Origin of the sequence: Mycobacterium sp. OAS707, from assembly GCF_014873705.1 — a bacterium.
GTDB lineage: Bacteria > Actinomycetota > Actinomycetes > Mycobacteriales > Mycobacteriaceae > Mycobacterium.
Map to the genome: position 1 here is coordinate 113,626 of NZ_JADBDS010000003.1, position 112,736 is coordinate 226,361.

112 protein-coding genes and 1 riboswitch (2 of these 113 only partly in view) are annotated in these 112,736 nt (G+C 66.1%); of the genes, 48 read left to right on the forward strand and 64 right to left on the reverse strand.

What is annotated here, in order from left to right:
- On the forward strand, positions 1-497 hold the 3' end of the coding sequence (locus tag GGC64_RS18620; protein WP_370582185.1) for a phytoene desaturase family protein. Its footprint begins 1,021 nt before the window's first position; 497 of the gene's 1,518 nt are visible here — the last part of the coding sequence; its start codon lies beyond the left edge, outside the window; it ends in the stop codon at positions 495-497.
- Here the strand turns inward: GGC64_RS18620 and GGC64_RS18625 are convergent.
- The 7 genes from GGC64_RS18625 to pdxH all read right to left on the reverse strand — a co-directional run bounded on the left by GGC64_RS18625 (position 494) and on the right by pdxH (position 9,745).
- Entirely contained in the window at positions 494-3,631 is a 3,138-nt protein-coding gene (locus tag GGC64_RS18625) for an adenylate/guanylate cyclase domain-containing protein (protein ID WP_192724044.1), read from the reverse strand. The two genes, GGC64_RS18620 and GGC64_RS18625, sit on opposite strands and share 4 nt — an antisense overlap.
- Before the next feature lie 48 nt (positions 3,632-3,679).
- Positions 3,680-4,099, reverse strand: a complete 420-nt coding sequence (locus GGC64_RS18630) for a MarR family winged helix-turn-helix transcriptional regulator (RefSeq protein ID WP_192724045.1) — start codon at positions 4,097-4,099, stop codon at positions 3,680-3,682.
- Positions 4,089-5,549, reverse strand: coding sequence for an MFS transporter (locus GGC64_RS18635; protein ID WP_192724046.1), 1,461 nt, complete (start codon positions 5,547-5,549; stop codon positions 4,089-4,091). The genes GGC64_RS18630 and GGC64_RS18635 overlap by 11 nt, the downstream gene beginning before the upstream one ends.
- A 139-nt stretch (positions 5,550-5,688) precedes the next feature.
- Positions 5,689-6,996 (reverse strand): citrate synthase, encoded by a 1,308-nt coding sequence (locus GGC64_RS18640; protein WP_192724047.1) that lies wholly within the window; start codon positions 6,994-6,996, stop codon positions 5,689-5,691.
- Positions 6,997-7,091: 95 nt separating this feature from the next.
- Positions 7,092-7,751 (reverse strand): TetR family transcriptional regulator, encoded by a 660-nt coding sequence (locus GGC64_RS18645; RefSeq protein WP_192724048.1) that lies wholly within the window; start codon positions 7,749-7,751, stop codon positions 7,092-7,094.
- 60 nt (positions 7,752-7,811) lie between these two features.
- Positions 7,812-9,089 (reverse strand): MFS transporter, encoded by a 1,278-nt coding sequence (locus tag GGC64_RS18650; RefSeq protein WP_192724049.1) that lies wholly within the window; start codon positions 9,087-9,089, stop codon positions 7,812-7,814.
- Positions 9,089-9,745: a pyridoxamine 5'-phosphate oxidase gene (gene pdxH / locus GGC64_RS18655; protein WP_192725170.1), complete on the reverse strand. Its 657-nt coding sequence runs from the start codon at positions 9,743-9,745 to the stop codon at positions 9,089-9,091. Before pdxH ends, GGC64_RS18650 begins: the two co-directional genes overlap by 1 nt.
- Before the next feature lie 116 nt (positions 9,746-9,861).
- Between pdxH and GGC64_RS18660 the strand changes: the two genes are divergently transcribed.
- The 3 genes from GGC64_RS18660 to GGC64_RS18670 are packed head-to-tail and all read left to right on the forward strand — an operon-like array spanning position 9,862 to position 12,090.
- Positions 9,862-10,989 (forward strand): citrate synthase 2, encoded by a 1,128-nt coding sequence (locus GGC64_RS18660; protein ID WP_192724050.1) that lies wholly within the window; start codon positions 9,862-9,864, stop codon positions 10,987-10,989.
- Positions 10,986-11,600: a maleylpyruvate isomerase N-terminal domain-containing protein gene (locus GGC64_RS18665; RefSeq protein WP_192724051.1), complete on the forward strand. Its 615-nt coding sequence runs from the start codon at positions 10,986-10,988 to the stop codon at positions 11,598-11,600. The genes GGC64_RS18660 and GGC64_RS18665 overlap by 4 nt, the downstream gene beginning before the upstream one ends.
- 40 nt (positions 11,601-11,640) lie before the next feature.
- Positions 11,641-12,090, forward strand: coding sequence for a VOC family protein (locus GGC64_RS18670; protein WP_192724052.1), 450 nt, complete (start codon positions 11,641-11,643; stop codon positions 12,088-12,090).
- A gap of 114 nt (positions 12,091-12,204) precedes the next feature.
- On the opposite strand, the gene GGC64_RS18675 is transcribed toward GGC64_RS18670, so the two are convergent.
- Positions 12,205-14,781: a family 1 glycosylhydrolase gene (locus tag GGC64_RS18675; protein WP_192724053.1), complete on the reverse strand. Its 2,577-nt coding sequence runs from the start codon at positions 14,779-14,781 to the stop codon at positions 12,205-12,207.
- Positions 14,782-14,906: 125 nt separating this feature from the next.
- On the opposite strand from GGC64_RS18675, the gene GGC64_RS34750 reads away from it, so the two are divergent.
- Together GGC64_RS34750 and GGC64_RS18685 are read left to right on the forward strand one after the other, a co-directional pair.
- Complete coding sequence (locus tag GGC64_RS34750; protein WP_369434774.1) at positions 14,907-15,209, forward strand: TM2 domain-containing protein; 303 nt, start codon at positions 14,907-14,909, stop codon at positions 15,207-15,209.
- Between the two features lie 119 nt (positions 15,210-15,328).
- Positions 15,329-18,349 carry an AfsR/SARP family transcriptional regulator gene (locus GGC64_RS18685; protein WP_192724055.1) on the forward strand — a complete coding sequence of 1,007 codons (3,021 nt, stop codon included), beginning with the start codon at positions 15,329-15,331 and terminating at the stop codon, positions 18,347-18,349.
- A gap of 6 nt (positions 18,350-18,355) precedes the next feature.
- Here GGC64_RS18685 and GGC64_RS18690 read toward each other — a convergent pair whose 3' ends face one another.
- From GGC64_RS18690 to GGC64_RS18710, 5 genes are all read right to left on the reverse strand, one after another.
- A complete protein-coding gene (locus GGC64_RS18690) occupies positions 18,356-18,757 on the reverse strand; it encodes a hypothetical protein (protein WP_192724056.1) in 402 nt (133 codons plus the stop codon).
- Positions 18,758-18,772: 15 nt separating this feature from the next.
- On the reverse strand, positions 18,773-19,513 hold the full coding sequence (locus GGC64_RS18695; RefSeq protein WP_192724057.1) for an LpqN/LpqT family lipoprotein: 741 nt from the start codon (positions 19,511-19,513) through the stop codon (positions 18,773-18,775).
- Between the two features lie 109 nt (positions 19,514-19,622).
- Positions 19,623-21,278 carry an FAD-dependent oxidoreductase gene (locus GGC64_RS18700; RefSeq protein WP_192724058.1) on the reverse strand — a complete coding sequence of 552 codons (1,656 nt, stop codon included), beginning with the start codon at positions 21,276-21,278 and terminating at the stop codon, positions 19,623-19,625.
- Between the two features lie 16 nt (positions 21,279-21,294).
- Entirely contained in the window at positions 21,295-22,311 is a 1,017-nt protein-coding gene (locus GGC64_RS18705; RefSeq protein ID WP_192724059.1) for a diiron oxygenase, read from the reverse strand.
- Positions 22,312-22,479: 168 nt separating this feature from the next.
- On the reverse strand, positions 22,480-23,001 hold the full coding sequence (locus tag GGC64_RS18710; RefSeq protein ID WP_225952090.1) for a CAP domain-containing protein: 522 nt from the start codon (positions 22,999-23,001) through the stop codon (positions 22,480-22,482).
- Positions 23,002-23,147: 146 nt separating this feature from the next.
- On the opposite strand from GGC64_RS18710, the gene serC reads away from it, so the two are divergent.
- The 3 genes from serC (at position 23,148) to GGC64_RS18725 (ending at position 25,984) form a co-directional block, all read left to right on the forward strand.
- Complete coding sequence (serC, locus tag GGC64_RS18715; protein WP_192724060.1) at positions 23,148-24,260, forward strand: phosphoserine transaminase; 1,113 nt, start codon at positions 23,148-23,150, stop codon at positions 24,258-24,260.
- 89 nt (positions 24,261-24,349) lie between these two features.
- Positions 24,350-25,135, forward strand: coding sequence for a septation protein SepH (gene sepH, locus GGC64_RS18720; protein ID WP_192724061.1), 786 nt, complete (start codon positions 24,350-24,352; stop codon positions 25,133-25,135).
- A gap of 45 nt (positions 25,136-25,180) precedes the next feature.
- On the forward strand, positions 25,181-25,984 hold the full coding sequence (locus tag GGC64_RS18725; protein WP_192724062.1) for a TIGR03620 family F420-dependent LLM class oxidoreductase: 804 nt from the start codon (positions 25,181-25,183) through the stop codon (positions 25,982-25,984).
- On the opposite strand, the gene GGC64_RS18730 is transcribed toward GGC64_RS18725, so the two are convergent.
- The 3 genes from GGC64_RS18730 to GGC64_RS18740 are packed head-to-tail and all read right to left on the reverse strand — an operon-like array spanning position 25,974 to position 27,550.
- The gene (locus GGC64_RS18730; RefSeq protein WP_192725172.1) at positions 25,974-26,228 is read right to left on the reverse strand and encodes a DUF2537 domain-containing protein; all 255 of its coding nucleotides are present in this window, start codon (positions 26,226-26,228) and stop codon (positions 25,974-25,976) included. The genes GGC64_RS18725 and GGC64_RS18730 overlap by 11 nt on opposite strands.
- Before the next feature lie 37 nt (positions 26,229-26,265).
- On the reverse strand, positions 26,266-27,081 hold the full coding sequence (locus GGC64_RS18735; RefSeq protein WP_192724063.1) for an RNA methyltransferase: 816 nt from the start codon (positions 27,079-27,081) through the stop codon (positions 26,266-26,268).
- Positions 27,082-27,118: 37 nt separating this feature from the next.
- The gene (locus GGC64_RS18740; protein WP_192724064.1) at positions 27,119-27,550 is read right to left on the reverse strand and encodes a MarR family transcriptional regulator; all 432 of its coding nucleotides are present in this window, start codon (positions 27,548-27,550) and stop codon (positions 27,119-27,121) included.
- 86 nt (positions 27,551-27,636) lie between these two features.
- Here GGC64_RS18740 and GGC64_RS18745 point away from each other — a divergent pair, with 86 nt between their 5' ends.
- Positions 27,637-27,876 carry a DUF2530 domain-containing protein gene (locus GGC64_RS18745; protein ID WP_192724065.1) on the forward strand — a complete coding sequence of 80 codons (240 nt, stop codon included), beginning with the start codon at positions 27,637-27,639 and terminating at the stop codon, positions 27,874-27,876.
- 19 nt (positions 27,877-27,895) lie between these two features.
- The gene (locus GGC64_RS18750) at positions 27,896-28,348 is read left to right on the forward strand and encodes an SRPBCC family protein (protein WP_192724066.1); all 453 of its coding nucleotides are present in this window, start codon (positions 27,896-27,898) and stop codon (positions 28,346-28,348) included.
- Here the strand turns inward: GGC64_RS18750 and GGC64_RS18755 are convergent.
- On the reverse strand, positions 28,345-29,109 hold the full coding sequence (locus GGC64_RS18755; RefSeq protein WP_370582187.1) for a DUF3027 domain-containing protein: 765 nt from the start codon (positions 29,107-29,109) through the stop codon (positions 28,345-28,347). The two genes, GGC64_RS18750 and GGC64_RS18755, sit on opposite strands and share 4 nt — an antisense overlap.
- Before the next feature lie 183 nt (positions 29,110-29,292).
- Here GGC64_RS18755 and GGC64_RS18760 point away from each other — a divergent pair, with 183 nt between their 5' ends.
- Genes GGC64_RS18760 through GGC64_RS18770 form a run of 3 tightly spaced genes read left to right on the forward strand, consistent with a single transcriptional unit; the run spans position 29,293 to position 31,943 of the window.
- Positions 29,293-30,891, forward strand: a complete 1,599-nt coding sequence (locus GGC64_RS18760) for an MFS transporter (RefSeq protein ID WP_192725173.1) — start codon at positions 29,293-29,295, stop codon at positions 30,889-30,891.
- Positions 30,888-31,373, forward strand: coding sequence for a DUF2771 domain-containing protein (locus GGC64_RS18765; RefSeq protein WP_192724068.1), 486 nt, complete (start codon positions 30,888-30,890; stop codon positions 31,371-31,373). Before GGC64_RS18760 ends, GGC64_RS18765 begins: the two co-directional genes overlap by 4 nt.
- A gap of 27 nt (positions 31,374-31,400) precedes the next feature.
- A complete protein-coding gene (locus tag GGC64_RS18770) occupies positions 31,401-31,943 on the forward strand; it encodes a hypothetical protein (protein WP_192724069.1) in 543 nt (180 codons plus the stop codon).
- Between the two features lie 2 nt (positions 31,944-31,945).
- Here GGC64_RS18770 and GGC64_RS18775 read toward each other — a convergent pair whose 3' ends face one another.
- Both GGC64_RS18775 and GGC64_RS18780 read right to left on the reverse strand, forming a co-directional pair.
- Positions 31,946-32,950, reverse strand: coding sequence for a glutathione S-transferase family protein (locus GGC64_RS18775; protein ID WP_192724070.1), 1,005 nt, complete (start codon positions 32,948-32,950; stop codon positions 31,946-31,948).
- Between the two features lie 86 nt (positions 32,951-33,036).
- Positions 33,037-33,447: a cold-shock protein gene (locus GGC64_RS18780; RefSeq protein ID WP_192724071.1), complete on the reverse strand. Its 411-nt coding sequence runs from the start codon at positions 33,445-33,447 to the stop codon at positions 33,037-33,039.
- 156 nt (positions 33,448-33,603) lie between these two features.
- Between GGC64_RS18780 and GGC64_RS18785 the strand changes: the two genes are divergently transcribed.
- From GGC64_RS18785 to GGC64_RS18800, 4 genes are all read left to right on the forward strand, one after another.
- Positions 33,604-34,008: a YccF domain-containing protein gene (locus GGC64_RS18785; protein WP_192724072.1), complete on the forward strand. Its 405-nt coding sequence runs from the start codon at positions 33,604-33,606 to the stop codon at positions 34,006-34,008.
- On the forward strand, positions 34,005-35,057 hold the full coding sequence (gene moaA / locus GGC64_RS18790; protein WP_192724073.1) for a GTP 3',8-cyclase MoaA: 1,053 nt from the start codon (positions 34,005-34,007) through the stop codon (positions 35,055-35,057). Before GGC64_RS18785 ends, moaA begins: the two co-directional genes overlap by 4 nt.
- 1 nt (position 35,058) lies before the next feature.
- Positions 35,059-35,313, forward strand: a complete 255-nt coding sequence (locus GGC64_RS18795) for a MoaD/ThiS family protein (RefSeq protein ID WP_192724074.1) — start codon at positions 35,059-35,061, stop codon at positions 35,311-35,313.
- A gap of 248 nt (positions 35,314-35,561) precedes the next feature.
- A riboswitch (cyclic di-AMP (ydaO/yuaA leader) is annotated at positions 35,562-35,739 on the forward strand.
- 9 nt (positions 35,740-35,748) lie between these two features.
- On the forward strand, positions 35,749-36,978 hold the full coding sequence (locus GGC64_RS18800; protein ID WP_192724075.1) for a transglycosylase family protein: 1,230 nt from the start codon (positions 35,749-35,751) through the stop codon (positions 36,976-36,978).
- Between the two features lie 4 nt (positions 36,979-36,982).
- Here the strand turns inward: GGC64_RS18800 and GGC64_RS18805 are convergent, their stop codons facing one another.
- Genes GGC64_RS18805 through GGC64_RS18820 form a run of 4 tightly spaced genes read right to left on the reverse strand, consistent with a single transcriptional unit; the run spans position 36,983 to position 38,560 of the window.
- The gene (locus GGC64_RS18805; protein ID WP_192724076.1) at positions 36,983-37,411 is read right to left on the reverse strand and encodes a molybdenum cofactor biosynthesis protein MoaE; all 429 of its coding nucleotides are present in this window, start codon (positions 37,409-37,411) and stop codon (positions 36,983-36,985) included.
- The gene (locus GGC64_RS18810) at positions 37,408-37,887 is read right to left on the reverse strand and encodes a molybdenum cofactor biosynthesis protein B (RefSeq protein ID WP_192724077.1); all 480 of its coding nucleotides are present in this window, start codon (positions 37,885-37,887) and stop codon (positions 37,408-37,410) included. Before GGC64_RS18810 ends, GGC64_RS18805 begins: the two co-directional genes overlap by 4 nt.
- The gene (gene moaC, locus GGC64_RS18815) at positions 37,887-38,366 is read right to left on the reverse strand and encodes a cyclic pyranopterin monophosphate synthase MoaC (protein WP_370582188.1); all 480 of its coding nucleotides are present in this window, start codon (positions 38,364-38,366) and stop codon (positions 37,887-37,889) included. Before moaC ends, GGC64_RS18810 begins: the two co-directional genes overlap by 1 nt.
- Before the next feature lie 2 nt (positions 38,367-38,368).
- On the reverse strand, positions 38,369-38,560 hold the full coding sequence (locus tag GGC64_RS18820; RefSeq protein ID WP_192724078.1) for a hypothetical protein: 192 nt from the start codon (positions 38,558-38,560) through the stop codon (positions 38,369-38,371).
- A 65-nt stretch (positions 38,561-38,625) separates the two neighbouring features.
- Here GGC64_RS18820 and GGC64_RS18825 point away from each other — a divergent pair, with 65 nt between their 5' ends.
- From GGC64_RS18825 to GGC64_RS18845, 5 genes are all read left to right on the forward strand, one after another.
- Complete coding sequence (locus tag GGC64_RS18825) at positions 38,626-40,878, forward strand: helicase-associated domain-containing protein (protein WP_192724079.1); 2,253 nt, start codon at positions 38,626-38,628, stop codon at positions 40,876-40,878.
- A gap of 53 nt (positions 40,879-40,931) precedes the next feature.
- On the forward strand, positions 40,932-42,365 hold the full coding sequence (locus GGC64_RS18830; RefSeq protein ID WP_192724080.1) for an alpha/beta hydrolase-fold protein: 1,434 nt from the start codon (positions 40,932-40,934) through the stop codon (positions 42,363-42,365).
- Positions 42,366-42,437: 72 nt separating this feature from the next.
- Complete coding sequence (locus GGC64_RS18835) at positions 42,438-44,087, forward strand: DNA repair helicase XPB (RefSeq protein WP_192724081.1); 1,650 nt, start codon at positions 42,438-42,440, stop codon at positions 44,085-44,087.
- Positions 44,084-44,449, forward strand: coding sequence for a VOC family protein (locus GGC64_RS18840; RefSeq protein ID WP_192724082.1), 366 nt, complete (start codon positions 44,084-44,086; stop codon positions 44,447-44,449). Before GGC64_RS18835 ends, GGC64_RS18840 begins: the two co-directional genes overlap by 4 nt.
- Before the next feature lies 1 nt (position 44,450).
- Positions 44,451-44,918: a hypothetical protein gene (locus tag GGC64_RS18845; RefSeq protein WP_192724083.1), complete on the forward strand. Its 468-nt coding sequence runs from the start codon at positions 44,451-44,453 to the stop codon at positions 44,916-44,918.
- On the opposite strand, the gene GGC64_RS18850 is transcribed toward GGC64_RS18845, so the two are convergent.
- Positions 44,915-45,259 (reverse strand): cupin domain-containing protein, encoded by a 345-nt coding sequence (locus tag GGC64_RS18850; RefSeq protein WP_192724084.1) that lies wholly within the window; start codon positions 45,257-45,259, stop codon positions 44,915-44,917. The genes GGC64_RS18845 and GGC64_RS18850 overlap by 4 nt on opposite strands.
- A gap of 85 nt (positions 45,260-45,344) precedes the next feature.
- Here GGC64_RS18850 and GGC64_RS18855 point away from each other — a divergent pair, with 85 nt between their 5' ends.
- Complete coding sequence (locus GGC64_RS18855; protein ID WP_192724085.1) at positions 45,345-46,172, forward strand: NAD(P)H-binding protein; 828 nt, start codon at positions 45,345-45,347, stop codon at positions 46,170-46,172.
- Positions 46,173-46,201: 29 nt separating this feature from the next.
- On the opposite strand, the gene GGC64_RS18860 is transcribed toward GGC64_RS18855, so the two are convergent.
- Positions 46,202-46,534, reverse strand: coding sequence for a hypothetical protein (locus tag GGC64_RS18860; protein WP_192724086.1), 333 nt, complete (start codon positions 46,532-46,534; stop codon positions 46,202-46,204).
- Between the two features lie 183 nt (positions 46,535-46,717).
- Between GGC64_RS18860 and GGC64_RS18865 the strand changes: the two genes are divergently transcribed.
- Positions 46,718-47,896, forward strand: a complete 1,179-nt coding sequence (locus tag GGC64_RS18865) for a YbfB/YjiJ family MFS transporter (protein WP_192724087.1) — start codon at positions 46,718-46,720, stop codon at positions 47,894-47,896.
- Here GGC64_RS18865 and GGC64_RS18870 read toward each other — a convergent pair.
- Positions 47,793-48,734: a LysR family transcriptional regulator gene (locus tag GGC64_RS18870; RefSeq protein ID WP_192724088.1), complete on the reverse strand. Its 942-nt coding sequence runs from the start codon at positions 48,732-48,734 to the stop codon at positions 47,793-47,795. The genes GGC64_RS18865 and GGC64_RS18870 overlap by 104 nt on opposite strands.
- A 118-nt stretch (positions 48,735-48,852) precedes the next feature.
- Here GGC64_RS18870 and GGC64_RS18875 point away from each other — a divergent pair, with 118 nt between their 5' ends.
- Together GGC64_RS18875 and GGC64_RS18880 are read left to right on the forward strand one after the other, a co-directional pair.
- Entirely contained in the window at positions 48,853-49,566 is a 714-nt protein-coding gene (locus tag GGC64_RS18875) for an SDR family NAD(P)-dependent oxidoreductase (protein ID WP_192724089.1), read from the forward strand.
- Entirely contained in the window at positions 49,553-49,909 is a 357-nt protein-coding gene (locus tag GGC64_RS18880) for an SgcJ/EcaC family oxidoreductase (protein ID WP_369434776.1), read from the forward strand. The genes GGC64_RS18875 and GGC64_RS18880 overlap by 14 nt, the downstream gene beginning before the upstream one ends.
- On the opposite strand, the gene GGC64_RS18885 is transcribed toward GGC64_RS18880, so the two are convergent.
- The 4 genes from GGC64_RS18885 to GGC64_RS18900 all read right to left on the reverse strand — a co-directional run bounded on the left by GGC64_RS18885 (position 49,898) and on the right by GGC64_RS18900 (position 52,491).
- Positions 49,898-50,338: a YbaB/EbfC family DNA-binding protein gene (locus GGC64_RS18885; protein ID WP_192724091.1), complete on the reverse strand. Its 441-nt coding sequence runs from the start codon at positions 50,336-50,338 to the stop codon at positions 49,898-49,900. The genes GGC64_RS18880 and GGC64_RS18885 overlap by 12 nt on opposite strands.
- Before the next feature lie 9 nt (positions 50,339-50,347).
- Positions 50,348-50,671 (reverse strand): ESX-1 secretion-associated protein, encoded by a 324-nt coding sequence (locus GGC64_RS18890; protein WP_192724092.1) that lies wholly within the window; start codon positions 50,669-50,671, stop codon positions 50,348-50,350.
- Positions 50,672-50,691: 20 nt separating this feature from the next.
- A complete protein-coding gene (locus GGC64_RS18895; protein ID WP_192724093.1) occupies positions 50,692-51,432 on the reverse strand; it encodes an EspA/EspE family type VII secretion system effector in 741 nt (246 codons plus the stop codon).
- Positions 51,433-51,501: 69 nt separating this feature from the next.
- Positions 51,502-52,491, reverse strand: a complete 990-nt coding sequence (locus GGC64_RS18900) for an LLM class F420-dependent oxidoreductase (protein ID WP_192724094.1) — start codon at positions 52,489-52,491, stop codon at positions 51,502-51,504.
- A gap of 254 nt (positions 52,492-52,745) precedes the next feature.
- Here GGC64_RS18900 and GGC64_RS18905 point away from each other — a divergent pair, with 254 nt between their 5' ends.
- Positions 52,746-54,110, forward strand: a complete 1,365-nt coding sequence (locus GGC64_RS18905; protein ID WP_192724095.1) for a phenylacetate--CoA ligase family protein — start codon at positions 52,746-52,748, stop codon at positions 54,108-54,110.
- 171 nt (positions 54,111-54,281) lie between these two features.
- Here GGC64_RS18905 and GGC64_RS18910 read toward each other — a convergent pair whose 3' ends face one another.
- Positions 54,282-54,491, reverse strand: coding sequence for a hypothetical protein (locus GGC64_RS18910; RefSeq protein ID WP_192724096.1), 210 nt, complete (start codon positions 54,489-54,491; stop codon positions 54,282-54,284).
- Between GGC64_RS18910 and GGC64_RS18915 the strand changes: the two genes are divergently transcribed.
- Together GGC64_RS18915 and GGC64_RS18920 are read left to right on the forward strand one after the other, a co-directional pair.
- Complete coding sequence (locus GGC64_RS18915; RefSeq protein ID WP_192724097.1) at positions 54,490-54,915, forward strand: pyridoxamine 5'-phosphate oxidase family protein; 426 nt, start codon at positions 54,490-54,492, stop codon at positions 54,913-54,915. The two genes, GGC64_RS18910 and GGC64_RS18915, sit on opposite strands and share 2 nt — an antisense overlap.
- 3 nt (positions 54,916-54,918) lie before the next feature.
- Positions 54,919-55,512: a bifunctional 2-polyprenyl-6-hydroxyphenol methylase/3-demethylubiquinol 3-O-methyltransferase UbiG gene (locus GGC64_RS18920; protein WP_192724098.1), complete on the forward strand. Its 594-nt coding sequence runs from the start codon at positions 54,919-54,921 to the stop codon at positions 55,510-55,512.
- On the opposite strand, the gene GGC64_RS18925 is transcribed toward GGC64_RS18920, so the two are convergent.
- A complete protein-coding gene (locus GGC64_RS18925) occupies positions 55,488-56,978 on the reverse strand; it encodes a class I adenylate-forming enzyme family protein (RefSeq protein ID WP_370582190.1) in 1,491 nt (496 codons plus the stop codon). The genes GGC64_RS18920 and GGC64_RS18925 overlap by 25 nt on opposite strands.
- Positions 56,979-57,002: 24 nt before the next feature.
- Here GGC64_RS18925 and GGC64_RS18930 point away from each other — a divergent pair, with 24 nt between their 5' ends.
- Complete coding sequence (locus GGC64_RS18930; protein WP_225952091.1) at positions 57,003-58,451, forward strand: glycoside hydrolase family 27 protein; 1,449 nt, start codon at positions 57,003-57,005, stop codon at positions 58,449-58,451.
- A gap of 85 nt (positions 58,452-58,536) precedes the next feature.
- Positions 58,537-60,069, forward strand: a complete 1,533-nt coding sequence (locus GGC64_RS18935) for an alpha/beta fold hydrolase (protein WP_370582192.1) — start codon at positions 58,537-58,539, stop codon at positions 60,067-60,069.
- A gap of 7 nt (positions 60,070-60,076) precedes the next feature.
- Here GGC64_RS18935 and GGC64_RS18940 read toward each other — a convergent pair whose 3' ends face one another.
- Positions 60,077-60,622: a TetR/AcrR family transcriptional regulator gene (locus GGC64_RS18940; RefSeq protein WP_192724099.1), complete on the reverse strand. Its 546-nt coding sequence runs from the start codon at positions 60,620-60,622 to the stop codon at positions 60,077-60,079.
- A gap of 78 nt (positions 60,623-60,700) precedes the next feature.
- Between GGC64_RS18940 and GGC64_RS18945 the strand changes: the two genes are divergently transcribed.
- Positions 60,701-61,909, forward strand: coding sequence for an FAD-dependent monooxygenase (locus GGC64_RS18945; protein WP_192724100.1), 1,209 nt, complete (start codon positions 60,701-60,703; stop codon positions 61,907-61,909).
- Positions 61,910-61,962: 53 nt separating this feature from the next.
- Here GGC64_RS18945 and GGC64_RS18950 read toward each other — a convergent pair whose 3' ends face one another.
- Together GGC64_RS18950 and GGC64_RS18955 are read right to left on the reverse strand one after the other, a co-directional pair.
- Positions 61,963-64,110, reverse strand: a complete 2,148-nt coding sequence (locus GGC64_RS18950; protein ID WP_192724101.1) for a 3-hydroxyacyl-CoA dehydrogenase NAD-binding domain-containing protein — start codon at positions 64,108-64,110, stop codon at positions 61,963-61,965.
- Positions 64,111-64,125: 15 nt separating this feature from the next.
- A complete protein-coding gene (locus tag GGC64_RS18955; RefSeq protein ID WP_192724102.1) occupies positions 64,126-65,337 on the reverse strand; it encodes an acetyl-CoA C-acetyltransferase in 1,212 nt (403 codons plus the stop codon).
- Positions 65,338-65,536: 199 nt separating this feature from the next.
- Here GGC64_RS18955 and GGC64_RS18960 point away from each other — a divergent pair, with 199 nt between their 5' ends.
- The gene (locus GGC64_RS18960; RefSeq protein ID WP_192724103.1) at positions 65,537-66,712 is read left to right on the forward strand and encodes a pyridoxal phosphate-dependent aminotransferase; all 1,176 of its coding nucleotides are present in this window, start codon (positions 65,537-65,539) and stop codon (positions 66,710-66,712) included.
- Here the strand turns inward: GGC64_RS18960 and GGC64_RS18965 are convergent.
- The 4 genes from GGC64_RS18965 to GGC64_RS18980 are packed head-to-tail and all read right to left on the reverse strand — an operon-like array spanning position 66,695 to position 69,696.
- Positions 66,695-67,606, reverse strand: coding sequence for an LLM class F420-dependent oxidoreductase (locus GGC64_RS18965; protein ID WP_192724104.1), 912 nt, complete (start codon positions 67,604-67,606; stop codon positions 66,695-66,697). The genes GGC64_RS18960 and GGC64_RS18965 overlap by 18 nt on opposite strands.
- 39 nt (positions 67,607-67,645) lie before the next feature.
- A complete protein-coding gene (locus GGC64_RS18970) occupies positions 67,646-68,104 on the reverse strand; it encodes an SRPBCC family protein (RefSeq protein ID WP_192724105.1) in 459 nt (152 codons plus the stop codon).
- Positions 68,105-68,113: 9 nt separating this feature from the next.
- The gene (locus GGC64_RS18975; RefSeq protein WP_192724106.1) at positions 68,114-68,557 is read right to left on the reverse strand and encodes an SRPBCC family protein; all 444 of its coding nucleotides are present in this window, start codon (positions 68,555-68,557) and stop codon (positions 68,114-68,116) included.
- Between the two features lie 59 nt (positions 68,558-68,616).
- Complete coding sequence (locus GGC64_RS18980; protein WP_192724107.1) at positions 68,617-69,696, reverse strand: CaiB/BaiF CoA-transferase family protein; 1,080 nt, start codon at positions 69,694-69,696, stop codon at positions 68,617-68,619.
- Positions 69,697-69,852: 156 nt separating this feature from the next.
- Here GGC64_RS18980 and GGC64_RS18985 point away from each other — a divergent pair, with 156 nt between their 5' ends.
- Together GGC64_RS18985 and GGC64_RS18990 are read left to right on the forward strand one after the other, a co-directional pair.
- Positions 69,853-73,017, forward strand: a complete 3,165-nt coding sequence (locus GGC64_RS18985; protein ID WP_192724108.1) for an AAA family ATPase — start codon at positions 69,853-69,855, stop codon at positions 73,015-73,017.
- On the forward strand, positions 73,014-76,202 hold the full coding sequence (locus GGC64_RS18990; RefSeq protein WP_192724109.1) for an adenylate/guanylate cyclase domain-containing protein: 3,189 nt from the start codon (positions 73,014-73,016) through the stop codon (positions 76,200-76,202). The genes GGC64_RS18985 and GGC64_RS18990 overlap by 4 nt, the downstream gene beginning before the upstream one ends.
- Positions 76,203-76,246: 44 nt before the next feature.
- Here the strand turns inward: GGC64_RS18990 and GGC64_RS18995 are convergent, their stop codons facing one another.
- From GGC64_RS18995 to GGC64_RS19025, 7 genes are all read right to left on the reverse strand, one after another.
- Complete coding sequence (locus GGC64_RS18995; protein ID WP_192724110.1) at positions 76,247-77,320, reverse strand: hypothetical protein; 1,074 nt, start codon at positions 77,318-77,320, stop codon at positions 76,247-76,249.
- Between the two features lie 97 nt (positions 77,321-77,417).
- On the reverse strand, positions 77,418-79,976 hold the full coding sequence (locus GGC64_RS19000) for an FtsX-like permease family protein (protein ID WP_192724111.1): 2,559 nt from the start codon (positions 79,974-79,976) through the stop codon (positions 77,418-77,420).
- A complete protein-coding gene (locus GGC64_RS19005; protein WP_192724112.1) occupies positions 79,976-80,665 on the reverse strand; it encodes an ABC transporter ATP-binding protein in 690 nt (229 codons plus the stop codon). The genes GGC64_RS19000 and GGC64_RS19005 overlap by 1 nt, the downstream gene beginning before the upstream one ends.
- Positions 80,662-80,973 carry a hypothetical protein gene (locus tag GGC64_RS19010; RefSeq protein ID WP_192724113.1) on the reverse strand — a complete coding sequence of 104 codons (312 nt, stop codon included), beginning with the start codon at positions 80,971-80,973 and terminating at the stop codon, positions 80,662-80,664. The genes GGC64_RS19005 and GGC64_RS19010 overlap by 4 nt, the downstream gene beginning before the upstream one ends.
- Before the next feature lie 112 nt (positions 80,974-81,085).
- On the reverse strand, positions 81,086-81,295 hold the full coding sequence (locus tag GGC64_RS19015) for a hypothetical protein (protein WP_192724114.1): 210 nt from the start codon (positions 81,293-81,295) through the stop codon (positions 81,086-81,088).
- 61 nt (positions 81,296-81,356) lie between these two features.
- The gene (locus GGC64_RS19020; RefSeq protein ID WP_192724115.1) at positions 81,357-83,972 is read right to left on the reverse strand and encodes a LuxR family transcriptional regulator; all 2,616 of its coding nucleotides are present in this window, start codon (positions 83,970-83,972) and stop codon (positions 81,357-81,359) included.
- 74 nt (positions 83,973-84,046) lie between these two features.
- Positions 84,047-84,490: an SRPBCC family protein gene (locus GGC64_RS19025; RefSeq protein ID WP_192724116.1), complete on the reverse strand. Its 444-nt coding sequence runs from the start codon at positions 84,488-84,490 to the stop codon at positions 84,047-84,049.
- A gap of 32 nt (positions 84,491-84,522) precedes the next feature.
- Here GGC64_RS19025 and GGC64_RS19030 point away from each other — a divergent pair, with 32 nt between their 5' ends.
- The gene (locus tag GGC64_RS19030) at positions 84,523-84,966 is read left to right on the forward strand and encodes a nuclear transport factor 2 family protein (protein ID WP_192724117.1); all 444 of its coding nucleotides are present in this window, start codon (positions 84,523-84,525) and stop codon (positions 84,964-84,966) included.
- Here the strand turns inward: GGC64_RS19030 and GGC64_RS19035 are convergent.
- From GGC64_RS19035 to GGC64_RS19070, 8 genes are read right to left on the reverse strand one after another with little or no spacing between them, the layout of a single operon-like run.
- Positions 84,963-86,375, reverse strand: coding sequence for an MlaD family protein (locus GGC64_RS19035; protein WP_192724118.1), 1,413 nt, complete (start codon positions 86,373-86,375; stop codon positions 84,963-84,965). The genes GGC64_RS19030 and GGC64_RS19035 overlap by 4 nt on opposite strands.
- Positions 86,375-87,496, reverse strand: coding sequence for an MCE family protein (locus GGC64_RS19040; RefSeq protein ID WP_192724119.1), 1,122 nt, complete (start codon positions 87,494-87,496; stop codon positions 86,375-86,377). The genes GGC64_RS19035 and GGC64_RS19040 overlap by 1 nt, the downstream gene beginning before the upstream one ends.
- The gene (locus GGC64_RS19045; protein WP_192724120.1) at positions 87,493-88,818 is read right to left on the reverse strand and encodes an MCE family protein; all 1,326 of its coding nucleotides are present in this window, start codon (positions 88,816-88,818) and stop codon (positions 87,493-87,495) included. Before GGC64_RS19045 ends, GGC64_RS19040 begins: the two co-directional genes overlap by 4 nt.
- Entirely contained in the window at positions 88,815-90,218 is a 1,404-nt protein-coding gene (locus tag GGC64_RS19050) for an MCE family protein (RefSeq protein ID WP_192724121.1), read from the reverse strand. Before GGC64_RS19050 ends, GGC64_RS19045 begins: the two co-directional genes overlap by 4 nt.
- Complete coding sequence (locus GGC64_RS19055) at positions 90,215-91,243, reverse strand: MCE family protein (protein ID WP_192724122.1); 1,029 nt, start codon at positions 91,241-91,243, stop codon at positions 90,215-90,217. The genes GGC64_RS19050 and GGC64_RS19055 overlap by 4 nt, the downstream gene beginning before the upstream one ends.
- Positions 91,240-92,571 carry an MCE family protein gene (locus GGC64_RS19060; RefSeq protein WP_192724123.1) on the reverse strand — a complete coding sequence of 444 codons (1,332 nt, stop codon included), beginning with the start codon at positions 92,569-92,571 and terminating at the stop codon, positions 91,240-91,242. The genes GGC64_RS19055 and GGC64_RS19060 overlap by 4 nt, the downstream gene beginning before the upstream one ends.
- Positions 92,572-92,576: 5 nt before the next feature.
- Positions 92,577-93,386 (reverse strand): ABC transporter permease, encoded by an 810-nt coding sequence (locus GGC64_RS19065; protein ID WP_192724124.1) that lies wholly within the window; start codon positions 93,384-93,386, stop codon positions 92,577-92,579.
- A complete protein-coding gene (locus GGC64_RS19070) occupies positions 93,383-94,174 on the reverse strand; it encodes an MlaE family ABC transporter permease (protein WP_370582194.1) in 792 nt (263 codons plus the stop codon). Before GGC64_RS19070 ends, GGC64_RS19065 begins: the two co-directional genes overlap by 4 nt.
- A 257-nt stretch (positions 94,175-94,431) precedes the next feature.
- Between GGC64_RS19070 and GGC64_RS19075 the strand changes: the two genes are divergently transcribed.
- From GGC64_RS19075 to GGC64_RS19085, 3 genes are read left to right on the forward strand one after another with little or no spacing between them, the layout of a single operon-like run.
- A complete protein-coding gene (locus GGC64_RS19075; protein WP_192724126.1) occupies positions 94,432-94,782 on the forward strand; it encodes a UBP-type zinc finger domain-containing protein in 351 nt (116 codons plus the stop codon).
- A 6-nt stretch (positions 94,783-94,788) separates the two neighbouring features.
- On the forward strand, positions 94,789-95,730 hold the full coding sequence (locus tag GGC64_RS19080; RefSeq protein WP_192724127.1) for a cation transporter: 942 nt from the start codon (positions 94,789-94,791) through the stop codon (positions 95,728-95,730).
- Positions 95,727-95,891 (forward strand): hypothetical protein, encoded by a 165-nt coding sequence (locus GGC64_RS19085; RefSeq protein WP_192724128.1) that lies wholly within the window; start codon positions 95,727-95,729, stop codon positions 95,889-95,891. Before GGC64_RS19080 ends, GGC64_RS19085 begins: the two co-directional genes overlap by 4 nt.
- On the opposite strand, the gene GGC64_RS19090 is transcribed toward GGC64_RS19085, so the two are convergent.
- The 3 genes from GGC64_RS19090 to GGC64_RS19100 are packed head-to-tail and all read right to left on the reverse strand — an operon-like array spanning position 95,888 to position 99,127.
- Positions 95,888-96,868 carry an NAD-dependent epimerase/dehydratase family protein gene (locus GGC64_RS19090; protein WP_192724129.1) on the reverse strand — a complete coding sequence of 327 codons (981 nt, stop codon included), beginning with the start codon at positions 96,866-96,868 and terminating at the stop codon, positions 95,888-95,890. The genes GGC64_RS19085 and GGC64_RS19090 overlap by 4 nt on opposite strands.
- A 39-nt stretch (positions 96,869-96,907) precedes the next feature.
- A complete protein-coding gene (locus GGC64_RS19095; RefSeq protein ID WP_192724130.1) occupies positions 96,908-98,467 on the reverse strand; it encodes an NAD(P)/FAD-dependent oxidoreductase in 1,560 nt (519 codons plus the stop codon).
- 54 nt (positions 98,468-98,521) lie between these two features.
- Positions 98,522-99,127 carry a TetR/AcrR family transcriptional regulator gene (locus GGC64_RS19100; RefSeq protein WP_192724131.1) on the reverse strand — a complete coding sequence of 202 codons (606 nt, stop codon included), beginning with the start codon at positions 99,125-99,127 and terminating at the stop codon, positions 98,522-98,524.
- 69 nt (positions 99,128-99,196) lie between these two features.
- Here GGC64_RS19100 and GGC64_RS19105 point away from each other — a divergent pair, with 69 nt between their 5' ends.
- The 6 genes from GGC64_RS19105 (at position 99,197) to GGC64_RS19130 (ending at position 102,847) form a co-directional block, all read left to right on the forward strand.
- Positions 99,197-99,688 (forward strand): DUF2834 domain-containing protein, encoded by a 492-nt coding sequence (locus tag GGC64_RS19105; protein ID WP_192724132.1) that lies wholly within the window; start codon positions 99,197-99,199, stop codon positions 99,686-99,688.
- Positions 99,689-99,697: 9 nt separating this feature from the next.
- Positions 99,698-100,486, forward strand: a complete 789-nt coding sequence (locus tag GGC64_RS19110) for an MBL fold metallo-hydrolase (protein WP_192724133.1) — start codon at positions 99,698-99,700, stop codon at positions 100,484-100,486.
- 11 nt (positions 100,487-100,497) lie between these two features.
- On the forward strand, positions 100,498-100,920 hold the full coding sequence (locus GGC64_RS19115) for an SRPBCC family protein (RefSeq protein WP_192724134.1): 423 nt from the start codon (positions 100,498-100,500) through the stop codon (positions 100,918-100,920).
- Positions 100,921-100,990: 70 nt separating this feature from the next.
- Positions 100,991-101,458, forward strand: coding sequence for an ester cyclase (locus GGC64_RS19120; RefSeq protein ID WP_192724135.1), 468 nt, complete (start codon positions 100,991-100,993; stop codon positions 101,456-101,458).
- Positions 101,451-102,074: a TetR/AcrR family transcriptional regulator gene (locus GGC64_RS19125; RefSeq protein WP_192724136.1), complete on the forward strand. Its 624-nt coding sequence runs from the start codon at positions 101,451-101,453 to the stop codon at positions 102,072-102,074. The genes GGC64_RS19120 and GGC64_RS19125 overlap by 8 nt, the downstream gene beginning before the upstream one ends.
- A complete protein-coding gene (locus GGC64_RS19130; RefSeq protein WP_192724137.1) occupies positions 102,071-102,847 on the forward strand; it encodes an MBL fold metallo-hydrolase in 777 nt (258 codons plus the stop codon). The genes GGC64_RS19125 and GGC64_RS19130 overlap by 4 nt, the downstream gene beginning before the upstream one ends.
- On the opposite strand, the gene GGC64_RS19135 is transcribed toward GGC64_RS19130, so the two are convergent.
- Together GGC64_RS19135 and GGC64_RS19140 are read right to left on the reverse strand one after the other, a co-directional pair.
- Positions 102,844-104,226 (reverse strand): HNH endonuclease signature motif containing protein, encoded by a 1,383-nt coding sequence (locus GGC64_RS19135; RefSeq protein WP_192724138.1) that lies wholly within the window; start codon positions 104,224-104,226, stop codon positions 102,844-102,846. The two genes, GGC64_RS19130 and GGC64_RS19135, sit on opposite strands and share 4 nt — an antisense overlap.
- A 142-nt stretch (positions 104,227-104,368) precedes the next feature.
- Positions 104,369-105,250, reverse strand: a complete 882-nt coding sequence (locus GGC64_RS19140; RefSeq protein WP_192724139.1) for an NmrA/HSCARG family protein — start codon at positions 105,248-105,250, stop codon at positions 104,369-104,371.
- A 94-nt stretch (positions 105,251-105,344) separates the two neighbouring features.
- Between GGC64_RS19140 and GGC64_RS19145 the strand changes: the two genes are divergently transcribed.
- Entirely contained in the window at positions 105,345-105,779 is a 435-nt protein-coding gene (locus tag GGC64_RS19145) for a MarR family transcriptional regulator (RefSeq protein ID WP_192724140.1), read from the forward strand.
- Positions 105,780-105,790: 11 nt separating this feature from the next.
- Here GGC64_RS19145 and GGC64_RS19150 read toward each other — a convergent pair whose 3' ends face one another.
- From GGC64_RS19150 to GGC64_RS19170, 5 genes are read right to left on the reverse strand one after another with little or no spacing between them, the layout of a single operon-like run.
- Positions 105,791-106,795: a zinc-binding dehydrogenase gene (locus tag GGC64_RS19150; protein WP_192724141.1), complete on the reverse strand. Its 1,005-nt coding sequence runs from the start codon at positions 106,793-106,795 to the stop codon at positions 105,791-105,793.
- Between the two features lie 3 nt (positions 106,796-106,798).
- Complete coding sequence (locus tag GGC64_RS19155; protein WP_192724142.1) at positions 106,799-108,139, reverse strand: cytochrome P450; 1,341 nt, start codon at positions 108,137-108,139, stop codon at positions 106,799-106,801.
- Complete coding sequence (locus GGC64_RS19160) at positions 108,136-109,005, reverse strand: SDR family oxidoreductase (protein WP_192724143.1); 870 nt, start codon at positions 109,003-109,005, stop codon at positions 108,136-108,138. The genes GGC64_RS19155 and GGC64_RS19160 overlap by 4 nt, the downstream gene beginning before the upstream one ends.
- Complete coding sequence (locus tag GGC64_RS19165) at positions 109,002-109,907, reverse strand: alpha/beta fold hydrolase (protein ID WP_192724144.1); 906 nt, start codon at positions 109,905-109,907, stop codon at positions 109,002-109,004. The genes GGC64_RS19160 and GGC64_RS19165 overlap by 4 nt, the downstream gene beginning before the upstream one ends.
- Complete coding sequence (locus GGC64_RS19170; RefSeq protein WP_192724145.1) at positions 109,904-111,259, reverse strand: cytochrome P450; 1,356 nt, start codon at positions 111,257-111,259, stop codon at positions 109,904-109,906. Before GGC64_RS19170 ends, GGC64_RS19165 begins: the two co-directional genes overlap by 4 nt.
- A gap of 158 nt (positions 111,260-111,417) precedes the next feature.
- Between GGC64_RS19170 and GGC64_RS19175 the strand changes: the two genes are divergently transcribed.
- On the forward strand, positions 111,418-112,736 hold the 5' portion of the coding sequence (locus tag GGC64_RS19175; RefSeq protein ID WP_192724146.1) for an NAD(P)/FAD-dependent oxidoreductase. Its footprint extends 166 nt past the window's final position; the window shows 1,319 of its 1,485 coding nt (coding positions 1-1,319); it begins with the start codon at positions 111,418-111,420; the stop codon falls past the right edge of the window.

A 112,736-nucleotide genomic window follows, 5' to 3' on the forward strand; every position in this document is an offset into this window, starting at 1 on the left:
TGCCCGATCCGCTGCCATGCGAGATCTACTGCCATTCGCTGACGGATCCGAGCATCTTGTCGGATCGGTTGCGGGAGTCCGGTGCGCAGACGCTGACGGTTTTCGGCCTGCACACCCCGCACAGCCTGGTCGTCGGCGGCGACCCCGACCGCGCGCGGGAAGCGTTGACCTCCGCGGTGTTGAACTCGTTGAATTCCGTTCTGGCCGAGCCGATTCACGATGTTCTGATGGAGGATGCCGCGGGCCGGCCGTGCATCGAGGCGAAGACCACGCTGGATCTGGAGCAGACGCTGGGGATGACGGGCGGCAACATATTTCACGGTGCGTTGCAGTGGCCGTTCGCTGAGGACGACGAGCCCTTGAACACGCCCGCACAACGCTGGGGCGTGGCCACCGCCCATGACCGGATCATGTTGTGCGGCTCGGGTTCTCGCCGGGGCGGTGCGGTGTCGGGCATCGGCGGTCACAACGCTGCGATGGCGGTGCTGGAGAGCTAGGGCATCGCAGCTGCCCATGCCATGTGGCCCTCGAAGCCGAGTTCGGTGGCCATGTCGCGGTAGCGGTCCCTGAGATCGCCGTAGGCCCCCTCGTCGCCGCGCGCTCGGGCGAGCATAGCGCGCAATTGCATTACGGTGATGTCGCGCACCACCACACCGTCGAGCGGCGCGGCAGCCAACCTGTCAACAGCGGTTTCCGCCTGTGCTAATGCACCGCGATCGCCCTGTTCCAGAAGGGTTTCCACGAACAACCTGGTCGCGGCACTGCAGTAGGCGTACTGCTCGTTGTCATAGATGGCGTCCAGCGCAGTTTGCATTGCCTGGGCCACCCCGCGGAAGTCTCCGCCTCTGACTTGCTCCCGGGCCGTGCAGAGGGCGATGAGCGGCAGTTCCGACTTGAAGAAACTTCCGTTTTCGCACATCTGGCGCACCTCGGACAGCAGCTTCAGTGCGCGATCGCGGTCAGACGCCCCCTCGAGCAGGGCCAGCGCCAGCGTGTACGTAGTCAGGCCAACTGCATTGTGGTCGGCGAAGTTGACCGCGATCTGTCGCATTTCATCGAGCTCGGCCAGGACATCGTCGTCCGCAAGCAGTACCCCGTTGCCGACGGCCGCGGCGTACTTGTAGACAATGACGCTGGCATAAGTCAGCGGGTCGATGCCGCGCGCCATCTCGGCGGCATCATCGAAGTCGTTACGCCACCCGGAGATTCCCAACTGGTATCGCGCCACCCCACGGAATGCCAGCGCAATAGCCAACGGGGAGCCGACCAGGAAATTTCCCTTTGTCGGATCACCTTTCGCCAGCGCGATGTTGAGCTCCGACCAGCGCAGGATGTCGTCCATCTCACGGGTTTCCTGTTTGATTGCCATTGGCCCGAAGCACATTCCGACCATGAAGTCGGAATCCCCTATCGCCTCCAGCAGCGCCTCGTGCTCGGTGGCCAGCCGTGAGGCGTCGCGAACGCGTCCTCTTGCCATCCGCTCGGTCATCTCACCGAGCATCCCCATTGCCAGTGACCGCTTATCGTCGGCCTGCGAACATAGATCTCGCAACTCACCGAATCCGGAATCGGCGAAACTCGAAGCCGACCGATAGGTCGTTGCACACAGCTGGGTTCGAGGCGCAATGCGCATCCGCAGCCGATCCGGATCGTCCGCTGGCAGCGCGTCGGCGATGTCCCTTGCGCGCGACCAGCTTGTTCGCGCCGCCGTGATATCACGAATGATCGACCACGCGCCTGCCCGCATGTGCCACTCGTATGCTGCGCGGGGGTCACCGGCGGCCTCGAGATGCTCGGCGATGAGGGCGGCGTTCTGATCGTCGGGTTCGATCGTCTCCGCCAGCCGCCGATGTAGCTGCGCACGATCGGATTTGAGTTGGGATTCGTACGCTACGGCGCGGATCAGACCATGCCGGAACGCGAACTGCGGCCGGGGCGCGAACGCAGTCTGATCGATCAGCTCGGCAGCGACGAGCTCGCTCAGCGCCGGTTCGATCTGCAGCGCCTCCAGCATTTCGGGCCCGAACTGAGATCCGATCACCGCCGCGGCGTTGAGTGCGCGCTTCGCCGCGGGGTCCAGACGGTCGATGCGAGAGGCGATCACGGCCTGCAATGTGCTCGGCACGTTGACATCTCGAGCCGGCTCGACGCACAGGTAGCATCCGCGCCCGCCGATCAACACGTCGCGCTCCCTCAGATCCCGCACGATCTCCTCGGCGAAAAATGGGTTGCCCCCGGCACGCTCGGCGACCAAATCGGCCAACTCGGCCACCGATCTGTCCTCACCCAGCAGCTCAGTGCTGAGCTTCGACATGTGCGCATCGTCGAGCGGTTCAAGAGCAATGGTCTGCATGCGAGGGGCACGGGTAAGCGCACCACTGTATTCCGGGCGGTATGTGATCAGCACAAGGGACCGAGTTCGCGGCACGACGGCGATGAAGTCCGAGAGCATCGACTCGCTGATGTCGTCGATCCAATGCGCGTCCTCGATGACGTAGACGGTCGGCGTATCCCTCGCAAGCGCCGCGGCGTTCACCATTGCGGCGATCCGGCGTCGCCTGGCGTCGGGATCCATCATGGGCAGCGCAGCTGCTGGATCGCCGATGCCAAGCAGATCTTCGAGGATGATCAGATCCTCTTCCTCAGCTCCTGAAAAGCGTTCCCGTATCTGCGCTCGCGCCGCATCGTCGGTCAAACCCTGCGCGTTGGTCGTCGCCCTCAGCAGAGCCCCCGCCGCGTGAAAAGGGATGTCGGCAGTGTGTGACTCGCACAGCGTCGTGGCCACCTCGACGCCCATATCCGTTGCACACGAGCAGATCTCGCGCAGCATGCGAGTCTTACCGATGCCCGGCGGACCGACGAGGCTGACCACACATCCGCGTCCGTTGACCGCCCGTTCGAGAAGTCCGCGCAGTGCAGCCATCTCCCAGTCCCTGCCGACGAACGTTGTCTCGACTCGAGTCGCACGCCGTCCCGAAGCGATGCCCAGCAGACGGCGTGCGGGCACTGGTTCGTGGCCGCCCTTGATGTGGACAAGCTCGGGATCGCCCAGCATGGTCGCGTTCTCCACCAACCGCGCTGTCGATTCGCTGACCATCACCCCACCGGGCGGCGCCGCCGACTCCATCCGCTGGGCCATGCCCACCTGCTCGCCGACGGCGGTGTAAGCCAAAGGGCCAGAGCCGATCTCGCCGGTGATCACGCCACCCGAGTTCAGCCCGATGCGCAGCTGCAACACCACATGGTCGCGACGCTCGACCTCATCGTCGAGGCTCTTTACGTCCTTTTGAATGTCCAGCGCCGCCCGACAGGCGCGGACCGCGTGATCCTCCAGCGCAATGGGTGCGCCGAAGACGGCCATCAGGCCGTCGCCGGTGAACTTGTCGACAGTGCCGCCGTAGCGGTGGACGATCGCAGAACACCGGTTGAAGAGCTCACCCATGATCTCCCGCAGCCGCTCGGCACCCAGCGTGGCCGCGATATCCATCGAATGAACGACATCGGCGAAGAGCACCGTCACTTGCTTGTATTCAGCGCGACTTTCGATGGATGCGACGGGTGAACCGCAGGCGTCACAGAAGCGGGCGCCCTCGCGTGGCTCGGCGCCGCAGGTTCCGCACGGTGTCGCCACGCCTCAATCGTGCCGCCGAGACGCAGGCCCGGCTGTGAAATGGCCTGATTATTTCGCGCCAATCTGGTCGAGGATCTTCTTCAGCGCCTTGAGCTGCGCAGGGTCCAGAGCTGCCAGGGCATCGGGCGCCGGATCCTCGACCGCGTCTATCTTGGCGATCACGTCGCGGCCCGCGTCGGTCAACGAGACGACCTTGCACCGCCGGTTGGTGGGATCGGTTTCGCGGACCACCAGCCCGCGGTCCTCGAGGTAGTTGACGGCGACGGTCGCCGCGGGCGCATCCATCGTCGCGGCGTGCGCCAGCTGCTTGACCGTCATCGGTTGGCGGCTCAGCCGCTTGAGGACGCGAATTCTGCTGAACGGCAGGCCGCTCTGTTCGATGACCGCCCGCTTCCACGCGTCGCGGTTGTCGATCACCAAAGCGGCCATTGCGCGCCAAACCCCGTCGGCCAGAGCATTACTTGACATCGGCACCCTCGTATCGAACGTTCGGCCCCGCGATCAACGGTGCCAGTCGGTCAGCGGAGCGCAATGCCCGTTGCGACGTCGAGAACAGGCCCATGACGAGGATGACGACGCCGAGGCCCGCGCACGCCAGCCACAGCGGCCGCGCCGCAACCGCGAAGTCCGCGCCCGTCGTCGACAAGGCCGAGCCCAGCACCGAACCGCACAGCGCCACACCGACACTCACGCCGACCTGCCGGCTGGTCGAAGCGACCGCAGAGGCTGCGCCCGCGCGGTCGGTCGGCATGCCGCTGACGGCCGCATTGGTGATCGGCGCGTTGACCATCGAGAAACCGATGCCGAACACCGAGAAGATCACCAGCAGCTGCCATACCGCGGTGGTGATGGTCAGCCGAGTGAGCAGCAGCGTCGCCGCGGTGATCAGCGTGCCAGCGATCAGCAGCGAGGGACGTGCGCCGAAACGCCCGACCAACCGGCCCGAAAGCGGCGAGAAGACCAGCGCGCCAACGGCTATGGGCAAATACAGCAGGCCCGTGCGCATGGCCGAGAAGCCACGTTCGACCTGGAGGTACAGCGAGATCATGAACAGGAACGCGCCCCATGAGGCGAAGGCACACACCGCGATCATCGTCGCCGACGCGAACGGGATGCTGCGAAAGAACCGCAGATCGATGAACGGGTCGTGGCGGCGCGACTCGTAGCGCAGGAACGCGGCGAAGGCCAGCGCGGCCACGACGGCGACGACGACGATGCGGGTGTCGGCCCAGCCCCGCACCGGGCCCTCGATCAGCACGTAGACAAGACCGAACAAGAACGCCATGCCAAGGCCCTGGCCGACGGGATCGACGTCGCGCATGGTTACTGACCGGGACTCGGGCACGAAGATGGCTGTCAGCACGATGGCGAGCGCGCAGATCGGCAGGTTGATCCAGAACACCGCGCGCCAGTTGACCAGTTCGATGAGCAGGCCGCCGACCATAGGACCGAGCGCCATCGAGATGCCGACGACGCCGCCCCACACGCCGATCGCCCGCGCGCGCTCGACCCGGCCGGTGAACACCTGCGTGATGATCGACATCGCAACCGGGTTCAGCATCGAGCCGCCGACGGCCTGCAGCATGCGCGCAAGGATCAAGACTTCGATGGTGGGCGACAGGCTGCACAGCAGCGAGCCGAGCGCGAACACCGTCAGCCCGATCTGAAAGGTGCGCCTTCGCCCGAAGCGGTCGGCGGTCGCGCCGGAGAGCAACAGCAGCGAGGCCAGCACCAGGGTGTAGATGTCGATGACCCACTGCAGCTGCGACGCGGTTGCCCGCAGGTCGGCGCGGATGTTGGGAATGGCGACGTTGACGATCGTCGCGTCCATCGACACGATCAGCAGGCTCAGGCAGCAGGACACCAGGATGATGCCCTTGCGCCGAGCGCTCAGCGATCGGACGACAGTTTCATTCACACAACTATTGTGAAACTACAACTGTTCGCAATGCAAACGCCGATGTCGTGAAATGCGTCGCAGGGCGACGAGCGACCTCAAATTGCCAACCATCAACGGCGCGTCGCCGTACAAACATGGTCGCTCACCGCCGTGAGAGCTAGCGGGCGCCGAGGTCCTGGTAGTCGCGCTCGGTGTAACCCGTGTAGATCTGGCGGGGACGCCCGATCTTGCCGCTGCCGTCCTCGTGCATCTCACGCCAGTGCGCGATCCAGCCCGGCAGTCGGCCGACCGAGAACAGCACCGTGAACATCCGCGTCGGGAAGCCCATCGCGCGATAGATCACGCCGGTGTAGAAGTCGACGTTCGGGTAGAGCTTGCGCTCGACGAAGTAGTCGTCGGTCAGCGCGACCTCTTCGAGAGCCTTGGCGATGTCCAGTAGTTCGTCGTCGCCGCCGAGCTTGCCGAGAATCTTGTCGGCCTGTTCCTTGACGATGCGCGCCCGCGGGTCGTAGTTCTTGTAGACCCGGTGGCCGAAGCCCATCAGCTTGACGCCGTCTTCCTTGTTCTTGACCCTCTTGACGAAATCCTGCACATCGCCTTCGGACTGGCGGATCTTCTCGAGCATCTCCAACACGGCCTGGTTGGCGCCGCCGTGCAGCGGGCCCCACAGCGCATTGATGCCACCGGAGATCGACGTGAACAGGTTCGCCTGCGACGAGCCGACCAACCGCACCGTCGACGTCGAGCAGTTCTGCTCGTGATCGGCGTGCAGGATCAACAACAAGTCAAGCGCGCGAACGACTTCCGGGTCCACCTCGTACGGCTCGGCGGGGAAGCCGAACGTCATCCGCAGGAAGTTCTCCACCAGGCTCAGCGAGTTGTCCGGGTAGAGGAACGGCTGGCCGACCGACTTCTTGTACGCATACGCCGCGATGGTCGGCAACTTGGCCAGCAGCCGGATCGTGGACAACTCGACCTGCTCGTCATCGAACGGGTCCAGCGAATCCTGGTAGTAGGCGCTCAACGCGTTCACCGCACTGGACACCACCGGCATCGGGTGCGCGTTGCGCGGGAAGCCGTCGAAGAACCGCTTGAGGTCTTCGTGCAGCAACGTGTGCCGCTGGATCTGGGTGGTGAACTTCTCCAGCTGGTCCTTGGTGGGCAGCTCGCCGTAGATCAGCAGGTAGCTGACCTCGATGAAGTTCGACTTCTCTGCCAGCTGCTCGATCGGGTACCCGCGGTAGCGCAGGATGCCTGCTTCACCGTCGATGTAGGTGATGGCGCTCTTGGTGGAGGCGGTGTTGACGAAGCCTTCGTCGAACGTGGTGTAGCCGCTCTTGGCCAACAGCGAACCCAGCGCGATTCCGTCGGCCCCCTCGGTGGCGCTGACGATGTCCAAATCAAGCTCGCCACCCGGGTACGTCAGGCTTGCGTGCTCGCCACCACTGGAGGAGTTATCGGCCACGGGAATCCCTTCGTCGCTGCCGGCAATACGGAAGTCTGTCCTACAAAAGGTAGTCCCATTCCAGCAGTCGTGCCCGCGTGGGGTCGGGCTGTTCGCTAGGCGGGCTGCGCGGCGTCTTGAATTTCGCCCATGAACTCGTCGAACGTCGCCTCCAGCCGAGAGATGACGCCGTCGACGTTCTCGTTCTGCCAGTCGACGCCCGGTTCGGAGAGATCGCCGAGCGCAGTCATGATGATCGACCCCCACATCGCGGAGATCAGCCTCAACCGCCGGTGGCCGAGTTCGACGCCCATCCGCTTGGCCAACTCGACATTGACGGCATGGGGACGGTACTCGAGGGCGGCTTGCTTGAGGCTCGGCGAGGTCATGATGATCCGGACGATGCACATCATTCGGTCCTCGGACAACGACCCGACCGGAGCGGTCTTCGTGGCCGAGTACATCGAAATGTATGACCGGCGCAGCGCCTCGAAGTGGTTCAACTCAGGGGGTTGGCGGGCCAGTTCGAGTGCGGCGAGGTCGATCGCGTCGTCGATGAGGGCGAAAGCGATGGCGTCCTTTGTGGCGAAGTAGCGGCTGAACGTGCGCGGCGAGACCTCGGCGATCGCGGCGATCTGATCGACCGTGGTGCGCTCGAAGCCCTGCCTTTCGCACAGTTCGACGGCGGCATCGAGCAGGGTTGCACGGGTGCGCTGCTTCTTGCGTTCCCGCAGACCGAGGGCCGGCTCCCCCCTGACATCAGCCACGTAGGGCATGCTAACTCCGCTGAGTGTGTATTGACTCAGAAAGTGGCAAAGCCAGACAGTTGACGCTGGTCAGACTTTGTCGCCCTCGGTCACCCGATAGCGGACAAATGCCGGAACCGCCGCCGCGGCGATCAGTACGCCAACCACCACCAGCCCGCCGCCACCGGCCGCTGCGACCGTCGTGCCCACCACCGCGGCTGCTGCGCCGTGCACCGCGTCGGCCAACCGTGGCCCGCCCGCGACGACCACGGTGAAGACGCCTTGCAGTCGGCCCCGCAGATCGTCGGACGCCACCTGCTGCAGAATCGTCGAACGGAACGCCGCCGACACCATGTCGGCCGCACCACCAATAGCCAAGAACGCCAACGCAATCCAGAGCAACGCCCCGGTATGGCCGTGGGCGAATCCACCGGCAACACCGAACCCGATCATCGCCGCGCCCCACACCACGATCGAGACGACCACGGCCAGGCCCTGGCGCTGAATGCGGGGGAACCAGCCGGAGAAAACCCCGCCGGCGACCGCGCCTGCCGACATCGCTGCAGCCAGCAGCGCCATCGTGGTGCCGCCCTCGACCGGTCCTCCGAAGCTCTCATGCGCCATTTGCGGGAACAACGCCCGGGGCATGCCGAGGATCATCGCGATCAGGTCGACGACGAATGACATCAGCACCACCTGGTTGCCCGCCAGGTAGCGGAAGCCGTCAAGGACCGCTTTGAACCCGTAGCCCGACGTGCCGTTTGCGCCGTTGGTCGGTGGCATCGGCGCGAGCCGAAACGTCGCCCAGATCGGCGCGACGCACGTGATCGCGTCGATCAGATACAGCGTGGACAGGTCGACCCAGTGCAGCATCACGCCTGCCAGCAGCGGACCGACGATCGCGCCGAACTGGAAAACCGTGAAGTTCAGTGAGTTGGCGGCGGCCAACTGGTCGCCGGGAATCATGCGGGGAATCGCCGCCGACCGGGTCGGGCTGTTGATCGCATAGAACGCCTGCTGCACCGACAGCAGCGACAGCACCACCCAGACGTTGTTCAGCGACAGCGCGGCCTGCATCCACAGCAGCACCGACGAAAGCGCGAGCCCGATCGAGGCGATGATCAACAGCTTGCGGCGGTCCATCGCGTCGGCCCACGCCCCGCCGAGAAGCCCGAACACGATCAGCGGAACCAACGCGAACAACCCGGACAGCCCGACGTAGGCGGAGTTCTGCGTGAGGGCGTAAAGCTGCACGGGCACAGCGAAGATGGTCAGGTTGCCGCCGATGACCGTGACGATCCCGGACAGCCACAGCCGCCGGAAGTCCGGTGTTCTCAGCGGGGTGGTGTCGGCGAAGAACTTCCGCACTACGGCTGGAGCCGCTCGATACGGGTTTGCACCGCCGCCGGCAGCTCGGTATCGGTGACGACCCGAATCCTGTTGTGCACCCGGTTTTCCCGGCCCTGCCAGAACTCCACGACCTCGGGTGCGATGAGATAGCCGCCCCAGTTCGGTGGCACGGGCACCTCTGCATAGTCGGCGAATCGCTGCGTCACGTCGGCCAACTGTTCCAGCAGCGCCGCTCGCGAGGCAATCGGTTTTGACTGCTGCGACGCCCACGCGCCCAACTGCGAGCCGCGCGGCCGGTTGCGCCAGTACGCGGCAGTCGCCTCGGCGGACACCTTGGTCACCGGGCCCCGCACATGGACCTGGCGGCCGAGTAGATACCACGGGAAGGTCGCCGAGGCGTACGGCGTCGCCGCGAGTTGCTCACCCTTGGCGGAGTCGTAGTTGGTGTAGAAGGAGATGCCGGATTCGTCCACGCTCTTGCACAACACGGACCGGGTGACGGGCCTTCCCCGCTCGTCGACCGTTCCGACGACCATCGCGTTGGGCTCCGCTACGCCGGCGTCCTCGGCTTCGGCCAGCCACTTGCGCAGCAGCGCGACCCAACCATCGGCGAGCCAGTCCGCGTCGAGGTCGGGGCTGCCGTCCTTCTCGAGGGCGCCGTACTCGACACGCATTCTGGCCAGGTATTCCTCATCACGTGTGGCCACGCGACAACGCTACGCTTTCGCCGTTCGCCGGCTTGTTACCGACCGGTAGACAAGGTCGGGGAAACGAGTGCAAGAATCTGGCCATGACTACGACGTCAGCGGTACCGGAAGACTTCGTCGAGGGGCTCGAGGGCGTGGTCGCCTTCACCACCGAGATCGCCGAGCCCGACAAAGACGGCGGCGCGCTGCGGTATCGCGGCGTCGACATCGAGGACCTGGTCAACGGCCACATCACCTTCGGCGACGTGTGGGCGCTGCTGGTCGACGGCAAGTTCGGCCACAGCCTGCCGCCCGCCGAGCCGTTCCCGCTGCCCATCCACAGCGGCGACGTCCGCGTCGACGTGCAGGCCGGGCTGGCCATGCTGGCACCGATCTGGGGCTACCCACCGCTGCTGGACATCGACGACCAGACCGCGCGCGACCAGTTGGCGCGCGCGTCGGTGATGGCGCTGTCATACGTCGCGCAGTCCGCGCGCGGCATTTATCAGCCCGCCGTCCCGCAGCGCACCATCGACCAATGTTCCACCGTCACAGAGCGATTCATGACGCGGTGGCAGGGCGACCCGGACCCCAGGCATGTGGAGGCCATCGACGCCTACTGGGTGACTGCAGCCGAGCACGGCATGAACGCGTCGACGTTCACCGCGCGGGTGATCGCGTCGACGGGGGCGGATGTGGCAGCGGCGCTGTCGGGAGCCATCGGTGCGATGAGCGGTCCGCTGCACGGCGGTGCCCCGGCCAGGGTGATCCCGATGATCGAGGAGGCCGAAAAGACCGGTGACGCAGGCGCGGTCGTCAAGGGCATCCTCGACCGCAAAGAGAAGTTGATGGGCTTCGGGCACCGCGTCTACCGTGCCGAGGATCCCCGGGCACGGGTGTTGCGGGCCACGGCCAAGCGACTGGAGGCGCCCCGCTACGAGGTGGCGGCCGCGTTGGAACAGGCGGCGTTGGCTGAACTTCGTGAGCGCAGGCCCGACCGCGCCATCGAGACCAACGTCGAGTTCTGGGCCGCGGTCATCCTGGACTTCGCCCAGGTACCGACGAAGATGATGCCCGCCATGTTCACCTGCGGCCGCACCGCCGGCTGGTGTGCCCACATCCTGGAGCAGAAGCGACTCGGCAAGCTCGTCCGTCCCGCGGCCATCTACGTCGGACCCGATCCGCGCAGTCCCGAATCCGTCGAGGGTTGGGACCAAGTCGCCAAGTCGTGACTGATCCGGTCGGGATATTCGCCACGGCGGCACGCAGTTTCGCCGCGCTGGTACACGACCTGCCTGCCGACCGCTGGGACGGACCAGGCCTCGGCGAGTGGGAACTGCGCTCACTGGTCGGGCACGCGTCGCGCTCGCTGATCACGGTCAGTACCTATCTGCTGCAGCCCGCGTCGACCGAGGACATCCACAGCCCGCAGGAGTACTACGCCAGGGTGAATCCGGCCGCGCTCGGACTCGCACCCGACGGTGTCGTCGAGCGCGGAAGGCAAGCCGGCCGGGATCTGGGCGAGGACCCGGCAGCCACCGTCGACTCGTTGGTGGCGCGGGTGCTCGACGAGCTCGCCAGCGCAGGTGACCCGCTGATCACGGTGATCGGCGGGGCGGGAATCCGGCTACACACGTATTTGCCCACACGGACGTTCGAGCTGGCGGTGCACAGCCTGGATATTGCTCGGGCCGTTGGTATTTCGTATACGCCGCCCGACGAGGTGCTCGAAGACGCGACGGTGTTGGCGGCACGGATCGCGGCAGCAGAAGGCCATGGCGCGACGGTGCTGCTGGCGTTGACGGGACGCGAGGAGTTGCCACGGTCGTTCTCGACCGTCTGAGTTCACCCACTTGTCGGTGGGCAGTGCTTAGGTGGGCAACATGGCAATCGAAGTACAACCCTCCCTGTCCCCACATTTGTGCGTCGACGGCGCGGCCGCTGCGATCGACTTCTATGTCAAGGCGTTCGATGCCGTTGAGCTGGGCCGAGTTCCAGGACCCGACGGAAAGCTGGTGCACGCCGCGCTACAGATCAACGGCTCCACCGTGATGCTCAACGACGACTTCCCCGAGTACAACGACGGCAAGTCGTCGACGCCCGCAGCGCTCGGCGGCACCCCGGTCACCATCCACCTCACCGTCACCGACGTGGAGTCGAAGTTTCAGCAGGCGATCGACGCAGGGGCCACCGTGGTCGCCCCGCTGGACGACCAGTTCTGGGGCGACCGATACGGCATCGTCCGCGATCCGTTCGGCCACCAGTGGTCACTGGGCCAGCCGGTGCGCGAAGTCAGCCCGGAGGAAATCGCGGAGGCGATGAAGCAGGGGTAGTAGCTCGCCCCCGGGTCCCTGCTTTAGGGCATATGTGGTGAATTGCCCGGCTCTTGGCGACTTTGTCGCGCGTAGCGACTTTGTCGCCGAGAGCCGGACAAAGCCAGGTGCCTCCTAGACGACGCCCGGGATGTACATCCCCAACAGAGCCAGCGGCAACCCGTTGTTCGTGGTGATCTGGTTGATAGCGAAGATGCTGGCCGGCTTCGGGGTTCGTTCCAGCTCGGGTGTCGTCGGGTCGGACCCATAGAGGCCGAACTCGAGGTCATAGCCGTTGGCCCATTCGAGGTTGTCGACGAACGACCAGTACGTATAGCCGCGGATGTCCATGCCGTGCGCGATCTCGTCCTGCACCACCGCGATGTGGTTGACGATGTACGACGGCCGCTTCGAGTCGTTGGCGTCGGCGATACCGTTCTCCGTGACCCACAACGGCTTTCCGTATGACGCCGCGATGTCGAGCACCTCGCGGAAACCGCCGGGATCGGTGGGCTGGTTGAAGTCGCTGCACGTCGGTTCGGACGCCGCGCAGCGTACGGGAAGTCCCTTCAGCCAAGGGAATCCGGGTATCGGCGCGACGCCGAAACCCTGCATCGGCTGCGACCCGTAGTACTGCACGCCCATGAAGTCGACCTTGTTCGCCATGTCGGGGTGCAGCTCGTCGGGGGTCTGGATGCCGTCGAGGTTGGCGTCGACCCAGCCGTTGATCACCGCGTTCGGGAACCACCGGTTGTAGAAGGCGTTCCACGCGTCGGCGGCCTGCACGTCGTTCTGATTGACCGGGTTGGCCGGGCGCGCGGGGATCATGTTGTTGGCGAAGCCGACGAACGCGGCGGGCTGGCCAGCCGTCGCAACGGTGGTGTCCCACTTGTGCATTTCGTCGTAGGCCGCCACGTAGCCCTTGGCCTCGTTGACAAGGAAGGTCGACGCGAGGTCCGGCCGGATCAGGCCTGGCGGCCAACTCGGCACCAAAGTGGGGATTGCGAGGAACTCGGTCAGCACCGGCGGCACCGGTTCGTTGAGCACCGTCCAGTTGTCGACCTGGTCACCGTACTTCCACGCGACGTACGCGGCGTACTTCTGGAATTCCACTGGGGTGTCGGACGACAACCAGCCCGCATCCTGCGCGGGTAGTCCGAGCTGGGCGAGCAGTCGCGTGGTCGTCGGGTCATGCACCCAGCTCGGCAGGGTGAAGTGGTTGACCGTGATCAGCGGTTCCAGATCGTGTGCCCGCAGCGAGGTGAACACGTCGCGATAGTGCTGGACCTCGTCCGGGTTGGCCAGTGCGTCCAACGCTTGCAGATCCGCCTGACTGACGCCGCCGCCTTCATCCGAGATATCAACGGATGCAGTCGAATTCGGGAAGATCCGGCTCCATTCGATGCTCATCCGGAAGGTGTTCATGCCGAGGGCGTCATGGGCCAGCCCCGCGTCGCTGTCGTATTGGACGTATGTGCCCGGCCCGTTCTCGGGCACGCCGTGCGTCAGCCCGAGCAGCTGATTGATCGGATCGTGCACCCACTTGTACCAGTCGGAGTTCGGATCGACGGGCGAGCCCGGGCCGCCCTCGGCCTGGAATCCTGCGTGGGCGACGCCCCAGTGGAAACTCGCCGGGAAGGACAGGTCGACGCCGGCTTGCGGGTCGATGTTGACGATGACGGTTTGCGCCACCGCGTCACCGCCGCCGGGGTTGAGGAAACTGCCGAGGATCGGCACGAATTTGGCCAATCCCAGCGGACCGTGCACGTGCAGACCTGCCGACTCGTCGCTGACCACGACCGTGAACTGATCGGTGCCGCCGACCGCGAGCATCGCGTTCATCGGCCGGTAGGTGAAGTTGCCGTTCTGGTCGACTTCGACGGTTCCGCCGTTGTGCGGCGTTCCGACGACCGTGTACGTCAGTGGGTCGCCGTCGGGGTCGACAGCACCGAGGTTGCCGGTGACCAACCCGTTCGATTGCGGGTTGAGCACGGGGTGGATGGTCGGCGTCCCGTTGAACAATTCACGGCGCACCCACGCCAGCAGCGTCCACACCGTCGGCGGCTGGGCCGGCCCGGCCGGAGCGCCCGCGGCGAACGGGTCGAGCACCGCCTTGACCACACTTGACACCAGGCCGCCGACATAGGTGACGACGGTGGCCGGGTCGTAAGCCGTCGGCCATGGCCGCAGCGACGCGACGTTCGGTGTCGCGATGGCGGCAGTTGACAGTTCGGTGGCCGCCGACATCGTCTGCGCTGCAAAGGAACTGGCGGGCTTGTCGACCTCGCTGGTGTCGGTGTCGACGGCGGCCTTCGAAGCGGTATCGACCTTCACCTCGGCGCCGTCGACCTCGGCGGTGGGCGCCGACACCTTCGCCTTGGGTTTGGGCTTCTTCGTCGGCTTCGTCGCCGGTTCGTCGTCCTTCGATTCCACGCTCGTGTTGGCGCCCCCGGTGCTGACCACGACACTGGTCGGGGTCTGCGACGCTGTCGACTCAGGCGACGGTGAGGCCGTGGTATCCGAACCCTTCGGCTGCTCGGTGGCAGTCGAGTCCGACGTGGTTGTCGACGCCGACTCCGAGGAGGAACCGCCTGGCGCACCTGACGTGTCCGCCCATGCCTGTCCGCACCCGTATCCAGTGGCGACCGCAACGCCGACCCCCAGCGCTACGGCCAATCCCCCAACCCGACCGACGTACATCGATGAACGCATTGTCTTCGTATACGCCGGCAATCATCGGGGCGAGGGTTTTTGCGAAAGACAACAGGCCGCCCCCTGGCCGCAGTCCAATCCCGCCTCCAACCGGACTCCAACCGCCGGTCTGCATGATCGCCGTCATGACGACGCCACAACCACACCAGGCGAACGCTCCTGGTCAAATTCCCCAAGCGGCGCACGCGGTTGACGCCGCAGGCAGGCCGCTGTCCGACAAGAGCAAGTTGACCGCTGGGCTGCTTGGAATCTTCCTCGGCAGCTTCGGGGTCGGTCGCTTCTACCTGGGCTACACCACGATCGGAATCGCTCAGGTGGCCGTGACTTGGCTGACCCTCGGAATCGGCGGGATCTGGCCGCTGGTCGACGCCATTTTCATCCTCGCGGGCAAGGTACCCGACGCGCAGGGGCGAACCCTGCGCGGTTGAGATGCCTTGGCGCACACAGCGTTCTGACGGCTGACTCCCAGCAAATCGGCTGACCAGCCGAATCCGCCGACCGCATGTATCGTCTCAGCAAACTGAAACATCGCTGAGGGCCGGGTGAGATGGTCGAGTATTACCTGTCGGGCGCTGTGGAGGCCCGCGTCGAAGGTGCGACCGCACCGCTAGGCGGACCCAAGCAGAGATGCGTCTTGGCGGTGCTGCTGGCCAATCACGGCACGGTCGTCGGCAATGACAGGCTCATCGATTGCGTGTGGGAGGAGGAGCCGCCGGCGAAGGCGTTGGTGTCGTTGCGCTCCTACGTCGCCAACCTGCGCAAGATCCTGAACACGACCGGAGACGGCCAACGCCAACGGCTCGAATCGCGCCCCTACGGCTACCAGCTGAACCTGCTGCAGAACGATTCCGTCGATCTGCATCGGTTCGAAGAGCTGGTTTCGGCAGGCAGGGCCGCGTTGATCCGCAACGACCCCGCAGGCGCGGCGGGCGCACTCAACCAAGCTCTTGCGTTGTGGCACGGAGATCCCTTCGGCGAGTTCGCCTTCCGTGATTTCGCTGCCCCCGACGTGCTGCGGTTCGCCGAACTGCGGACCACCGCGATAGAAGCGCGATTCGACGCCGAATTGATGCTCGGCGCCGCGCGTGACCTGATTCCCGAAATCGAGGCCGCGGTGGCACAGCACCCGCTGCAGGAACGGCTGTGGGGACATCTGATGCTGGCCCTCTACCGGGCGGGCCGAACGGCGGACGCGCTGCGAGCGTTCGACCGCGCCCGCGCCACCCTCGACCGGGAGATCGGGACGCGGCCCGGAGAAGGCCTGCAGACCCTCTTCCAGAAGATCACCGACGGCTCGGCAGACCTGCGGGCCGAGCCCCCCGGCGGGGGGATCCATCCCGAACCCGACGCACCCCATACGCCCTTCGTCGGCCGGGATTCGGAGATGAGTGCCGTCACGACCGCCGTGCGCAGAGCCAAGGAATGCATCGGCGGAATGACGCTGATGACCGGGGAGAGCGGGATCGGCAAGACATCGCTGGCGCAGGCCGCCGCCGACCAGGCCAACGGGAACGGCATCACCGTCGCGTGGGCCGGTCACCCGACCGACGTCACGCTGCCACGGCTCTGGACGTGGATCCAGCTGCTGCGGCAGCTTGGCACCGCCCTCGGCGAGACCGGCCGCCGGGAGGTGCGGCGCGCCGCGCCCGGCGTCGTCGACGCGCTGGTTCCCGAGTGGGGACACGCCGACGAGATCGGTTCTGCGGTCGGCGTGCCCGCTACGGGCTTCGCCCTGATTGAAGGCATTGTCCTTGCGCTGCAAAGACTTTCGTCGATTCAACCGTTGCTACTCGTTCTCGATGACCTACAGGTGGCCGACGAGGCGTCGATTGACACGCTGGCATTGCTTGCCGCTGAGTTCCCGCGCGTGCCCATCCAGATCATCGGCAATTGGACATACTTCGGTGCCGACCGACCGATGAAAAGGCAATCGTTCGAGCGTCTGCTCAAGTCCAACGACATCGCCACGGTGCAGCTACGCGGTATCGACCGCAAGGCCGCCGGCTGTCTCGTCGACGCGATCGTCGGCGAGCCAACGTCTGCGGCGGTGCGGGACGAGGTGTGGCGCCAGTCCGGCGGCAACCCGTTCTACATCAAGGAGCTCGCAAGGACGCTCGACACCGCGACGGCGGGTCCGCCGGAGGCGGTGGTCGGGGTGGTCGGCCGGCGACTGGGGGTTCTCGAAACCGCGTCTCGACGTGTGCTGAGCGCGGCCGCCGTGGTCGGCCCCGAGTTCGACGTAGCCGAACTCGCCGACATCGTCGACCTGTCGATTTCGGCCGTCCAGACCCGGCTGCGGCCTGCCTACGACACCGGCCTCCTCGACGAATCGGTCGAGCGTCCGGGGGCGTACCGGTTCAGCCACGGTCTGGTCCGCGACGGGCTACTCGCGCAGCTGGCCACCACCGAACGCACCAGCGTCCACGCCGCGGTGGCGACCACCCGCGCGGCCGCCGTCGCAACCGCCGCGTACGAGGACAGCATCGCCGCAGCGGATCACGCCTGGCGGGCTGGCGCTGAGCTGAATGCCGAGACAGCGCTGGACATCCACGAAACCGTCATCCAGCGAGCGCTGAACCGCTCGGCGTATGACGACATCGCGGTGCTGGCCGAACACGCGCTGCAGGTCTGCCACAGGCTGCCGGCCAAACCCGAACACCTGGAGCGGCAGGCCACGCTGTGGCTGCACCTGGCCGGAGCGAAGGGCATCCTCGAAGGCCAGACCAGCAAGGCCGCCTCCGATGCGGTGCAGCGCGCATTCGAGATCGGCAGCGAGGTCAAGGGCCGAAGCTTCTACGGGGCGATGGCTCTTCAGTGCATGATGCTGTGCGCGTACGGACGCATCGAGGAAACCTTCGTCATCGCCACCGGGCTGCGCGAGCAGTACGAGAAATCGGGGGACCCCGACATCGGTATCGCCAGCGACTTCGCGCACGCGATGGTCTACTCCCTACGCGGTGACGCCGAGGCGCTCATCGCCACGGGCAACCACATGATGAGCACGTTTCCACCACCGCAGACGGTCACCGATCCGCTGCACTTCTTTCATCCACGCGTGTACTGCTGGATGGCGTTGGCAGAAGCAATGCGCGGCGACGACGATGCCATGAGCGAATACCTCCGGTTGGCAAGGGAACTCGCGCAAAGTAGAGGCGATGTGTTCAACATCCTGGCCGCCAAGCTCACATTCATAGAATGCGCGGCCATCCGCGGCGTCGTCGAGGGTACCGCAGCACTGGCCGACGAGGTCGACCGTGAGTTCTGCGCCGCAGGCGGCCAGCAGTGGGCGGCGTGCGCCAGGATCATCCGGGTCTGGGCACAAACCCTCGATACCGGCGACGCCGACCCTGCCGTCGCGTTCGAGGCCTTCGAGATCTTCACCAGCGACGGGTCCGTGGCGATGAACCCGACGTTTCTTGTCCTGCTGGCCGACATCGAAGCCCACCATGGACGATTCGATGGCGCGCACGAATTGCTCTGGCGGGCACAACGTTTGGCCGATGCCACCGGCGAACACGGCGAAGATCGGCTCATCGCCGAACGAATGGTCGCGTTGACGCCGGCGTGAACCGCCTCAGCTCTTGACCGCGCCTTCGGGCAGCGCCTCGCGCCATTGCCGCCACACTGCGCGGTCCGTCATCAAGTCGAGCAGACTGCCGAAACCGGTTGGATAGACCAGCGATACCAGCCACTGACGCGAATCACCTTGACTGATCTGAAAACCGCCGCGATAGAACTGGCGCAGCCACTTGATCGCGAGTTGGTCGCGGTCGAATTCGAAGATCACCACCGGCTCACCCGCGGAAAGTCTTGCCTTGTAGTCGGTCAGCCCGAGTTCCTCGTCGACCCATTTGGAGTACTCGGAGGCGACGCAGCGCAGCGTCGTATCCGTGAGCTCCAGTTCGACATTGACCCACCAGGAGTTGCCCCGGCTCTTCAAAAGATAGGCCTTCGTGTGCGGAGGGGCGCTGGACATCGTGTTATCCGCCCGTCAGGTGGTGATGTTGATGGATTTGTCGATGGCTTCGAGCGCATCGAACAACGGCTTGCTCTGGTCTTCGTTGCTGGTCGCGTTCATCTGCAGGACGTAGAGGCCGCCGGGTCCTTGGATGACCACCGTCTCCTGACCGGAAGCGGCCTTGATGCCCTGCAGGTCGTACTCGCCGGCAATCCGGTAGGCCGGGAACCCGGACACCGTCGCCGTCTCGTCGCCGGCGGCAACGAATCCCGGCAGGTTCTTCATCTCACCACCCGCCAGCTGCAACAGTTTGTCGGGATCGGCAGGGCCGTCGAGTTTGGAAAGCAGCGCGATGATGTTCGGCGTGTAGTTGGCGCCCTGGGCCTCCGGGCCGGTGTAGACCAGCGCGCCGTAGGCGTAATCGGGGGTGTCTGCGCCCGCGCTCTCCCAGCCGTCGGGCAGCTCGATGTTGATCTGCGGAGCGCCCGGATCTCCTTCGTGCACCGGAGTTTCGGTGATGTGCTGATCGCGGATGTAGTCGGCGATAGTGGGGTTGGCCGCGCCTGCGCCCACCGTGTCCAGTCCGCGGGGTTGCAGCTTGCCGGTCGGCGCCGCCGCCTTGCTCGACGTCGCCGTCGCCGACGCACTGCTGCTCGAGCTGTGCGTTGTGGTGGCCGAAGCGTTGTCTTTGCTTCCACCCCCGCACGCCGACAGCGTTGCGGCCAAACAAACTGCGGTGAATGCGGCGACCATGTGCCGGCGCTGCATCTGCATCGTGTCTCCTCGTCGGTGTCCAGTGGACGTCGAGCACGTCCGCGGGGACACCGTAGAGACGATGGGTTGGAATTTGATTGAAGCCGGCGGCGCCGTTGGTTGGAATGGCTCAGCGCAGCAGGCCGGCGAGCAACCGCTGCCGGACAGTGGGCGCGGGTGCGACTGCTGCCGCGGCAAGCATGTCGGCGACGGCGGTGAACTTGTCACGCGGCCGTTGTCCGCCGCCGCGGGCGATCTCCGCCGCGTCGATGGCCTGCCATCCCGCGCCGTCGACAACGTCGGGCCGCCGGCTGCGCACCAGCTTGTCGAGCGACGTGCCAACGGGGTCGGACAGCAGCCCGCGGTTGTAGTCGGCGACCAGGTTGTGCACGGTCTGCGCCGCGCACGACTTGTTGGTCCCGATGAACCCGGTCGGACCGCGTTTGATCCAGCCGGCGACGTAGCTGCCGGGCGCACCGATGACACGGCCGCCTTCGTTGGGCACGACCGCGGTGGCTTCGTCGAACGGCAGCCCGCGAATAGGCTTGCCGCGGTAGCCGATTGACGTCAGCACCAGCCCCACCGCGAGTGTGCGCACTTCGTCGGTCCCCGTCACCGTGAACTCGACGCCGTCGGTGCGTTCCTCCCCCAGGATGCGTCTCGGCGTCAGCCGGTAGGCGAGTCGGATGCGTGGTCGCGTCACCGGGGTGGACGAATCGCCGAGCTTGGAGAGCACCTCGAGCTTGTTGCGGGTCAACGGATCCGATGCCTCGGCAAGATCGCGCAGCACCAAGTCGTGGTCGGCCGCGTCCAGCACCACGTCACACGTCGACGCCAACCCGATCAACTCCGGCAGTGTGAACGCCGAATCACGGGGTCCACGCCGTGCCGCGATGACGACCTCGGTGACCTTCGACGCCCGCAACGCGCTCAGCGCGGACTCGGCGATGTCCGTGCGGGCCAGCGCATCGGGATCGGTGGTCAGGATGCGTGCGACGTCGAGAGCGACGTTGCCGTTGCCGACGATGACCACCCGATCACGGCCCAAATCGATTGGCAGGTCGGCGTATTCGGGATGGCCGTTGATCCATGCCACCACCTCGGTTGCCGTGCCCGTGCCAGGCAGGCCCATGCCGTGGATGTCGAGTCGGCGATCGTTGGGCGCGCCGACGGCGTAGAGCACGGCGTGGTGATGCTCGAGCAATTCGGCGTGGGTCAGGTCCGATCCCACCTCGACGTTGAGGTAGAACCGAAACCCGCGCCGTCCGGCGATCCTGTCGAACAGCTTCGTCACCCGCTTGGTGCTCTGGTGATCGGGAGCGACCCCGGCGCGCACCAAGCCGTATGGCGTCGGCAGCCGTTCGAAGACGTTGACCCGCACGCCCTGTTGCGTGAGCAGTTCATCGGCGGCATACATCGCGGCGGGCCCGGAGCCGACGATCGCCACCGTCAACGGCCCGCCGTCGCGAGGCTCGACATACGGCGCTTCGAGCACCGGTGCGAGCTTGGACGTCGGCGGCAGCTTGGTTTCGCGCTTCGGGTAGAACGCCGCATTCAGCTCGATGAACGGCAGCTGACTGGGCTCCAGCTTGGTCTCCGGTGCGATAGCCCCGACCGGGCACGCGCTCACACACGCGCCGCAGTCGACGCACGCCGCCGGGTCGATGTAGAGCATCTCGGCGGTCGCGAAGCCCGGCTCATCCGGTGACGGATGAATGCAGTTCACCGGGCAGGCGTAGACACAAGACCCGTCGCTGCAGCACGACTGGGTGATCACGTGGGGCATGAGGCTCCTATATCGCCTAGGCCACTGCCACCACGTGCTGCCGCTGCGGCTCGCTGCGGTAGCGGCTGGGCCGGCCGTCGATCCTGCAGATCCGCCACACCAGCCTGGCAATCGGATTGTTCAGACCGGTGTCGCGGCAGAGCATCCGGACGTCACCGAACATGTCGCGCAACATCTGACGGGATTCCGGCGATTTGAAGAACACTTCCTTGCGCACCGAGCGCGGGATGTCGAATTCCTTCCAGAACGCCCTCGGCGGGACGATGATCGCCGAGCACAGCACCCGCATCACGATCGGCACATAGATCGACAGCCAGAATCGCTTGCGGCGCGGCAGCTTCGGGATCCGCTTTCGCAGATACTCATGGGCGAACGAAATGTGGCGAGCCTCCTCGGCCACATGGATCGCCATCACCCGCTCCATGATCGGATGCAGCGACTTGCCTTCGCGCAGCACGTTTTTCTGCGTGTGGTCGATGGGCTCCTCGCCGGCGAGGATGCCGAACCAGAACGGGATCGGCAGCGGCCCCGCCACCAACGGGATCAACGGCTGCACCCACTTCAGCAGCCGCGGCATGCCCGGCACGTCGGCGCCGATGCGGTTGACCATCTCCTGGAACATCATCGTGTGGTTGCACTCTTCGACGGCCTCGTGCAGGCAGTACCGGTACTCGGGTGAGCCGTTGGGCGTCCAGAACGAGTACTCCATCAGGCCGCGGATCAGGATCGACTCGAAGTGCAGACCGACCTTGGCGACGTTGGCCTGGCGCCACATGCCGATCTCGATCTGCCGTTCCAGCGTCTGTGCCTGATACCACGGGTGGCGACCCAGCGGATCGGTCGCGGGCAGGACCCAGCGCGGGTCGTTCGGGAACACCGCGAACTCGGGTGACTCCCAGTCGATGTCCGTGTACGGATTGAAGTTTCGCCGCACCGACCCCTCGGACAGTGTGGTGAGCATGTCGACGTACTCGATGTCGTCGCTAACGTCCATGTTGCGACGCCACCGGCGGACCAGCTTCGTGCGAGCCATTTTCAGCCTTCCAGGTCTCCCATGAGGTTTACATTTGGGCCCTAATGTCCAACGACGGTACCGCAGGTATCGCATATTGAACAGCCCCAGTTGTTCGGTGTGGTGCGTCGCCCCAGCGCACAGCGGGTGTGACGGGCGCCACAGTTGAAGGGGGCTGGCCGGCGGCAGCTACTTCTTCCCGAAATCCCCGGCCACAGTGAACTTGTCGCCGTTGCTGACCGCCGAGAACCCCGCGTCGGTGAATCCGCAGTCGGTGATGATGGCGCGGTGCCCCGGACTGTTCATCCACCACGTGACCGCGGCGGCGGGGCTTCCGCCGGGGCCGGTGCTCCAGAACACGATTTCGCCGAGGTTCGCGTACGACGCGTAGCCGGCGTCCTTGACGCGTTGTGCCGGCGAAGAACCGTCCGAACCCGTGTGGCCCTGCACGCCGTGTTCGAGCATGTCGTCGGCCTGCCGGGCAGCGGACACGGTCAGCTGCGGGTTGGCGGCAACAGGGCCACACCCGTTCGCCGCGCGCGTCGCGTTGATCTGGTTGAGCACCGCCCCACCCTGGTCGGCGCCGATGGGGGTACGGAGGCTGCCGACTCCGCCGTCAGCTAGCGCCGGAGCGGCGGCGAGCATCGCACCGGCGACCGTGAAGGCCGAGGCACATGCGGATAGCAACGCCGTCGCTTTTTCCATACCCATCAGGTAACAGTATGGTCACCGCCAGTCTCGAGTGGCAGGGTGTTCGCACATTATTAGCAAACTTCACAGCAAACGCCTTGTCACCGTCCGCTTCGGCCAACCCTCCCGGCAGAAAGCGCGTTGGTCCGGTCATTACTCTTGAGCCCATGGCCGAACTGACGATTCCCGCCGATCTCAAACCCGCCGACGGACGATTCGGCTGCGGCCCGTCCAAGGTGCGGCCGGAACAGCTACAGGCACTCGCCGCAGCAGGCGAGCTGTTCGGTACCTCGCATCGGCAGGCTCCCGTCAAGAATCTCGTCGGTCGCGTCCGCGATGGGCTGCGCCAATTGTTCTCGCTCCCTGAGGGTTACGAGGTCATCCTCGGCAACGGCGGCTCGACGGCGTTCTGGGATGCCGCGGCGTTCGGGTTGATCGACGAGCGCTCGCTGCACCTGACGTATGGCGAGTTCAGCTCGAAGTTCGCCTCGTGCGTCGCCAAGAACCCGTTCGTCGGTGATCCGATCATCATCAAGGCCGACCCGGGCAGCGCGCCGCAACCGCAGTCGGATCCGTCCGTCGACGTGATCGCGTGGGCACACAACGAAACCTCGACCGGGGTTGCGGTGCCCGTGCAGCGGCCCGAGGGATCCGGTGACGCGTTGATCGCGATCGACGCGACGTCGGCGGCGGGCGGCCTGCCCGTCGACATCGCCGACGTCGACGCCTACTACTTCGCACCGCAGAAGAACTTCGCGGGCGACGGCGGGCTGTGGGTGGCGATCATGTCCCCCGCGGCGTTGTCCCGCGTCGAGTCGATTGCGGGCTCGGGCCGCTGGGTGCCCGACTTCCTGTCGTTGCCTATTGCGATCGACAACAGCACCAAGAACCAGACCTACAACACCCCGGCCATCGCCACGCTGATCCTGCTCGCCGAGCAGATCGACTGGCTGCTGGGCAATGGCGGGCTGGATTGGGCCGTCAAGCGCACCGCGGACTCGTCGCAGCGGCTGTACTCCTGGGCGGAGGCGTCGAAATTCGCAACGCCGTTCGTCGCCGATCCGGAGTTGCGCTCGCAGGTGGTCGGCACCGTCGACTTCTCCGACTCCGTCGATGCCGCAGCGGTCGCCAAGGCGCTGCGCGCCAACGGCATCGTCGACACCGAGCCCTACCGCAAACTCGGCCGCAACCAACTGCGCGTCGGGATGTTCCCCGCCGTCGAACCCGACGACGTCAGCGCGCTCACTCAATGCATCGACTGGGTGGTGGAACGGCTCTGACCTGCCCGGGCGTGTCTGCGCGGTAACGGACAGGTAACGCAGTAGGGTCCCCCTCATCGGGCTTGGGATTCGGTCCGGAGGAGGTCTAAATGCGGGAACTCAGAGTCGTCGGTCTCGATATCGACGGCAAACGAATCGTCTGCGAGGCCGAGGGCCTCGGCGAGAAGTTCCTGCTGCGGCCCGATGACCGGTTACGTGCCGCCCTGCGCGGCGACACGTCCGGCTCGACCCAACCCCAATCCGACACCGAGGTCCAAAACGTGCTGCGTCCCAAGGAGATTCAGGCCAAGATCCGGGCGGGCGCGTCCGTCGAACAGGTCGCTTCGGCCGCCGGAGGCGATATCGAACGCGTGCGACGGTTCGCCAGCCCGGTGCTGCTCGAGCGCTCACGCGCCGCCGAGCTGGCAACCGCCGCGCACCCGGTGCTGCCCGACGGTCCATCGGTGCTGACGCTGTTGGAGACGGTGACGGCCGCGCTGGTGGCCCGCGGCCTTGACCCGGACAGCACGAATTGGGACGCGTGGCGCAACGAGGACGGGCGCTGGACGGTGCAGATGGGTTGGAAGGCAGGCCTGTCCGACAACGTCGCGCACTTCCGCTACACGCCGGGGGCGCACGGCGGCACCGTGACCGCGTTCGACGACGCGGCGAACGAGTTGATCGATCCCAACTTCGCCCGGCCACTGCGGCCGCTGGCCCCGGTGGCGGAACTGGAGTACGACGAGCCGGAGTTGGAGCCGGAACTGCCGATCGAGACGTTGGAGGCGCCCGAGCCGCCGCCTGCGCCGAAGCCGCCACGGGCCCGCAAGGGCAAGCCGGCCGTGCCCGCTTGGGAGGACGTGCTGCTGGGCGTGCGCTCGAGCGGGCAGCGCTGATCCCGTCTTGACCTAAAGCGTCGTTGAGGTCCTACCGTCGACCTCATGACTTTGGGACCGATCGGGCTCGCAAGCAGCTACCCATACACCGACGACGCCGCCGTCGTCACCGACGAAGCGCAACGCGTTGAGGCCCTTGGCTTTTCGACGCTGTGGCGCTCCGGCAATCTGCCGATGCTCGACGCCGCGGTGCGCGCAACCACGCGCATTCCGGTGGCGACAGGCATCATCCCCGTCGACTCGGTGCCCGCCGCTGACGTGATCGCGACGTATCAATCGCTACAGCGTGACCACCCCGGCCGCTTCCTGGCCGGTCTCGGCGGAGCGCACGGGGCGCATCCGTTGAAGACACTCAACGCCTACCTCGACGCATTGGACGAGGCCGGCATCGCCGCGGACTCGCGGGTGCTGGCCGCGCTGGGCCCGAACATGCTCGCACTCGCGCGCGACCGGGCGTGCGGCGCATATCCGTTTCTGGTGACGCCGTCGTACGTGGCGGACGCGCGCGCCGCTCTCGGCGCTGACAAGACGCTGGCGGTGTTGGTGATGGTGCTGCCGACGACCGACCGCGAGGCCGCGCGTCAGGCCGCTGCCAAACCGCTGGGCTTCCTGACGACCGTCGGCGGATATCGCCGAAACCTGTTGCGGCAGGGCTTCTCTGAGTCGGATATCGATGAGGTGAGCGACCGATTGCTCGACAGCATCACCGCATGGGGCGATCTCGCCTCGATCGCCGCGCGGGTCGCGGAGTTCCACGCCGCAGGCGCCGATCAGGTGGTGGTGCGGATGCTGGGCGCCGACGACGAGCAGGCCTGGCAGGGCAGGCTGGCCGAAGCGCTCATCCGATGAGGCCGCCGAGTGCCATCGCCAGCAGTGCGAGCCAGGCACCCGCCACGCCGACGCCGGAGCCGAGCACAAACCATCGCCACACCGGCAGGTTGCGCCAACCCCGCACGGTCGGGGCCAGGCCGCCGACGGCGACCAAGTTGAGTCCGACAGCCAGCAGCGGATGCACACGGGTGAGTCCGAGGCTCAGCACGACGACCGCAGCGGCCGTCACCGCCGCGACGAACGCGGCCACCGTCAGGCCCATCGCCCATGGAGTGGAGTCGTCGGTCACCTGAGTCAATCTAGTATGCGAGCCTGGCCCGTTCGTAGAACGCGAGCGCCGCGGCCGTCGCGACGTTGAGTGAATCGGTGCCACGCGACATCGGAATCCGCACGCGCGCGTCGCTGCTTCGCATCACCGTCTCCGTCAGGCCAGGGCCCTCGGCACCGACGAGGAACGCCACCTTGGCATCGGCCGCCTCTGTCAGCTCATCGGCCAGGGTGCGCGCCGACGGGTCGGGCGTCATCGCGAGTAGACGAAACCCGTTGTCCCGCAAGATGTGAAGATCACCGGGCCACGCCGCCGCCCACGCATAGGGCACCAGCAGGGCATGCCCCATCGACACGCGAACGGCACGCCGGTAGAGCGGGTCGGCGCAGCCCAAACCGAAGATCACCGCGTCCACGCCGAGGCCCGCGGCATTGCGGAAGATCGAGCCGAGGTTCTCGTGGTCGTTGACGCCCTCGAGCACCGCGACCGTGCGGGCACCGTCGAGCACTTGGGCGACGGACAGTTCGGGCGCACGCGAGGCCGACGCCAGCACCCCGCGGTTGAGATGAAACCCGACGACGTCGGCCATCACGCCGGCATCGACGCGGTAGTACGGCGCGTCGACACCGTCCAGGTCATCGCCGAGCTCGGCCAGTCGCCGGTCGGTGCCCAACATTGCGCGCGGGCGGAACCGCGAGGCCAGCATGCGCTGCACCACCAGCACGCCCTCGGCGATCACCAGACCCTTTCCGCTGGGAAGGTCGGGTCTGCGATCGACGCTGTTGAGATCGCGGAAGTCGTCGAGCCTGGGATCCGCCGGGTCGGCAACGTCGATTACTGCTGCCAATCCCCCGCTCGCTTCGCTCGTGTCCGCCGGAGCGGGCTCATGCGCTTTCGTCGACCATGCCCGACATCAGATCGGCTGCCATCAACAGCGTCCTGCGCTGGTCGGGTTGGAGGCGGTCGAGACGTTGTTTGAGCCATTCCTGGCTGGCACGACGCTCGGCCTCGATCAGGTTGGTGCCTGCCCGCGATACCGACACCAACACCTGACGGCCGTCGGCCGGATGCGCGTCGCGATCGACGAAGCCGAGCTCGCACAGCGACGCGATCACCCGCGTCATCGAAGGAGGACGGACGCGTTCGCGCGTGGCTAACGCGCCAGGCGTCATCGGGCCCTCTTTAGCAAGCGTCGACAAGGCCGACAGCTGCGATAGCGAAACAGGCGAATCCGGGCGCCGAAACCGCAATTGGCGAGCCAGACGGATCACTGCCAGCGACAGATCACTCGCCAGCCGGGTGTCGACGTCTTTCACAAGGCAAAGAGTACCTAGCGGGTCTCGGGAAATCTTCGAAAACCCGGTGCGTTTCTGACGCGTAGGTAATCGACTACGTTGTCAGCGTGGCACCGGAACCGCCCGCCTTGCCGGCGACCTTGCTCAAACCATGGCCGGTCATCGTGGTGATAACGGCGGGTTGGCTCGTCGCCGTGGTGCTGGCATTCACGGTGGCCGCCCTGCAGGAGTGGCGGCCGTTCACCGTCGCGGGCCTGGCCGTCGGAGCCCTCGGCACGTCGATCATGCTGTGGCAGCGCCGCGCTGTGCGCCGTGGATCGCGAGGAGCCCAGAGCGGGCTCAGTTGACTTCGATAGAGGAGGGGTAATGGCAGAGCCGCTGTTGCAAGCACAGATCGACATCGATGCACCGGTCGCGAAGGTGTGGTCGCTGGTTTCCGATCTCAGCCGGATGCCGCAGTGGAGCCCGCAGTGCCGGCTAATGAAGGCGCTGGGTCCGGTGCGCCAGGGCACGACGACGATCAACCTGAACCGTCGCGGTCGCCTGTTCTGGCCGACGACGAGCGTTGTCACCGAGGTGATTCCGGAGAAGAAGCTGGCGTTCAAGGTGCCGATCAACCACACCGTCTGGAGCTACGAGCTCGAACCCACCGAAACCGGAACGCGACTGGTCGAGAGCAGGCACGCCGAGAACGGCGTGACGGCGTTTTCGAATCTGAGCGTGAACGCCTTGATGGGCGGTGTGCCGAGTTTCGAACGTGAACTGGTCGAGGGCATGAACGCGACGCTGTCGCGCATCAAAGCGGCTGCGGAGAACTAACTTTCGGGCTCGACTACCTCGAGGACGCCGTCGTCGAACGGGTCATACAGCGGAGACCCTGTGCCTGGCGGCTGCGGCGTGTCCGAGTGTGCGCCGCAACCGTATTCGGATTCCACGACATGCCCGTCGGCCGCCAGCTCGTTGGCGCATACGCCGAACATCGTGCCCAGCGCACCGGCCAGCGGAATGTAGAAGCCGCAGTCGCGGCACACGCGGCGGGTGGACCTGGCCATCGCCGACCCGGGGCCGAACTCGCCGTCGTGCCAACGTTGCGCGGCATCGCTGCGGCCGAATTCGCTGAGCACCTGACGGCGGCCCAACCCGAGTTCGACGGCGACGTCATCCACCAGCGGGTCACCGCTTGCCGTATAGCCGGGCACCAGCCTCGGGTCGTTGGTCGCGGGCGCGAGCAGGTCGCCGGGACTCAGGTCGCCGGGCTTGATGCGCTCCTCCCACGGCACCCACTTGGGCGCCAGCAGCGCGGTGGGGCCGGGGACCAACACCACTTCGCTGATGGTGGCGTGGTCGGCTCCCGGGCAGGCGGCGACGACGACGGCCCACTGCCAGCCCTTGTAGCCGGGCATATCGGCCAGGAAGCGATGCGTCGCGGCCGTCGGGTCCTCGAAGCTGGCGCCGAGATACTCGCCAACGGTGTCCTCACCGCTGAACTCGACGATCGCCGCGCGCGCCTGCTCGGCGGCGCCCATCAGCACCGCCTCCAGGTCGGGGCGATCTTCGGTGTCCACGCTGTCCATCGCCATCAATAGTGCCTGACCGGGGAACGTCGAGCCACACCGGTCACCTGCACGCCCGCAACCGCGTCGATGGGGGAGAATCGAGGCGTGACCGGACCGCGGCGTGATCACCGAGACCCGCGGGGTCGGCGTGAAGACCGCTATTACCCGCCGCGTCCGCCAGCCGATGCCGACGGGGAGCATCCCGGGATGGCGAACTATCCCAGCGACCCCGACGTGGGCGGCGGCTACCGCCGGCCGCGCCGCTCGTCGTCGACGCCCAGTGCCAACCGGTGGCTGCCGCCGCTCGATGACCGCTCGGGCCGGGAGCATCCGTCGGCTCCCCCGCCGCCCACCGTCGGCGCGGGTGCGGGCGAGAAGATCACGGTCACCCGCGCGGCCGCGCAGCGCAGCCGCGAAATGGGTTCGAAAATGTACGGTTTGGTGCACCGCGCGGCCACGGCCGACGGTGCCGACAAGTCCGGCCTGACCGCGCTGACGTGGCCGGTGGTGGCCAACTTCGCCGTCGACGCGGCGATGGCCGTCGCATTGGCCAACACGTTGTTCTTCGCCGCCGCTTCCGGCGAGAGCAAGGGCAAGGTCGCGCTGTACCTGTTGATCACCATCGCGCCGTTCGCGGTGATCGCCCCGTTGATCGGCCCCGCGTTGGACCGGCTGCAGCACGGCCGCCGCGTCGCGCTGGCCGCCTCCTTCATCTTGCGCACCGCGCTCGTGATGGTGCTTGTCGCCAACTACGACGGCATCACGGGGAGCTACCCCTCGTGGGTGCTCTATCCGTGCGCGCTCGGAATGATGGTGCTGTCCAAGTCATTCAGCGTGCTGCGCAGCGCGGTCACCCCGCGTGTGTTGCCGCCCAGCATCGACCTGGTTCGCGTGAATTCGCGGCTGACGACGTTCGGGTTGCTCGGCGGCACGATGGTCGGCGGTGCAATCGCCGCAGGCGCGGAGTATCTGCTCGGCCTGGTGCACCTGCCCGGCGCGCTGTACGTCATCGTCGCGGTGACGCTGATCGGTGCGGCGCTGTCGATGCGGATCCCCAAGTGGGTCGAGGTGACGGCAGGCGAGGTGCCGACCACGCTGTCCTACCACGGGGGCAGCGGCGAACTGCGGCGCCATCCCGAACAAAAGACGTCGGCCGAGCCACGACAACCGTTGGGCCGCAACATCATTGCCGCGCTATGGGGCAACTGCACCATCAAGGTGATGGTCGGCTTCCTGTTCCTTTACCCCGCGTTCGTGGCGAAGTCGCATGACGCCAGCGGGTGGGAGCAGTTGCGCATCCTCGGCGTGATCGGCGCGGCCGCGGCGATCGGCAACTTCGCGGGCAACTTCACCGCCGCCCGGTTGAAGCTCGGATACCCGGCCCTGCTGGTCGTGCGCTGCACCATCGCGGTCACCACGTTCGCCTTGGCGACCGCGCTGACCGGCAAGCTGATGGTGGCGGCGCTGGCCACGTTGGTCACCTCTGCGGCGGCGGCGATCGCGAAGGCCTCACTCGACGCGTCGCTGCAGGACGACCTGCCGGAGAAGTCACGGGCTTCGGCGTTCGGCCGCTCAGAGTCGTTGCTGCAGTTGGCCTGGGTGGCAGGCGGCGCCACCGGTGTGTTGGTCTACACCGATCTGTGGGTGGGCTTCACGGCGATCTCCGCGATCCTGATCGTCGGGTTGGCGCAGACCGTGGTGAGCTATTTCGGCGAGTCGCTGATACCCGGCTTCGGCGGGAACCGTCCGGTGCTCGCAGAGCAAGAGGGCGGCAGGCCGGATCGCGCGGCGGTGGCGCCGGAGTGAAACGCGTTGTCGCCGCGCTGGCGATCGTTGCGATCGTCGCGTCCGTCCTCACCGGCGTGCTGGTGTGGCACCTCGCCAGCCAGCCGCGGCCGGACCATCCCGAGATCAGCGCCTATTCGGACGGCCAGCTGGTGCGGGTGGGACCGTACCGGTACTGCGAGGTGCTGAACCCCACCAATTGCGACACCCCCAAAACCGACGGCGAGCTGCGGGTCGACCCGCGTCACGCCGTTCAGTTATCGGTGCCAGCCGAGATCGCCCGTGCGCCATGGGTTTTGGTGCGCTCGTACGAGGGCGGCGATGCTGTCGACGAGTTCCGACCGGAGACCAAGCTCGCGGTGACCATCCCCACCGTGGATCCGCATCACGGCAGGCTGTTCGGTATCGCCGTGCAACTGCCGACGCTGGTGCGCGACGAGGCGGGCAACGAGTTCCCGGTGCCGCACGCGGAATGGTCCGTGCGAACGGTTTGGGATCGGTAGCAGACGCGCCGGTGCTAGCTTGCCTGCGTGGTTCAGGATCACGTCTATGAGCTTGTCCCGCTTCCCCAGCGTCATTTGGGCAACTTGTGGACGAAGGCGACACCCCCGCCGCTCGTCGTGCAGATCGACGCAACCGACGTCGTCCGGGTCGGTGACCCGACGACGAGTGAGCTCATCGCCTCGGCTCCGCTCGCGCAGGTGACCGCGGTCCCTGCGATATACACCTACGGAGGCGGTGAGGTGGACCCCGTCACCGAATCCGTTCTGGTGGTGACCGTTCCGGGATTGGCACCGCTGAGAATCAAGCCCGACCGGATGAAGGGCGACTGGGGTGATTACCGGTACGGCTGGCTCGATGCCGTCGATCGCTCCGACCGACCCGGGTATGTGGTCACCGAAGCGGAATGGCTTGGGCTGATTGAGAGGTTCGGTCTGCAAGACCACATCGCCGACGTTCACACCGCCGGCGAGATGGCGCAGCGAAACCGCCGCGCCGCGATCAAGACCGTGGCATATCTTGCGGCGATCGTCATTCTGCTGGCGTTGTCGGCCTACCTGCACCACAGGTGACGCTAGCCGGCCCCGTGGCCGTCCGGCACCCGCTCACCCTCAACCGTCGGCCCAGGCGGTGTTCCCTCACCAAACGGTCTGCCGCCCAACGCTTCCCGGCCGTGCGGCGTCAACCATGTGGACAGGTCGGGTCCTTTGGGCACGATCTGTGTCGGGTTGATGTCCTTGTGCACGATGTAGTAGTGCTGCTTGATCTGTACGAAATCGGTGGTGTCGCCGAAGCCAGGCGTCTGGAACAGATCTCGCGCGTAGGCCCACAGCACCGGCATCTCCGCCAGCTTCTGGCGGTTGCACTTGAAATGCCCGTGATACACCGGATCGAAGCGGGCCAGGGTGGTGAACAGCCGAACATCGGCCTCGGTGATGGTGTCGCCGACCAGGTAACGCTGATTCGCCAACCGCTCGGAAAGCCAGTCGAGCGCGGTGAACAACCGGTCGTAGGCCTTGTCATACGCCTCCTGTGACCCCGCGAAGCCGCAGCGGTACACGCCGTTGTTGACCTCGGTGTAGATGCGCTGGGCGACCTCGTCGATCTCGGCGCGCAGCTTTTCCGGGTAAAGCTGCGGAGCGCCTTCGCGGTGAAACTTCGTCCACTCGGTGGAGAAGTCCAGAGTTATCTGCGCGAAGTCGTTGGTGACGACCTCACCGGTGGCCACCTCGACGATCGCGGGCACCGTGATGCCCTTCTCGTAGTCGGGGAAGCGCTTCAGGTAGGCGTCCTTGAGCCGGGGAATCTTCAGCACCGGGTCGACGCCGCCGGGGTCCAGATCGAACGTCCAGCTGTCCTCGTCGTGTGTCGGGCCGCAAAAGCCAATCGAGAGAACGTCTTCCAGGCCGAGCAGGCGTCGCACGATGATGGTGCGGTTGGCCCACGGGCAGGCCCGGGCAACGACCAGCCGGTAGCGATCCGGTTCGACGGGATAGCCGTCGCGGCCGTCGGCCGTGATGCGGGTGGTGATGTAGTTGGTGTCGCGGTTGAACTCACCGCCACCGGCGACATATGCCATGCCACCAGGATGCCCGCGAATGTGGGGTTAATGCACGCGCCGCGGCCGCCAAGCGTGTGTCAAGCCCACACTCGGCGAGGCGGCCCCTATGCGTCGAGTTCGCGAGCGACGGCCTTGACGACCTCGGAGACGCGACGGGCCACCTTGCGGTCGGGGTAGCGACCCTTGCGCAACTCGGGCTGAACCGTGCCCTCGAGCAGCGTGATCATGTCCTCGACCATGCCGTGCAATTCGTCGGGGGTGTGCTTGTGTTCGCTGGCCGCGGCATCGCGACGAGTCCGCGTCAGGCTCGGCGGCGGATCGATGAGCTTCAGGCTCAACGCCTGCGGGCCACGCCGGCCGGCGGCCACGCCGAACTCGACCTTCTGCCCGGCCTTGAGTCCCTCGACGCCAGCGGGCAGTGCCGAGGACCGGACGTAGACATCCTCGCCCTCCTCCTGCGACAAAAAGCCGAACCCCTTTTCGGCGTCGTACCACTTAACCCGGCCGGTCGGCACTGGTCTCACCTGCTTGTCTCTGACGGAAACGACTACATAGGGATACATAGCAAAGCGTCCCGCCTGCGCCGGGACGCGTTTAGGTGATCCTACTCGGCGCCCTCGGCGCTCAGCACCCCCTTATATCGGTAGGCTGAAAGCACCGCTGGAGGAAAGATGCGCCTGATCCTGAACATCGTTTGGTTGGTCTTCGGCGGTCTCTGGCTGGCGTTGGGCTACCTGTTGGCCGCGCTCATCTGCTTCGTCTTGATCATCACGATCCCGTTCGGATTCGCCGCGCTGCGCATCGCGCTCTATGCGCTGTGGCCGTTCGGCAACACCATCGTCGACAAGCCGGGGCCGCGGCCGGGCGCACTGATCGGCAATGTCATCTGGCTCATCCTGTTCGGCATCTGGCTGGCCATCGGCCACGTGATCACCGCGGTGGCCATGGCGATCACGTTCGTCGGCATTCCGCTGGCGCTGGCCAACCTCAAGCTGGTCCCGGTCTCGCTGTTCCCGCTCGGCAAGGAGATCGTGCCGGTCGATTCCTTCAACACCCCGATGCGAGCCGCCGCATGACCATCACCGAACTCGGCGTGCCGTCGGTGCAGCGCCCCGTGCGGGGCATGCCGACCGAGGGACCCATGGTCGACACGTTCGGCCGCGTCGCCACCGACCTGCGGGTGTCGTTGACCGACCGCTGCAATCTGCGCTGCACCTACTGCATGCCCGCCGAGGGCCTCGACTGGCTGCCGGGCGAACAGCTGTTGCGAGCCGACGAGCTGGCCCGGCTGCTGCGCATCGCGGTCACCAGGCTCGGCATCACCAGCGTTCGCTTCACCGGCGGCGAGCCGTTGGTCGCGAAGCACCTCGAGGACGTCGTCGCCGCGACCGCCGCCCTTGCGCCCCGGCCCGAAATCACGTTGACCACCAACGGCATCGGGCTCGACAAGCGCGCCGCCAAGCTGGCAGAGGCCGGGCTCGACCGGATCAACGTTTCCCTCGACACCGTCGACGCCGCACGCTTCGCCCGCATCACCCGCCGTGACCGCCTGCACGACGTAATAAAAGGGCTCGCGGCCGCGAAGGCTGCCGGGCTGAGCCCGGTGAAGGTCAACGCCGTGCTGGATCCGGTCACCGGGCTCGAGGACGCCGTCGCGCTGCTGCAGTTCTGTATCGACAACGGCTACCAGCTGCGCATCATCGAGCAGATGCCACTGGATGCGGGCCACGAGTGGAAGCGCGGCCGGGCGATCGCCGCCGACGACGTGCTGGCCGCCCTGCGCCGGCACTTCGACCTGCAGCCGGACCCGGCACCGCGCGGCTCGGCCCCCGCGGAGTTGTGGGAGGTCGACGGGGGCAAGGGCAAGGTCGGCATCATCGCCTCGGTCTCGCATGCGTTCTGCGCGGCCTGTGATCGCACCCGGCTCACCGCCGACGGTCAGGTGCGCAACTGTCTGTTCGCCCGGCACGAGACCGATTTGCGGCGCCTGATGCGTGCGGGCGCCGACGACGACGCATTGGCGGCGGCCTGGCGCGCCACCATGTGGGTCAAGGCAGCCGGCCACGGCATCAACGACCCGGACTTCGTACAGCCGGACCGCCCGATGAGCGCGATCGGCGGCTGACGTGAGCGCGAAGGTGACCGTCCGCTACTTCGCCGCGGCGCGTGCCGCTGCCGGCTTCGACGACGAGATCATCGGAATCGCACCGGGCACCACCGTCCGCATGCTGGTGCAGAACCTGGCTGAGCGGAGTACCGACCTCGCGAAAGTGTTGAGCCGTTGCTCGTACTTGTGCGACGGAATTGCGGTGCGGGACTTGGAAATGACGCTGAGTGACGCTGCGACGCTCGATGTTCTTCCCCCGTTCGCCGGCGGATAAGCGTGATTTGCGTCACATAACGGAATGGTCACAAGATGACCACAGACCGTTACCTGTGAAAATGCACCTGCGGAAATGCGTTGGCGTCCTGGGGATTTAGAGCCTTTTTAGAATTAGCCTGACGCCGAATCGCCGGGCTCGTCAAAAGGTGACGTGCTCTACGCGACCCGTTAGCGTTCAGTCCCAAGCCATCGACCCGTAATCGTTTGGCCTGCCGTGCCCAACAGCGCCGAGCTCCATCCGTTGGGCACGGGACAACGACGAACAACTCTGGATGGAGGCGGGGGACCCACCGGTCCACCGAAATACAGAAGGATCAGGAGCCGCTTGCGGCCCCTTGGGGTGAAGCCGTGTCCAACACGGCCGGGCAACCTCTCCAGCCCGAACCCGACAGCTGACCTCGTAGGCGCCCATACGAGAGGACTTAACGCACCTATGAGTGGACGGCACCGCAAGCCCACTGCATCGGCAGTAAACGTCGCGAAGATCGCCTTCACTGGCGCCGTCATCGGAAGTGGAAGCCTCGCCCTTGCCGGGCAGGCCGGCGCTGCCACCGATGGCGAATGGGATCAGGTCGCCAAGTGCGAATCCGGCAATAACTGGGCCATCAACACCGGCAACGGCTATCACGGCGGATTGCAGTTCTCGCAGAGCACCTGGGCCTCGCATGGCGGCGGCCAGTACGCGCCGTCTGCGAACATGGCCACCAAGGAAGAGCAGATCGCGGTCGCCGAGCGCGTCCTCGCGAGCCAGGGCAAGGGCGCATGGCCCGTGTGCGGCCGTGGACTGTCCGGTTCGACGCCGCGCAATGTGGTCGAGCCTCAGCCGCTCGACAACCCCGACGTCAACGGCGAGCTGCCCCCGCCGATCGATCCGTTCGCTCCCCCGCCCCCGCCGGAGTCCGCTCCGATCGACGAGCTGTCCGCCCCGGCCCCCGATGCACCGCCCGCCGCGCCGCTGGATGCGCCGCTGCCGGCTCCCGAGCAGGCCCCCATCATCGACGCTTCGCTGGAGGCGCCGCTGCCTCCGCCGCCGCCTGTCGATGCACCGCCTGTCGATGATCCGACCGTCGCGCTGGCCGACAACTGGGACCACGCTGATGCCCCGGCACCCGCCGATCAGCCCGAGGTGTGGGCGCTGCACGCGCCGGCGCCACTCGACCCCGTACTGCCGCCGCTCCCGCCCGCCCCACCGGCTCCCCCGGCGCCGCCCGCGCCGGGGGCCGCTGAGGCACCCGCGCCGGATCCCCTGGCCCCGCTCAATGCGGTCAACATTCCCGGCCAGGCGTACGACATCGCGAACCAGGCGACGACCGATCCCGCAGCGGTGCCTGCGGCGCTGCCGACGCTGCCCGACGGTGTCCCGCACCTGGCCAGCCCGGACGCACCGCCGCCCGGCTCGACGATGGATCCCGCTGCCAACGGCAACGACAGCCCGAACGTCAGCTACCTCAAGGATTTGTGGCAGGCGGTCCAGAACCACGACATCAGCGGTAAAGAAGCGTTGATCATGGGCCTGTCGCAGCGCGGGATGAACACGCCGTACCCGGACCAGGGACCCGGACCGAACGTGCCGGTCGCCCCGGCCGATCCGGCCGCGCCGCCTGCGCCGGGGGCTCCGGTCCCGCCGCCGCCACCGGGCGCACCGATCCTGCCGCCTGCCTAAGCGATCAGGCCGAGTTCACCCACTGGTCGGAACCGTCGGCGAAGAACTGGTGCTTCCACACCGGTAGTCGCGCCTTGACGGTGTCGACCAGCCGTGCGCACGTCTCGAATGCGGCTGCCCGATGGTCCGCGGCGACCGCGGCCACCAGGGCCGCGTCGCCGATCTGCAGCGTGCCGATGCGATGGCTGACCGCGATGGCGCGTACACCGTGACTGTCCGCCGCGATCTCGGCGGCCACGTCGGCGAGAGTCTGCTGCGCCGAGGGGTGCGCGGAATACTCCAGCCGCGTCACGGAGCGGCCGCCGTCATGGTCGCGGACCACACCGGCGAATCCCACGACGGCTCCGGCAGATTCGTGCGAAACCAGCGCCTCGTAATCCGACAGTTCGATCGGTTGCTCGGTCAGGTCGACGCGTAGCACGACGGCTTTCATCGGGTGTGGTCCTTACCGCTGAGTTGGTCGAGAGCGTGCTCGAGAACATCGTCGAGCACGCCGAGGCCGTCCTTGACGCCGCCGGTGGAGCCGGGCAGGTTCACGATCAGCGTGCGGCCCCTGACGCCGCAGACGCCGCGCGACAGCACCGAGGTCGGCACGTGCGGCAGGCCTGAGCGCCTGATGGCGTCGGCTAGGCCGGGGATCTGATAGTCGACGATGTCCGCGGTGGCATCGGCGGTGCGGTCGGTCGGCGAAATGCCGGTGCCGCCGGAAGTGATTATCACGTCGACGTTTTCACCGATCGCGGCGAACAACGCTTTGACCACACCCGAGCCGTCCGGCACCACGACGGGTGCCGGCGTCGCGATGCCTTTGGCGTTGAGCCAGTCGACGATGACGGGCCCGGTGCGGTCGTCGTAGACCCCGGCCGCCGCGCGCGTCGACGCGATCACCACGCGGCCCGAGCGCGTCATCATCGGGTCCACGGGCCGGTCTTGCCGCCCTCCTTGCGCAACACCCGGATGTCATCGATACGGGCGGCGGGGTCGACGGCCTTGATCATGTCGAACAGTGTGAGCGCAGCGACGCTGACAGCGGTCAGCGCCTCCATCTCGACGCCGGTGCGGTCGGTGGTGCGCACGGTCGCGGTGATCGCGATGGTGTCGTCGCCGATGTCGAAGTCGACGTCGACTCCGGTGAGCGCCAGCGGGTGGCACAGCGGGATCAGGTCGCTGGTGCGCTTGGCGGCCAGGATGCCTGCGATTCGGGCGGTCGCGACGGCGTCGCCCTTGGGCAGCCCGCCGGACGCGATCAGCGCAACCACCTCAGCGGTCGTGCGGAAGGTTCCCGCGGCGACGGCGGTGCGCTTGGTGGCGTCTTTCGCCGTGACGTCGACCATGTGCGCCGCGCCCGACTCGTCGAGGTGCGAAAGTCGACGCGAGGGGTCGGACACCGCTACTTGTTGACCACCGTGACGGGGTGAACGTACGGAAGCTCGTCGGCCGGCTGCGGAAACGCCAGATCACCGAATGGCGACAGCGCACCGGTGCGGTCAGTGGCCAGCTCGCTGACCGCGTGATCCTCATCGCCGTCGAGCGCGGGCCAGCCCGGGTCGACGTACTGTTTTTTGCCCTTGTTGTCAGCCACGTGGACATTGTGGCAGGCGCCGCGACCAGTGGCGACACCGGCAGGGTCCTTTACGCTGGTCAGCGATGACCGAAACTTCTCCGGGCGTCCCGCTTGGCGCCTGGTTGGCCGAGCTTGACGACGAGCGGCTGATCCGGCTGCTCGAGCTGCGGCCCGACCTGACGCAACCGCCGCCCGGCACGATCGCGGCGCTGGCGGCGCGTGCCCAGGCCCGGCAGTCGGTCAAGGCGGTTACCGACGGACTCGATTTCCTGCGCCTGGCGGTGCTCGACGGGCTGCTCGTGCTGCACGCGGACACCGCGGCGGTCCCGCTGTCGAAGCTGCTGGCGCTGATCGGGGACCGCGCGAGCGAGGACGGGGTCGCGGCCGCCGTCGACGACCTTCGCGAGCGCGCCCTGGTGTGGGGTGACGACGCCGTGCGTGTGGCGGCCGAAGCTTCGGCCGGCCTGCCCTGGTACCCGGGTCAGGCCGTGCTCGAACACGGCGAACAGACCGACATCCCCGCCCGGCTCGAGGCGCTCGACGGTCCGCAACTCGAGCTGTTGCAGCGGCTGCTCGAGGGCTCGCCGATGGGCCGCACCCGCGATGCCGCCCCTGGCACGCCGCCGGACCGGCCCGTGCAGCGGCTACTGGCCGCCGGGCTGCTGCGTCAGGTGGACGAGGAGACCGTGATCCTGCCGCGGCTGGTCGGCCAGGTGATGCGCGGCGAGCAGCCAGGGCCGACTCATCTGACGCAACCCGACCCGACGGTGTCGACCACGACGGCCGCCGACGTCGACGCGGTCGCCGCGGGCGCGGTGATCGATCTGCTTCGCGAGGTCGAGCTCGTGCTCGAAACCCTCGGCGCCACACCGGTTCCCGAGCTTCGCAGCGGCGGGCTGGGCGTGCGCGACGTCAAGCGGCTGACCAAGGTGACCGGCATCGACGAGAAGCGGCTCGGGCTGATCCTCGAGGTGTCGGCGGCCGCGGGGCTGATCGCAGCAGGGATGCCGGAACCCGACCCGCACGACGGCGGTGTCGGCCCGTACTGGGCGCCGACGGTGGCCGCCGACCGGTTCGTCGATGCGCCGACAGGCTCCAAATGGCACCTGCTGGCATCGACCTGGCTGGACCTGCCTGGCAGGCCGAGCCTGGTCGGCGGTCGGGGCCCCGACGGGAAACCCTATGCGGCACTGTCGGATTCGCTGTTCTCGACCGCCGCCCCGCTCGACCGCCGGTTGCTGCTCGACGTATTGACCGACTTGCCCGCTGGTGCAGGAGTCGACGCCGCCTCCGCGTCGCAAGCGATGAGGTGGCGGCGTCCACGCTGGGCGGCGCGCCTGCAACCCGGTCCGGTCGAGGACCTGCTGACCGAGGCGCACGCGCTGGGCATGGTCGGCCGCGGTGCGATCGCGTCGCCTGCGCGCAAGCTGCTCGCCGAGCAACCGGCCGATGACGTCATCGCCGCAATGGACAAGGCGCTGCCCGCGCCCATCGACCACTTCCTGCTGCAGGCCGACCTGACGGTCATCGTTCCCGGACCACTCGAACGCGACCTGGCCGAACAACTGGCTGCTGTCGCGACGGTCGAATCGGCTGGCGCGGCGATGGTGTACCGGGTGACCGAAGCGTCGATCCGACGAGCGCTGGACACCGGCCGCACCGCAAGCGAGCTGCATGCGTTGTTCAGCAAGCACTCGAAAACACCTGTGCCGCAAGGCCTTACCTACTTGATCGACGACGTCGCACGCAGGCACGGCCAGCTGCGAGTTGGCATGGCGCAGTCCTTTGTTCGCTGCGAGGACCCCGCGCTGCTTGCCCAGGCCGTCTCGGCGCCCGCGGCCGATCAGCTGGAGATGCGGCTGCTCGCGCCGACGGTCGCGGTGTCTCAAGCCCCGATTTCCGAGGTGCTCGCCGCGCTGCGTGAGTCCGGATTCGCACCAGCCGCCGAGGATTCGACCGGCACGATCGTCGACCTTCGCGCCCGCGGCGCCCGCGTGCCCGCACCGCCGGGACGGCGCCGCGCACATCGACCGCCGACGCCGACCAACCAGACGCTCGGCGCGATCGTCGCGGTGCTGCGCAAGGTGGCTTCCACGTCGTTCGGGAACGTGCGGTTGGACCCCGCGGTCGCGATTTCACAGTTGCAGGAAGCCGCCCACCATCAGTCGTCGGTGGTGATCGGCTACGTCGACCCCGCCGGCGTGGCTACACAGCGCGTGGTGGCACCGATCAATGTCCGCGGCGGCCAGCTGACCGCTTACGATCCGGCCTCCGGCCGCGTGCGCGAATTCGCGATCCACCGCGTCACGTCGGTGGTGGCGGCCGACGCCGGATAGTTCTTACAGCTTCGGGCCAGCATCCTCACAGGACCGTTGGTGAATATGGCTGTGTGACAACGCTGTTAAGCGAGGCACCACAAGCGCCGGCCGGCTACCGGCACGGGCTTTCCTTGTTGCACGGGTGGCTGCCGCCGACGGTGTGGGCGGTGGCCGCGGTCGTGCTCCTGCTCGCGATCGGTTGGCGGTCGCGGAAGTGGCGCCTGGTCTGGCTGCCGGTGGCAGTTGCCGTCGGCCTGATCGCGGCGGCGTGGACGCACTGGTTCATCGATTCCCAGGGCATGGCAGGCGACCCGGCGCCGTCCTCGTTGTGGATCTGGGTCGGCCTGACCGGCCTTGCCGTGGCGGTCGCGGCGCTCGGCTGGCGCAGCGGCCGGTGGTGGCGTCGGACGGTGTCGTTGGTGGCCATTCCGCTGTGTCTGCTGAGTGCCGGCGTGGCGTTGAACCTGTGGGTCGGCTACTTCCCCACGGTTCAGGCCGCCTGGAACGAGTTGACCGCGGGCCCGCTGCCCGACGAAACCGATCTGAACACCGTGATGGCGATGCGCGGCAAGGGCGGCGTGTCGCATGGGGCGCTGGTGCCGGTGACCATTCCCGCCGACGCGTCGGGCTTCAAACACCGCACCGAGCTCGTGTACCTGCCGCCCGCCTGGTTCGCCGCCAATGCCCCCAAGCTGCCGGTGGTGATGATGATCGCGGGCGAGTTCAACACCCCGTCCGACTGGCCGCGCACCGGCAACGCGATCGCACCGATCGACCGTTTCGCCTCCGAGCACGGCGGCAACGCGCCGGTGTTCGTGTTCGTCGACGTCGGCGGGTCGTTCAACAACGACACCGAATGTGTCAACGGGCCGCGCGGCAATGTGGCCGACCATCTGACCAAGGACGTACCGCCTTACGTGGCAACCACTTTCGGCACGCAAGCCGACCACTGGGGCGTCGTCGGATGGTCGATGGGCGGCACCTGCGCGGTGGACCTGACCGTGATGCATCCGGACTTGTTCAGCACGTTCGTCGACATCGCAGGCGACATGGGTCCCAACGCCGGAACCAAGGAACAGACCATCGCTCGCATCTACGGCGGGGACGCCGCCAAATGGGCCGTCTACGACCCCACGACGGTGATCGAGAAGCACGGGCGTTACCAGGGCGTGGCCGGCTGGTTCGCGATCTCCTCGGACGCCCCGACGCCGCGCAAGGGCGGCTACGGCAATCCGAACGCGGTCGGGCTCGGCGGTCAGGACGCGGCAGGCAATCCCGGTGACCAGACCGATGCCGCCAACTCGCTGTGCAAGCTGGGCCAGGCCAACGGCATCGCCTGCGCGGTCGTCGCGTCGCCGGGAAAGCACGACTGGCCGTTTGCGATGGACGTCTTCAAGGACTCGCTGCCGTGGCTGGCCGGCCAGGTCGGCACGCCCGGCGTGGCCAAGATCGCGCTGCCCAGTGGGGGCGGCGGGCCTGGTCCGCTGGCTGCGGGCAAGCACTGAACGGTCGGGTGTCCGCCGGGCCTGGATAATGGACAAAATGACCTTCAAGCGAGAAGCGCAGGCGGATCGCGCATGACCGATGGCCCCCTGATCGTGCAGTCCGATAAGACCGTGCTGCTCGAAGTCGACCATGAGCTGGCCGGCGCGGCGCGCGCCGCGATCGCCCCGTTCGCTGAGTTGGAGCGCGCGCCGGAGCACATCCACACCTACCGCATCACTCCGCTGGCGCTGTGGAACGCGCGCGCGGCGGGCCACGATGCCGAACAGGTCGTCGATGCGCTGGTGAGCTTCTCCCGCTACGCGGTGCCGCAGCCGCTGCTGGTCGACATCGTCGACGTGATGGCCCGCTACGGCCGCCTGCAGCTGGTGAAGCATCCAGCGCACGGCCTGTGCCTGGTGAGTCTCGACCGCGCGGTACTCGAAGAGGTGCTGCGCAACAAGAAGATCGCCCCGATGCTCGGCGCCCGCATCGACGACGACACCGTGATCGTGCACAACAGCGAGCGCGGCCGCGTCAAGCAGATGCTGCTCAAAATCGGTTGGCCCGCAGAGGATTTGGCGGGCTACGTCGACGGCGAGAAGCACCCGATCGCGCTGGACCAGGAGAACTGGCACCTACGCGACTACCAGGAGATGGCCGCGGACTCGTTCTGGGAGGGCGGCTCTGGTGTGGTGGTGTTGCCGTGCGGCGCGGGTAAGACGCTCGTCGGCGCGGCGGCGATGGCCAAGGCCGGTGCCACCACCCTGATCCTGGTGACCAACACCGTGGCTGGCAGGCAGTGGAAGCGCGAGCTGATCAACCGCACGTCGCTGACCGAGGAAGAGATCGGCGAGTACTCCGGCGAGAAGAAGGAAATCCGGCCCGTCACCATCGCGACGTACCAGGTGATCACCCGCCGCACCAAGGGCGAATACCGCCACCTCGAGCTGTTCGACAGCCGCGATTGGGGCTTGATCATCTACGACGAGGTGCACCTGCTGCCCGCGCCGGTGTTCCGCATGACGGCGGATCTGCAGTCCCGGCGGCGCCTCGGCCTGACCGCCACCCTGATCCGCGAGGACGGCCGCGAGGGCGATGTGTTCTCGCTGATCGGACCCAAGCGCTATGACGCGCCGTGGAAGGACATCGAGGCACAGGGCTGGATTGCGCCGGCCGAATGCATCGAGGTGCGGGTCACGATGACCGACAACGAGCGGATGCTCTACGCCGTCGCCGAGCCCGAGGAACGGTACAAGCTGTGCTCGACGGTGCACACCAAGATCGCGGTGGTGAAGTCGATCCTGGAAAAGCACAAGGGCGAGCAGACGCTGGTGATCGGTGCGTACCTCGATCAGCTCGACGAGTTGGGCCAGGAGCTGGGTGCCCCCGTGATTCAGGGCTCGACGAAGACCGCCGAACGCGAGGCGCTTTTCGACTCGTTCCGCCGCGGTGAGATCTCCACCCTGGTCGTCTCGAAGGTCGCCAACTTCTCCATCGACCTGCCGGAAGCCTCGGTAGCAGTTCAGGTTTCGGGCACCTTCGGGTCTCGGCAGGAGGAAGCGCAGCGGCTCGGACGGCTGTTGCGGCCAAAGCATGACGGCGGCGGCGCGGTGTTCTATTCGGTGGTGTCCCGCGACAGCCTGGACGCCGAATACGCCGCACACCGGCAACGCTTCCTCGCCGAGCAGGGCTACGGCTATGTCATCAAGGACGCCGACGACCTGCTGGGCCCGGCGATATGACCGTTCGTCGCGTCATGCCGATCCTCACGGTGCCGGACCTGGAAGCGGCCCGCGCCTACCAAGCTGTGCTGGGACTGCGCGAGGTGATGAACCTCGGCTGGATCGTCACGCTGGCCGAACCGGACGACTCGGGCCAACTTCGGCACCAGGTCAGCCTGATGACCAAGGACAAGACGGCACCGGTCAACCCGAACGTGTCGATCGAGGTCGACGACGTCGACGCGGCCTATGCGGCGGCCGTCGACGCGGGGTTGCAAATCGTGCATCCACTGAGCGACGAGGACTGGGGAGTGCGGCGATTCTTCTTCGCCGACGCGGCGGGCAACGTCATCAACGTGCTGATGCACCAGCGAGATCTCTGACGTGGACCGCCCAGCCCTCGACACGGCTACGTGCGTGAGCGTCGGCGTCTACGCCGGGGCCCTCACTTTCGGCAACGAGTACGCGATCCTGACCCATGACGCCGATAAGGGCCAAGTCGAGGTGCGTGGCGACAACGGCAGGAAGCGTTGGTTTCCCAGTTACTGTTTCGACCTGACTGGTCAGCCGGTGGTCAAGCTCGTGCGAATGACCACAGAGGATCCACTCGACGGCAGTATCAGCCCGGAGGTCGTTTTGGAGTTTTCCGACGGCCAACGGCGATGGTGCTACTTCACCACCCCCGAACTGCTGGCGCAGTTCGGCGGAGACGCGCAGTTCGACGGTGAGCGTCTACTCAGCTATTCGCCGCACATGATCGTGCTGAGTGGTATCACCCGCGGGATGATCGAACATTCACTCGCCTACATCGAAAGCCAGGGGCAGCTACTGGACTGTTCGATGCCCGTCTAAGTATGCGGCCCAACGGGTTTCGACACGGTCAGTAGCACGACCGAGTCCTCGATGGCATGCAAGCCGTGTCGTTCGCGAGGCAGCACGATCAGGTCGCCCGGGGAGCCATCCCAGCCTGATGCTGAGTTCGTCACGCGCACCCTGCCCTGCAGCACCTCGAGCGTCGCCTCACCCGGACTTTCGTGATCGTCCATGGTGCTGCCGGCGGTCATGGCCATCAGCGTCTGGCGGAGTGCATGTTCGTGGCCGCCGTAGACGGTGTGGGCGCTGCGTCCGCTACTGGCCGCACGCGCAGACTCCAGGTGCTGCCGGGCAAGTGCAGTCAGTGAGATCTTCTCCATCGCCCATCCCCTTCCAGACGATTGAACATGCCATCGAGCGTCCTGGCCATGGATCGTCTCGAATCCGGGTCGTTGAATTCGAGATATGACCAACACAACCATTCTCGTCATCGGCAGCACCGGCAAGACCGGAAAGCGGGTGGTCGATCAACTGGCACAGCGCGGCGTCGCTGTCCGGTGCGGCTCGCGGTCGGCCGACATCCCATTCGACTGGGACAACCCGCAGACCTGGGCGTCGGCGCTGGCCGGCGTCGACAAGGTCTACGTCACCTACTACCCGGACCTGGCCGTCCCGGGTTCGGTCGACGCCATCGGCGCGCTGACCGAACTCGCCAAGGCCGCAGGCGTCCGCAGGCTGGTGCTGCTGTCGGGCCGCAACGAAGCCGAGGCCGAGAAAGCCGAGCGCGTCGTGATGGCCTCCGGACTGGAGTGGACGATCGTGCGGTGCGCGTTCTTCGCGCAGAACTTCGACGAGGGCGCGTGGCTCGACGAGGTGCGGGCGGGCACCGTCACACTGCCGGTCGATCAGGTCCAGGAGCCGTTCGTCGACGCCGATGACATCGCCGACGTGGTGGTGGCGGCGTTGACCGACGACCGCCATGTCGGCCAGCTCTACGAGCTGACCGGTCCGCGCCTGCTCAGCTTCGGCGACGCGGTGGCCGAGATCGGTGCGGCCGCAGGCAGGCACATCAACTTCGCCTCGGTGCCGATCGAGGACTACACCGCGATGCTCACGGAATACGGTCTGCCGCAAGACTTCATCTGGCTGCTGAACCGCCTGTTCACCGAAGTGCTCGGCAGCAAGGCAGAACTCGCCGACGGGGTTCAGCGCGCATTGGGACGCGAACCGAAGGACTTCGCCGACTACGCCCGCGAGGCCGCCGCGACCGGAGTGTGGGCTCCGTCAGTTTGATTCACGGTGAGCGGATCTCGGTCGCAGGCTCACTCTGACGGGAACCGGTCACGCAACGCGTCGAGCAGCTCCTGGGCCTCGGCGACGCGGCCGCGCATCCGAACCAAGTTCTCCGGGGGCCGGTTCGGATCATCGATGCCACGTTCACATCGCCGCAGCCAACGCTTTTCCATCGAGGCGACGAGCTCTTCCAGCTCGGCGATTTCGCCTAGTAGAACGGCGTCGAACAGCCGCGCCTGCGCGATATCGGCGGGATGCGCCGGCCGCGCCCAGGTGTCGGCGCGCTGCCGGACGAGGTGCGGCCGGGGCACCCACACCGGACGGTGGGGTTCGAGGTCGACCTCGCGTGGAATCGATAACACGTAGGAATCCTCACAGAGGTTTGAAACGTCAGCGACTCCACAGGTTCACCGGGCCGTTAAGTTTCGTTGGCTTCGCGTTACCCTTCATTCACTTCGGGCCGGGCCCCGCTGTGAGGAAGCGCCTCCCAGCTGAGAGCAATTCGGTCGTGGCGCCAACGCACCGCACCGACGCACCCTTGGGCAATGCACACGCACTGGGCACACGTCGGCCGTGGCGCCGCGGGGCTGGGCGCGGCGATGGGCCTCGGGCGCTTCGCGTACACCCCGATCCTGCCGCTGATGACGGCGCAGGCCGCGCTCACACCGCAAGCGGCGGGCGCGCTGGCGACGGCGAACTACGTCGGCTACCTTGCCGGTGCGCTCGCGGGAACGGCGTCTCCGCGGCTGGCCCGATCGTCGGTTGCGTGGCGGGTATCGCTGGCCGTGCTAGTGGCGACCCTGGCCGCAATGCCATTGCTGCCGAACACAATTGGCTGGCTGCTGCTACGGACCGTCGCTGGGTTCGCCAGCGCGGTGGTGTTCGTCATCGCGGTCAACTCGATGATGGATCACCTGCCGCCCCATCTGCCCGGTTGGGGCTTCGGGGGTGTCGGACTCGGCATCGCGCTCTCGGGCGCGCTGGTGTTGGCGATGCCCGCCACCGCGGGCTGGCAGGGTGCGTGGTGGATGGCGGCGGCGCTGGCCGCGGTGCTCGGGGCCTGCGCGTGGACGATGCGCGGGAGTTCGCACCCCGCGGCCACCGCAGCGTCGCAGCCCCGGACGACAGGGCGCGTCTGGTTCGCGGTCCTGTTCGTCAGCTACAGCCTTGAGGGCATCGGGTACATCATCGCGGGCACATTCCTGGTGGCGGCCATCCGACAGGACTCACCGGGTTGGCTCGGCAGCGGCGCCTGGCTCGTCGTCGGCGTGGCCGCGGTGCCATCGGCCGCATTGTGGGCGTGGCTGTGCAGGCGGTGGTCACATCCGACGCTGCTCGCAGGCGCGCTACTGCTGCAGGCATTCGGTATCGCGCTGCCCGCTCTGGCGCCCGGTGTGGTCACAGCGCTGGTAGGCGCAATCCTGTTCGGCGCCACCTTCATCGGCGTCAGCACGATGGCCCTTGCCGCGGGGCGGCTGCTCGGCTTCGCCGGTGCCGTGGCACTGCTGACGAGCGGATACTCCGTCGGCCAGATCATTGGCCCGGTCGCGGTGACACCGCTTCTGCGCCACGGCTTTTCGCACGCGCTGCTTGCGGCCGCGCTGATCGTACTGCTGGCAGCTATCGTGGCCGGTCTGCTTCGGCTGGGTTTCCCGTCGGGCGATGGGGGTCATCGGGTGGAAGCCAGTCCCCTTGGTCAACGAGTTCTGTTGCGTCGCGGGTGAATTCGTCGACGACAGCGCGCACCGCGGCACGATCGTCGTCGCGGCGCCAGACCAGCGACCAGGTCCACAGCGGCGTCGGATGGACGACGGGGCGGCGCGCCAAACCCCTGGGCGCAGGTGCGTTCTGCCCCTTCGGGTTGTTGAGCACCGGCTTGCGGAGCCGACGAATCTGTTCGAAAAAGTCGTGCCCGGTGACGCCCCCGTCGTCGACGCGCACGACCGTCGCGCCGGTGTCGGCAGCGAACTGCTCGGCATAGCGGTTCCACGATGACCAGGTGGCCTCGTCGGCGTCCACCAGCACCAGGGTGTCCTTCGCGTCGACGGGTGACGTGTCCGAGCCGACGCTCAACGCATAGAGCTCGTCAACGCCGATGAGGCGTGCGTCGAGGTCTAGCGACTCGAGATCCGTTGTCTGGACCCAGCAGATCGCGAGGTCCAGACTTCCGTCGGCGACACGCGCGGCCTGGGTATGCGAGGGCATGACCCACGTGTCGACGCGCAACTGCGCCACCCCGGCGGCGCGTTCCGCCCAGTCGGTGGGACACCAGTTCACGTATCCGATCCGCACCGGTTCCGACGCGACCAGACCAGCGGCACGTCGACGCAATGCGTCGGCCTGTTCCACCAGTGCGCGGGCGTGCGGCAGCAGCGCCGCCCCGCCGGCCGTCAGGGCCACAGAGCGGCGGTCCCGGTCGAACAGGCTGACCTTCAGATCGCGTTCGAGCGCCTTGATCTGCTGAGACAGCGACGGACCCGCAATGTGCAACCGCTCGGCCGCACGGCCGAAGTTCAGCTCCTCGGCGACCGTCACGAAGTAGCGCAGTTGGCGCAGCTCCACGAGGCAAGCCTAGTAGGCAACGCCTACCACCAGAGAGCGAACCGGTCGTATCGTTCGAGCATCGACCCGGACTCGGCCGGCGTTGCAGCGTGCGTCCACAGAACGAAGGGATCGGACAATGAGCAGTTCGCAACGCGTCGCCATCATCACGGGTGCTTCCCAGGGCATCGGCGAGAGCCTGGTGCGGGCCTACCGCAAGCTGGGATACGCCGTGGTGGCCAACTCCCGCACGATCGCCGAGAGCGACGACCCGATGGTGGTGACGGTGGCCGGTGACATCGGAGCGCCTGGCGTCGGGCAGCGCGTCGTCGATGCGGCCGTCGAACGCTTCGGCCGGGTCGACACCGTGATCAACAACGCCGGGATCTTCATCTCCAAGCCGTTCACTGAATACTCCGACGAGGAGTACGACGCCGTCACCGGAGTGAATCTCCGTGGGTTCTTCGAGGTTTCGCGTGCCGCGGTGGCCGCAATGCTGTCGGGAGACGGAGGCGGTCATATCGTGACCATCTCGACCAGCCTGGTGGACCACGCGAATTCCGCGGTGCCCTCGGCATTGGCCTCGCTGACCAAGGGCGGGCTGAACGCAGCGACCAAGGCGTTGGCGGTCGAATACGCAGACCGCGGCATTCGCGCAAACGCAGTGGCGCTCGGTGTGATCCGCACGCCGATGCACGAGCCGGCTTCCTATGACGCGCTGGCGGCACTGCATCCGGTCGGCCGCCTCGGCGAGATCGACGATGTCGTCGACGCTGTGCTCTATCTCGAGCAGGCGCCGTTCGTCACCGGCGAGATCCTGCACGTGGACGGCGGTCAAAGTGCAGGACACTGACATTCTGAGCGCCGTCCTTGATCAGTGGAAGGCGGGCATAGACGCACACGAGCCGCAGCAAGTGGCGGCGGTCTTCACCGAAGATGCGGTCTTTCAGGGGTTGCGGCCGTACAGTGTCGGCCGCGACGGTGTCACCGAGTACTACGCCAGCCAACCGCTGGGCATGACGGTCAGCTACCGGATCCTCGAAACCCGCAGGCCGGCAACAGGATTGGTGGTCGGCTACGTTCGGGCTGACTTCGCGTATCCGGACAGGGAAACGGTGAGCCTGAACCTCGGCGTTGTTGTCACGAACAGCGACGCTGGATGGCTGATCCTGCAGTACCAGGCGTCACCGGCTTGACTCAAGGTCTGTGCTCTCGTCAGCGGCGTATCGGGATGCGAACACCTCTGCCGCAGTAGCGGCCGCTTCCTGCGGGGTCGGCATATCCAGTTCGCGCCGCAGGCCGTCACGCATGATCGCCGGGTCGTAACCCATCACGCGCACCCCTTCGACGATCAAGGTGTGAAGCTGCGACCGAGCCTTCTGGCGCGCCAGATCGGCGATGACGGTGATCTCGTCGGCCAGTTCGCGTTCCGTCATGTCCGTGACCTTGGGTGCGAGTTCGACGTGATCGACCCTGCCGTCCAGACACACGGTGACCGACACCGTCCTCGCCGGATTCGTCACGGTGTACAACGGCGACGAAAGTTCTTGTTCCACACCGTCTTCGGGCGCAGGGACGTATTCGTCAAGCGCCTCTAGCGCCGAGTAATCGTCGTCGTCGGTCACGGCCCTCCCTCAGCGAGGTGGCATCTGGTTGTCGAGCTTTTGCTTCTCCGCCAGATCGGTCTCATCGTACTTCTCGGCGGCGTGACGCAGTTTCGCAGCAAGTTCAGCACTGACCCCCGCGGTGCGGTTCCCTGCCGTCACGCGCTCGGTTTCGGCCACCGTTACCGCGGCGCTCGTCACCGCGCAGATCAGGCCGTGGGTCTTGGTCATGTTGTCGCCGACACCCTGCACTGCCATGACCGCCGAACTGATCCCACGCGCCGCCTGGTCCTGATGCGAAGCAAGGCTGCGAATAGCGGCGGCGGCGATTCGCCGTTCTTCACCGTCTGTCATCAGTATCCTCCTGACGTGACCTAGCGCGCCGGATCAAAGTCGCCGACCGAATCCTGCTGCGTCGCAGCAGTACTCACCTGCTGATACATCGCAATCGCAGCATGCACCGCTGCGGCGTTGGCGTTGGCGTTGTTGTGCATTTCCCACATCTTCGCCGAGGCATCCTTCAAAGCCATTCCGACAGCCAACATCTCGGCTTGCATCTGGATGGCCCTCCCCACCTCAGGGATGACACCGAGGGTCTGGGTGTACTCGCCGTAGTCGGCCAGCCAGTTGTGCAGCCCATTGAGAACCCGACGGGTCTCGACAAGCTCGCCGGCCTCGCGGCTCACAATCGACGCGATCTGGCCATCGGCGTCGGCCAGCGTGGCGACCCTGTTCTCCTGCTCGCCGACGCGTCGCTCATATGCCGCAGGGGCGGGGCCGCCCTCCCACGACGAATCCGGGTGCGCATCCGCAAGGCTCTTCTTGGGATCGTCGAAGGCGCGCGAGCCGTTGCCGAATCCCTCACCCGCCTCGGGATCACCCTCGCCGGCGGTCGACAGCATGCCTGCAATCACCTTCTGGCCGCCGACCAGAACCGGCGTCGGCGCGATATGCAGTGGCGACGCAGCCTTTCCGACACTTTTCGCGACGTCTGCGATGTCGGAGAGCTTGGCCCGCTTCGCGACGAACTCCACCACCTGTGCGGCGTTTTTGACCTTGCCCGCCGCGTCCGTGACGAAGTCGTAGACGTTTTCGACGACGTCGAAGATCCCCATGCGCTGGCCACCCTTTCCTCAGTGAGGCTAACAGCGCAGCGGACGGCCACCCCGCATCAATCTCGCCGCTCAGCTGAGCGCGGGGATGACCTCTCGTTCGAACAACTCGATGCCGGAGCGGTCGTAGGCGGCCTCCGGGAAGTTCAGGATCGCGTACTCGCAACCGAGGTCTCGCATCCGCTTCAGCTTCTCGACGATCTGCTCGGGAGTGCCGCTGGCGGAGTCCGGTGACGTCACCGTCGACAGCATCGGGTCGACGGCGGCCGCGGGCGCCACCGAGACCGCCCTGTCCCGCACCCGTGCCACCCGGTCGGCGACGTCGGCCTCCGACTCGGCGACGACGGCGTTGAAGTTGGCCGACCGCACGATCGAGTCGTAATCGGTTCCGACGTCGCGGCAGTGGTCGGCCAGCACCTTCGACTTGTGCGCGAAACCGTCCGGCTCGGCGGTGAAGTTGGTGTACTGCGCGTACTTCGCGGCGATTCGCAGCGTCACCTTCTCACCGCCGCCGGCGATCCACAGCGGAAGACCGCCGTCCTGCAACGGCTTTGGCTCGACGATCGCGCCGTCGACCTGATAATGCTTGCCGTCGAGGCTGACTTCGCCCTTGCGCCACGCGTCGCGCATGATCTGCACACCCTCGTCGAGCATGCCAAGCCGGACACCCGCCGATGGGAAGCCGTAGCCGTAGGCCTTCCACTCGTGCTCGTACCAACCGCCGCCGATGCCCATCTGGACCCGGCCGCCGGAGATGATGTCGGCGGTGGCCGCCACCTTGGCGAGATAGACGGGGTTGCGATAGCCCATCGCCGTACACATCTGGCCGAGCTTGACCCGCGACGTGGTCGCCGCGTAGGCCGACATCAGCGACCACGCCTCGTGGGTGGCCTCGCGTGTCGGCACCGGCACCGTGTGGAAGTGGTCGTAGACCCACACCGAGTCCCACCCGCTGCTGTCCGCGTAGACAGCCAGGTCGCGCATCACCTGCCAGTGCTTTTCGGTCGGAATGTCGACGAGATCGAGCCGCCAGCCTTGCGGGATGAAGAAGCCGAAGCGCATGAGTCTCGACTCTATGCCGCGATCGGCGGCGGGGCATCCAGGCAACTTTCCGGGTCGGCGGCCGTCACAAGCGCGTTCAGCGCCCCGTTGACCTCCTCGATGCATTCGAGGTGGGCCTGGACCCCCTCGCGACATGCCAACGTCCTGTTCGACAGGAGACACACAAGTTCGTGTGCCGGTAATTGGCAAACATCGGTCATGGTCGCCCTATGCTGATTTACGGAAACGTTAAATAGGATCAACGTAGGACGCGGATGACGGCCCGAGCCAAGTACGAGCGCATGCGCGCGGTCCATCTGAACGCGGTCCAGGCTGCGCTCGTCGACCACAGCGCGCGCCTTGATTGGACCCCAGCACAGATCGAGCACTACCGCGAGCATCAGCTGCGCGCGCTGTTGTCGTTCGCACGCCAGCGGTCGCCGTTTCACGCCAGGCGCCTGCGCGCCCTAGAGCTGTCCTCGGTCACCGTCGCCGACCTTGCCTCGGTGCCGGTGATGACGAAGGCCGACGCGCAGGACAGCTGGGACGACATCGTCACCGACCGCAGGCTCAACCGCGACCGCGCGGAACGCATTCTGGCAGAACAGGAATGGTATTCGTACACGCCCGACGGGTATCAGATTTTCAGCTCGGGCGGCTCCAGTGGCGTGCGCGGCGTCTACGTGTGGAGCTGGCAGTTGTACGTCTCGGCCGCATGCCTGGCATGGCGGACTCAGGCGCGCGCGGAGCTACGCGAGCCGCACCCCGGCCCGACCCGGATGGCCGTCCTCGAGGCAGGCGCCCCGCCGCATGCGAGTACGCCCCTGTTCGACGTGCCGACCGTGGCGGGCATGCAGACCGTCGTCATACCGGCAGGAGGGCCGTTCGACGAGGTGCTGAGCGCGGTGGCGGCCGCCCGGCCGACGCACCTCGTCGGCTACCCGTCTGTCATCGGCCGGCTGGCCCGCGCGGTGCTGGACGGCGAGCTGGATTGCCGTCCGGTGCGGGTCAGCACCAATTCCGAGCCCCTTCTCGACGAGGATCGCCAGGCGATCACCGAGGCATGGCATGCCCCGGTGCACAACCTGTGGGGATCCACCGAGATCGGCGTGCAGGCGGTTGGTTGCGGTATCGGCGAAGGCCTGCACATCTGCGAGGACGAGGTGGTGATCGAACGCGTCGACGAGAACGGTGCGCCGGTGGGGCCCGACCAGCCGGCCGCCCGCACCCTCGCCACCGGGCTGGCCAACCGAACGTTTCCGTTCATCCGCTATGACCTCGGCGACGAAGTCACACTGCTACCGGGTCCGTGCGAGTGCGGCAGCGCATACGCCCGCGTCGCCGACATCGGCGGGCGGCGCGACGACGACTTCTGCTATGGCTCGATCACGGTGCCCGCCATCACTTTTCGGCATGTTCTGGGCACCGATCCCCACGTCTCCGAGTACCAGGTCATGCAGACCACCAGAGGCGCCGACATCCTGACTGTTGGACGTCCCGACATCGACAACCTGGCGACATCTGTAGCGGCCGCGCTGCAGCGCTGCGGGCTGTCGAATCCGAGCGTCAAGATCCGGCCAGTCGATCGCATCCCCCGCAATCGGGCGAGCGGCAAACTCAAGCGCTTCATCGCCCTGTAGACAAGCGGGACCTAACCGACACCCTGAATTAACCAGCGAAACCTGATCATGAGCTATGGTGTGCCTCACACCAGTACTAGATTGTGAGCTAGGACACAGAGGAGGCGCCGTGCTCGATCACAATGGTCGCCCGGTACCCGGGCCCAAAGCCAGGCCGGCGGGCGCCGGGGGTCATGCCGACGGCATCCATTGGGTCAAGAACCTGCTCTTGGCCCTGATCGCGATATGCGCACTCGCGGGGATCGTTAGTACGGCTTCGATGGGACAGACGCAGGCCGCGCTGGCGATCGGGATCGTCGCGCTCGCCTTCTTCTCAAGGGCCTGGTGCTGAAGCTTCTTCTCGACGGCCCTGTCACAACCCGCGACTAGCCTGGGCCGCATGGCCCTCTCCAAGGAAGAACGCGAACAGTTTCTGGCCGAGCCACACATCGCCGCGCTTTCCGTGAGTGCAGGCGATAAGCGCGGCCCATTGACCGTGCCGATCTGGTACCAGTACAGCCCCGGCGGCGAGCCGTGGGTGATCACCGGAACCGGCTCACGCAAGCACCGCCTCATCGAGACGCAAGGTGAGTTCACGTTGATGGCAGAGCGCCTCGAGCCGACGGTGCGTTATGTCTCCGTCGACGGTCCGGTGAGCCGCATCGAGGAAGGCACCGACGAGCACCTCGTCGAGATGACCAAGCGCTACCTCGCACCGGAAAAGGTCGATGCTTATCTCGATTTCGCGCGGCGCGAGCACTTCCCGATGGTCGCCATCTACCTCAAGCCGCAGCACTGGCTGTCAGCCGACCTCGGTTCCGCCTGATTCATGTCGTCGAAGCATCTGCTGTTTCAGCTGATGTACCGGCTCGGGTTCACCCCGTGGGACGAACACCCGCTCGCGACGAGCCTGCGCAATCTGATCGAGGGCGACGATGCCCTGCCTCCTGGCGCCGCACTCGACATCGGCTGCGGCACCGGCGATTCGTCGATCTACCTCGCGCAGCACGGCTGGCGTGTCACCGGGATCGACTTCGTGCCGAAGGCGCTTGGCAAGGCGCGGGCAAAGGCGGCAGCCAAGCAGGTGGCCGTCGACTTCGTCCATGCCGACGCCACGCGGCTGCGCGCTGAAGGTGTCGGCACGGATTTCTCGCTGATCATCGACAACGGCTGCCTGCACGGCATGAGCGACGACGATCGCGATGCCTATGTGCGGGAGGTGACCGCGCTCGCCGGGCCGGGGGCACGGCTGCTGATCGTCGCGTTCCCTCCGGGATCGTTTCCGGTGCGCGGGATCGAACCGGCCGACGTCGAGCAGCGGTTCGGCACTAATTGGAAGCTGTTGTCGGCCGGACGTGAACCGGGACTGTCCATCAACGACAAGTTCGACGCGCGCTACTACCTGTTCGCGCGCGAGCCGTAAAGCGCGGCGACGGCGGGCAGACTCACCTTCAACGCGGGGTTGCGCGGGAGTTCGTCGACGACGGCGAAGTCGACCGGCACGTTGTACACCGGCAAGGCTTGGCGGACAAGGTCTTTGAGTTCGTCCGCGGATGGAACGGGGATACCCGGCGTGGCTTCGATGGCGGCGAACGGCACCTGCCCCAGCCGTTTGTCGGGCACCCCCACCACGCACGCGTCGCGCACTGCAGGATGTGAGATCAGCACGCGCCGAACGGTTTCCGGCAGGATCTTGAAGCCGCCTCGGTTGATGGCACCGTCGGCCCTGCCATGCAGAGTGACGAACCCGTCGGCATCGATCGAAGCGATGTCGGTGGTGCGGATCCAGTCCGGGCTGATCGGCGCGACCTTGGCCTCCAGCAGGCCCTGCTCGCCGGTGGGCTGCTCGGCGCCCGTCTCCGGGTCGACGACGCGCACCTGGGTGTCCGGCAGCGGCCTGCCAACGCTGTTGCGCTTCGAGTCGCCGAATTGCTCGATGTCGCCCGGTGTCCACGCACACAGTGACCCGGCGAATTCCGTTGCGCCGTAGGCCAACCGGATCGGGATGTCGAAGTGCTTCTCGAACTCGTCGCGGGTTTCGGGGTCGAGCGGGCCCGACGCGCTGATCAGAAATTCGAGCGAGGCCAGGTTCTCCTTGGGCACGTCGGCGTCGAGCAGCATGCGGACGACGGCGGGCTGCACGCCGGAGCGTTTGATGCGGTGAGTCTTGATCGCGTTGACGAACCCGTCGACGGTGAACCGCTCGAGCATCACGATGCGGCGGGCGTTGTGCACGCCGGCGACCAGTTGGCACACCCCGATGCCACCGAACTGCCAGTAGGCGAATTCCGGTGGAGCGTCGGGCGGGGCCTTCTCGCCGCTGGTCACGCTGAAAACGGTCCGCTGCAGCACCGAGGTCTTGATGTCCTGGCGTTTCGGCGGGCCGGTAGTGCCGCTGGTCAGAATCTGCAGGGCCACACCGGGTTCGACGTCGGCGTGCCGACGGTCCGCGTCGCGTTGCTCGAGCCCTTTGACGGCTTCGACGAGGGGCTGCGACGACGAGATGGCAACGCCTGCGCTGCCCGCCCGACTGGCGGCGGTGACGACTTCGTCGGTCCAGTCCTCGCGGTCGGCGACGATCGCGGAGAGGTTGAGCTTTTCGATGTCGCGGCCGATCGCCTCAGGCGACTGGAACGAATAGATCATCGAGACGGGTCGGCCGGCGGCGAGGAAGCCGATGATCGCGGCGGCGTGCGGGAGGCGGTTGCGGACAACGAGCCCGACCGGCGCGCTATCCGGAACGCCCGCGCCGCGCAGTAGCGAGGCGATAGCGGTGCCGTATTCGGTGATGTCGTGACCGGTGTACCAGCGGCCCTCGAACTCGATGCACGGCTGCTCGCCGTAGCTCGCGAGCCCTGCCGCGAATGTTTCGGTAAAGCCTTCGGGCACGTCTAGACGATACGCAACGGGATCATGCACAGCGGCCAGGCAGCGCATTGTCAGCGCACGCACACCCTGGTCGGCGATCCTCGGCCGGTGGGCGCGCGACTGTGGTCGATCCTGCTCGCGCTGAGTCTGGCGGGTGCGGGCATGACGGGGTGTGCTGCCGCGCCCGACGCAGGAGCGCCGCAACGGCTCACGCCCCCGATGGGCTGGAACTCGTGGAACTCCGGTATCCCGCTGACCGAAGACACCGTCAAGGCCACCGCCGACGCGATGGTGTCCTCGGGCATGCGCGACGCCGGCTACCGCTACGTGAACCTCGACGCAGGCTGGGCGGCACCGACGCGCGACTCCGACGGCGAATTGCGGGCCGACCCGAAGACGTTCCCGCACGGCATCGCCGCGTTGGCGCGCTACCTCCACGACCGCGGCATGCTGCTCGGCCTCTATGCCAGCCCCTTCGACGAGACATGCGGCCAGGACCCCCGCGTAGCCAGCGCGGGTCATGAGGACACCGACGCCCGTACGTTCGCAGCCTGGGGCGTCGACTACCTGAAGTACGACTGGTGCCACACCGATGCCGACCATGCCAATCAGGTCAAGCTCTTCACTGCTATGCGAAATGCGTTGCGCGCCAGCGGTCGTCGCATCTTCTACAGCATCAACCCGAACAGCTCCGAGAATCATCACGCGGGAACCGGATACGACTGGTCACCCATCGCCGACATGGCCCGCAACACCACCGACCTGGTTCCGGTGTGGCGCAACACGTTGCCGCCGCTGGACAGCTCTGATGCCTTCCTCACCGGCACCTACCTCGGCGTGCCCGACGAGTTCCGGGCGTCCTCACCTGTCGTGTCGCGAAGCCGTGCAGGCTACTTCAATGACCCCGACATGATGGTCGTCGGGCTGTCGTGGAGCGACTTCTTCGTCAATCACCTCGACGTCAGCCGGCTCATCGTCTCGCAGGACCAGCTGACACCCGAACGCTTACAGAAGCTACGCGTGAAGCTTGCGCTGTCCGATACTGAGGTTGCGTGGCGTGCCAACGCGCAGCCGAGCCTCACCGAATCCGAACAGCGCAGCCACTTTTCGTTGTGGGCGATGTTGGCGGCGCCGCTACTGGCTGGCAACGACATTCGGACGATGAGCGATCAGACGCGCGCGATCCTGATCAACCGCGATGTCATCGCAGTCGACCAGGACCCGCTCGCCGCGCAGGCAACGGCGGCACCGCGGGACAACCGGGTACTGGTGAAGCCGCTCTCCGACGGGGATGTGGCGCTCGCATTGTTCAACGCCACTGACCAGCCCACCGACGTCGCCACGAATGCCGATGCGGCCGGCCTGCGGGATGCGCCCTGCTATACGGTGCGCGATCTGTGGGCGCATGCCGATACCACGACTGCCGGCGAGATCACCCGAACGGTCGCGCCCCACGACGTGGTGATGCTGCGGATCTCCCCCGCCTGCCGGTGAACCGACAACGAGCATTGCCAAAATCGAGACAACCGCGCCTGTCGTCTGGATACATTGCATCCCAGTCGGCTCTGGAGGTCTGCGCGTGTCCACGAAGTCCCTCTTATGGTGGTTGCGGCTGACCGTTGCCGCATTGGTGCTGTCAGCCTGGGTTGCGGTCGGCTTCAACAGCGGTGTCGCGCATGCCGATGAAACGTCCCCTTCGGGCGATGCGTCGACCTCGCAGGGTTCGCAGGCCCCGAAGGCTTCGAAACCAGATGCATCCGAACCGCCAGCGGACGCGAGCACCACCACCACTGCGGAGAAAACAGCCGCGGCTTCGGACAAGGACGATCCGCCGAAGCCACGTACGCGCCACGGTGCTCACCGACCTGGCTCGACCACCCCGTCGACGAAGACCGCAAAACCCGCGAAGCCGGTCGCCGACGACCCGAAGCCCGTGGCCGCCAAACTCGCCGCAGTCGCGCCATCGTCATCAGCTCCCGACCCACAACCGGCGACCGCGAAGATCGCCGCGGTCGCGCCCTCGGTGTCAAGCACGCCGTCTGGGACCACCACGATCAGACCCCCGCAGCCTCGGGAAGTCGTCGGGCTGATATCAGACGTCGGGGTCGTCGCCGCGTCGGCGGTGTACACGGTGGCCAACACCTTCGCCGAGGCATTCGGGCCGCACACTTTTTTGGGTGCGCCGTATGCACTGGCCACCGCGGTGGCCAATTCCGCTGCGGCCGTTAGCCGAACCCTGATCGGCGCGCCCACAGGGACCGTCAGCACAGGGCCTTTCAAAGTCACCTACGGGATCATCGATGGCTTGGCTTTCTTCAATCCGCAGAAGCCGCCGCCCGGGGCGAACGACCCGACGATCACCGTCACCCCCGAGCATCCGCTGCCGATCATTCTGCTGAACGGGACGACGGGAACCCAGGGGGCCAACTGGACTGTCGGAGCGCCGGTCCTCGCTAATGCCGGCTACAAGGTCTACACGTTCAACTACGGCAACGTCACAAACGACCCGAACTTCCCGATCCAGGCCACCGACGACATCAGGCAGTCAGCCAAAGAGCTTGACGCCGAGATAGACCGGGTCCTCGCCGAAACCGGCGCGCCCAAGGTGATCCTCATCGGGCATTCGCAAGGCGGCGGGATTCTGCCGGCGTACTACATCAACAATATGGGCGGCGCAGCCAAGGTGTCACAGCTCATCGGCCTCGCCCCGAGTAATCACGGTACCGATGTGATGGGTTTGGTTGGCCTGCAGGCTTTACCGATCTTCGGGCCGCTGATGATGGGACTCGCGAACGCGTTGGGCCCGGCCTTGGAACAGCAGGCATTGGGTAACGAATTTCAGGAAGAGGTCTACGGCAACGGCGACACCCGCCCCGGTGTCCTGTACACCACGATCACCTCGACGCATGACGAGGTGGTCACCCCGTACTCCCAGCAGGCACTCGATGGCCCCAACGTGACGAACATCGTCATTCAGGATTTGTATCCGGGAGTCCTGGCGGGCCACGAGGGCATCGTCCTCAGCCCCCAGGTGTGGTCGGTCGTTTTGGACGCGCTGGCGAGCAATCCGGCGGCGAACCCATTGGCGCACGACGAGGCGCTGGTCGCATAGCAGGCCCTCAGATCCCCAATGCCGCCATGGCACCGTCGACGGTGGCCCGTCGAAGGTCGTCGTATGCGGTGTCGGGGAACTGTAAGCAGCAATCCTGCAGCCCGCCGAATGCGATCACCGCGCGGGTGGATTGCTCCAACGTGGGCCTGTTGCCGAACACCAACTTGGTCAGCCGCTCCCGCCACGCCAGCATGCGGTCGATCAGACCCAGGTCGGCCAAGGTCGTCAACTCCGCCACGACCAGCAGCAGATCTGCGCGGTGATTGAAATGAAAGTCGAAGTAGCCCTCGAGCAATTCGCGCGGCGTCGCCCGCATTGACTTGCGCCGCCGTTCGTGTTCGGTGACGAAGCGCTCGCCCTCGTCGATCAATGGCTGGATGATGCTGCGCACCAAATCTTCTCGTGAACTGAAGTGGTAGTACAGCGCCGGTTTCGTGATGCCCAATCGATCGGCGATGTCCTGAAGGCTCGTCCGCTGCACCCCTTTCTGCGAGAACAGCTCCCTGGCGATGTCCTGGATGCGCAGCCGGGTCTCGGACGGGGGCTTCGTCACGTAGCCAACCCGGCGGAGCGGTTGGTCGGTATGCTCATGCCGGCTAGCTTACCGACCGTTAAGTAAGTGGGTGACATCATGCGAGTTCTCATTTCCGGCGCCAGCATCGCCGGACCCGTCCTGGCGTACTGGCTGAGCCGGGTCGGCTTCGAAGTCACCGTGGTCGAGCGCGCCCCCGCACTGCGTAAGACCGGCGGCCATGCGATCGACCTGTTCCGGCCCGCGATGGAGATCTCCGAACGGATGGGCGTGCTACCGCGAATCGAAGCGCGTGTCACCGGAACCACGGTGCTCGCTGTGAACCGGCCGTGGTCGTCGCGGCCCGCGCGGATCAACTACCTCAAGCTCGAGAAGGTGATGTCCGACCGCCACGTCGAGATCATGCGCGACGACCTCAGCGAGATCTACTACGACGCAGGGCGTGACGACGTCGAGTATGTGTTCGGCGACCAGATCACGGCCATCTCCGACGACGGCGATGTCGCCTTCCGCAACGGCGCCCCGCGGCGGTTCGACATCGTCGTCGGGGCCGACGGGTTGCACTCCGGAGTGCGCCAGATCGTCTTCGGAGACAGCTTCGGCGAGCGGTTTCTCGGCAGCTACATCTCGGTGGTGTCGGTACCCAAATCGCTTGCCCGCGACGGCCTGATGAACTCGTACTTCGAGCCGCGCCGGGTGGCGATGGTGTACACGGCCGATCACCTCGACGACGCGCGCGCAGTCTTCCTCTTCCGGCCCGAACAACCGCTGGACTTCGACCACCGCGACACATCCCGCCAGCGCGACCAGTTGCGCGCCGCGTTCAGCGCAATGGCGCCCGAAGTCGATGTCTGGCTGGCGGAATTGGACCACACGCCCACGTTCTACTTCGACGCCATCACTCAACTGGAGTCGACAAGTTGGTCGCGCGGTCGTGTCACGTTGGTCGGAGACGCGGGGTACTGCCCCGGCCCGGCCGTCGGTGGTAGCACCAGCCTGGCGGTGTACGGCGCCTACGTTCTGGCCACCGCGCTGGCCGATGCGCGTGACGATCACACCGCGGCGTTCGCGGCATACGAACGCACGATGATGCCCTCGGTCCTCGGCAGTCGTTCGCTGGCGCGGTTCAACGCCAAGACGATCGTGCCCGGAAGTCGTTGGCGGTTAAGGGCTTTGATAGCCACCGCCCGCGCGATCTCCGCGCTGCCGCTTGGCGCGACGCAAGCGCTGGCCCGCCTCAACGACAGGGGCGTACGGCTCTACGACACGATGCCGCTGCCCGTCGGGCCCACGGCGGCCACCCGCTGAATAGGCAAAAGCCCCTGGCACGCCATTGTGCCAGGGGCCGTTGCGAACTGCTGCTAGCTGGTCAGTGAATCCGGCGGGGTGAACCTGTCGCCGTAGCGGGCCGCCAACTCCTTGGCGCGCGCGACGAAGGCGTCCTTGCCGGTGCCCGCCGGGCCCTGGTAGCCGACGATGAACTGCGCCGAGCCACCGGTGTAGGGCGGGAAGCCGATGCCCATGATCGAGCCGATGTTCGCGTCGGCGGTCGACATGAGCACGCCCTCGTCGAGGCACTTCTGGGTTTCCAGCGCCTCGGCGAACAGCATCCGATCGATCATGTCCTGCAACGGAATATCGGCGGTTCCCGACTTGAACGTCTCCCGCAGGCCCGGCCACAGCTGGGTCCGCTTGCCGTCGACGTACTCGTAGAAGCCGGCGCCCTTCAAGCGGCTGGGCCGACCGATCTCGATCATCTTCTCGACGACCGCCTCGGCGGGGTGCGCCTCGTACTTACCGCCAGCATCCTCGACACCCTTGCGGCTGGCGACGGCGATCTTGTGCATCAGCTCGAGGTTCAGCTCGTCGGACAGCTGCAGCGGCGGCGCCGGGTAGCCGGCCTGCGAACCCGCGTGCTCGATGCTGGCGGGCTCGACACCCTCGCCGAGCATCGCCAGCGCCTCGTTGACGAACGTGCCGATGACGCGGCTGGTGAAGAAGCCGCGGCTGTCGTTGACGACGATCGGGGTCTTGCCGATGGCCAGGGTGTAGTCGAACACCCGGGCCAGTGCCTCGTCAGATGTCTTCTCGCCCTTGATGATTTCCACCAGCGGCATCTTGTCCACAGGTGAGAAGAAGTGGATCCCGATGAAGTCCTCCTGGCGCTTCACGCCGGTCGCCAGACCGGTGATCGGCAGCGTGGAGGTGTTCGAGCCGAGCAGCGCGTTGGGCTCGACGATGTCCTCGATCTCCTGGAACACTTTGTGCTTGAGTTCCTGGCTCTCGAACACCGCCTCGATCACGAAGTCGACACCCGCGAAGTCCGCGGCGTCGGCGGTCGGCGTGATCCGGTCCAGCAGCGCCTTGGACTTCTCCTCGGTGGTCTTGCCCCGCTGAAGCGCCTTGGCTTCCAGCTTCTCCGAGTAGCCCTTGCCCTTCTGCGCGGCCTCGATACTGACGTCCTTGAGCACGACGTCGAACCCGGCCTTGGCCGACACGTAGGCGATGCCGGCGCCCATCATGCCCGCGCCGAGCACGCCGATCTTGTTGATCTTCACCGGGGCGATGCCGTCGGGCCTGCTACCGCCGCCGTTGATGTGCTGCAGGTCGAAGAAGAACGCCTGGATCATGTTCTTCGAGACCTGGCCGGTGACCAACTGCGTGAAGTACCGGCTCTCGATGCGGCTGGCGGTGTCGAAGTCGACCTGCGCACCCTCGACGGCCGCGTCCAGGATCGCTCGCGGCGCCGGCATCGGCGCACCCTTGAGCTGCTTCTTCAGCAACGCGGGGAACGACGGCAGGATGCCCGCCAGCGCCGGCGACGAAGGGGTGCCGCCGGGCATCTTGTAGCCCTTCTGGTCCCACGGCTGGGTGTGGGCCTCGGGGTTGGCCTTGATCCACGCCTTGGCGGCGGGCACCAATTCCTCGACGGAGCCCACGAGTTCGTCGACCAGGCCGGTCTCCTTGGCCTGAGCCGGCTTGAAGCGGGTGCCCTGGCTCAGGATGTTCATGAACGCATTCTGGATGCCGAACATCCGCACCGTGCGGGTGACGCCGCCGCCACCGGGCAGCAGACCCAGCGTCACCTCGGGCAGACCGACGACAAGTCCCTTGACGTCGGCGGCGATGCGGTGATGACACGCGAGCGCGATCTCGAGGCCGCCGCCGAGCGCGGCGCCGTTGACGGCGGCCACGACAGGCTTGCCGAGCGTTTCGAGGGCACGCAGGTCACGCTTGATGGCCTCGACCATGTCGAACGCCTCGCCGGCGTTCTCCGGGCCGAGCTTGATCATGCCCTTGAGGTCACCGCCTGCGAAGAAGGTCTTCTTCGCGCTGGTGATGACGACGCCGGTGATCGAATCCTTCTCCGCGACAAGGCGTTCGACCGCGTTGTGCATCGACTCGGCGTAGTGCTCGTTCATCACGTTCGCCGACCCGGTCGGGTCGTCGAGCGTCAGGGTGACGATGCCGTCGGCATCCTTGTCCCACTGGATTGTGTTCTCTGCCATGCTTTCTCAGGCCTCTCAGACTCGCTCGATGATGGTGGCCACGCCCATGCCGCCGCCGATGCACAGCGTGATCAACGCGCGACGCGCGTTGCGACGCTCGAGCTCGTCGACCATCGTGCCGGTGATCATGGCGCCGGTGGCGCCCAGCGGGTGACCCATCGCGATGGCGCCGCCGTTGACGTTGAGCTTCTCGTCGGGGATGTTCAGGTCCTTCTGGAACTTCAGCACCACCGAGGCGAACGCCTCGTTCAGCTCGAACAGGTCGATGTCGTCGACGGTCAGGCCGGCGCGGTCGAGCACCTTGCGGGTGGCAGGCGTCGGGCCGGTCAGCATGATGACCGGATCGGCGCCACTGGTTGCGGTGGCCACGATGCGCGCCCGCGGGGTCAAACCCTGTGAGGTGCCTGCTTTTTCGCTGCCGACGAGCACCAGCGCGGCGCCGTCGACGATGCCGGAGCTGTTGCCGCCGGTGTGGACGTGGTTGATCTTCTCGACCCAGTGGTACTTCTGCAACGCCACATCGTCGAAGCCGCCCATCTCGCCGATGCCGTCGAACGCGGTCTTCAGCTTGCCAAGGCCCTCGAGCGTGGTGTCGGGGCGCATGTGCTCGTCGTGGTCGAGGATCACAAGACCGTTCTGATCGCGCACCGGCACGACCGACTTGGCGAAGTAGCCGCCCGACCATGCCGCGGCGGCCTTCTCCTGGCTGCGCAGCGCGTAGCGGTCGACGTCTTCGCGGTCGAAGCCCTCGATGGTGGCGATCAGGTCGGCGCCGATGCCCTGCGGCACGAAGCCGATCTGGTAGTTGGTCTCGGGGTCGGTCGCCCACGCGCCGCCGTCGGAGCCCATCGGGACGCGGCTCATCGACTCGACACCGCCGGCCAGCACCAGGTCGTCCCAACCGGAGCGGACCTTCTGCGCGGCGGTGTTGACGGCCTCGAGGCCTGAGGCGCAGAAGCGGTTGAGCTGCACGCCGCCGGTGGTCTCGGGCAGGCCGGCGGCCAGCACCGCGGTGCGGGCGATGTCGCCGCCCTGATCGCCGACCGGCGACACGACGCCGAGGATCATGTCGCTGATCAGCGTCTCGTCCAGGTCGGGGTTGCGCCTGCGGAGCTCGTCGACCAAGCCGACGACCAGGTTGAGCGGCTTGACCTCGTTCAGCGAGCCATTGCGCTGCTTGCCGCGAGGCGTGCGGATGGCCTCATAGATGAAGGCTTCTTCAGACATGAAGATTCTTCCTGTTCAGATGGGGTTATGGGAGCCCAGCCCACATGGGCGGTAGTCCTCTGCCCGGCAAGCCTAACAGCCCCACCCAACCGGCTGGTTGGGTGGCCGCTCAGCAGCGCGAACGTGGGTTACCCGCACACAAATCGACGGTTTTGCGTGCGGGTAACCCACGTTCGGCGAAGCCGTAGGCTCGACCACCATGACGGTGCGGCGCCTCGAGCCCTTTGCGGTCACGATCTTCGCCGAGATGTCCGCGCTGGCTGCTCGCATCGGCGCGGTGAACCTCGGTCAGGGCTTCCCCGACGAGGACGGCCCGCCCGCGATGCTCAAGGTCGCCGAGAACGCGATCGCCGAGGGCGTCAACCAGTACCCGCCCGGCCTCGGCATCGCGCCGCTGCGCGAGGCCATTGCCGCACAGCGCAAGCGTCACTTCGGCACCGAGTACGACCCCGACACCGAGGTGCTGGTGACCGTCGGCGCCACCGAGGCGATCGCTTCGGCGGTGCTCGGCCTCGTCGAACCCGGCTCCGAGGTGTTGTTGATAGAGCCGTTCTACGACTCGTACTCTCCCGTCATCGCGATGGCAGGCTGTGCGCGGCGCGCAGTGCCGTTGGTGCAGAACGGCCGCGGCTTCAAGATCGATGTCGACGGGCTGCGCAGGGCCGTGACGCCCAAGACGAAGGCGTTGATCGTCAACTCGCCGCACAACCCGACCGGCATGGTGGCCACCGACGACGAACTCAAGGCCCTGGCGGAACTGGCGGTCGATGCCGACCTGCTCGTGATCACCGACGAGGTCTACGAGCATCTGGTGTTCGACGGCCATCGCCATATCCCGCTGGCCAACTATCCGGGAATGGCAGGGCGCACCGTGACGATCTCCAGCGCGGCCAAGATGTTCAACTGCACCGGCTGGAAGATCGGATGGGCTTGCGGGCCTTCAGATCTCATCGCCGGCGTGCGCGCGGCCAAGCAATACCTGTCCTACGTCGGCGGTGCGCCGTTTCAACCCGCCGTCGCGCATGCGCTCAACACCGAGGAGGCGTGGGTGGCCGCGCTGCGGGACTCGTTGCAGGCCAAGCGCGACAAGCTCGGCTCGGCGTTGGCCGAGCTGGGCTTTGAGGTGCACGACAGTTTCGGCACGTACTTCCTGTGCGCGGATCCGCGACCGCTCGGGTACCACGACAGCACGGAGTTCTGCGCGCAATTGCCGGAACGTGCCGGTGTCGCGGCGATCCCGATGTCCGCCTTCTGCGATCCAGGTGCCGCGCACGCCGACGCGTGGAATCACTTGGTGCGCTTCGCCTTCTGTAAGCGCGACGAGACGCTCGATGAGGCGATCCGACGACTGTCGGCGCTAAAGGCCGGCGGCTAACCGCCAGAGTTCCTCGCTGGGTTGTGCGCGGTCCACCGGGCTGATCACGACGTCCGTCGCACCTGCGTCCAGGTAGCTTCGGAGTTGACGGGCGATAGATTCGGCGGACCCGACTGCCGCGAGGTCACCAGCGCTGGCCACGCCCTCGCGAGCGAGCACCCTCTGGTACGACGGAACGCTCTCATAGAAGCTCAACTGCTCAGCGGCAAGGGCTCGGGCGGCGTCCTGGTCGTCGGACACCAGCGCCGGCACAGCCGCGATGATCGCGGGTTTGGGGCGTCCCGCGTCGGCGGCCGCTTTCGCGATCGTGGGTTCGATGAACTCGGCGATGGTGCGTGGGCCGGCAAGGTACGGCAGGGTGCCGTCGGCCAGTTCGCCGGTGACGCGCAACGCCTTTGGACCCATCGCGGCCACGTACACCGGAAGTGGTGTGCCGCCGGCTACCTTGACGGGCCAGGCCGGGCTTGCATTGAAATCGTCGCCGTGAAAGTTGACCGATCCGGTGTCGAAGATGGACCGTAAGACCTGCAGATGCTCACGCAAGCGGCCGACGGGGTTCGGCCACGCGGTGCCGAACGCCAGACGCTCGGGCTCGTGTGCGCCCAGGCCCAGACCCAGGCTGAAGTTGCCGTGCGCCGCTGCCTGCGCGGTTTGCGCCAACGACGCCACGATCAGCGGATGACGTGGGTTGATCGGCACCACCGAAGTGCCAACCCCGAGGCCGGGCACCGCAGCGCCGACCAGCCCCGCCAGCGAGATCGCGTCATGGTCGAACTGCTGAGCCAGCCATACTTGTTTGACCCCGACGTCGTAGGCGCGGCGCGCCTGCGAGACGACGTCGTCCACGACGTTGGCGGCATTCGGGTCGGGAAAAAGAAACACTCCGGTTGGCATACAGCGACCAACCGGTATGCAGCTGCCCGCTATTCCGATCTACTCGGATTGATCGGAAGCCTTGCCCTTCAGCACTCGTTGTCGCAGACCCTCGTTCGCCGCGTCGATGATCGTCTTGCCTGCTCGCTTGATGAAGTAATCGGGAATGAGTGAATCGGGCTCGACGGTGACGTCGACCGTCACAGTGGTGGACGAACCGACGTGATCAGGCCGCAGCGTGTACTCGACGTGCTGGGCGTACTGCTGCTTGGTCTGCTGCGCGTCCCACACCAACCAGTCTGGGCCCCAACGAAATTCGAGGATTTCCTCGTCGACTCGACCGAGCACCTTGACCGCTAGACGAACGTGGTGCGGACGACCGTCGGCATATCTGTCGAGAATCTCCACCCGCCGGTACGCGGGGGTGTACGACAGCAGGGCCTCAACGTCGGCAAGCGCATCCATGATGGCTTCCGGCGGCGCCTCGATCACGAGCCTGCGTGATGTTCGGACGGCCACAAGGTGAACCTACGACGCGTACTTCTCCATGACCTGCTTGCGCAGACTCTCGGTCGCGACGTCCAGCACGATCTTCTTGGCCCGCTTGATCAGGAATTCGGGAATGGGCGCGGCAAGGTCGAGGATGATGTCGAACCGCACCCGCGTCTTGTCTTCACCCTCGGGTGTGAGGTTGTACTCGCCGTGCTGGCCCCGCTGCTGAAAGTTGTCCACCGCGTCCCACACCATCCAGCGCGGACCCCAGTTGTACTCGAGCACTTCCTTGTCCGTGACGCCCATGATCTTCAGCGTCGCCTTCACGCGGTGCGGTCTGCCGTCGGGGTGCCGGTCGAGCACCTCGGCGTGTTTGTGGACCGACGACCACGTCGGCACCGAATCGATGTCGGCGAGCGCGTCCAGAATCACTTCGGGCGGTGCCTCGAAGACGACTTCTCGCGATGCTCGGACCGCCATGCTGGCAAAGTCTAGCTAACTCGCGGGCCGCCCGCAGCTCATTTCACAGCTAATTTGCCCTACCAGTCGATTTCTTCGATCGGCGTGGTCGATTGCGGCGGTTGACGCACCGGCCCTGACGGCGTGCGGGAGAACCGCGGAGCGGGTGCGGCCTGATCAACATCATTGGATGTCACCAGTGTTGAGCGTGCTCTGAGGTGTTCGTTCTGCGCCGCTTCACGCCAGGTGAGCACGGGTGTGACGCACGCATCGGTGCCCGCGAAGATTTCGGTCCACTCGTCGCGGGTCTTGCCCGCAAACTTGTCCGCGAAAAGTTTGTGTACTGCCGGGAAAGCCGCCGCGTCGAGTTGGTTGGGCACGTCCTCCATCGACAAGCCGAGACCGGCGAGCAATTGCGCGAAGAATTGCGGCTCGATCGCCCCGACCGCCATGTACTTGCCGTCAGCGGTTTCATACGTGCGGTAGAACGGCGCGCCGCCGTCGAGCATGAATGATTCGCGCTCGTCTTTGAGCGAGCCGGTCGACTTCATCGTCCACGCCATCTGCGCCAGGATGGACACCCCGTCGACCATCGCGGCGTCGATCACCTGGCCTTTTCCGGACCGTTCCCGCTCGTAGAGCGCGGCGACGATGCCGAGCAGCACGAACATCGACCCGCCGCCGAAGTCGGCAACCAGATTCAGCGGCGCGACCGGTGGCCGGTCGCGATACCCGATCGCCGACAGCGCCCCGGTCTGCGACAGGTAGTTGATGTCATGCCCGGCGATCTTCGCGTACGGCCCGTCCTGACCCCAGCCGGTGATGCGCGCGTAGATCAGCCGCGGGTTGATCGCCGCACATTCGTCGGGCCCGATTCCCAGCCGCTCGCAGGTGCCTGGCCGAAATCCGTCGAGCAGCACATCGGCCTTGGCCGCCAGCTCCAGCAGCTTGTCGGGCTCGCTTTTCACGTCGAGATCGACGATCCGCTTGCCGCGATGGAGTAGGTCGAGGTTTTCCGCAGGGATCTGCAAGCCGCCGGGCCTGCGCACCCGCACCACGTCGGCGCCGAGGTCCGCGAGCACCATCGCCGCATGCGGACCCGGGCCGATGCCACCGAGTTCGAGTACTTTCACCCCGGCAAGGGGCCCGCTGTAGGTCACGGGAGCAACGTAACCCGGCGATCGGCAGGCCGGGGCACGTTGGCTTGCCCGGTAAATAATCGCTTTACATGACGGTCAATAACGCCGTTCGTCCGGTGGTCAAGGCCCTATTCTGGGGCAATCGGGGGTCGGGGCCCTCAGATCGGTGGTGCCGAGATGACGGTGGACGTGGTGGTCTGCGGGTCATGCGGCTGCGATCTGCGGGAAGACGTCAGGTTCTGCGGCCAATGCGGCGCCGCGGCCAGGCGCTCGCGTGACTCGGCGAACTACAAACAGGTGACAGTGTTGTTCGCCGACGTGGTGCGGTCGATGGACATCGCCGCCAATCTCGACATGGAACGGTTGCGCGAGATCATGACCGAGGTTGTCGAGCGCTCGGCGGCGCTGGCGCGCCGCTACGGCGGGACCGTGGAGTACAACGGCGATGGGGTGATGGCGCTCTTCGGCGCTCCACTTGCCCTGGAAGATCATGCTTTTCGCGCGTGCCTGGCAGCGCTGGCCATCCAGGACGAGGCCAACAGGCTGGCGGCCGAGGTGGCTGTCCGTGACGACGTGGCGCTGCGGCTGCGGGTGGGTCTCGACTCGGGCCGGGTGATCGCAGGCGAAATCGGCTCGGGCGCGCTGGGTTATCGCGCTACCGGCGAGCACGTCGGGATGGCCCAGCGGATGGAAGCTTCCGCACCGCCGGGGGCAGTCATGGTCTCGGAGTCGACAGCACAACTGGTCGAGCACGCCGTGCTGATGGGCGAGCCGCAATGGTTGCAGATAAAGGGCGCCGAAGCCCCGGTGAGGGCGCGCCAACTGCTCGGAATCAGCCCGCGGGCGGCCCCTGTCGGGCGTGCGGAGGCGAGCCTGGTCGGTCGGCGATCGGAGATGGCGACGCTGGACGCCATGATGGATCGCGCGATCGCCGGCCACGGCGGCGTGGTGAGCGTGGTGGGGCTGCCGGGTATCGGCAAGAGCCGGGTTGCCCGCGAGGCCGCATCACTGGCCGAGAGCCGCGGGGCCGACGTGTTCTGGGCGTTCTGCGAATCCCACGCAGGCGACATTCACTTTCATGTCATCTCCCAGCTACTGCGCGCCGGCACCGGCATCAGTGACCTCGACGGCCATGCCGCCCGAATCCGGATCCGCGAGCAGATCCCAGCGGCGGATGCCGAGGATCTTCTTCTGCTCGATGATCTGCTCGGCGTCTCCGACGCGAATGTGCCACTCCCCCAGATCAACCCGGACGCCAGACGGCGCAGGCTGACCGCGCTCATCAATTCGATGATGGTGGCGCGCACCAAACCGTCGCTCTTCATCATCGAGGATGTGCATTGGATCGATACGGTCAGCGAGGCGATGCTGGCCGACTTCCTTTCGGTAGTTCAGCAGACCCCGACAATCGTTCTGATCACGTCTCGCCCGGAGCAGGGCGAGGCGCTCACCACGATGCCCAACGCCCAGACCATCTCGCTTGCCCCCCTGGGTGATTCGGAAACCGCTGCACTGTTGAGCGAGCTACTGGGCTCGGATCCTTCGGTCAGTCAACTGGCCGCGATCATCGCCGAACGCGCGGCAGGCAACCCGTTTTTCACCGAGGAAATGGTGCGCGAGTTGGCCCAGCGCGGCGTGCTGGAAGGCAGCCGCGGTAAGCATGTGTGTCATACCAACGCCGCCGACATCGCCGTGCCCGCCACGGTCGAAGCTGCGATCGCGGCGCGTATCGACCGGCTCAGCAGTCGCGGTAGGCAGACGTTGAACGCGGCGTCGGTGATCGGCGCTCGCTTCGGAGCAGACCTGCTTGCCGCCCTTGGCATCAACGCGGTAGTCGACGAACTGCTCAGCGGCGAGCTGATCGATCAGCTGCGAACCTCCCCGCATGCCGAATACGCATTCCGCCACCCGCTGATCCGCACGGTGGCCTACGAAACACAGCTGAAATCCGATCGCGCCCAGTGCCATCGGCAGCTGGCCGCCGCAGTCCAGGAGTCAGCCTCAGAGTCCGTTGACGAGAACGCAGCGCTGATCGCCGAACATCTACAAGCCGCCGGCGAGATGCGTTCGGCATACGGCTGGCATATGCGCGCAGGTGCGTGGTCGGCCAACCGCGACCTCGACGCCGCCCGCCTCAGTTGGGAGCGTGCGCGCCGGATCGCCGACGAGTTGTCCGCCGACGACGGCAGTCAACTGGCGATGCGCATTGCACCCCGCACCATGTTGTGTGCCACCGACTGGCGTGCGATTCACGAAGGTTGGGGCCGCTTTGAGGAATTGAGGGAGTTGTGCAGCGCGGCCGATGACAAGGTGTCACTGGCCATCGGCATGTCGGGCCTCGTCGCCGAATTGCTCTACGCCGGCCGATCACGTGAGGGGGCCAGGCTGGCATCCGAACAGATGGCGCTGCTGGAGTCGATCGGCGATCCCGCCCTGACAATGGGTTTGGCCGTCGTAGCGTTCCTCAACTGGTGCAGTGTCGGCGACTTCGACGAGGTGTTGCGGTGGTCGGAAACCATCGTCGGCCTGGCCGAGGGTGATGCGGCAAAGGGCGGCGGCTTCGGGATCGGATCACCCCTGGCGGCGGCGTTGGCGTTTCGCGGCGTTGCTCGGTGTTGGCTGGGGCGTTCGGGATGGCGGCAGGATTTCGACGACGCGCTCGCGATGGCCCGAAACAGCGACCCGGCAACACTTGCCTTCGTTGTCTCCTGGGCCTATGGGATCGAGATGCCTTCTGGGGTGCTGGTGGTCGACGACTCCGCATTGGCGGTGATCGAGGAAGCGGTGCAGACAGCCGAGGGAGCTACCAACGACAGCGCACTGGCCCTGGTGAAATTCACGCTGGGCGTCGCCCTGCTGTATCGCGGCGTCGCCGCCGACCGGCACCGCGCACTGCAATTGATGATGCAGGCCCGCGAAGCTCAACGCCGGCACGCCCCATCCCTCCGGCCGGTCACCGACTTGCTGGTCGCGCAGGAGTGGGCCAAGCACGGCGACCGCGAACATGCCATTGCGATGGCGCGCAATGCCACCGACGAACTGCACCGGGCCGGGCGGTTCGGGTATTGCATCATGGCCAACGACATCCTGGCGCAGATGCTGCTGCAGCGCGGCGCCGACGGCGACCTGGCCGAAGCGCAGCAGGCGACGGATCGGCTGGCGAACCTGCTGCCGGGTACGGATTCGGCGATGCGCGGCATTGCGGTACTGCGGTTGCAGACCCTTCTAGCCCGGGCCCGGGGCGACGAAACCGCCTACCAAGACCTGGTAATTCGCTATCGCACAATGGCAGAAGCGCTTGGCTTCGAAGGCCATATCGCTTGCGCGGCGGCGATGTCATGACTGCGGTGACGTCGCTCTGCACAGGCTGTGGCGCCGAATTGCGCGCCAACAACAATTTTTGTCATCAGTGCGGCGCGCGAATCATCTTGGCGTCAACGCCTGCCGAGTACAAACAGGTCACGGTGCTGTTCGCCGACGTGGTGCGCTCGATGGACATCGCGGCGATCGTGGACATCGAGCGACTGCGCGAGATCATGGCTGATCTGCTCGAGCGCTCGGCGTCGGTGCTGAGCCGCTACGGCGGCACCGTCGAATACCACGGCGACGGTGTGATGGCGATCTTCGGCGCCCCAGTCGCGTTGGAGGACCACGCCTTCCGCGCCTGCGTTGCGGCGTTGACCATCCAGGACGAAGCGAAAGCCATTGCCGACCAAGTGCAGATCCGCGACGGCGTCGAGCTACGGCTGCGGGTCGGCCTAAATTCGGGTGAAGTGATCGCGGGCGACATCGGCTCGGGGTCACTGGGTTACCGGGCGACCGGGCAGCCAGTCGGGCTTGCACAGCGGATGGAAGGCGCCGCGCCCCCCGGCGGGGTGATGCTGTCGGAGTCGACCGCGCGACTGGTCGAGCACAGCGTGCTGCTGACGGAACCAGAGTGGGTGCGCATCAAAGGGGCCGACGAGCCAGTGCGCGCGCGTCGGCTATTGGCGATCAGCCCACCTGATGGCTCGATCAGACGCGCAGAGGCAAGCCTGGTTGGGCGACGCTGGGAGATGGCGGCGCTGAAGGCCATCTCCGACAACGCAATCGCGGGCCGCGGTGGTGTGGTGAACGTGGTAGGACCGCCGGGCATCGGCAAGTCCCGCGTGGCCAGGGAGGCTGCGGCGGCCGCTGCGAGTCGCGGAGTCGAGGTCTTTTGGACCTTCTGCGAATCACATGCTCGCGACGTCCCGTTCCATGCAGCGACGCGACTGCTTCGCGCGGGCAGCGGAGTGGCCGATTTCGACAGCCAGACCGCCCGCAAGCGAGTGCGAGCTCGTATGCCCGCCGATGCCGACCCGCTCGATCTGCTGCTGCTCGATGATCTGTTGGGCATCGCCGAGCCGAATGTGACGTTGCCCGAGATCGACCGGGATGCCCGCCGGCGGCGATTGACTGCGCTGGTCAACAGCGCCTGGCTGGCACGGACCGATCCGACACTTTTCATCATCGAAGATGCGCACTGGGTCGATGCGGTCAGTGAGTCGATGTTGGCCGACTTCCTGGGGGTGATCCCCCGTACTCCTTCGATGGTGTTGATCACGTCTCGCCCCGACTATGACGGAGCACTGATGCGGGTGCACGGCGCGCAAACGATAGCGCTTGCGCCACTTGGTGATTCGGACACCGCAGAACTGCTGGGCGAGCTCCTCGGTTCCGATCCCTCGGTTGGTGAGCTGGCGGCGATCATCACCGAGCGGGCCGCCGGCAACCCATTCTTTGCCGAAGAGATGGTGCGCGAGTTGGCTCAGCGCGGGGCGTTGGTCGGCGATCACGCTGAGTATGTCTGCCGGGTGGATGTCACCGAGCTGAGCGTGCCCGCCACGGTGCAGGCCGCCATCGAGGCACGCATCGACCGGCTGAGCACTCCGGCCAAGCGAACGTTGAACGCCGCAGCCGTCATCGGAGCCCGTTTCGACGCCGAACTGCTCGCCAGGCTGGGCATCGACGAGTCGGTCGACGAGTTGCTCAGCACGGAGCTGATCGATCAGGTGCGGTTCACCCCGTCCGCCCGGTATGCGTTTCGCCATCCGCTGATCCGCGCGGTGGCCTACGAATCTCAGTTGAAATCCGATCGCGCCGACTGGCATCGGCGACTGGCCGCCGCCATCCAAGAATCCGGTCCATCGTCGGTTGAGGAGAACGCGGCGCTGATCGCCGAGCATCTGGAGTCAGCGGGAGAGCTGCACGCCGCGTATGGCTGGCACATGCGCGCCGGGGCGTGGTTGACGAACCGCGACGTGGGCGCAGCGCGAATCAGCTGGGAGCGCGCCTGCCGCATCGCCGATGCGCTACCCGACGATGACACCGGCCGGCTGTCGATGCGCATCGCCCCGCGCACCATGCTGTGCGCCACCGACTGGCAAGGTCACCAAGCAACCCACCACACCCATGGCCGGTTCGCGGAGCTGCGGGAATTGTGCAGCGCGGCAGGCGACAAGGTGTCGTTGGCGGTCGGCATGAGCGGGCTCATCACCGAACTGCTCTACGCTCAGCGCACGCGCGAGGGGTCGCGGCTGGCGTCCGAACAGATGGCGCTGCTCGATTCGATCGGCGATCCGACGTTGACCGTCGGGTTGGCATTCGTTGCGTTCGCGATCTGGTTCGAAGCCGGAGAATTCGGCGAGATCTCCCGGTGGTCGCAGACCGTCATCGATCTTGCCGCAGGTGACCCCGCCAAGGGCGCGGGCTTCGGTGTCGGTTCACCGCTGGCAATCGGGCTGGCATTTCGCGCTATAGGTCGGTGGTGGCAGGGCCGCCCGGGATGGCGGCAGGATCTCGACGACGCCATCGCGATGGTCCGAAACAGTGACCCGGCGACCGCCGCCCTTGTGCTCACCTGGACGTACGGTGCGGTCCTTTATGGGGTGCTTCGGCCCGATGACTCCATACTGAGCGAGATCGAGGCCGTGGTACAGAGTGCCCATCGGGCTGGTAGTGATCACGCTATGTTCTACGCCGAGTACCTCTTGGGTGGCATGCTGCTGTATCGGGACGACGCGGCCGACCGCCACCGCGGCCTGGACCTGGCGGCGCGGGGCTACGAGTGGCAGCGCGAGCAAGCTCCCTCCCTGCTTCCCGTCACTGACCTGGTGACCGCCCCTGAGAGGGCAAGACGTGGCGACCGCGATGGCGCAATTCTGCTGGCGCGCAATGCTGTTGATGAGATACGTCGGCCAGGACGCATCGGATACGGCGTTCTTGCCGCAGGCATTCTGGTAGAGATGCTGTTGGAGCGCGGCGCCGACGGCGACGTGGCGGAAGCCAACGAAGCGATCGACTGGCTGTCGAGCCTGCGGGCCGATCAGGGCTCGGCGATCCTCGAGATCACACTCCTGCGGTTACGGGCGCTGCTCGCGGGCGCCCGTGGTGACGCGGTCACTTACCGCGACCTGGTGACCCGCTATCGCGCAATGGCGGAATCGCTTGGTTACGAGGGACATATGGCCTGGGCGGCAGCGATGTCAAAGGGCGACGGGATTTGACGCCAACCTGCCCCCGCTGCAGGCTGGCGCCAAATCAGGTCGAGCTATTTGGATCCGTCGGACTTGCCGTCCGATGAGCCGCGGGCTGACGACGCATCTGTGGGAGAAGAGTCGGCAGGGGAGGAGCCGGCCGTCGCCGCCCGGCTGCCGGCCGGCTCCTCCGTGGTCGCCCGGCCGCCTGTGCCACGGTGCGACGGATCGGACGTCTTCTTTTCTGCCCCAAGCGAATCGCGCACCACAGGGCGCGGCGTCGCCGGCGGCTCGGCCGGCTTCGTCGGCTCGGTGACATCAACCGGCGCCTCGGTATCGTCGACTGCCCCTTGCTCCTTGGGTGCTGGTTCTGTTGCAACGGGTTCGGTGACATCCTTCGGCGTCTCTGCCGACTTCTGATCGGTTGAAGTCGTGGTCTCCGTGGCCGATCCGCGCTCGCTGCCGGTTCGCTTGTCGTTTGAAACCACTGGCACCGCGGGGGCATCAGAAGACGGGTCGCTCGTGAGCTCTGGAGCGACGGTCGCAGGCTCTTCCACCGTTGCCGTGGCGGCTGCAGCAGCCAGCGGAATCGTGGGTATCGGCAGGAAGTAGCTGAGGAAGTTGATGACCGCGCATGGCGGGCACGCAAGGATGACGAGCACTATCAGCGGTCCAAACAACACCAAGACACCGAGGAACGCCGCTATCGGCGCGGGTAGCGCCAACGCGGCGGGCGTCGCCGCCAGCGCACTGGCGGTCGCCTCTTGCCGAAGCGTTGGCACGTCCGTCGACGCCACGACCCGGGGCGGCACGGTCCTCTCCCCGGTTGATGTATTGGCAACCGCGGCAGGGACATCCGCGGCGCCGCCGCCAGACGTCTCGAGTATTGCCGGTTGAGTCCGACGTCCGGTGACTTCCCGCACGAGAGCACCCCACCCCTCGGCCACCTCGGGCAGTGTCCAAGCCGTGAGCTGCACCGCACGAACTTCGGTTCGCGCGGTGGCGTCCGGTGGTATCGCGACCAGGCCCAGCGCGAGGATGCCTGCGCTTGCGACGGCGCCACCACTGGTGAGGTAGGTGCGCACAGAGGGATGTGACAAGGCTTTCGCGCGACGCCCCAAAGCGACGGATGTGCTTGCGGTACTCATCATCAAATCGTCGCTTCGTGGCGCTCCCACATCCGCAGTAGTGCGCCACTGCACTATCGGGCCGATGCGCGCGGCAATACTTAGGGGTCGACCCGCGTCAATTGGTTCGCAGCACATCGGCCGTCTCCAACCGTCGCGAATGGATCACCGGATAGACCGCCGCCGCCAAGACGAGGACGAACACGGCGCTGACCCCGGTCCGCAGTGACAACTCCGGGACGCCCCACGCGATTTTCATGCCGTAGTAGACCGGCGAGCCAAGCGACCACAGATACGTAAGGCCGACACCCCCAAGCCCTCCCAGAACCGCGACGAGGAGTGCCAGCAGGCCGGCATGGGTGATGACCACCGCCTGCTCCTGCAGAGGTAATACGCCGATCGCGCGCAGCGCAGCCCGCTCGCGCTTGCGTTGGACAAGACCGAGCACGAACACATTCAGCACGCTGAGGCCCGCCGCCGCCATCACCACATACCCGGCGACCGTGAACGGTTCGAGGAAACGCTTGATTCCGGCTGTTGCAGCCACCCGCCATTCGTTGTTGTCGTAAACCGAAAGCCCAGCGCCGAGATCGAGGAAGTCATCACGGTGGACGCTGGCTTCGGCGTCGGAGGGATAAGCCACGGCGACCTGATCGCGGACGGCCGCCCAATCCTTGCGCGCCAACCCTTCCGACACCAGGACGATATCGCCCACGGCGGTGTCGTTGATCATTCGCGGGCGAAACGTCCCGGCCACCCGGTACCGCTTGGGTCCGCCGACACTGGGCAATTCGACCGTTCCACCCGTTGCTACGCCGAGCCGGCTCGCGGCAACTTCGCTGAGTCCGATTTCGCCGGCGTTCAAACCCTGCCACATTCTGTCGCGCGCACCCTTGGGTTCGTACATCGCCTGGCTGTACCAATCGCCGGGAGTGACGCCAATGACGAGGCGCGACAACGTCCCTGACGAGATGGTCGACCGCCACCGCGACGACACGCTCCGCCCTTCGGCGGTGGCATCGACCAATTGGAAAGTGGCGTCGGCGATCTGGCTGTCGCGCTGATCGAGCACCGACTGGGCCGCGATGAGCAAGGTCGCGGGCAGGCGATTAGCCTTCTGCTCCGCAATTTGTTTGGTGCCGAGCAGTTGCATGCTCTGGGAGCCGATCGCCAGGCTGGAGCTTTCTGCGAGCACCGCCGCGGAGATTCCGAACAGCAGCGCGTAACGCTGAACATCGGCGCGCAGCAGGCGTCCGATATCGGGACGCGCGGCGGTCAGCAGCTTGATCAACTGCACTGCGCCACGCGGCGCGATCCACACCGTCACCAACGCGACGCCCAACAAACCCAGCGACATCCCGTTGATGCCGACTTCCAGCGGCAGCCACCCGTGCTCGAAGACCCGCAACAGCACAACGGCGGTCACAAGCATTACCACGCCAAAAATGAGCGGCCACAGCGGAATTCGCCTGACTCCCTGCACACCGCCCGCGCTCGCCATCGACGTCAACGGCCCTTCGCGCACCAGCCGCGAGGCCGGTCCGGCCATCGCAAGGATTCCGGCGACGATCCCCGCGACCGCTCCGATCACGACCAGGTCCGGCGTGAAGTGTGCCGCGATTGTGCCGCCGGAGCCTGCCAGCATGGCCTCCCCGAATCGGTTGACGAGATAGGTTCCGAGTAAGAAGCCGCTCGGTACGCCCAACAACCCTCCGAGTACACCCAGCACTGCGCCTTCACCGAGCATGCCGGCGAACAATCCGACAGGCTTGGCACCGATCGCGCCGATGGTTCCCATCACCGACCGGCGGTCCTCGACGGCCAGCAGAATGGTGTTCACGGCGATGAGGATGCCGATCAGAACGCCTGCGGCGGCGGTCAGGTTGAGGCTCTGCGTGCCGTTCTCGAAAACGGCCGGTTGGTGCGGTCGCGGCGGCCCCGCCGTGGCGATTCCGCCGATGGCGCGCTCGACGTCCGCCTTGATCTCGGCTCCACGCTTCGGCAATACGAACGCCGCGGTGGCGTAGCCGGGCGAGGACAGCAGCCGCGCGGCGATATCCGCGGAGGGAGCCAACAGCACGTAGCCGTCGTTGATTCCCTCGACACGATCGAACTCCGAAAACGTCCAACCCAGGTGCGCCGAACCGCGAGGCAAGCCCGGGATATGCAACTCGTCGCCGAGCCGTAAGCCATGCCGCTTGGCGATGACGGCCGGAATCTGAAGTGGGACACCAGGACCAGCGGCCGGCTGTTCGCTGCGGGCGCGCCGCTCACAGTCGAACGAACCGACGAGCAACTCGATCTGGCAGGTGCCGCCGAGCAGGAAGAACCCGTGAGTGCCGCCCGCGACGTCCACGGGCGTCAAGCCGGCGACGACCGGGATGACGGCTGCTGCCCCTGCCACCTCGGCACGCAGACGGCTCACCGTTTCAATTGGCAACCGTCCGCTCACATTTGGGGTTACCTCCATCACCCCGGTATTGGCGGCGCGGGTGAGCGACGGGCCGAACGAGTCGAACGGCCGGGCGAGCTCGGTTTTGAGGATCAACGTTCCGAGCACGACAGTCACGCCGAGCGCGACGCCTATCGCGCTGAGCAGGGTACGGCGCCAGTCGGCGATCAGCGCTGCCAGGTGAATTCGGCGAAACGTCTGCCATCCGGCGCGCAGCCGATACATCACCGCTCCGCGACGGCGGCGCAGGAACGCCCGTCGACGAGGTGCACCTCGCGGCAGCCGTACCGCGCCGCGGCCGGATCATGTGTCACCATGACGACCGCCGTTCCGTCTTCGTCGGCCAGTGAGCGAAGTAGATCCAACACCTCGGTCGACGATTGGCTGTCCAGATTTCCGGTTGGCTCGTCGGCAAGGACCATCGTCGGCCTGGCCACCAGCGCCCGCGCCACCGCAACCCGTTGCATCTGGCCACCCGACAGTTCCGACGGCCGGTGCCGGGCCCGGTCGTCCAACCCGACCCGCTCCAGCAGGCACATCGCGACCGCATCAGCTGACCGGGCCGGCATCCCGTCGAGGACCAGCGGCAACGAGACGTTTTCCACGGCGCTCAGCATCGGCACCAGGTTGAAGAACTGGAACACGAACCCGAGATTGCGTCGGCGAAACGCCGCGCGGGCGCCGGCGCTCATCGCCCACATGTCCTGGCCGGCCACGGTCACCGTGCCGTCGTCCGGCTTGTCCAACCCACCGGCGATGTGCAGCAAGGTCGATTTTCCTGCGCCGGATGGGCCCGTTACGACGACGAATTCCCCTGTGTCCAAAGTGAAGTCGAAGTCAACGAGCACGTGCACCTGCTCGTCGCCCCTTTGGTACTTCTTGGCGACGCGATCGAGCTGCAGTACGGGTGTCACAGCCTGAACATTTCGCGTCGCATGGCCGCGCTCTCGACGAACTCGTCGCGCAGCGGCGGGTAGAAGGGCGGGGCACAGAGTTGCTGTTCAGGATCGGCGGATGTCCTCACAAACATCGCATGCACCGCCGCGATCAGCCCGCGCCGGCGCTTTGTGGCCGGCACTGCCAGCGCTGCCGCCGTGCTGAGCGCCACCTGCTGCTCGGTGATGACAACTAGCGGCTGAGTCGGAGTCGCCTCGCCGACGACCTGCTCTCGTTTTTCGACGACCCCCTGGGTATCGGCTGGTGTCGTATCTAGATCGGACACTTCGGGCCCCCCTTGTTTGGCGATGTGTCCGATTAATCGTCGGTCGCGTCAGCCGGCAGGGTCTCAGTAGCGCACTACTGCAATCTCCCCGTGTCGGCGCACGGGTACCTAGTCACCGGCTCGCATACGTGGTCGCCCGCTGGGCCGCGAGCAACTTGGCTTCGGCGATGCGATACAGGCCGTCAAGGGCTGGCTGCTCCACGTTGACGTACTGGCAGATGACGTCGGAGGCGACGCCGGCGTCACGCAGTCTCAGTGCCAACGAATACGCCAAGGGCAACCGCCGTAATGCCTGCTCACGCTCGCTGAGTTCAGTGTCCATCGGGCCAGGATGCGTCAGTTGTCGTCGCGCCGATTCAGTAGAGCGCTACTGAATTCTCAACTCACTCTGTTCGCGCCCGCTTTCGCGGCATCAGCGCGGCGAGTTCGTCGCGGCTGGTGGTTCCGGTTTTCATCATGGCTCGGTAGATGTGACTCTCGACCGTTCGGATCGAAAGGGTCAGTCGCTCCGCGACGGCGCGGTTCGACAGTCCCTCACCGATGAGCATCACGACTTCGGCTTCGCGGTCGGTGAGCGGCAAGCTTTCGCTCGCCTGACGAAGTGCCGGAGTGCGTGCGCCGGATTTGGCGGCCAGGTCGTCTGCGCGTGTGGAGCACCCCAGTGCCGATCCTCGCTTGTCTTGGCGCCGGTAGGCCAGCGCGGCGTGGCCGGCCGAATCCAGCGCGGCAACGAGGTCGCCCATGCGCTCGAATTCCTCTGACACCGCCGCCAACTCAGTGGCATTACCCTCACAAAGGGCCTCGGCGAAGCGTGCGGCCAAACCGGCGCGTGGGCCTTCGACGATCGACTTGAGTTCGCGCAGGCGGGCCGCTGCGGTGCGGTCCCCGAACTGGGTGGCGGTCTGCAGACACAGCACTTCTGCGGCGTATCGGCCCGTTTCCTTGGCCCGCTCCGCCGCTGACAGCACAGTGTTGATCGCCTCGCTGACCGCGCCCTGGCTCGCAGCCACCCACGCTCTGGCGAGGCTCATTTCGTGATCCAGAGAGCGGAATCGGCGCGGTACGTCATCGAGGGCGGCCAAGACTGCGGCCGCGTCGTCAGTCAGCCCGCGGATGGCCAGTGCTGTCGCGTGAGGTATCCGATAGCGGTAGCCAAATCCGGTGGGATGAGATTCCGACAGTCCCTCGGCCGCATGCTCCAGCAGCGGGCTTGCGCTGTGCAGATCGCCCGCGCCAAGCGCTGCCCGCCCGGCTACCGCGGCACCGAGGAGTTCGGCGGCCCCTGGAAGGTTGGCCGCCTGCTGCCGTGTGCGATCGGCGACGTCAAGGGCGTCGGCAACGCGGCCGGACAGCAGAAGCGCTCCGACCTCGGCGTCGGCGATGTTGAATCTCATGTGCGGAGCGTCGAGAGCGCGAGCCGCGACGCCATGGCCCGCCTTCGCGTCGGCCAGCGCCTCTGTGGTGTTCCCCGCATCCGCGGATATCTGCGCCAGCACCCACGCTATCTCGGCGCCGACAACCGGAATGTCCTTCAGTGCAAGAGATTTCGAGGCTTGCATGGCCTGTTTCGGCTGATCCATCGCAAACCAGTAGATCGTGAGGAACGCATCGATGTACCCGCGAGCGCGCGGCGGGGTGAAACGCGATGCGTCGTCTATCAGTTCTTTGGCTCGCGCCGGATCGCCAAGCGCCCACAACAGGTTGCTACACCGCAGAAACGTGAACCTGGCGCGGTCGTGATCGCTCAACCGACTGGTGTCGATATCCGCGAAGACAGCCTCGGCCTCCTCACCCCGCCCTGACCACGACAAGGCGTGTGCGCGAACAAAGTTCGGTTCGGCTCCCGCGCCGGCATGTGTTGCAGCTTCTGCAAGTCGATCGGCGAGCGAGAGATCCCCGAGCCAAACGGCACCGTGCGCTGCCTGGACCAGCAGGTCGGCGTCCGGTTCGAGGTCGGAGTCCAGACTCAACGCCGCGCGGCGGACAATCACTCGAATCTCGTCACGCTCAGCGGAGGCTGCGAGTTCGGTGGCCACCAGTCCCCGTAGCCGGCGTAGCCGGGTGTGCGCCACGCGTCGGCGGCGCACCTGCCCGTACAGCGGATGCGCCACCCGCACCTCGATGCCTCCGCCTGCCGGCTCGAGCGTTATCAGGTCGCGGATTTCGGCCTCTTCGACGGCTGTCGCATCGGTGATCCTCGTCAGCACCGTGAGGTCGATCGGTTCCGCGACAGCCAGCACGTCGATCACATCGCTGACCGGCGCAGGCAAGTCCCCGATACGGGACTCGATCAGTTCAATCAGTCCGGGCGGCATGATCGGCTCCCCGATCCACCGCCACAGCCCGTTGTCCTGCACGATTCGGCCGTCGGCAACCTCTTGCTCGACGATGTTGCGCAGATAAAGAACGTTTCCCCGGGTCAGCTTCCAAAGCCGCTCGGCAGCAACCGAATCCACCGAACCGCCCAGCGCCGCCGACAGCAGCGAAGAGGTTTCGTCAAGCGACAGTTGCTTCAGATCGAGCCTGTCGAACTGGCCCGCTTTCCACAGCTCCTGTATGGCCGCGGGGATCGGCGCAGTGTCCCGGGCAGTGAGTATCACCTTCGCCAACCCGCGTTGCACAATCTGATGCACCACGAACGTCGAGAGGTCGTCGAGCAGATGAATGTCGTCGACACCGAGGACCACCCCTGCGGATGCAGACGATGAAGTCAGCGACTCGATGACGCCCTGCAGCAGTTGAATGGTGTCCGTGACGCCCGAAGGTGCCCACGCGGTGAACGCCCCTAGCGGAATCTCCCGCGCCGAAGCGGTGCCGACCGTCCAGCGGGTCTCACAGCCCTGCGAAGCGGCCGCCGACAGGGCCTCGCGGGCGATCCGACTCTTGCCAACCCCCGCCGCTCCGCAGATGAGGATGCCCGACGCGGCCGAAGCCGAGATGGCGGCACCGACGGCCCGCATCTCCTCCGTCCGACCTATTAACGGCCACGACAGGCGCATCTCAGAAGCGTAAGAGCGGCGATGGCGCCACGCGGAGTAATGAGGAGTTCGCCCGAATTTTGCTACGAGGTGCGCTAGCTACCCTTCTTGACCTTCAGCACCTGCTTGCGCAGGCCGTCGGTGGCGGTTTCCACCCCACCTTTCATTGCCCGTTTGAGCACGAACCCCGGCAACGGGATCGCCAGGTCGATCGAGATGTCGAACCGGACTTTGGTCTTTTCACCGTCGGGCGTGAGGGTGTAGGACGCATCCTGGGCCTTGAGCTGGCTCGCGCTGATCAGGGTCCACCTGACGACATCGTCTGACCAGGTGTATTCGACGACCTGTTCGTCCGAGATGCCCGCGGTCTTGATCTTCATCTTGACCCGCTTGGGCCTGCCGTCGTCGTAGGCCTCCAGGACCTCGGCGCTCTGGTACTGCGGCGACCATGTCGGCGTCGCCTCGACGTCGGCGATGACGTCGAGAATCTCGTCCGGACTGGCCTCGATCACAACCTCACGGGAATCGCTGGTAGCCATGGCGCGACCCTAGCGGGTTTACCGTTGCCGTCATGGAGCTTTGGGAGCTGGTTGCTCGCGAACGCATCAGAGACACGTTGGCCCGCTACAACTGGTCGGGCGACTCGCTGCGGCTCGACGAGCTGGCTCAAAGCTTCTGCGAGGACGGCGAGCTCGAGCTGCGCGGCAATGAGCCGGTGCGCGGGCGCGCCGCGATCGTCGAGCTGCTGGGCGGCGTGGTGGAAACGCCGAACGCGGCCGCGCAGACGTCAGGCACCAAACGCATCGTGCGTCACAACCTGACGAACATCCGTTTCACCCAGGTAGCCCCAACCGAGGTGCACGTCGCGTGTTATTTCACGGTTGTCACCGAGATCGGCCTCGACCACTACGGCCGTTACCGCGACGTCTTCGTGCCCGTCGGGGACGACTGGTTGATCCGGCACCGCTTCGTGTCGACCGACTGGCATTCGCCGGACTCGACAATGGCGCGCTAGGGCGTCGGCGGCACCAGCATCGACTGCCACGTCTTGTTGCCGGGGTGCGCCAAGTCGGCCTGCGTGTAGCGCTTTCCGTCCGGACCGATGTAGTCGCCGGTCGCCGGGTCGTAAGGGACGGCGGCCACCGGCGGCGGCGGCGCGTACTGCGGGATGCCTTGCCCGGACAGCGTCGCGTTCGGATCGCCCTTCCAATTGAGGCCGTCGTTGAGCGGCACGTACTGCTCGTCGCTCTCGCACAGCTCCACCGTCGGCGAGCGCTTGCCCGGCTTCGTCTCGCACGGAATGTTGCGCACCCCACGGACATTCATGTCCGAGTCCTGCGGGATGCGGCAATACAACTCGCCCGCCGGCCGCTCGGGGTAATCCTGGTCCGACGGTGATCGCTGCTGCCGGACTGGCAGAAAGCCCGTGTTGCATGGCGGCGGCAGGTTGAGATTGAGGTTGAAGTCGAGATAGATGCCCCGATACGCCTGTTTGACACCGGAATCGGCGACGGCGATCGCCGACATGACCGCGGTGCCCTGCGGGAAAAGCACCAGCAGCTGCTCCAGGTCGTTGCGGTAGGTGACCGCGATGTCGCCGAGGCTGACCAGATTCGCGAGCAGCACCGGCAACGCAGGCGCGACCCGGTCGAACAGCGCCCTGCCTTCCTCCAACGCGGGACTACCGACATTGAGCAGATCGGCGAAGGCGGCGTCTTGCGCCTTGAATTGGCCCGTGATCGACGCCATCCGCTGCGCCCACGTCGCGATCGAATCTGCGGTCTGCACTTGAGAATTCAATACGGGCGGAGACTGATCGATCAGCTGGCTGATCGGATCGACGGTCTTACCCGCCTCGATCGCCAGCGAGGTGGACCCGTCGACGATGCGCGACAGTTCAGGCCCGAGCCCCCCGACGGCCTTATCGGCCTCGTCGACGACCGTGCGCAGATTGTCTGGCGGGATCGCCTGCAGTGCCCTGTTCGTCGCGTCGAGCAGACTTCCGATATCGGCCGGAATCTGCACCCTGCCAACGGGAATGACATCACCGTCACGCAGCTTCTGTGCGTTCGCCGACTTCGGGGTCAGTTCGAGGAACTGTTCACCGACAGCGGAGCGGCTGTGGACAGCGGCTGAAACGTCGGACGGGACCGGTGTGTCGGAGTTGAGTACGAGAACCGCTTGAACACCATCGCGAGTGGCCTCGACCGACTTGACCCTGCCGATCTCGGTGCCCCGATATGTCACCACCGACGTCGGGTACAGACCGCCGGAGGCGGGGAGATCGACCGTCACCGTGTAGCGTCCGATCCCGAGCAACGCGGGGACTTTCACGAAACCGAACGCCATCACGCCGACGGCGATGACGGTGATTACCGCCATGGTCGCCAGCTGTATCCACACCTGCCGGGTCAGACGCAGCACTAGTACGCCCCCCAGCGATATGGGGCGATCAGCGGATTGCCCGCGGTGTACGGGCTGGGCATCTGCCCGATGGTGCGGCCCCATTGAATTTCGAGTTCGGTGAGATCACCTTCCCAGCGCGTTCCGGTGAACAAGCTGCTGTCGATCCGGCTCAGCGTCAGATCGATGACGAGGGTGATGTTGGCGAAGTCGCCGCGGAACCAGTTGGCGAGCGTGCTCTTCACCCACGGGTACGTCGACAGGAAGTCCAGCCCCTTCGTGAGCGCGGGCCCGGCGTTGGCCAGTTCCCTGAACACCGGCGCCATGTTGCGCAGGTTGTTCACGAACGATTCCTTCGTCTGGTTCACCGTCGACGTGGCGATCGCGCTGAACTTGCCGAGCGCGTCGATCGCGTTCGCCAACTTGGTGCGAGAATCCGACAGCACCGCCAGCGCCTGCGGGATCGTGGTGAGCGCCTTGTCGACGGTCTGATCCTTCGCGGCGACCTGGCCGGCCAGCGAGTTGAGATGTTCAGTGGCCGCGATGATGTCGTCAGTCTGCTCGTTGAGCTGAGAAATGAAGGTATCCAACTGATTCAGTAGGCTGCGCATGTCGTTCTCGCGCCCGGCCAGCGCCTTGGCGAACGACTGGTTGATCTCCTGAAGCTGACCAAGCCCGCCGCCGTTGAGCAGAACCGACACCGACGCCAACGTCTGCTCGGTGGTGGGATAGGTATCGGCTCTGGCGAGCGGAATCACCGAACCGTCCTTGAGCTCGCCCTGGGGCGGCTCGTCGGTGGGCGGAGCCAGTTCGATATGCATGGACCCCAGCAGGCTGGTCTGCCCGACTTTGGCGGTGCTGTTCGCGGGCAGATGGACATCTTTGTTGATGCGCATGGTCACCAGCGCATGCCAGTCCTGCACCTCGATCTTGGTGACGTTGCCGACGTTGACATCGGCGACGCGCACCCGGGTGTTCTGTTGAATCACAACGACATCGGGTAGCTGCGCTTGGATGATGTACGAGCCGTCGCCGGATCCTTCAGTCCCCGGCAGGGACAATGAGTTGAGTCCGCGCCACTCACAGCCAGGGATCGCGGACAAACACGCGACGATCAGCGCCGCAATAACCGTGCGCCTCACGGAGAGCCCCCAGGCGGCACCATCAGGCCCTGCAGACCCTGGCTCGGGTCGGTGGACGTCGCTTCCGGGGGCAGGTCGCCGACTGCCGCTTCTGCCGCCAGTGGCTCTCCCGGCTCGGTGGCCGGGACACTCTGCGGTGCCTGTGGCGGCAGGTGCGGGTTCAGCCGGTCCTCGCTGTAGGTGATCTCGTTCGGCCGCGCCGACGCTCCCACGAAGGGATTCACCCCGAGCGGCGGGAAGTTGTACTGGCGGTTCTTGACGATCGGCGCGAGATACTGGACGCACAGCTTCGACGACTGCTCCCAGTTCTGCCGTGACGCGGCTTGAATTGCGCTGCAGATGAATTGGACGGTGTTGGCGAAGTTGACCGGTGCCAAGATGCCGGTGACGGCGCTCTGTGCGGGTTGATAGATGTTCATGAAGTTCTGGAACACCGTCGGCGCGATGTGTAGAACCTGCTTGATGTCACCGCGGCTCTCGTTCAGCGCAGTGGTGACAGCGTTCAGGTGATCGACGGTGACGCCGATGCTCTCTCGGTTGTCGGCGACGAAGCCACGCAGGTCGTTCACCGCTGCGTCAAGACCCTTCGTCGCATCGGCCACTTCGTTGGGCGTGTTCGAAAGTACCGTCGTGATGTCCGCCAAGTTCGTGTTGAACGCGGCGAGCAGATCGCTGCTCGAAGACAACGCTGACACCAGCATCTGCAGGTTGCGCACCGTGCTGAACATGTCAGTGCTGTGGTCGCCGAGAGCCGAAATCGCTTTGGAGAGTTTGACTACCGTGTCATGTGCCGTGTCGCCCTGATCGCGCAGGTTGGCAGCCGTGCTGTTGATGAACTCGCCGACGGGGCTGACGCCGCCTGGCGTGGTGGGCTGCAGCGAGTCGGTGAGCTTCTCCAGCTGCTGGCGCAGGTCGTCCCACTCGACGGGGACCGCGGTGCGCTCCTTCGGAATCGTCGCGCCGTCAGCCAATTTCGGGCCGCTGGAGTACGCGGGGACCAGTTGGATCGCACGCGCGGATACAAGTGACGGTGACAGGATCGCGGCCTGGACATCAGCCGGTACCGGGTACTCCCTGTCGACCGAGAACGTCACCTTGGCCGCGGTCGGCTGCGGGTCGATCTCTTCGACGGTCCCGACGGCGACCCCGAGGATGCGTACCTCGTCGCCGGTATAGAGACCGTTGGTGTTGGCGAAGTAGGCGACGTAGGTATTCCTGGCGACGCTCTTCCACCATGGCGTGGCCACCACGGTTATCGCCACGACAAGAGTGACGGCCAAGGTGATCGCGGTCGCAATCCTCAGCGTGCGCGCGCTGATCATTGGTCTCCCGTCGGAACCGGCTGCAGCGGATCAGATCTCGGTTGCGGTACCGCCGGACCGACCCTGGGTTCCGGCGCCGGCGGCCCAAAGGTCGGGGGCGGCAGTTCACCGGCAGCAGGCGCGAGCGCGGGCGGTCCTGGCGGCGGTCCACCTGGCGGTGGCGCAGGCAGCGGATCGCGGTAGGGGTAGCAGCCGGTGGGGCCGGGCAGCGGAAGGCCGGGCGGCCCGCAGCCCGGATCACCTGGATTACCCGTAATCGCGTCCGGGAGTGTCAAATGTGGATCTCCGCCCTGCCCGGTGCGTGGATACGGCACGGGCAGCGCAGGCGTGCCCGGCTGGCCTACTCCGGGGTCCACCAGTTGCGACGGCAGCAGCACGTTGGGATCCAGACCCAGATCGGAGAATGCGGCGTCGATGAACGGCTGCGCGAACTGCCCCGGGGCCAGGTTGACCAGTGAGGCCTTGAAGAACGGCCCGGATCCCAGCACCTCGCCGAACGACATCGCGTACCGCCGAAGCAGATACAGCGTGCGTTGCAGCTCCTTCTTGCGGTTGTCCAGGATCCCGAGCACACCGTTCACTTTGTCGAGGGCGGGCTTGAGTTGTGTGCGGTTGTCGTTGACGAGGCCGGATATCTGGTGCGAAACCGCGGTGAGGTTGTTCATCAACGCATCGACCGAATTGCGTTGCGACAGAAGCTCGGCCAGCAGGGCGTTGGTGTTCGCGACAAGGCTCGCGATCTGGTCGCTGCGCTTGGCCAACACCGCGGTGACCGTATTCGCGTTGGCCAGCAGGTTGCGCAACTGGGCATCGCGGGTGTTGAGGGTGTCGGAGAAGCGCGCCACGCCCTCCAACGCGATTTTCAGATCGGGCGGCGTGTCTTTGAACGTGTCCGCCAGTGTGGTGAGCGCCGACGACAGCTGCGTGGTGTCCAGCGCGCTGATGGTGGTGGTCAGGTCCCCAAGGGCGTCGGGCAGATCGTAGGGAGACTTCGTGCGCTCCAGCGGAATCGGGCCGGCGAGATTGCCGTCCCCACGCGGGGTCAGTTCGAGAAACTTGGTGCCGAGCACGGTTTCGGTCTTGATTGCAGCCTCGGTCCGGTCGCCAAGTTCGACGCCGTCGCGGACCGTGAAGTCCATCAACACCCTCGTTCCGTCCAAATGGATGCTCGAAACTCTCCCGACACCGAGACCCGACACCCGAACATCACTGCCGGGCTTGATGCCACCGGCCTCAGAGAAGTACGCCGAATAGTCAGACGTGCCTTTGATGAACGGAATCTTGTCGTATGAAAAGACGGCGATCACGGCGACGACGACAACCAGGATGCCGACGGCGCCGACCACCACCCGATTGCGCTCGCCAAGCGGCTTGATCTTCGGCAACTTGATGCGCGTCATTTCGGTGTGCACCGTCCCGAGGTCTGTTCGGCGAGTTTGATGAACACGGGCTGGCCGCCTTTTCCGTTGACCTTGAGAATCGCATCGCACAAATAGAAGCCGAAGTAGTCGCCGTAGAGGCCGTTGCGGGCAAGCACCTGGTAGGCGTCGGGCAGCGTCTTGACAAGGTCGTCGACGTAGTCATGATCGGCCTCGATCTGGCCGGCTACCCGGTCGGACTGCTGCACGAAGTCCTTGATGGGTTGCCGTGCATCTGTCAAGAGGTCGGCGACGGAGCCTGCGGCGGCGTTGATGTAAGCGGTCCCGGTCACAATGTCGTTCTTTCGGTCGGCCAGCCCCTGCACCAGTTGTGACAGATTGTCCAGACCCTCCGAGAACTGATCGTCTCGAGCGGCGAAGGTGCCGAGGACGGTGTCCAGGTTGGTTATCACCTGCCCGATGAGTTCGTCGCGGCCCGCGAGAGTCGTTGTCAGTGCCGATGTCTGGGAGAGCACCGACGAAATGGTGCCGCCCTGACCCTGGAACACCTTCAGTAGCTCACCGGACAACGCGTTGACCTGATTGGGGTCCAGCGCGCGGAACAGCGGACGAAAGCCGCCGATGAGCGCGTCGACGTCGAGTGCGGGCGACGTCCGCGCCAGCGGGATCGTCTCTCCCGGTTGAAGTTTGCGCACTGACCCCGGCCCCTCTTCGAGGGACAGGTAACGGTCACCGATCAGGTTCTCGTACCGGACCGCGGCCTTGGTGCCTTCGGTGAGCTGCAGACCCTTGTCGATGGCGAAGTCGACCGTGACGGTCCCGTCCTTGTGCAGGGTCAGGTCCTTGACCTTGCCGACCTCGACGCCTGCGATGCGGACGAAGTTGCCGCCCTTCAGGCCGGACACATTCGTGAACACCGCGGTGTAGGACACGCGCGAGTCGAACCGGAATTGTCCGAACACCGTCACCAGAACGAACATGGAGACCAGGCACAGCGCCGAAAACAGCGCCACCCGCGTCGCGGCGCGAATGGTCCTGCGTCTCATGGCGTGCCCCCAGGCGGCGGCGGGTAGAGCGGCGTGCCGTCCGGCCCGTATTCCGGTGCGCCGTAGGGAGGTGCGCCGGGGTAGGCGGGCCACGGGCCCGGTGCGGGCGGGCCGTTGTAACGGATCCTCGGCGGCTCCGGGTTCGCCTTGGTCACTGGGAAGTAATTCGCAATCCCTGGGAAGCCGATGCCGGGGTTGGGCCGGATGTCCAGGCCGGTGCCGAACCCGGTGTCGGTGACCAAGTACTTGACCGGGAAGTTCTTGCTGACGTCGGGCAGCGAGCCGCAACTGGGCTTGCCGCCTGGGCCGCCCTTGGCGTTGACGGTCGGCAGGTTGTCGGGGAAGCGATATGGGTCGTCGCCCATCAACAGGCCGGCGTCCATGATCACGGACTTGCCGTTGCCGCCCAACGCATCTCGGCCACCATGGTCGAGGAACCATTGCGCGCCCTGGAACAGGCAGGTGTAGGTCGGCGAGTACTTCATCAGCAGCGCGGTGGTGGGGTCAAGGATGTTCATCGCGCGCACCAGGTTCGACTGGTTGGCGCCAATCGTGTTGATGCCCGACTGGGAAAAACCGACCGCGGAGAGAAGTAGCTGATCCAGCGACTTGGCGTGCGTCGTCAGCGTTGCACTGGTTGTCGAGAACGAGTCGAGAATCGACAGGATGTCGTGTGCTGCATTCGAATACGTTGCGGCGGTCTGACCGAACAGCTGCCAGTCCACTCGAACGGTCGGCATCCGCGGGTTCACCGCGAGCAACACGTTGTTCGCGTCGGTGATCGCCTCGCCGATGCGTTCGCCCTTGCCGCGCACCGACTCGGCGACGGCGGAAAGCACCGCGTTCAGCTTCGCCGGGTCGACAGAGTGGACCACTGACTGCAGATTCTGGAAGACGGTGTTGACCTCCACGGTCACGTTTCGCGAGTGCAGCACCGCGCCTGGTGCCAACGGCTTCGCACTCGGTGCGTCCGGCACGATGAGATCGACGTACTTGGCCCCAAATGCGGTGCTGGACTTGATCTCTGCCTCAACATTGCTCGGCAGATACTGAAATGGGCCGCGATCCATTTTGAGCGTCAGCTTCGACAGACTTGCGTCTTCGCCGATGGAGGCGACCTCGCCGACCTGGACACCGCGCAACTTCACCTTCGCGCCGTTCTCCATGACCAGACCGGCCCTGTCGGAGACCAGGGTGAGTGGGATGGTTTCGCGCAGGGTCCCGTTGAACAACAGGGCCGTCAGTGTGGACAGCGCCACGATCATCACGATCAGCACCGGCGCCCACCAAATGGGATCGATTCCACCGCGCCGCGGCGCGTTGTCCATGCCCGTCACCCCGACAGGTGGAAGTTGCCGGACTGCCCGTATACCGACAGTGTGATGGTCAGCAGGATGAAAACGCCTGCGGTGATGGAGGTTCGCACCGCGCGGCCGACAGCCTCGCCGACGCCTGCTGGACCACCGGTCACGGTATAGCCGTAGTAGGTGTGCACCGCCATCACGGCCGCCGCCATCGACAACGCCTCGATGAAGGACCACAACAGGTCCGTCGGCTGCAGGAACGTCGTGAAGTAGTGGTCGTATACGCCGCGCGACTGCCCGTAGACGACCGTCGTCCCAAAGCGCGTCGCGAGAAACGACATCAGCACGGACACCGTGTAAATGGGAATGACGGCGACCACGCCTGCCACGATGCGGGTGGACGCCAGGTAGGTGATCACCCGGATCCCCATCACTTCCAGCGCATCGATCTCCTCATTAATGCGCATGGCGCCGATCTGTGCGGTGGCACCGGCACCGATGGTTGCGGCGAGCGCCACGCCTGCGGTCGCCGGAGCGATGAACCGGACGTTGAGAAATGCGCCCAGAAATCCTGTCAGGGCTTCGATTCCGACATTCGACAACGTGTTGTAGCCCTGTGCGGCGATCAGGGCGCCTGTGCACAACGTCAGGAAGCCGATGATCGCCACTGTGCCGCCGATGACGGCCAACGCCCCGGTACCCATGCCCATGCCCGCGATCTGGCGCAGCACCATTTCCGGATAGCGCCGCATCGCGTCAGGGGTAGCCCACAGCGCCTTGCCGTAGAAGGCGGTCTGCTCCCCCAGCCTGCGGGTCCGGTCGACTAAAGCAGTTGTCACGGCGCGACTTTCACGCCGAACGCGGTGGCCAGAATGTTGATGAGGAACAACGCCATGAAGGCGAACACGACGGTTTCGTTGACCGCGTTGCCGACCGCCGTCGGCCCACCACCGACGTGCAGGCCCTTGTAGCAGGCGATCAGGCCTGCCGAGAGTCCGAACAGCAGCGCCTTGACCAGGGACACGACGACCTGCGGCAGACCGGTCAACAGAGTCATCCCCGCGACGAACGCCCCGGGGGTCACATGCTGGATGAAGACGACGAAGAAGTAACTTCCCGCGAGGCCGACGACGGCGACAACCGAATACAGCATCAGCGCAACGAAAGTCGCGGCAATCACCCGCGGCACCACCAGCGCCTGAACGGGGTCTACGCCGATGACCTTCATCGCGTCGATTTCCTCGCGGATTGTCCGGGCGCCCAGATCGGCGCACATCGCGGTGGCGGCCGCGCCGGAGACGACGATCGCCGTGACCACCGGACCCACCTGTGTCACCGACGCCAGCGCGGCACCGGCACCGGACAGATCGCCCGCGCCGACCTCGATCAGCACGATGTTGAGCGTGAAGACGATCAGCACGGTGTACGGAATGGACAGCACCAGCGTCGGGACGATCGACACCCTGGCCACGAACCAGATCTGATCGAGCAACTCCCGCCACGCGAACGGTGGTCGCACCACGGCGGCGAACGTCTCGCCGACCAGGACGACGAAGTCTCCGATCGCGAATGCGGGTTTCGACCAAGCGGTCTCTGTCACGGTCGACCGCCGAGAGGACGAACGCATGGCGACGACTGCAGCGTCATTGCCGCGCGCGAGCACCCCTCCGCAGATCCCACATGCATTCCCATCGTCGCAAAGCTTGCGCGGGACGCTAAGAGAGCCCGGGTTAGCTGTCAACGCGGCACCGTGCGCAGACAAGCCCGTCAATAAGGGGAATTCGCTGGTTGCCCCAACGGCTTTGGTTTCGCTCAGTTCGATCAAATCAAGTTGATTAATAGTCTTGTTAGCGCCGGGCGGCCGCGTCGGTAGGCTCGTCAGCTATGAGCACCGCTGTGGATCCGTCAGTTCCGCCGAGCGGCACGGGCTGTGTCGAATGCGACGCTGTCGGCGGCTGGTGGGTGCATCTGCGTCGCTGCGCCGCGTGCGGGCACATCGGCTGTTGCGACGACTCGTTGGCCCGGCACGCCTCGGCGCATTGGCGCGAGACCGGTCATCCGATCATCCGGTCGTTCGAGCCCGGTGAAGACTGGTTCTGGAATTACGACACAAACGAGTATTACGACGGGCCCGAACTCGCCGCGCCCGAGTCCCATCCCACCGACCAGCCTGCGCCTGGGCCCAGCGATCGGGTGCCGAAGGACTGGGTGGCGCAACTCCGTAACCGCGACTGAACTCTCGTGGTGGAGTCCGGTGGCGAAAGCACACTGACCGTACTTGTCGCGTTCGGTGCGAATTTCGCCATCGCGGTGGCAAAGACCGTTGCCGCCGTGGTTTCGGGGTCGGCCTCGATGGCTGCCGAGGCCGCCCATTCCTGGGCCGATACCGGCAACGAGATCTTCCTGCTGATCGCCGACCGGCGCAGTGCCCGCAGGCCCGACGAACAGCATCCGCTGGGGTACGGCCGCGAGGCCTACGTATGGTCGCTGCTGGCCGCCGTGGGCCTGTTCGTCATCGGTGCGACGATTTCGGTTTGGCGCGGTGTCGACGAGCTCCTGCACGGCGAACGGGGATCCGAGGACTATCTGGTTGCCTATGTCGTGCTGGCGGTGGCATTCGCGCTCGAAGGGGTCTCCTGGCTGCAGGCTATGCGCCAGTTGCGAAGGGAGGCAAAGCGATTCGACCGCGATCTGCTCGCCCACGCGTTGTTGACCTCCGATCCGACCGTGCGCGCGGTGTTCGCCGAAGACAGTGCCGCGCTGATCGGCATCGTCGTCGCAGCCCTTGGGATCGCCATGCATGAGGTGACGGGCGTGGTGGCGTGGGACGCGGCCGGCTCGATCGTCATCGGCTTGTTGCTGGGCGCAGTGGCAGTGCTGTTGATCGACCGCAATCGCCGCTTCCTGACCGGCGAGCCCGGCACGCCGGCCCTCTACGATGCGGCGCTCACTCAGCTGAAGGAGATGCCCGAGATCGCTTCGGTGCGTCACCTTCGGCTCGAATTCATCGGCCCGAAGCAGCTTTTCATCGTCGGCAGGGTCGACTTGGTCGGCGACAAGGTCGAGTCCTCCGTCGCCCGTACTCTGCGCCGGCTCGAGCACGAACTGGAGCGAAGTCCTTACGTGGTGGACGCCGTGCTGACCGTTTCCGAGCCAGACGATGCGGGTAGTCAGGACGGGTGAGCAGCAACAAACCCAAGACCGCCGACTCGGACGCGGGCGCGCCAGGCGCGGATGACGACGTCCAGAGCGACCCCGCCAAGGGCACCGACGATCGCGTCGACTGGTCCGACGAAGGCGGCGCGACGCCGAGCGGGCCGGCCGAGGACACCGACGACCGTTAGATCGCCTGCCCCAGGGACGACAGCGTCTCGGCCGCAGTGTATTTCGGGGTCCAGCCCAGGTCGGATTTGGCCTTGGCGGTGTCCATCACCACCGACGTGCGGCCGACGTGCAACCATTCCAGCGCCGACGGCACGAACGGCAGGCGCGAGATGACGTCCGATGCCGCCGTCGCCGCCACCCGGGGTACCCGGAACGGGCGGGCACCGAGCGTGTCGGCGATGTCGGACATCGACAGCACCCCGTCCCCCGCGATGTTGTAGGCGCCCGGTGGAGCGGACGTCGTTGCGGCCAAAGCGATTGCGGCAGCGACGTCGTCGTGGTGAACCAACTGCAACGGAGTGCCGGGGTCGGGGAAAGGCGGCTTGAGCAACGGCAGCGCCTGCGCTACTCGCTTGACCGGGCCAGGCAGCTGGTTCCACGGCATCGCTTCGGCCAGGGCAGGCGCCTTCGGGCCTGCCACGATGCACGGGCGCAGCACGTACACCTCCAGCGACGTGCCGTCGGTGATCTCGGCCAACGCGGCCTCGCATGCGGCCTTCTGCTCGGAGTAATAGTGCTCGGGCGACCCGCGTGGCGGCACGTCTTCGGTGATCGGCACCGGGTTGTCGGTGTGGTAGCCGTATGCCGCCACCGACGACGTGTACACCAACCGTCGCGGGCGACCCGCCGCCACCGTCGCCTCGAAGACGTTGCGCGTGCCCTCCAGATTGACGCGGGCACTCTCCTCGCGGGAGCCCATGATGATGAACGCGAGGTGGACCACCACGTCGGCCTCGGCGACCAGCGCGTCGACGGCGCCGCGGTCCAGAATGTCGCCCTGTAGATATTCCGTCCGGGTCCAGCCGTGGGCGGCCGGATCAAAGGGTCGGCGAGCCATCCCGATGATCCGTTCGACTTCAGGTGCCTCTTCGAGGGCCTGCACCGCTGAGATGCCGATGTCGCCCGTGGGACCCGTGACGGCAACAGTGATTGCCATGCCCGGTGGCGTTCCCCACCTCAGGGATCTTGAAACGCGTCAGTTGTTGTCGGCGAGCACTGCCTGCGCGGCGTTGTAGCCGGGGATGAACGTGATGCCGGGGCCGCCGTGGCAGCCGGCACTTCCCAGGTAGAGCCCGTCGATCGGAATCGGTTGATCGACATAGCCTTTCGGCCCCGGCCGGTTGATGCCGATCTGGTCGGGATGGATCAGCCCGTGGCAGTAGTCGCCGCCGGGCGCACCGAACATGGTGCCCATGTGTTTCGGGGTGAAGGTGGTGTGCCTGATGATCAGGCTTTCGAAGTTCGGTGCGAGCCGGGTGATTTTGTCGATGACCCGCTGCCCCATCTCCACTTTCATCTCCCCGTAGCCCGTGTCGCCCTCCTCTATCGGAAACCAGAGCGAAAATGCCGAGGCTGCGTGCTTGCCCGCCGGCGCAAGGCCAGGGTCGTTGACGGACGGAATCTGCAGCGCGATCGAGGGATCGGCGGGCACGATCCCGCGCCTGCAGTCCTCCCACTGCCGCTGCAGTTCCTCCGGCGTGCTGAAGATGCCGATGTTGGACTGCATTGCGGGATCGTTGAGCATCTCGTAGGGCGGCGCGAATTCCGGCACCCCGTCGAGCGCGAAGTGCATCTGCAGGTAACTGCCGCGGTGGTCGACGCGGGAGAACCGCTCCCGGATGTCGGCGGGTACCGCGGCGCCGTCGACCAGGCTGATCGTCAGGTCCGGTGCGATGCCCGACACGACGACCGGCGCGCTGATCGTGCTGCCGTCCTCGAGTCGGACGCCGCTGACGCGGTTGTCGGCAATCAGAATTTCGTCGACCTTGCTGCGCAGCCGAAGTTCGCCACCGTGCGAGGTGAACACGTCCAGCAGATGCGATGTCAGCGCGCCGATGCCGCCTACGACCTTCTTCACCAGTAGCGCGTTCTCGTCGGGAACGGCGAATCCGTAGGCCAGCGCCGCGGCGGTGCCGGGAGTCGCGGGACCGCGATAGGTGGTGTTGCACGCCAGCAGCGCGAGCATGCCGCGCAACGCGCCGTTCTTCTCTTTGTCGGGCAGGTAGCGATCGATCACATCGGTGACGGAGCCGAACAGCAGATCGGTGATCGTCGAACGCTCGAATTCGTTTGTCGCGCAGGCATACATCTCGTCGAGCGTCTTCGGCGGTGTGCCCGCGTCGAAGCGTCCGAGCGCGCGCGTCGGCGCCTGGCACCACGCCATCAGGCCTGCCATACCGTTGACGGCCTCGGCACCGTGCACCTCGTTGATGTGCGTCAGCAGCTTCATCGGGTCGGTGTAGTAGACCAGCGGTTCGTCACCGACGCCTCGCAGCGACACCGACATCACGTCAAGGTCAACGGTTGGCAGCCCGTCGAGCCCCAGTTCCCTGCTCACGACCGCCGAGGTCGGAATCTGCACCGAGCCTGCGATCTCGAACTGATACCCGTCGAACAGCTCCACCGTGGACGCCATTCCGCCGGCGTAGAGCTTGGAGTCCAGGCAGAGGGTGCGCAACCCCGCCTTCTGGAGCAGTACGGCCGCGGTGAGCCCGTTGTGGCCCGCGCCAACGACAATCGCGTCAAAGTCCGTCATGGGCTGAGGCTGACATGCCTCGCATAGTTTTGTCAATAATGACAAAACTTGGAATCAGCCCTGGTCGACGAGACCCGTCCTGAGCGATTTCAGCGCCGCACGGCACAGCCGGTCCAGTTCGGGCAGCGACCGGTCGTCGCCGAGCATCCAGACCTCCATCGCCCCGAACACCGCTGCGGCGATGCAGCGGGCGGTGACGGTGATGTGCATGCGTTCGTCGGTCCCGGCCTTCGGCGGATCGTCGCCGGCAAGGCGGTCCTCGATCGCTTCGGCGAAGTCGACCTCCAACTGCCGGATATGGCGCACGATGCGGCCGGGTTCGAGCTCCTGGGCGCGTAGGGCGGCGATCTCGGTGACGGCCCAGTCGTCATAGGGCCGGGCCATGATCGCGGCCTGTACCGACTCGATGATCGATTCGTCGGTCGACCGCTCGGCCAGCGCCTTGCGGAACCAGTGCACGCCGGCGTCGTAGTCGGCGAACAGCAGGTCGTGCTTCGACGCGAAGTGGCGATAGAAGGTCCGCAGCGACACCCCCGCATCGGCCGCGATCTGTTCAGCCGACGTGTCCTCGATGCCTTGGGCGGTGAACCGCACCACCGCAGCACGCCGCAACGCCTCGCGTGTGCGCTCGCTGCGTGCCGTTTGAGCAGCCCGGACCATGTCCGTAAGGTACCGCAAGCCGGTTATGTCAATATTGACAAAACTCGAATCGGTCGCGAGACTCCGATCATGGTTGCCCTTGTCGTGCACGCCGTGCTCGCGGTCGTGGTCATTGCTTTGGTCGTTCGATTGAATCCGGCGATCTTCGCGCGCGTCACCGCCGACTCCCGGCCGGCGACACTGGAAATGCTGTACTACGTCGTCGGCGCCGCTTCGATCCCGCTGTGTTGGTACTTCAATTTCCGCTACGTACAGGAATATGCGGTTGCCGGTTCGCACAATGTGCTGTGGGGCCCCGGTAGCTGGGCCGAGTTCATCGCGCTGGGATACGACAACCCGGCCGCCAGTTCGGCGAGCGCGGACTACACCATCGGAAACGTCATACTGCTTCCGCTGTTCACCATCATCGATGGCCGCCGTCGCGGAATCCGGCACCCGTGGCTGTTTTTCGTGTCGAGCCTGTTCACCAGCTTCTCGTTCGCCTGGGCGTTTTATCTCGCGACCGTCGAACGGCAACGCCGGCATCAAGAAGCAGCGGTGGCCGTCGACTCTCGCGTGTAGAACTGCCATGTGAAGGTTCACCACCTCAACTGCGGCACCATGTATCCCCTCGGCTGCGGAGAGATGGTGTGCCATGTGCTGGCGGTCGAGACCTCCAACGGCCTGGTGTTGATCGACTCCGGGTTCGGAACACGGGACTGCGCCGATCCGGTCCGTCGCGTCGGTGCGTCGCGACGGTTCATCCGGCCAGTGCTCAACCCCGCGGAGACCGCCGTCAATCAGGTTGAGCGCCTTGGGTTTCGGACCGACGATGTACAGCACATCGTCGTCACGCATTTCGACGGCGACCACATCGGCGGCATCTCCGACTTTCCCCAGGCGCAGATACACGTCACCGCTGCCGAAGCCTTCGGGGCACTGCGAGCCCCGACCCGCGGGGAGAAGGTCCGGTTCCGCGCGATCCAGTGGGCGCACGGACCGAAGATCGTCGAGCACACCCCGGACGGTGAAGCGTGGCGAGGCTTCGCCGCGGCGAAGGAACTCGATGAGGTGGCGCCCGGCATCGTGCTCGTGTCGCTGCCCGGTCATACCCGGGGCCACGCCTGCATCGCGGTCGACGCAGGACACCGCTGGCTGCTGCATTGCGGGGACAGCTTCTTTCATCACGGCACGCTCGACGGAACCGCGGTGATGCCGCGTGCGCTCGCGGCATTCGAATGGGCGACCGCATTCGACCGGAAGATGATGCGGCAGAATCACGCTCGACTCGTCGAGCTGTTCGAGCGCCATGAACCCGACATGACGATGATCTGCGCGCACGATCGGACGAACTTCGAGCACGCCAAAGCCACCGCTTAGGGAGGGCCGCAATGCAAGTCACATCGCAAACCACTGTCGCAGCACCGATTGAAACCGTATGGGACGCGCTGAGCGACCACGTCGGAATCGGCCGGTGGGCGCCGGGACTGACGGTGACGATGGACAAGGTCGGCACCACCGACCCCAACGGCGTTGGGGCCGTTCGTCGTATCGCGGCAAAGGGCCCCGGACCCGACATCGTCGAGGAGGTCGTCACGTCCGAACCGCCTCACGTGCTGGGGTACAAGGCGCTGTCGGGCGTGCCGTTTCCCGGATATCGCGGTGAAGTACGACTGAGTGAGGCCGGAGCGGGCACCCGCATCTCCTACACGCTCGCCACTTCGGCCAGCTTTCCCCTGGTCAAGGCGCCGTTGACGGCTCTGTGCCAGGTGCTGATGCGCATGCTCGCGCGAGCGGCCACCAAGGAAAACTAATGGCGCCCATTGACGCGGTACCGTCGGGTACCGTAACTTGTTCGTCAACAAGCAAGCTTTAGGAGAACTCGTGATCACTGACGATCTACGGCAGCGGCGCCTGGCGCTCATCCGCGAGCACATGGACACCGAGGTGACCAAGGAGTTCGACGCGACCCTGGCCACCTTCAAGACCAACGGGGAGGGCCACCCCCGCTACGAGATCATGGCCACCGGTCAGGTCTACGACGGCGACGAAGAGGTGATGGGCTACTACCTGTCGACCCGCACCGCGTTCCCCGACCAACGCCACGAGAACGCCCGCTTTCACGTTTCCGACGACGCGGTGATCGTCGAATTCGATTTGCTGGGAACCAATCTCGGTGAGTTCTACGGAATGCCGCCGACCGGCAAGTCGTTCCGGGTACCGCTGATCGCGGTGTTCTTCTTCGAAGACGAGCGGATCGTCAACGAACGCATCTACTTCGACACCGCCAGCCTGGTGACTCAGATCGGGCGCGGCGAGTTGCTCGCGCTGGCCGGGACGCTCGGTGACTGAGTCTGGCCTGCCCCGCACACAGGAGCAGCGCCGGCTAGCGGCCGAACGGCGACTGGTGCGTGCGGCGGCCGAGCTCGTCGGGGAGATCGGGCCGACCCGGGTCACCCTCGCCAATGTCGGTGAGCGCGCGGGGTACAGCCGCGGGTTGGCGACGCACCACTTCGGTTCCAAAGGTGCGTTGATGCAGCGACTCGTCGAGACGGTCACCAGTCAGTTTCGCGACGCGATAGTCCAAGAGAGCCAATCGGATTCGCCGGTCGATCAGCTGTGGCGGTTGATCGACTTCTACTTCTCCGTAGTCTCTGATCTTCAGCCGGTGAACCGGGCGCGACTGGTGTTGTGGGCCGATGCGGTCGCTGGCCCGTCCGAGGATGTCCGGCCGCAGATGATCTCGGCCGACCGTGAGTTCCGCGAGGAGATCGAGAAGCGAATCCAGTTGGCGGTCACCGCAGGCGAGGTCAACGCGTCGGTCGATCCCATTGGTCTGGCGACGGTGGTCGTCGCGATGCTGCGCGGGGTGGCGCTGCAACGCGTGCTCGACGATCAGGTCGATCTCGCCGCAGCGCGTCGCGAGGTGGAGCAGCTGTTGGAGTCGCGGCTCGGGGGTGCGCCGTGAAGGTGCACCACCTCAACTGCGGAACGATGAAGAGTCCGAGCCCGATGGTGTGCCACGTGCTGCTCATCGAAACCGACGACGGGCTGGTTCTGGTCGACAGCGGCTATGGCACGCATGACTGCGACGATCCGCGACGGGTCGGGCCGTCACGCCGCATGGTTCGACCGATCCTGAGCCGCGCCGAAACCGTCGTGCATCAGCTCGACCGACTCGGTTTTACCCGAGATGACGTGCGGCACATCATCATCACGCACATGGACATCGACCATGCCGGTGGATTGTCGGACTTCCCCGCCGCGCGTGTTCATCTCACCGCCGCGGAGGCGCTCGGCGCGATACGGGCTCCGTCGAGGCGCGAGAAGATCCGCTATCGTTCGGCGCAGTGGGCGCACAGCCCGATCATCGTCGAGCACGATCCGCGCGGCGAGAAGTGGCGGGGGTTCGCCGCCGCCAAGGAACTCACCGAGATCTCGCCGGGCATCGCACTCGTGGCTCTGCCTGGGCATACCCGCGGCCACGCCTGTGTGGCCGTCGATGCCGGACACCGGTGGGTGCTGCACGCCGGCGACGCGTTCTATCACTTCGGCACGCTGGACGGGACACCCGTGCCGCGCGGCCTGACCGCGATGGAGTCGATGTTCGCATTCGATCGAAAAGCTGTGTTGGACAATCATTCACGGCTTGCCGAGCTGTATCAGCGGCAGGAGCCGGACCTGTTGATCGTCTGCGCGCATGACCCGACGCTGCTGGAGAAGGCACAAGCCACCGCTTAGAAGGGTGGTGGGTCGGCTGCGTAGCGGGCGCGGTTTTGGGCGCGTTCGTATTCGATGCGGTAGGCGCGGTCTTGGGTTCGGGTGCGTTTGCGTTGGGGCATCGCCAGGTCGCGGTTCGGGTCGGGCGGTGGACTGATGGGCAGGGTCAGTGTTTCGGTGGGGGTGGCGAGTTGGGGGAAGAACCGGGCCCCGGCCGGGGCGGTGGTGTAGGTGCGCCCGCGCGGTGAGGTCCACACGACGGTGCCATCCGGACGTTGGGAGTCGGCCCAGCCGCAGAACGTTTTGAGTAGGTGATGGATGCGGCATTTGAGCCCGGTGTTGGAGGGATGCGTCGGGCCGTGCGGGTAGGGCACGCTGTGGTCGATATCGCAACCCACCGCCCGTTGATCACACCCGGGGAACGTGCACGTCAGATCCCGGGACTGAATGAACCGCGTCAGTGCCGCCGACGGGCGGTAATGGGGTTCAGCAGCTAGGTCTTTGGCGGTGGGTACCGGGCGCACCGAGGCGCTGTTGGCCAGTTCGGTGACCGTGGCCGCCGGGACGGCGCCGTAGCCGGGCAGATACCCCGGCTTGGTGCTGGTGCCGTCGACGGTGGCGGCCTCGGCGATCACATTGATCACCACCGGCGTGGAAGGCACCTGAGCGCCGGCAGCGGGGCAGTCCGGGGCACCGCACAGACACGCCATGCTGGTGGCCCGCGCCGACAACGGGCTCAGCGCATCGGTGCGACGCTGAGCGGTGGTGCGTGGATCATTCGGGCACACCGTGGCCGCTAGTTCGTCTAACGCGGTGTCGAAGACCGCGGCATCCGGGCCGCGGACCTGGCCATAGATTTCGGCGGTCCCGTTGGCGCCGGGGCGCACCGCGATGTGGCGATCAGCATCACGCTGGGTGGCGACCCGCACCGCCTCAGGGTCGGCTTCGATGACCATCCAGTCGACCAACTCGGCGACCCTCTCGCGCGAGAGCTTGTTCCAGCCCGGCGCCTTGTCCGCCAACTGCGCATCAACGCTCGCCAACGCGGCCTCGTCAACGATCAAATCGGTGCGGTAAATGGCGGCCGCGATCACCCGCAAATCCACCGCCCCGGCGGCGAACACCGCAGCCAGTTTGGGCAGGCGTTCGATGAGGCTCTGCCCGTCGCTCATCTGAGACGACGCGCGCTTGCGGCTGATGCCCAACTGCGCGCTGATCTCCGCGGCGATCTGCTCCCAGCCATCGACTGCCCAGAAGTTGTGCTCATCGGTCTGCTCGGCGATCCGGCGCACCGTGTACTGGCCGATGGCCAGCAACCGCTGAGCCGACGCGGCCCGCTCGACCTGCTGGGCATCACCCATCAGATCAAGCAACTCGCCATCACCACATCCTTCGAACACACTTCAATTCTTCCGAATCCGCCGTCAATTGGCTTCGGCGAGAAGCACTCTCGACGCCAACCTGTGGATGAATTCGAACCTGGGGATAACTACACCTCCGGGCCCAAAGATGTCGGACCCGTCAGGTAGATGCGCCCGATCGCTAAACCACGGCCACGCTGTAATTCGTCGTTTGCAGCCAGGCTTGCAGGTTCCAGAGATCCGGGTCGATACCGCGAACGGCCGCGATGTCGGCTTGGTATGCGGGCGTATCGGCGAACCAACGGAACATCTTCTGAAGGTCGTCCTGACCGTCGAGGACTTCGACGGGCAACGCCTCGTAGCGTGCGGGCAAGCCGGCGTGCGCGCCGAAGGCCGCGGCGATCTCGCTGCCTGTCAGCTCATCGCCGGCGATCTCTATCGCCGCGGGGACCGCCGCAGGGTCCAGCAGCGCCGTAGCGGCAACGACACCGATGTCGCGGGTCGCGACCATCTGCACCTTGATGCCGTCCGGAACAGGAAGTCGTAGCACGAGTTCGTTGCCTTCGACCGTCGGTGCCGTCGATGCGAAGTTGTCCATGAAGAACACCGGACGGACGATCGTGGCGGAAAGGCCACGGGCCTGCACGTACTCTTCGATGCGGCGCTTGGACTCGAAGTGCGGAACACCCGAGTTGCGATCGGCGCCGCCGACGGAACTGAACACCACATGTGGGACCTGTGCGGCAACCGCTGCGTCGGCGAACTCGACACCCTGCTGGATCTCGCCGTCGATATCGGTGTCGTGCGAGTCACCGTAAGGCGTCGTCATGAAGAAGAACGCGTCGACGCCCTGCAGCGAATTCTTCAGCGACGCTGGGTCTTTCGCATCGATTTGTGCGAGTTCCACTCCGCGGTTTGCCAGGTTGCGGGCACGTTCGGACCCATTGCTGCGGACCAGCGCGCGCACCCGCGCACCTTGCTCGAGCAGCGCGTCGACAACTGCTCCGCCCTGGGCGCCCGTGGCCCCGGCGACCGCAATGGTCCTCGTCGTTGATGTAGTCATGGTCAACTCCTCCGCTCTGTACGATTAGCCCTTAGCCGGCTAACTATCGTCGGCTGCAACCATTAGCCGGCTAAATGTATTCCGGAGGAAAGCTGTGAGCGCAGACAAGACCGTCAGCCTGCGGATCTCAGCCGTGTCGCGAGTGCATCGGCAACATGCCGGAGCGCTGCTACACGGAATCGGCCTATCGGCGGGTCAGGAACTGTTGCTCATGCTCCTGTGGGACAAAGAGCCGCGTTCGCAGGCCGAGTTGACTCGTGAGCTGGCAATAGAGCCGCCGACGACGTCCAAGATGCTCGCCCGCTTGGAAAGAGGCGGCTTGATCGCCCGTGAGCGATCCGACTCGGATCGTCGAACTGTTCTCGTGTCCCTGACCGAGGCCGGTCGGGCGTTGGAAGGTCCGGTGAACGCCGCGTGGCGCACCCTCGAGGAGGACACCGTCGCAGCACTCACACCGCAACAGCAGGAAGACCTCATGATCCTGCTGGGGCGAGTTCTCGAATCCCTCCTAGCCAAACGTCGAGCTTGAGAAGTCAACGCCTACGGGACGAGCACCACCTTGCCGACGTTCTCGCGTGCCGCCAGAATACGGTGAGCCTCACCAGCATTCGCAAACGGGACCGCGGCATGGACTACCGGCGCAACGATGCCGTCGGCCAGCGCGGTTGACAGCGGTTCGATCCACGGCTGCAGCGTGCCGCGGTCGTCCCACAACGCCAGCATGTTCAGCCCGATCAACGTCTTGGACTCCGACAGCTGCTTGATCAGATTGAAACCGCGCAGCATCGACAGCAGTTGCGGCAGCGCGGTGCGCAGAGACCGCTTCTCCCCCCGCTGCATGGCCGATGCGCCATAGCCCACCAGCCGACCGCCGGGACGCAACAACTCATAGGACCGCTTCAGCGACTTGCCGCCGATCGCGTCCAGCACAATGTCGTAGGGCGGCAAGCCTTTCCACCAACCGTCGCGGCGATAGTCGATGGCGCGGTCGACGCCCAGCTCCGCTAGCCGCTCGTGCTTACCTGGCGACGCGGTCCCGTGCACCTCGGCACCGGCTGCCTTGGCCAACTGGATGGCCGCGATCCCGACGCCACCTGCCGCAGCGTGGATCAGCACGCGCTCACCGGCCTGCAACGAGCCATAGCCGTGCAACGCCGCCCACGCGGTCGCGTAGTTGACCGGAATCGCCGCGCCCTGCTCAAAGCTCATCGAGTCGGGTATCGCAACCGCATCTGCCGCTTGCACATTGACGATCTCGGAGTAACCGCCGAACCGGGTGCCCGCGAACACCCGCTCCCCCACCCGCGCCTGATCGACGTCGTCGCCGACGGCCTCGATGGTTCCTGACACCTCGTAGCCGACCACCATCGGCGGTTTTGGCGCATCGGGATACAGTCCGACGCGGGCGAGATGGTCGGCGAAGTTGACGCCGGCCGCGCGGACCGCGATGCGCACCTGCCCGGGGCCGGGCGGCGGCGGGTCGGGGCGTTGCTGCACCTGCAGGACCGACAGGTCACCGTGCTTCGTTATGACGACCGCGCGCATGGGTCAGACGCTAACGTGCGCGCTCTTCGGCAGATCGTTGGATCCCGCAGTGTGAATCCGCCGGTAGACCACGGCACGCCCGCCGTCTTTGGGCGCGAACGCGACACCGCGACTGTGCATTCGTTCGGGACGCGCCGACGTCGGCGCGAACCGAAACTCGCGCAGCAGCGTGCGCAATACGACGTTCATCTCCATGTTCGCGAACGCGGCGCCAAGGCATCGTCGCATCCCGCCGCCGAACGGCACCCACGAATACATATCGGGGCTCACCGCGAGGAAGCGATCCGGATCGAATCGCTCCGGGTCTGGGTAAGCGTTCTGATGTGTCAGCGGAATGTCGACCTGCACGGTGTAGCCGTGCGGGATCACCCACGGCCCCAACGGCATTGTCGGCGCGATGACTTGTCGCGCCGCGCCGTCGATCACGGGCCGATTGCGCTGAACTTCGTGAATGGTGGCTTGCAGCAGGTCCGATCCGCCCGCGTCGACCTCATCGACCAACCGCGACAACACATTCGGATGCCGACGCAATCGCTCGACTGCCCACGCCAGTTGTGTGGCCGTGGTTTCGTGGCCGGCGGCAAGCAACGTGAACAGCTCGTCGGCGAGGTCGCTGCGCGACATAGCAGTGCCGTCTTCGTATCGCGACTGCAGCATCAGCGACAGCACGTCGTCACGCTGTTCGAGATTCGGGTCGGCTACGACGCGATCGATCAGCGACCCGACCATCTTGTCGAATTCCCTTCGCAGACCGAGGAATCGCCCCCATGGGCTCCATGGACCGAGGTCGCGATGCAGCCACGGCAGGAACACCAGTTGGGACCCCAGTTCCACCAACGGAGGCATCACCGTGCGCAACGCGTCGAACTCGGCACCCTCGGCGCCGAACACCGCCCGCAGGATCACGTTCAGCGTGATGCGGTTGGTCGATGGCAGTACCGCGAACTCCCGACCCTCGGGCCAGGTGGCGACCTCTTTGAGCGTCTCCTCCTCGACCAGACCCTCATAGGCTCGCATCCGCTTGCCGTGGAACGGCGGCACCAGCAGCTTGCGGCGTCGGCGATGCGCGTCGTCCTGCAAGCCGAAGGTCGAGCCCGGGCCAAGCACCAGGTCCAGATTGGGCTCCACATTGCGGACGACGTCGGTTTTCGTCTGGAAGAACTGCTTCACCTGCGCCGGATCGCTGATGATCACCGTTGGTCCGAAGAACGGCAGCCGGACAGTGAACGCGGTGCCGTAACGCTTGCGGAAGGCCTGCATCATCCGCCTTCGCGAGGCGATGTACGCCAGACCCTGAATCGGCACCGGCCACCGTGGCCCGGGAGGCAGGTTCGCCACCGTCACGACACGGTCACCTCGGACGGGACGTTCGTCTGACTGCGTCGCCTGAGGACGGACTCCAGCCGACCGAGAATGTCGTAATAGCGCGTCGGCGCAAGGCGACCGAGCGTATCGAAGAGGTACGCGTCCGGCCCGACCAGGATGCGCGCCTTGCCCTGTTCCACGCCGCGGTGGATGATCTCGGCGGCCTTGTCGGGTTGGGTCAGTGTGATCGCGGCGAACTCCTGCACCATCTGATCGTGGCTGCGGCCGCGACCCTCGGGATCCTTGCGAAACCTGGCATTGCGCACGATGTTGGTGTTGATGCCGCCGGGATGGACGTTGATGGCGGTCACCCCGGTGCCGCGCAACTCCTGCCGCAGTGAATCGGTGAACCCGCGCACCGCGAATTTGGCTGAGCAGTAAGCGCTTTGGTTGGGCATGCCCACCAAGCCAAAAACGCTCGACGTGTTGACGATCGCCCCTTCGTTCTGCTCGACGAGGATCGGCAGAAACGCGCGCGTGCCGTTGACCACGCCGTGGAAGTTGATGTTCCACAGCCAGTCGTCGTCCTCCGGGACCGCATCAAGAACGCTGGAGGCGGTGGCGACGCCCGCGTTGTTGAACACCGCACCGATCGGCCTGGGCGCCCACGAGGCCACCTCGCCGGCGAAGGCGCGCTGCGCTTCGGCGTCGGCCACGTCGAGCACCCGCAGCAGTGCGGGCCCGCTCAGCGAGGCTTCGGTCTCCTTGAGCCCCTTCTCGTCGATATCGGCGATCGCGACCGGGCAGCTGTGCGCCGACAGTCGTTGCGCCAGAGCACGACCGATGCCGGATGCCGCACCGGTGATGACGGCGGTGCGGCCGCTGATGGTCCGTTTGGTGCTCATGCGTGCTCCTCGGAATGGGTGACGGTTGCCGAAGTGGCGTGTTCGGTGATCAGGTCGATGATTCGGCCCCACGCCCCGATGGGCAGGTCATGGCCGAGGCCGACGAGGGTCTCGAGGCGGGCACCGCGGATCGCGCGCGCCGTCGCCGCTCCGCCGGTCGGATGCACCATGCGATCGCGGTCGCCGTGGATGACCAAGGTGGGCACGTCGATGTTGCGAAGTTCGGCAGTGCGGTCGCCGGAGGCGAAGATGCCCGCGAGCTGGCGGGCGATACCGGCGGGGCTCGGATCCCGGTCGTATGCGATGCCCGCATACTCGCGAACCGCATTCTCGTCGAACGGAAAGCCATGAGAACCGATGTGGGAGAACATCATCGCAGCGCGGTCCATCGCCTCAGCGCGGGTGCGCGGAGGACGCGACGTCAGCATCCGGCGCCAGGTCGAGAGCGCCGGGCGGCCGACACGGCGCGCACCGGTGTTCGACATGATCGATGTCAGCGTGCGGACCCGGCCCGGGTGGTGTGCGGCGACGGTTTGGGCGATCATGCCGCCCATCGAAATGCCGACCAGGTGCGCGTCTGAATAGCCGAGCGCGTCGAGCAGTCCGACGGTGTCGCGCGCCATGTCGCCGAGGTGGTACTCGTTGCGGCCGCGCAGGGTCGCCAAAGGACTCGGCGGCCGATACGTCATATGGGTGGACCGGCCCGCATCGCGGTTGTCGAAGCGCGTGACGCGATAGCCGCGGCCGGCCAGTGCGGTGACGAAATCACTTGGCCACGAGTGCAACTGCTGCCCGAGGCCGGCGATCAACAGGATCGGCGGGTCAGCGGGGTCGCCGGTTTGGTCGTAGCACAGTTCGATGCCCCGGCCGACGTCGACCAGCACCTCCTCACCGGCGGTCATGCCGAGACCCGCTGCGTCTGGCCGGCCCGCGATGCCGACTTGATGGCGCGTCGATACACGACGGCGCGGCCGCCGCGCGCGGGTGCGGTGGCGACCCCGCGCGAGTGCAGACGCTCACCGGGCGCGTATGTCGTCCCGAACTCGAACTCTCGCAACAGTGTCCGCAATGTCACATTCATCTCCATATTCGCGAAGGCCGCACCGATGCAGCGGCGCACTCCGCCGCCGTACGGAATCCATGCGTAGTTGTCGGGCGGGTTGTCCTTGAATCGGTCGGGATTGAACGACTTGGCGTCGGGGAAGCTGCGCTCGGAGGCGTGCGCAAGCGAGATGCCGGCGAGCACCGCATGGCGCTCGGGAATGACCCACTCACCCAACCGGATTCGGGTCTTCGTCATTCTGGCGGTGCCGTTGATCACCGGGCGGGTGCGCTGCACTTCCCAGATCGTGGCCTGCACCAGGTCGGATTGCCCCGCGTCGACCTCGGCGGTCAAACGCGAGAGCAGCCGCGGGTGGCGGCGCAGCCGCTCGACCGTCCACGCCAGCGTTGTCGCCGTGGTCTCGTGGCCGGCGGCGAGCAGGGTCAGCAGTTCGTCGGCGATGTGGTCGTCGGAGATCGGCGAGCCGTCGTCGTAGCGCGCCTGCAGCATCAACGTCAGAACGTCGTTGCGCTCGTCGAACTTCGGGTCGTTGCGGATGTCCGCGATCAGTCGGCGGATGATCCCGTCATAGCGCTCGCGATTCGCCATCAGCTTGCCGCCCGGGCTGAACCGACCGAAGTCGCGCCGCAGGACCGGCGGCATAACGGCAAACCGGGAAGCGTGCAACACCATGTCGGGCAGCAACTCGCGCAGTTCGTCGAGCGCGGCGCCCTCGGCGCCGAACACGGTCCGCAGGATCGCGTTGAGCGTGATGCGCATCATCGACGGCATGGTCTCGAATTCCCGGCCCTCGGGCCACGACGCGGTCTCGCGGAGCACCTCCTCCTCGATGATCCCTTCGTAGGAGGCCATCCGCTTGCCGTGGAACGGCGGAACCAGAAGCTTGCGGCGCTCGCGATGCTCGGCCCCGTCGAGGCTGAAGGTCGAGCCGGGACCGAACATTTCGCCGAGCACCCCGGCCCGGGCGATGAGGTCGGTGTTGGTGGTGAAGAGATCCTTGATCAAGGCCGGGTCGCTGACCACTACGGTCTCACCGAAGATCGGTAGCCGCAGTGTGAAGGCCGACCCGTACCGCCTGGCCAACGCGGCCACCGACTTCTCGCGGGCGGCCACGAACCCGACCCCTTGGAGAAGCTTCGGTATCCGCGGCGCCGGTGGCAGCCGCACCGGGTCTGTGGTCGCCACAGCCATCCATTCACCTCCGTTGGCGGTACTCCCAGGTACCGGGTCACGGTACGCCTAGGTACCGATTCGCACAAGCCCCCTTTCCACACGCGTCTAATAGTGGTACCTTCTGGTACCGAGGCTGGTACAGGGTAGTACCGGAACCCAGGCGAGAGGCAGCGTCGATGTCACAACCAGTGGAAACAGTGGACGTCTTGATCGTCGGAGCGGGGTTGTCGGGCGTCGGCGCCGCCTGCCAGCTGCGCCGCGAGTGCCCCGACAAATCAGTGGTCGTACTGGAGGCCCGCGACGCCATCGGCGGCACCTGGGACCTGTTCCGCTACCCCGGCATCCGGTCGGACTCCGATATGTTCACGCTCGGCTACCGGTTCTCACCCTGGACCGATCCGAAGGCCATCGCCGACGGGCCCAGCATCCTGCGCTACATCCATGACACCGCCCAGAGGTACGGCGTCGACAAGCTGATCCGAACCAATCACCGTGTGGTCAACGCCAGTTGGGACAGCGACGACGCGCGCTGGACCGTCGACGTGCATCGCACAGACACCGACGAGCGGCACACGATCAGCTGCTCGTTCCTGTACGTCTGCACCGGCTACTACCGCTACGACGAAGGGTTCAGCCCGACTTTCCCTGGTGTGCAAGGCTTTCGCGGTCCGGTGATCCATCCGCAGCACTGGCCGGAAGACCTCGACTACCGCGGCAAGCGCATCGTGGTGATCGGCAGCGGCGCGACCGCGGTGACACTAGTGCCCTCGCTCGCCGAAGAGGCTGCGCACGTGACAATGCTGCAGCGTTCACCGACATACGTCGCATCGCGGCCCGCCAGCGACCCGATCGCCGACTGGCTGCGGGCACGGCTGCCGCAGCAGCTTGCCTACGCGATTGTGCGGTGGAAGAACGCATTACAGGCGATCGCGATCTTCAACCTGAGCCGCCGTAGGCCCGAGATGATGAAGTCGATGCTGCGCAAGGACGCGATCAGGCGACTGCCCGAGGGCTACGCCGTCGACACACATTTCGCCCCGACCTACAACCCGTGGGATCAGCGGATGTGTTTGGTGCCCGACGGTGATTTGTTCACCGCCATCAGTGAGGGTCGCGCATCCGTCGTCACCGACCAGATCGACACCTTCACCGAAACCGGCATCCGGTTACAGTCCGGCGCCGAGCTCGAGGCCGACATCGCGGTCAGCGCAACAGGATTGAACCTGCTCGCCATCGGCGGGATGCAGCTGGAGGTCGACGGACGCATCGTCGACTTGTCAAACACGGTGTCCTACAAAGGGATGATGCTCTCCGGTGTGCCGAACTTCGCGTGGACCATCGGCTACACCAATGCATCGTGGACGCTGAAGGCCGATCTGGTCGCCGAGTACGTGTGCCGACTGCTCAAGCACATGGACACAGCAGGCTACGCATCGGTCACACCTGACGCGGCGGGCACCACAACGGCCGGCCCCTTCCTGGATCTGGCGTCGGG

Excerpts from the sequence above, each read along its gene's own strand:
- GGC64_RS18630 (WP_192724045.1), bottom strand. The coding sequence starts at position 4,099 with ATGTCAAGTAATGCTCTGGCCGACGGGGTTTGGCGCGCAATGGCCGCT.
- GGC64_RS18645 (WP_192724048.1), bottom strand. The coding sequence starts at position 7,751 with ATGCCCTACGTGGCTGATGTCAGGGGGGAGCCGGCCCTCGGTCTGCGG.
- pdxH (WP_192725170.1), bottom strand. The coding sequence starts at position 9,745 with ATGCGTGTCGAGTACGGCGCCCTCGAGAAGGACGGCAGCCCCGACCTC.
- GGC64_RS18660 (WP_192724050.1), top strand. The coding sequence starts at position 9,862 with ATGACTACGACGTCAGCGGTACCGGAAGACTTCGTCGAGGGGCTCGAG.
- GGC64_RS18670 (WP_192724052.1), top strand. The coding sequence starts at position 11,641 with ATGGCAATCGAAGTACAACCCTCCCTGTCCCCACATTTGTGCGTCGAC.
- GGC64_RS18675 (WP_192724053.1), bottom strand. The coding sequence starts at position 14,781 with ATGCGTTCATCGATGTACGTCGGTCGGGTTGGGGGATTGGCCGTAGCG.
- GGC64_RS34750 (WP_369434774.1), top strand. The coding sequence starts at position 14,907 with ATGACGACGCCACAACCACACCAGGCGAACGCTCCTGGTCAAATTCCC.
- GGC64_RS18685 (WP_192724055.1), top strand. The coding sequence starts at position 15,329 with ATGGTCGAGTATTACCTGTCGGGCGCTGTGGAGGCCCGCGTCGAAGGT.
- GGC64_RS18690 (WP_192724056.1), bottom strand. The coding sequence starts at position 18,757 with ATGTCCAGCGCCCCTCCGCACACGAAGGCCTATCTTTTGAAGAGCCGG.
- GGC64_RS18695 (WP_192724057.1), bottom strand. The coding sequence starts at position 19,513 with ATGCAGATGCAGCGCCGGCACATGGTCGCCGCATTCACCGCAGTTTGT.
- GGC64_RS18700 (WP_192724058.1), bottom strand. The coding sequence starts at position 21,278 with ATGCCCCACGTGATCACCCAGTCGTGCTGCAGCGACGGGTCTTGTGTC.
- GGC64_RS18705 (WP_192724059.1), bottom strand. The coding sequence starts at position 22,311 with ATGGCTCGCACGAAGCTGGTCCGCCGGTGGCGTCGCAACATGGACGTT.
- GGC64_RS18710 (WP_225952090.1), bottom strand. The coding sequence starts at position 23,001 with ATGGGTATGGAAAAAGCGACGGCGTTGCTATCCGCATGTGCCTCGGCC.
- serC (WP_192724060.1), top strand. The coding sequence starts at position 23,148 with ATGGCCGAACTGACGATTCCCGCCGATCTCAAACCCGCCGACGGACGA.
- sepH (WP_192724061.1), top strand. The coding sequence starts at position 24,350 with ATGCGGGAACTCAGAGTCGTCGGTCTCGATATCGACGGCAAACGAATC.
- GGC64_RS18725 (WP_192724062.1), top strand. The coding sequence starts at position 25,181 with ATGACTTTGGGACCGATCGGGCTCGCAAGCAGCTACCCATACACCGAC.
- GGC64_RS18730 (WP_192725172.1), bottom strand. The coding sequence starts at position 26,228 with ATGGGCCTGACGGTGGCCGCGTTCGTCGCGGCGGTGACGGCCGCTGCG.
- GGC64_RS18750 (WP_192724066.1), top strand. The coding sequence starts at position 27,896 with ATGGCAGAGCCGCTGTTGCAAGCACAGATCGACATCGATGCACCGGTC.
- GGC64_RS18755 (WP_370582187.1), bottom strand. The coding sequence starts at position 29,109 with ATGGCGATGGACAGCGTGGACACCGAAGATCGCCCCGACCTGGAGGCG.
- GGC64_RS18760 (WP_192725173.1), top strand. The coding sequence starts at position 29,293 with ATGGCGAACTATCCCAGCGACCCCGACGTGGGCGGCGGCTACCGCCGG.
- GGC64_RS18775 (WP_192724070.1), bottom strand. The coding sequence starts at position 32,950 with ATGGCATATGTCGCCGGTGGCGGTGAGTTCAACCGCGACACCAACTAC.
- GGC64_RS18785 (WP_192724072.1), top strand. The coding sequence starts at position 33,604 with ATGCGCCTGATCCTGAACATCGTTTGGTTGGTCTTCGGCGGTCTCTGG.
- moaA (WP_192724073.1), top strand. The coding sequence starts at position 34,005 with ATGACCATCACCGAACTCGGCGTGCCGTCGGTGCAGCGCCCCGTGCGG.
- GGC64_RS18800 (WP_192724075.1), top strand. The coding sequence starts at position 35,749 with ATGAGTGGACGGCACCGCAAGCCCACTGCATCGGCAGTAAACGTCGCG.
- GGC64_RS18805 (WP_192724076.1), bottom strand. The coding sequence starts at position 37,411 with ATGAAAGCCGTCGTGCTACGCGTCGACCTGACCGAGCAACCGATCGAA.
- GGC64_RS18810 (WP_192724077.1), bottom strand. The coding sequence starts at position 37,887 with ATGACGCGCTCGGGCCGCGTGGTGATCGCGTCGACGCGCGCGGCGGCC.
- GGC64_RS18825 (WP_192724079.1), top strand. The coding sequence starts at position 38,626 with ATGACCGAAACTTCTCCGGGCGTCCCGCTTGGCGCCTGGTTGGCCGAG.
- GGC64_RS18835 (WP_192724081.1), top strand. The coding sequence starts at position 42,438 with ATGACCGATGGCCCCCTGATCGTGCAGTCCGATAAGACCGTGCTGCTC.
- GGC64_RS18840 (WP_192724082.1), top strand. The coding sequence starts at position 44,084 with ATGACCGTTCGTCGCGTCATGCCGATCCTCACGGTGCCGGACCTGGAA.
- GGC64_RS18850 (WP_192724084.1), bottom strand. The coding sequence starts at position 45,259 with ATGGAGAAGATCTCACTGACTGCACTTGCCCGGCAGCACCTGGAGTCT.
- GGC64_RS18855 (WP_192724085.1), top strand. The coding sequence starts at position 45,345 with ATGACCAACACAACCATTCTCGTCATCGGCAGCACCGGCAAGACCGGA.
- GGC64_RS18865 (WP_192724087.1), top strand. The coding sequence starts at position 46,718 with ATGCACACGCACTGGGCACACGTCGGCCGTGGCGCCGCGGGGCTGGGC.
- GGC64_RS18875 (WP_192724089.1), top strand. The coding sequence starts at position 48,853 with ATGAGCAGTTCGCAACGCGTCGCCATCATCACGGGTGCTTCCCAGGGC.
- GGC64_RS18890 (WP_192724092.1), bottom strand. The coding sequence starts at position 50,671 with ATGACAGACGGTGAAGAACGGCGAATCGCCGCCGCCGCTATTCGCAGC.
- GGC64_RS18895 (WP_192724093.1), bottom strand. The coding sequence starts at position 51,432 with ATGGGGATCTTCGACGTCGTCGAAAACGTCTACGACTTCGTCACGGAC.
- GGC64_RS18900 (WP_192724094.1), bottom strand. The coding sequence starts at position 52,491 with ATGCGCTTCGGCTTCTTCATCCCGCAAGGCTGGCGGCTCGATCTCGTC.
- GGC64_RS18905 (WP_192724095.1), top strand. The coding sequence starts at position 52,746 with ATGACGGCCCGAGCCAAGTACGAGCGCATGCGCGCGGTCCATCTGAAC.
- GGC64_RS18915 (WP_192724097.1), top strand. The coding sequence starts at position 54,490 with ATGGCCCTCTCCAAGGAAGAACGCGAACAGTTTCTGGCCGAGCCACAC.
- GGC64_RS18910 (WP_192724096.1), bottom strand. The coding sequence starts at position 54,491 with ATGCGGCCCAGGCTAGTCGCGGGTTGTGACAGGGCCGTCGAGAAGAAG.
- GGC64_RS18920 (WP_192724098.1), top strand. The coding sequence starts at position 54,919 with ATGTCGTCGAAGCATCTGCTGTTTCAGCTGATGTACCGGCTCGGGTTC.
- GGC64_RS18930 (WP_225952091.1), top strand. The coding sequence starts at position 57,003 with ATGCACAGCGGCCAGGCAGCGCATTGTCAGCGCACGCACACCCTGGTC.
- GGC64_RS18945 (WP_192724100.1), top strand. The coding sequence starts at position 60,701 with ATGCGAGTTCTCATTTCCGGCGCCAGCATCGCCGGACCCGTCCTGGCG.
- GGC64_RS18950 (WP_192724101.1), bottom strand. The coding sequence starts at position 64,110 with ATGGCAGAGAACACAATCCAGTGGGACAAGGATGCCGACGGCATCGTC.
- GGC64_RS18955 (WP_192724102.1), bottom strand. The coding sequence starts at position 65,337 with ATGTCTGAAGAAGCCTTCATCTATGAGGCCATCCGCACGCCTCGCGGC.
- GGC64_RS18960 (WP_192724103.1), top strand. The coding sequence starts at position 65,537 with ATGACGGTGCGGCGCCTCGAGCCCTTTGCGGTCACGATCTTCGCCGAG.
- GGC64_RS18965 (WP_192724104.1), bottom strand. The coding sequence starts at position 67,606 with ATGCCAACCGGAGTGTTTCTTTTTCCCGACCCGAATGCCGCCAACGTC.
- GGC64_RS18975 (WP_192724106.1), bottom strand. The coding sequence starts at position 68,557 with ATGGCGGTCCGAGCATCGCGAGAAGTCGTCTTCGAGGCACCGCCCGAA.
- GGC64_RS18985 (WP_192724108.1), top strand. The coding sequence starts at position 69,853 with ATGACGGTGGACGTGGTGGTCTGCGGGTCATGCGGCTGCGATCTGCGG.
- GGC64_RS18990 (WP_192724109.1), top strand. The coding sequence starts at position 73,014 with ATGACTGCGGTGACGTCGCTCTGCACAGGCTGTGGCGCCGAATTGCGC.
- GGC64_RS18995 (WP_192724110.1), bottom strand. The coding sequence starts at position 77,320 with ATGAGTACCGCAAGCACATCCGTCGCTTTGGGGCGTCGCGCGAAAGCC.
- GGC64_RS19000 (WP_192724111.1), bottom strand. The coding sequence starts at position 79,976 with ATGTATCGGCTGCGCGCCGGATGGCAGACGTTTCGCCGAATTCACCTG.
- GGC64_RS19015 (WP_192724114.1), bottom strand. The coding sequence starts at position 81,295 with ATGGACACTGAACTCAGCGAGCGTGAGCAGGCATTACGGCGGTTGCCC.
- GGC64_RS19020 (WP_192724115.1), bottom strand. The coding sequence starts at position 83,972 with ATGCGCCTGTCGTGGCCGTTAATAGGTCGGACGGAGGAGATGCGGGCC.
- GGC64_RS19025 (WP_192724116.1), bottom strand. The coding sequence starts at position 84,490 with ATGGCTACCAGCGATTCCCGTGAGGTTGTGATCGAGGCCAGTCCGGAC.
- GGC64_RS19030 (WP_192724117.1), top strand. The coding sequence starts at position 84,523 with ATGGAGCTTTGGGAGCTGGTTGCTCGCGAACGCATCAGAGACACGTTG.
- GGC64_RS19045 (WP_192724120.1), bottom strand. The coding sequence starts at position 88,818 with ATGATCAGCGCGCGCACGCTGAGGATTGCGACCGCGATCACCTTGGCC.
- GGC64_RS19050 (WP_192724121.1), bottom strand. The coding sequence starts at position 90,218 with ATGACGCGCATCAAGTTGCCGAAGATCAAGCCGCTTGGCGAGCGCAAT.
- GGC64_RS19055 (WP_192724122.1), bottom strand. The coding sequence starts at position 91,243 with ATGAGACGCAGGACCATTCGCGCCGCGACGCGGGTGGCGCTGTTTTCG.
- GGC64_RS19060 (WP_192724123.1), bottom strand. The coding sequence starts at position 92,571 with ATGGACAACGCGCCGCGGCGCGGTGGAATCGATCCCATTTGGTGGGCG.
- GGC64_RS19070 (WP_370582194.1), bottom strand. The coding sequence starts at position 94,174 with ATGCGTTCGTCCTCTCGGCGGTCGACCGTGACAGAGACCGCTTGGTCG.
- GGC64_RS19075 (WP_192724126.1), top strand. The coding sequence starts at position 94,432 with ATGAGCACCGCTGTGGATCCGTCAGTTCCGCCGAGCGGCACGGGCTGT.
- GGC64_RS19090 (WP_192724129.1), bottom strand. The coding sequence starts at position 96,868 with ATGGCAATCACTGTTGCCGTCACGGGTCCCACGGGCGACATCGGCATC.
- GGC64_RS19095 (WP_192724130.1), bottom strand. The coding sequence starts at position 98,467 with ATGACGGACTTTGACGCGATTGTCGTTGGCGCGGGCCACAACGGGCTC.
- GGC64_RS19100 (WP_192724131.1), bottom strand. The coding sequence starts at position 99,127 with ATGGTCCGGGCTGCTCAAACGGCACGCAGCGAGCGCACACGCGAGGCG.
- GGC64_RS19105 (WP_192724132.1), top strand. The coding sequence starts at position 99,197 with ATGGTTGCCCTTGTCGTGCACGCCGTGCTCGCGGTCGTGGTCATTGCT.
- GGC64_RS19115 (WP_192724134.1), top strand. The coding sequence starts at position 100,498 with ATGCAAGTCACATCGCAAACCACTGTCGCAGCACCGATTGAAACCGTA.
- GGC64_RS19140 (WP_192724139.1), bottom strand. The coding sequence starts at position 105,250 with ATGACTACATCAACGACGAGGACCATTGCGGTCGCCGGGGCCACGGGC.
- GGC64_RS19150 (WP_192724141.1), bottom strand. The coding sequence starts at position 106,795 with ATGCGCGCGGTCGTCATAACGAAGCACGGTGACCTGTCGGTCCTGCAG.
- GGC64_RS19160 (WP_192724143.1), bottom strand. The coding sequence starts at position 109,005 with ATGAGCACCAAACGGACCATCAGCGGCCGCACCGCCGTCATCACCGGT.
- GGC64_RS19165 (WP_192724144.1), bottom strand. The coding sequence starts at position 109,907 with ATGACCGCCGGTGAGGAGGTGCTGGTCGACGTCGGCCGGGGCATCGAA.
- GGC64_RS19170 (WP_192724145.1), bottom strand. The coding sequence starts at position 111,259 with ATGGCTGTGGCGACCACAGACCCGGTGCGGCTGCCACCGGCGCCGCGG.